Source organism: Streptomyces sp. NPDC090106, from assembly GCF_044747265.1.
Taxonomy (GTDB): Bacteria; Actinomycetota; Actinomycetes; order Streptomycetales; family Streptomycetaceae; genus Streptomyces.
On sequence record NZ_JBIVDS010000002.1, the window covers coordinates 56129 to 168628 of the forward strand.

Below are 112500 nucleotides of genomic sequence, written 5' to 3' on the forward strand. Positions count from 1 at the left end.
CGGTCGTCGTCTCCCCTGTGGTGCCACCGGTCGTCGTCTCGCCGGTGGTGCCACCGGTCGTGGTGTCGCCGGTGGTCCCGCCCGTCGTCGTGTCGCCGGTCGTCCCGCCGGTGGTGGTGTCCCCGGTGGTCCCGCCGTCGGTCGTGGTGCCGGTGGTGCCGCCGTCGGTCGGGGCACCGGTGGTGGCGCCGTCCGTCGGTTCGCCCGTGGTGCCGCCGTCGTCCTGGCCCGCCGTGTCGCTCGGGGGCCGGGTGGAGGGCTCCACGGGCGGCGTGTAGACCTGGTCGGCGCCGTCCTGGAGCTCCAGGTCGAACTCGGTGGCGGGCTTGCCCTTCAGCGCGGTCTTGGTGAACTGGGCCCAGATGTCCGTGGGCGCGCCGCCGCCGTTGACGCGGGGCAGGCCCATCGCGCCGTACAGGGACTCGTGGGTGGCGGTCTCCGGGTCCTGGCCCATGACCGCGACGACGGTCGCGAGATCCGGGGTGTAGCCGGCGAACCAGGCGGCCTGGTCCTCCTCGGCGGTGCCGGTCTTGCCCGCGGCGGGGCGGCCCGCGGCCTGGGCGGCGGTGGCGGTGCCGTTGTCGACGACGCTCTGCAGGATCGAGGTCGTGGTGTCGGCGGCCTCGCGGGGGACGGCCTGGGACATCTTGCGTTCCGGCAGTTCCACGACGTCCGTGCCGTCCTTGGTGATGGACTTGATCATCGTGTACGTGCCGTGCTTGCCGTGGTTGGCGAGCGTGGCGTACGCCTCCGCCATGTCGAGGACGCTGGCCCGGGCGACACCGAGGGCGATGGACGGGGTGCCGGTCAACTCCGGGGTGTCGGAGGGCAGTCCGAGGTCGATCGCGGTCTGCTTGACCTTGTCGGAGCCGACGTCGACGGCCATCTGCGCGTACACGGAGTTGACGGACTTCTCGGTGGCGGTGCGCACGGTGATGTTCCCGTAGGACACGTCGTCCTCGTTGGCGGGCGCGTAGCTGCCGCTCCAGCCCTGCACGGGGCGCTTGTTGGTGCCGTCGTAGACCGTGTTCGGGGTGATGGTCTGCCCGCTCTGGGTGGTGGAGTCGTTGTCGAGGGCCGAGGTGAACACGAACGGCTTGAAGGTGGAGCCGACCTGGAAGTCCCGGCGGGTGGCGTTGTTCGTGTACTGCTTGACGTAGTCGATGCCGCCGTACATCGCCACGACCTCACCGGTCTTGGGGTCGACGGAGGCGCCGCCCGCGCGGACGTAGGTGTCGACCTTGCGGTTCTTCTTGTCGAGCTTGTCCATCAACTGGTCGTTGACGGCGTCGACGAACGCGTCCTGCCGCTTCTTCTGGAGGGTGGTGGTGATGCGGTAGCCGCCGGCGTCCAGCTCCTCCGCGGTGAGGATCTTGTTGTCGGTGAGGTAGTCCTTGATGGCGGTGACGATGTAGCCGCGCTGCCCGGACATGCCGGTGGAGACGGTGGCCTCCTTCGGCGTCGGGAACTTCAGCCCGGTGCGCTCGGCCTGGCTGAGCCAGCCCTCCTTGACCATGCCGTCCAGGACGTAGTTCCAACGGGCCTGGGCCGCCGCCTTGTTCTCGGGGTGCGCGATGACGTCGTACTCGCTCGGCGCGTTGAGCAGGGCGGCGAGGTAGGCGCCCTTGGCCGGGTCGAGGTCGGTGGCGTCGACGCCGTAGTAGGCCTGGGCGGCGGCCTGGATGCCGTAGGCGTTGCGGCCGAAGTAGCTGGTGTTGAGGTAGCCCTCCAGGATCTGGTCCTTGGACTCCGTGCGGTCCAGCTTGATCGAGATGAAGAACTCCTTCACCTTGCGGCTGACGGTCTGTTCCTGCGCGAGGTAGTAGTTCTTGACGTACTGCTGGGTGATCGTGGAGCCGGACTGCTTGCCCTTGCCGGTGGCGGTGTTCCAGCCCGCGCGCAGCATCGCCTTCGGGTCGATCGCCGACTCGGAGTAGAAGTCGCGGTCCTCGGCGGCCAGTACGGCGTGCTGGGCGTTCTTGGAGATCTGCGCGAGGGTGACGTTCTCCCGGTTGACGTCGCCGTCGCGGGCGAGCTGGCTGCCGTCCGCGTACAGGTAGACGTTGGACTGCTTGGTGGCGAGCGCGTTGGCCGGCGGGATCTTGACCAGGGAGTAGCCGAGGAAGAACAGGCCGATCAGCAGCAGTATCCCGACGACGAACGTGCCGAGGACCATGCGCCAGGTGGGGAGCAGGCGCCGCCAGCCGGTCCGCTTGGGCCGCCCCGGCTTCTTGCCGCCGCCTTCGGGTTCTCTGGGCTCCCAGCCCTCGGTCGGCTGCTGTGGCTGCGGCTCGTCGCTCATGTCGTGCACGGACTCCTGTTGCGTGTCTGCTCTGCGCCTGTTGTACGCCGTACGTTCGTGTACGTCCTCGTACGCCTTCTGCGCCCCCTGTTGAAGACTCTCGCACCATGCGTTCCGTTCCGGTTCACGGCGCGCTTCCCGGCCCGAAAATGCGTGGCGTACGTCACCACCTGCGGACTAGGCTCCTGCGCTTCGGTGTCCGGAGCGGGTCGGGTCGTGGTGGAGGGCTGTGGATGTGGGCTCGGGGCGGTTGTACGCGGCCGTCGCCTTGGGTGGCTTCAGGCGGTTCGCAACATATCGGGTGGCGACGGCGGCGGGGGTGTTCACCAACACCGCCTTCGGCGTGATCCTCGTCTACACCTATCTGGCGCTGTGGGACGAGCGGCCTCATCTCGGCGGCTACGACCAGGCGCAGGCGGTGACTTATGTATGGCTCGGCCAGTGTCTGTACGCGACGCTCGCCATCCAGGGCGGCGGAGCGGAGAAGGAGTTGATGGACCGGATCCGCACGGGTGAGGTCGCGGTCGATCTCTACCGTCCGGTGGATCTCCAACTGTGGTGGCTGGCGACCGACTTGGGCCGGTCCCTGTTCCAGTTGCTGGGGCGCGGTCTGGTGCCCTTCGCGTTCGGCGCGCTGTTCTTCCCGATGGCGCTGCCGACGGACGTGACGACGTGGGCGGCCTGCGCGGTGACGCTGCTGCTGGCGATGGTGGTGGGCTTCGCGATCCGCTATCTGGCGGCGCTGACCACGTTCTGGCTGATGGACGGCATGGGCGTGCAGCAGGCGATCATGATCACGGGGGTGTTCTTCTCCGGGATAGTGCTCCCGCTGAACGTCTTCCCGGGTGCTTTCGGCGAGATCGTGCGGGCGCTGCCGTGGGCGGCGCTGATCCAGATGCCGGCGGACGTGCTGATGGGGGAGACGGACCCGGTGGCGGCCTTCGCCTTCCAGGCCGGGTGGGCCGTCGTCCTGCTGGCGGCGGGGCGGACGCTCCAGTCGGCGGCGACGCGCCGGGTGGTGGTCCAGGGTGGGTGAGGCACTGCGGGCCTACCGGCTGATCGCCGGGATGTGGGTGCGGTCCGGCCTGACGTACCGGACCTCCTTCCTGATCACGACGTTCGGGAATCTGACGATGACCTTCATGGACTTCGTCGGCATCCTGCTGATGTTCTCCCAGGTCGACTCGCTCGGCGGCTGGTCGCTGCCCGAAGTGGCCTTCCTGTACGGGCTGTCGGTGACCTCGTTCGGGATCGCCGACCTGCTGATGGGCTCCATGGACGTGCTGGGCGCCCGGATCCGCGACGGCTCCTTCGACCTGCTGCTGGTGCGGCCCGCGCCGGTCCTCGCGCAGATCGGCGCCGACCGGTTCGCGCTGCGCCGCCTCGGCCGGATCGTCCAGGGCGGCGCGGTGCTGGGCTGGTCGCTGACGGCGGTCGACGTCGACTGGAGCGCGGCCAAGGTGCTGCTGCTGCCGGTGATGGTGCTCAGCGGCGCGGCGATCTTCACGGCGGTGTTCGTGGCGGGCGCGGCCTTCCAGATCCTCGCCCAGGACGCCGCCGAGGTGCAGAACGCCTTCACCTACGGCGGCACGACCCTGCTCCAGTACCCGCCGAGCGTGTTCGGCAAGGACCTGGTGCGCGGGGTGACGTTCGTGCTGCCGCTCGCCTTCGTCAACTGGGTGCCCGCCTGCTACGTGCTGGGGCGGCCGTACCCGCTGGGGCTGCCGGGTGCGGCGGCCTTCGCGTCCCCGCTGGTCGCGGCGGTGTGCTGCGCCCTCGCCGGACTGGCCTGGCGGACCGGTCTCAAGTCGTATCGCAGCACAGGGAGTTGACGTGGGTTCTCAGGACGTGTTCATCGAGCTGGACGGGGTCGAGAAGGTCTTCCGGGTGCGCAAGAAGGCCGGGTTCCTCAAACGGGAGGTGAAGGAGGTGCGGGCGGTCGACTCGCTCTCCTTCTCCGTGGCGCGCGGCGAGATGGTCGGGTACATCGGGCCCAACGGCGCCGGGAAGTCGACCACGATCAAGATGCTCACGGGCATCCTCACCCCGAGCGCGGGCCGACTGCGGGTGGCGGGCATCGACCCGTCCCGTGAACGCACCCGTCTCGCGCACCGCATCGGGGTCGTGTTCGGACAGCGCACCACCCTGTGGTGGGACCTGCCGCTGATCGACTCGTACAAGCTGATGCACCGCATGTACCGCATCCCGGACGCCCGTTACCGCGACAACCTCGACCGGCTCGTCCAACTCCTCGGTCTCGCAGACCTGTTGGACGTGCCGGTGCGGCAGCTCTCGCTGGGGCAGCGGATGCGCGGGGACATCGCCGCCGCGCTGCTGCACGACCCGGAGGTGCTCTACCTGGACGAGCCGACGATCGGCCTCGACGTCGTCTCCAAGGCCAAGGTGCGGGAGTTCCTGCGGGAGGTGAACGAGGACCGCGGCACGACCGTCCTGCTCACCACCCACGACCTCCAGGACATCGAGCAGCTCTGCTCCCGCGTCATGGTCATCGACCACGGCCGTCTGATGTACGACGGTCCCCTCGCCGGGCTGCACGAGGCGGGCGAGAGCGAGCGGACCCTGGTGGTGGACCTGGAGCGGGAGTTGCCGCCCATCGAGGCGGGTCCGGCGGCCCGCGTGGTGAAGGTGGAGGGTCCCCGGCAGTGGCTGGCGTTCCCGGCGGGCGAGTCGGCGGCGCCCCTGGTCGCGCGGATCGCGGCGGAGTACCCGCTGGTGGACCTCTCGGTGCGGGAACCGGACATCGAGGCGGTGATCGCGGAAATGTACGCGGGACGGGCCACCGCATAGTGCCGGGCCCCGGGACCTCGTAGGCTGGCCGTATGACGGGTGATGCTCCGGAGCTGCGCGCCTCCGACGCCGATCGGGAACGAGTCGCCGAGGTCCTGCGGGACGCCCTCGCCGAGGGGCGCCTGGACATGGAGGAGTTCGAGGAGCGGCTGGAGGCGACGTACAAGGCGCGCACGTACGGCGAGCTGACGCCGATCACCCGTGACCTGCCTGCCGGTCCCCTGGTGAACCTGGTCAAGGAGCCCGCGCCCGAGGGGAGTTGGGCGAGCCGTGTCACCGGGGGCGAGGGCTCGTCGAGCTGGGCGGTGGCCGTGCTGTCCGGGTTCCAGCGCCGGGGCCGCTGGACCGTGCCCAAGCGGTTCAACTGCGTCGCGTTCTGGGGCGGTGGCGAGATCGACCTGCGCGAGGCGAACTTCGCGGACGGCGAGGTCGAGATCAACTGTGTGGCGATCATGGGCGGGGTGAACATCATCGTGCCGCAGGGCGTCGACGTCGTCGTCCGCGGGATCGGCGTGATGGGCGGCTTCGACCACCGCGAGGAGGGCGTGCCGGGCGAGGCCGGGGCCCCGCGGGTGGTCGTCACCGGGTTCGCGTTCTGGGGCGGTGTCGGGGTCGAGCGCAAGCTGACCCGGACCCAGCGGCTGGAGCTGAAGGAGCAGCGCCGCCAGGACAAGCTGGAGCGCAAGCAGTCGATGCGGGAGCTTCAGCAGTCGTTCCACTCGGACGTCAGGGACGCCCACCGCAGACTCGTGGACGGCCACCGGGACCTGGAGCGGGAGCGGCGCGACCGCCGCCGCGACGACAGGGACCGGCGCGATCACCACGACGATCACTGAGGCGATCACGGGGGTGTGACCGCCGGTGACGGCTTCCGGGCCGGTCGCCCGGACAGCGGCCCGGACAGCGGCCCGGACAGGGGCCCGGATTGCGGCCTGGACGGCGGCGAGGTCCCGGTCGCTCAGAGTTCGGCGGGTGCCGAGCCCTTCAGCTCCTCCAGGTCGAAGACCTCCGCCATCCGCGCGTACCCCTTGTCGCTGGGGTGCAGATGGTCCCCGGAGTCGTAGTCGGAGCGGAACCGGCGCGGGTCGTAGGGGTCGCGCACGGCCTCGTCGAAGTCGACGACCCCGTCGAAGACCCGGCCGGCGCGGATCTCCGCGTTGATCGACCGCCGGACCTCCTCGCGCGGGCCGGTGTAGCCGCGGTGCCCCTTGAACGGCATGAGGGTGGCGCCGACGACCTTGATGCCGCGGGCGTGCGCCCGGTCCACCAGGGAGCGCAGCCCGTCGAGGATCCGGCCGGGGTCGGTGTCCGGGTCGGTGGGGTCCTGGTTGCGCAGGATGTCGTTGACGCCGAGGTCGACGACGACGACCTTGACGTTCGGCCGGCCGAGCACGTCCCGCTCGAAGCGGCCGAGCCCGCTCTGGCTCTCCGCGGGCCGCCCCAGCCCGTCGGTGAGCAGCCGGTTGCCGCTGATGCCCTCGTTGACGACGCTGTAGCGCGGCACGTCCCGCCCCGCCGCGACCGCCGTGCGCAGCCGCTCGGACAGCACGTCCGGCCAGCGCCGGTTGGCGCCCTCGGTGGAGGTGACCCCGTCGGTCAGGGAGTCCCCGATGACGACGACCGTCCCGTCCGACTCCTTGCTCAGCACGTCCACCGCGGTCAGATAGCGCCAGTACGAGGTCTGCTCGGTGTACGCCGTCCCCGTCACGTCCTCGGTGACGTCACCGACGGCGGCGTACGAGATCTGGCGGGCGTGCGGATGGTAGGTGACCGGCCCGGACCGGGTGGGCGAGTACGTGGTGACCAGCACGTCGCTGCCGTGCGCGACGGCGATCTGGACGGCGTCGCTCACGGCCTGCTCACCGGGCGGGATCACCACGCCGGTGCTGCCGCCGAAGGTCAGCCGGCGCATGGTCCCGCCGAGGGCGGCGGCGGTGCCGTCCGCGGCGGCGAGCGCGATCGACGCGTGGGTGACGGTCAGGGCCGACTGGCCGTACAGATTGGACAGCGTGATGCGGGCACTCGTACCGCCGACCGAGGTGTGCACGACGTTGCGGACCGAACGGCCGCCGAGCCCTTCCGTCTCGGTGCCGGGCTCGCCGCCGACCGGGGAGGCCGACCAGGAGCCGACCCAGGTGCCGGTGGAGGCGGGGGCGGCGTTGCGGGGCGCGGAGCCGCGGTTGACGTGGCGGTCCCCGCCGGTGGAGACGGCGGTTCCGTCGTCGGCGGCGACACCGGCGTATATGGCGGCGGAAAGGGCCACGATCAGGGCGATGATCGCGGAAAGCAGGGCATAACCACTTCTTCTGGTCATGCGGTGCTGTCTCCTCGGGAGGGATGGGAGCCCGAGGCTCCGGTGTGATCACCTCATGATGCGCCATGGGGTGACGGACGCGCGCAGGGGGTTGACGGTGCCCCCTGTTGGATGACGCCGGGAACTCTTGTTCCGTTCCAGGAGTCGGTCATGTGGGGACGATGTGCACGCGATCGTGATCGAGGGATCGAGGGATCGAGGGATCGAGTGATCGTGGGCGAGGAACGAACCGTGATCGGGCGATCGCGTGCGGAGGGGTCGCGCACGGAGGAAAGTCAACGGGTGGAGTGAATGGAACGCACGAATCCGGAGGAAGCGGAAGTGTCCGACGCGGAGCAGCATGCCCGGCCGCGCGGCCCCGTGAACCGCTCGATGAACACGTTCAGCGCCGCGGACGAGGAGAAACAGCGCGGCGTGCGCCGGATGAAGCTCACGGCGACCGGCCTGCTCCTGTTCGTGGCGCTGGTCTACGCCCTCGCGAAGTGGGCCGAGAGCGCGGGCGCCGGAGCGTGGGCGGACTACGTCGCCGCGGCGGCCGAGGCCGGCATGGTGGGCGCGCTGGCGGACTGGTTCGCGGTGACGGCCCTGTTCCGCCGCCCCCTGGGCCTGCCCATCCCGCACACCGCGATCATCCCGACCAAGAAGGACCAGCTCGGCGTCTCGCTCGGCGAGTTCGTCGGCGAGAACTTCCTCTCCGAGGACGTCGTCCGAGCCCGGCTGCGCGCCGTCGGCATCGGCAGCCGCCTGGGCGCCTGGCTGGCCGAGCCCGAGCACGCCGACCGGGTGACCGCCGAGCTCTCCGCCGCCCTGCGCGGCGCCCTGACCGTGCTGCGCGACTCCGACGTCCAGGCGGTGGTCGGCGAGGCGATCACCCGGCGGGCCGACGCGCAGGAGATCGGCCCGGGCATCGGCAAGATGCTGGAGAAGGTCGTCGCGGACGGCGGCCACCGCCGGGTCGTCGACCTGGTGGTGACCCGGGCCCACGACTGGCTGGTCCTCCACGACGAGCAGGTCATGGACGCCGTCCAGGGCGGCGCCCCCGGCTGGACCCCGCGCTTCGTCGACAAGAAGGTCGGCGAACGCGTCTACAAGGAGCTGCTGCGCTTCGTCACCGAGATGCGTGACATGCCCTCGCACCCCGCGCGAGGCGCCCTGGACCGGTTCCTGACCGACTTCGCCTCCGACCTCCAGTCCGACACGGACACCAGGGCACGGATCGAGCGGCTCAAGGGCGAGGTGCTGGGCCGCGGCGAGGTCCAGGACCTCATCGCCTCCGCCTGGACGGCCGTCCGCTCGATGATCGTCTCGGCCGCCGAGGACGAACGCAGCGAGCTGCGCCTGCGCGTGCGGGCCTCCCTGCTCTCCCTCGGCGCCCGCATGGCCGTCGAACCCCGCCTCCAGGCGAAGGTCGACGGCTGGGTCGAGGGCGCGGCGGTCTACGTCGTCACCACCTACCGCAAGGAGATCACCTCCCTGATCACGGACACGGTCGCCGGCTGGGACGCCGAGCACACCACCCGCAAGATCGAGGCGAACATCGGCCGCGACCTCCAGTTCATCCGCATCAACGGCACGGTGGTGGGATCACTGGCGGGGCTGCTGATCTTCGCGGTGTCACGGGCGGTGGGGGCGTAGCGCCTGGACGCGCGTAGGGGGCGGGGACGGGCGGTCCGGGCGGTGGCGGCCCCGGTGGCGGGTGGAGCGGCGGTGGCCCGGGGCGGCGGGAGTGGCGGGACGGCCCGGAGCGGCGGGAGTGGCGGGCGTGGCGGCCCGGGACGGTGGGCGTGGCGGTGGCGGCCCGGGGTACCCGGTGCCGGGTCCCGCTCGACGAGGAGGGGCCCATGGCCGCCAACACCACCACCGACCAGGCCGCGACCGGCCGCACGATCACCACGAACATCCCCGCCCGCCTGGACCGGCTCCCCTGGTCGCGCTGGCACTGGACCGTCGTCATCGGACTCGGCACCGTGTGGATCCTCGACGGCCTGGAGGTCACCGTCGTCGGCAACATCGCCGGCCGGCTCTCCGAGCCCGGCAGCGGACTGCCGATCACCTCGGGCCAGATCACCGGCATGGCGGCGGCCCTGTACGTGGCCGGAGCGTGCGTCGGGGCCCTGTTCTGGGGCCGGCTGACCGACCGCTGGGGCCGCAAACGCCTCTTCATGATCACGCTGGTGGTGTACCTGGCGGCGACGGCCCTGACCGCCGTGTCCTTCTCCACCTGGTGGTTCTTCGCCTTCCGGTTCCTGACGGGGTTCGGGATCGGCGGCGAGTACGCGGCGATCAACTCCGCCGTCGACGAGCTCATCCCCGCCCGGTACCGGGGCCGGGTCGACCTGATGATCAACGGCAGCTTCTGGCTGGGCGCGGTCTTCGGCTCGCTGCTGGCGATCGTCGCCCTCGACACCGCCGTCCTCCCCAAGGACGTGGGCTGGCGCCTGACGTTCGCGCTCGGCGCGGTCCTGGCCCTGGTGATCCTCCTCGTACGGCGGCACGTCCCGGAGAGCCCCAGGTGGCTGCTGATCCACGGACGTGAGGACGAGGCCGAGCGGATCGTCGGATCCATCGAGGAGAAGGTGGAGGCGGAGAGCGGGCAGCCACTCGCGGAGCCGCACGGCGACCTCACCATCCACCAGCGGCGCGGCGTCGCCTTCACGGAGATCGCCCGGACGGTGTTCTCCGACTACCGCAGGCGGGCCGTCCTAGGCTTCTCCCTCTTCATCGGCCAGGCGTTCCTCTACAACGCCGTCACCTTCGGCTTCGGCGCGATCCTGACCACGTTCTACGACGTCCCGACCGGCAGCACGGGCTACTACTTCGCGGTGATCGCGATAGGCAACTTCCTGGGACCGCTGCTGCTCGGGCGGCTCTTCGACACGGTCGGACGCCGGGTGATGATCTCGTCGACGTACCTGCTGTCGGGCCTGCTGCTCTTCGCCACGGCGTGGCTGTTCGGCCAAGGGACGCTGAGCGCGGGCACGTTGACCGCCTGCTGGTGCGCCGTCCTCTTCTTCGCCTCCGCGGGCGCCTCCAGCGCCTATCTGACGGTGTCGGAGATCTTCCCCATGGAGACCCGCGCGATGTCGATCGCCTTCTTCTACGCCCTGGGCACGGCCGCGGGCGGCATCAGCGGGCCCCTGCTGTTCGCGGACCTCACGGGCACGGGCGAGGTCGCCGACACGGTCCTCGCGTTCCGGATCGGCGCGACCCTGATGTGCCTGGCGGGCCTGACCGCGGCGGCCCTCGCGGTACGCGCGGAGCGGCGGTCCCTGGAGGACGTGGCACGGCCGCTGACGGCGGTGGACACGAAGACGGCGTGACGGGCCCGTCCCCGGGCGCCTGGCGCAGGCGGCTGATGGCGGGGTCGGTCCCGGCCGGGGCGGTACGGGACGTGCGCCTTCGGCACCGTACGCTCCGCCAGGCCGGACGCCGGGTGGAGTTCGGCGCGCAGGTGGCCGTCGCCGGGCCGGACGCGGTGCTCGGCCACCGTCGGTCCCCTCGCCGGTCAGGGCCCGTCGCGCCGAGCCGCGCGCGGACTCAGCGGTCCCGGTCCGCCACCGCCCAGGAGGCGAGCGCCACGGCTCCGGCCACCCCGAACACGGCGGGCCAGGCGCCGACCTTCTTGGCCAGCGGGTGCGACCCCGCGAACGCGGCGACGTACGCGGCCGACAGCGCCCCGGCCGCCGCGCCTCCGGCCCGCTCCCGCCACTGCGCCGCCGCGGTGACCCCGGCGACGGCGAGGACGACCCCGCCGAGCTGCCGCTTCCTGGTCCAGCGGGCGACGCCGTACCCGCCGACGAGACCGCCGGCTGCGACCACCGCGCTGGGGATCTTCCTGGCCACGCTTGCCTCCCTGGGGACCGGGTCCGCTACGTCCCCGAGGCTAACCCCGGGACCCGGCCCGCCCGTCACCGGCCCGTGCCCGCCGCTCCTCCACGAACCCCGCGCCGATCACACCGCCCACGCCGGTGAGGCCGAGAGCGAGAGTGCCGGGATTGACGTACCCGGGGACGTCGCCGTTGTCGTAGCTGCCGCCGTCGCTGGTCTCGCAGACGAACCCGAGCGGGACGAAGGTCACCGTGTAGTCGACGATCACGATCCCGCTCTCGTAGCGCTCCCACCATCCCGCCGTACGGCAGGACTGGGGCGGCGCCGAGTCCGTACCGCCGTCCTCGGCGGTCAGCACCGCCCCGACGACGTGCAGCAGCCCCCACGCGTACAGCCCGACGGCGGCGGCTCCGGCGAGCGCGCCGAGGCCGCGCAGGGTGTCGGGGAGGGGCCCCGTCCGGGCGAGCCGCCCGAAGCCGTAGCCGGTCAGCCCGAAGGCGAGGACGGCGGCGACGACGAGGAACAACAGACTGAGCCAAGCCACAGTGCTGCCTCCGGGCCTCAGTGATCACATGAGGCCCGAGTCCAGCACGCCCGTAGCGGTACGACCATGACGGAGCCCACAGTTCCGGCTTCCCGTCGAAGAGGGTGGCCGCGCGGGCGCGGGACACGCGAACGGCCGGGACGCGCGGACGCGTACCGGCCGTTCACGCGGAAAGCGTGGAGAGCGGGGAGGGTCAGAGCTGACCGGACTCGGAGATCGTGATCTTCGCCCGCGTCGAGCCGCTGCCCGAGCCGAGGGACTCGATCTTCTTCACCAGGGCCATGCTGGTCTCGTCGGCGACCTCGCCGAACACGACGTGCTTGCCGTTCAGCCAGCTCGTCACGACCGTGGTGATGAAGAACTGCGAGCCGTTGGTGTTCGGACCGGCGTTCGCCATGGACAGCAGACCCGGACGGTCGTGCTTCAGCTTGAAGTTCTCGTCGGCGAACTTCTCGCCGTAGATGCTCTTGCCACCGGTGCCGTTGCCGGCGGTGAAGTCGCCGCCCTGCAGCATGAACTCCGGGATGACCCGGTGGAACGAGGACCCGGCGTAGCCGTAGCCCTTCTCGCCCGTGGCCAGGGCACGGAAGTTCTCCGCGGTCTTCGGGACGACGTCCTCGAAGAGGTTGAAGTTGATCCGCCCGGCGGGCTCGTCGTCGATGGTGATGTCGAAGTAGACCTTGGTTGTCATGGAACCCATCCTGCACCCCGACCTCTCGTGAGACGCAATCGGCCGGTTTCTCGTGGTGGGGCGAGGAGGGCGGGCGACAGCGTGACGGCTGCGGCAGCGGCCCTGGGGGGATCCCTCTGCACCCGCCTGTCACCCGCTTCCCGTGTTGGCCTTCGGAGGGATTAGGGATCATTGCGTGAGGTATGACCTTGTTTTCATTCAGTACGCGCTTTAGGGGGGATCGTGGAAGTTCTCGCCTTGATCGCTACGGCGCTGGCCGCCGGGGCGGCCGCCGGAGTGCACGACAGCGCCTCCGCGGCGGTGCGCGACATGTACGAACGCCTGCGTCGGCTCGGCGCACAGCCGGGCGAGTTGGACAGCGCGGTCGCGGCCCAACGGAAGAGGGACGACTCCGCGTCGGATCCAGTGGCTCCCGAACTGCGCCGCCTGTTGGAAGCCGTCCAGGCCGGAGAGGACGAGGAACTGCGGTCACTGGCCGCCGAGGTGCGACGGCACTCGCAGAAGCCGACCGTGACGGGAGCGCAGGGCGGCACGGTCTGGAACATCAGCATCAGCGAAAGTCAGGTCGCGGCTATCGGTGACGGTACGAACGTGCGGAACATCTACAACGCCGCGCCCTCCTCTTCCTCGGTGATCCCTGAGGAGGCATGACTGTGCGGTTCTTGGGATGGATTCTCGTCGGGCTCGTCGTCTACCGAGTGGGGGCTTGGGTCCTTGCGGGGGCGGGGCATGCGTTCGGGGCCGTAGGGGGTGTTCTGGTGGATGTGGGGATGGACGTGGTCGTGTTCGCGGCCTGGACCGCGGCCGTTGTGGCCGCCCTGACGCTGTTCGGCGCACTTGTGCGGGGGATCGCCGAGCTCCGGGACCGGCGCAGCCGAAAGCGGTGGGCGACGCGACAGACACGTCCGGTCGCCGTGTCTCCCTGTCCCGCCCCCGAGGAGGTGGCTCCGGCTCCGGCTTCGACACCGGCGCCGCCCTACGGTGATCCTGGGGCCGAGCCTGCGGACGACCTGCCTGTGCTGGGGCGGCCGGCGTACCTGCACGAGGTCAGTGAGCTGCTCGACGACCTCGCTGCCCGCAGGCCTGATGGCGATGACGAGCCGGTGTTCGAGTCGGGTCTGATGGAGTTGCCGGACGAGGCTCCGGGGTTCGGTGAGTCCGATCGTGATGCCCCGCCTGTGATCGAGTGGTCTCCGAGGGCATGGCGGTACGACGGATTCGGTCATGACGGCTCCGGTGAGGACGGCGTAGGTCTTGGGGCGCCGATCGCGCATCGCGCGAGTCCGCCGCTGAACACCGTCAGCGAGGATTCGCCGATCTTCGACTGGCTTTCCGGCCCAGTGGTAGTCCCCGAGCGGTCGAGCCTTGACGGGGGCTCGGTGCCGACGAGCCCCGCATTGCTCGTCCTCGCCTGCCGCGGTGTCCAGATCGGCGACGACAACGCGCAGTTCAACACGTACACCTACGAACTGCAGGACCCCACTGTGGACTTCGCCGAGGTCCTGCGCCGTCCAGCTGTGAGCGACGCCTTGACTCGTCTGATCATGGACCCGGAGAACACCGACCTTCGAGCCCAGGCGATCAAGGCACTGTGCGCGGGCGAATGGCGTTTCGTGAAAAGGGAGTTGCTCGATCTCGGCCCGACCGGCAGAGAGTCTCCCACTGTCGATGTCGCCCGTGAACTCGACGCGGTGCCGGGATTCATCACCGTGCACGGCTGTCAAGGAGTGCAGTTGGGAAACCGTTCCCGCCAGCGCAACGACTTCGTCTACGTCTGCCGCCGGGCCACCGTCGACACCTTCTCCCTGCTCGAATCACATCCGGAGGTGGCGAACTGTCTGATCGACGCTGTGGTCAGTCGGTCAAGGAACGAGTGGAAGGAAGCGGGTCGGACTCTGAACACCGCGCTGAGGGCCGCACTCAACTCGCCCAACTCTCTCGATGCGATCCCGGATCGGTCCTTCACCGTCAGAAGCCGGAGCGCCGGTGTCGTCCGAGACCGTGACGGAGTCAGCATCGGAGAAAGGTGCTCCACCGTCGACGTCAAGGCCGTCGTGGTCGGTCACAGTAGGCGCGACAGGTTGACCAAGAGTGTGTTGAGCGGATCCGAACGTCTGAGGGACCGAGCTACTGCCTGGATTCGGCGTGGCTCGGAACCGCCTGCCCCACCTGCTCCGCCTTCCGCACCCTCGCCGTCTCGGCCTCCGTCGCCCACCACACCCTTCTCGCCGTCCGCGTACGAGCCGCCTCCGGCATCCCCGCCCCGAGTACCGCGAAGCGTCACCAGCACTCGAGACGGGGACGGTCACTGGCCGCTTCCTCCTTTGCCAAGCCCGAACCGCAGGCCGGAGCCTCCGTCGGGTCCGGAAAGTCCTTCGTCGGGCCGTGGATTGAGCATCTAGCTGAACGACGTTCTGGTCGCGCGCCGGACCTACGGGCCCACCAGGTCCGCGAAGAACCCCACCCCCGGGTCCTCCGGCGTGCCGACCAGCAACGCGCGGTCCAGCAGGATGTTGTTGTGCTCGCAGCTCGTCTCCGGGAGCATCACGCAGGCGTGGCAGGCGGCCAGGTTGGTGCCGCTGGTGCCGGAGGCCTCGGTCTCCACGCAGAGCGGGTCCGAGGAGCACCACTCGGCGCGGTGGACGGCCGAGCGGATCGTCCGGTCGAGACGGTGGGGCTCACCCTGTGCGACGAGGCCCCCCAGACTGCCGGCGGAGTCGCTGGTCGCCGTGTAGACGAGTACGCCTGCCATGTCGTCGGCGGCGTACAGGCGCTCGCGGAGCGCCGAGGCCGGGTAACCGGCCTCCAGGCTCCACTCGTTGATCAGGACATGGGCCAGGGTGTGCAGCAGCACCATGCGGGGGGTGGCCGGGGACGGCACCGCCTGGTTCAGATCGCCGGCCCGCTGGTCCAGCACCGCCTGATGGGCGGAACGCATCCGCTCGATGCGGGCGGCGACGGTCGGGAGCTTCTCCCAGGTGCCCAGTCGGTCCTCGGACAGGCGCAGGAACAGGCCCTCGCCCCGTACCTCCATGGCCGGGAGCCAGCGCAGAGGGGAGGCGGACAGCGGTACTTCCTTGGTGTCGCTCGCCGAGTCGGGGTCGGAGAGCCGGGTGAAGGCCTTCAGTGCTCGAACCACACGGAGTTTCTTCACGAGCATCGGGCCCGTGACACCGAGCGGCGCGAGTGGGCCGATGTCGCCCGACGGGGCCTCGCAGATGAACTGCTCGTCGCGAGAGTCCTCGCTGGAGTCGTTGCCCGAGCGGAGACTCTCGTACTCCTTGACACGCAGGGCGCGGTAGCGGTGGTCGAACGAGGAAGGTGTCTCGCTGTCGGGATCCTCCTCGCGCTCGGCGGCGAGCAGGGTCATCACCTCGTCCAGCGGGATGGGACAATTCCCCTTGAACACGCCCTGGAGATAGATCCTCACGTGCTCGGGGTCGTCGTACTCGCGCAGCGCGTTCCAGTGTTCCGCCAGAGGATCCGTACGCCTGTCGCTCCACGGCGGGATCGAGAGCGCCGACTTCTGCACCGGCTGCCACACCGCCGAGGAACCGCGCTGGAGAGTGCGCAGGGCCAACCCGCACTCCTGCGCCGGGGCATTGGAGCCGAGCCAAGGTCGCGTGCCCCAGCACTTGAGGCCCAGGTCCTTGAGCGCGTTCCGACGGAAGGAACCTTCCATCGAGACCTCGGGAGCGGTCCCACAGGTGCACGAGACGAGGATCGACCGGAGGGACGAAGTACGTCCGGAGGTGCGGAGCTTGAGTCTGCCGCCGCACTGTCCCGGAGCGGAGGCGCCCCGTTCGGTGGAGCGGTGCACCCATTGCCAGTACGGGAACTCCCCGAGGTGCCCGTTCTCGCACGCCACCACGAAACGGGACGGTACGAGGTCGACCTCGCACGTGCCGCAGACGCTCCGACCCGGCGGCGGGTTGAAGTCACGGTGTCGCTGGAGTTCGTCGCACTCGGGGCAGGAGTGCATGAGCGGAAAGCGACGGACCCGCACTCCGTCCTTGCTGTGGTCGTCCGAGGCAGGGGGCAGCCGGAAGTGGTCGACCTCGAGCAGTCGCTCCAACCGGCGCTCGTGGATCCGCGGGGACTCCTCGAGCCCCCAGCTCGTCTCCGCGCTGTCCAGGCCCGAGACGACGAAGGACTCGTGGTCCACCGCGATGAGCGACCCGACGCCGTACGTGGTGATGGCCTGCGCGCGACGGACCGCGCCGCGCCTCGGAAGGTTGTGGGCGGGGGCGGCGCCGTTCGCGCCGGTGCGGCGACGGCGGGCGGGCGGCGGGGTCATCTGGTTCCCTCCAGGAACAGGGCGGACTCGGCGTCGACGTCACGCAGGCTCCACAGCGTGGGCCACGCCTCGGCGTCCTCCGCCCTGTCGTCGTAGGCCTTCAGGAGCGACGGGGTGCGACGGCCCCGGAGAGGCTCGAAGAGCAGCCCGCTGTGGATGTCGGCCTCGTCGCACCACCAGTCGACGAAATCGTCGAAGGCTCGGGACACCGCGGGTTCCTCGTCCCGGGCCACGCTGCGGGCGCGCTTCACGAGCATCGACTTGATGCGTCCCCGCAGGACGTCCTCGTAGGACTCGATCGCGCCCGCACCGTCGTTGGGGCGGGCCGCAGGGATCAGGATGCGGGCGAGCGCCACGATCACCGCGTGCAGTCCCCGGTCGCGGGCGCGCGCGGAGAACGGTGTGACGGACGTGGACTCGACCTCGCGGTAGAGCGCCGAGTGGTAGTGCTGGAAGCTCTCGTAGTGCGAACGATCGCGTGAGCGGGTCGAGTTCAGCATGACCGCGACCAGGCCGGGGTGGGCGCGGCCGACCCGGCTGGTGGCCTGGATGTACTCGGCGGTCGTCTGGGGCTGGCCCATCACCGCCATCAGGCCGAGACGGTCCACGTCCACACCCACCGCGATCATGTTGGTGGCGAGCAGCACGTCCACGGTGTCCTCGTCGGGAAGCGCCTTCTCGATGCCCTTCAACCGGGTGGGGATCTCGCTGGCGTCGATGCGGCTGGTCAGCTCCGAGTAGTTGGCGATCTGTCGGGCCGCCACGCCGTCGCGGTTCGCCAGGACTTCGAGGTAGGCCATCACGTCGTCGTGGACCTGGAGTTCGGCGGCGGAGAGCAGCCGGAGGCTGTTGAAATAGCCGACCAGACTCCAGTACGCGTCACGGACCTCGTCGGTGGTCCGCGCCTGCGCGGCGCGGTGCAACAACGTCGCGTAGGTGCGGATCAAGAGGGTGGACTGACTCGTGCCGGGGGCCAGCAGGCCGACGTAGCGCCTGCTCGCCTTCTCCTCGCGGGAGGTCTCCACGGCGAACCACGAGTCGCGGGCGTCCAGGCCGGCGGGCGGGAACTGCCGCACCTGACGGTCGAAGAGGTGCAGACCCTGGTCGGCCGCCCGACGGATGGTGGCGGTGGAAGCGATCACCTTGGGTCGGCCGGCGAGCTCGTCCACGGCTGTCTCGTACAGGCCGGTGAGTGTCCCCAACGGACCGGAGATCAGATGGAGTTCGTCCTGGACGATCAGCTCCGGGGGAGGTGTGGTGTCATGCGGGTCGTCCCGGTTGAAGAGCGCGGAGGTCTCCGGCCGCCACGGCATCGACGCGAACTTGTCGACGGTGGCGATCACCAGTGTCGGACGGGCCGCGTACACCGCCTCGTCGATCAGATGGACGGGCAGCCCGTCGCCGAAGGCGCAGTCCTTCCCCGGGCAGCGGACGTGCATGCGCCGGGCTTCCTCGTCGACCTCGTAGTCCCGCGCGTCGAGACGGGTGCCGCACCAGGGGCAGGCGTGCAGTTGGACCGGGTTCTCGGTGGCCAGCCGCTTGTCCAGGTTCGCCCGCAGCTCCGCGAGCCTGACGTCGGCCTCGTCGAGCTTGTTGGGAGTGGCCGAACGTCCCACCCACATGCCGACGGAGAACTCCTCGTCGCCCAACTCGGGTGTCTGGCGGCGCAGTTCCTCCATCGCGCACAGCAGGATCGCGGCGCGCTCGAACTGCTGGAGGGTGAGCAGCCGCAGTGTGTAGCGCATGAGGACGACGACACCGCCGCCCTGCGGACCGCGCCTGATGCGGCGCAGGAAGGAGGTGAGGGCGATCAGCCCCAGGTACGCCTCGGTCTTTCCACCACCGGTGGGGAACCACAGCAGGTCGGAGACCTGCCGGTCGTGGTGTTCCGGATCCTCGATCCCCGCCAGACACAGCAGCATGAACGCGATCTGGAAGGGACGCCAACGGCCGGCAGCCGGGTCGGGGACGCCTCGGCGCCCGCTCTTCACCCAGACGCTGCGGGCCCGTTGGTCCGCCATGGCCCTGTTGGCGAGCCGGAACGCGCGCATCAGATCGGGCTCGGCCCGCAACAGTCCGATGCCCTCACGGATCCGGCCGAGAGCTTCGCGGCAGGCCACGATCTGCTCCAGCGAGGGCTTCTCGTACGGGCCGCCGGTCAGGGCGTCCGCCTCGATCGCCTTCCGATCGATCCAGAGCTCGTAGCCCGCGGCGAGGTTCTCCAGCGCGGTCAGCACCTCGTGGTCCGGCCGCTCCGCCAGCCCCAGCATGGACAGCGCCGAACTGTCGATCTCCGGGTTCGAGTCGGTGAGCAGCACCTCCACGGAGGGGACGAAAGCGCTCCTGATCTCGGGGACGGCGGCACGCACGGTCTCGGTCACACCGATCTGCGCGGGCGCCCAGTCCCAGGACGCGGCACAGCCGTGACCGACCGCGAAGGTCGGCGCATGACGGTTCAGCAGTCTGCTCGTCGCCATCTCCGGGTCGTGCGCCGCGTCCCGGGCGGGACGTTCGACGAAGACACCGGCACCGTCGACGGCCCGGACCGTCAGCGCGCACTGGAACAGGGCGAAGGCGTCCTGGAGGTCCCGTTCGCCCACCTTCTGTGTGTTGACCAGCGTGACCGTGATCGTGGCCGTGTCGGTTCCTCCGTCGCGCGGACGGACGTTGACCCGGAGCTGGACCTTGTCGTCGAGATCCTCCCGCCTGTCGCGGTCGGGCGTCGTGACGTCGATCGTGCGGTCCGGGAGGTCGAGTTCCACGCGACGCCACTGCTCACGCTGGTCGGCGGTCGTACGAGCCTCCGCACGGCCGGCCGAGATCGGCTTCCCGTCGGCGTCGGTCGGCACGTAGACGGCCGCGCGCGACGACACCACGATCGCGTCGCACTCGGACAGGTCGACCGCGAAGGTCAGTCCCATGGAGGAGGGACGTCGATCCCCCGAAGCCGCGACCTCCCGTGCGGTGCCGGACTCCTCGGTGTCCTCGCGACGCAGTTCCGGAGCGGTGTCCGGACCGTCGACCTCGGCGGCGTTCTCGTCCCTGACCACCTTGGTGGCGCGTGGATAGAGGACGCCGGTCAGATAGCGGTCCATGGGCGCGTCCTGGGTGAGGACCTCCTCGCGCTCCTCCGGTGACGTGTCCGGAGAAGGGCCGAGCAGCTCACGGCGCAGTCCCGCGAGAAGCTCCTCGTCACGCACCCGGTAGTGCTCGGAGTACCGGCCTGCCCCGTACGTCATGCGTTCCGCTCCTCGTCCCGGTCGGCTCGGTGGTACCGGCCGACACCGGTGATCCGCGGGGCGATCCACACGCCCCGGTCACCGAGTCCCGCGTTGGCCCCGGCGGCGATGCTGCCCGTCACGGTCTCCAGAGTGTCGACCCGCAGGCCGTGGATCTCGTCCGGCCACCAAGGTTCCCAGGTACGGCTCACCTTCTGCACCTGGAACAACGCTTCACGGAACCGCCGTGAGGCCTCGCCGATCTCCCGCTCGTCGTGCACGAGGACGTACGGAGGACTCTGCCGCTCGCCCATGGGCAGGTCGTGGCGTCTGCGCAGCACCACCTCCTGGCCGGGGCGGACCCGTTCCAACAGATACGTCTGGACGGCCGCGGCGTCCGTGCCATGCCCCGGAGGGTCGTCCTGGCACACGTCGCCCGCCGCGCCGACGATCCCGAACCTGTCGTACGATCGCCATCCGCCCAGGTAGAGGCGGCCTCCATGTCCCTTGCCGGATCTCCTGAACAGCGGCAGCTCGGGCGGTGCCACGTGGTACAGGTCCTGGCGGGGGCGTGTCATCGCCACGTACAGGGCACGCGCCTCGGCGGGGAGGTCCAGTTCCTCCTTGTACCGCTTGCCGAGTTCGGCCACCGTCGGAGGGGTCAGGACCACCACCCGGTCGAACTCGAGTCCTTTGGCCCGGTGGACGGTCGAGACGACGATCCGTGCCGTCTCCGGGTCGGCCGCCTCGTCGGGGAACCTGCCCTCGGCGACCGCGCGACGCAGCCGGTCCACGTCGAGCACCCCCCGTCCCGCTCCGCGCGCCACCCGGCGAAGGACCGCCCACAGGGCGCCCGCGTCCGGCGAGAACGGCAGCGGGATCTTCGAGAGGAGGGAGACGAACCGATCCTCGGTGAGGCCGGTCGCCTCCGTACGACGCAACAGCTCGCCCACCCAGTACGGCACCGGGCGCTCCTCCAGCGGGCGACGCAAGCGGTGGTCGATCCCGTGGGCGTGCAGCGACTCCGAGACCACGAGGGCCTGCTGGTTGTCACGGGTGAGCACGGCGCAGGTGTCGGAGAGATCCCGCAGGCCGGCCAGGACGAACTCGTCGTCGAGCGAGCCCATCGCGTTCATCGGGTCCAGGAGCAGGTCCCGCAAGTCGTCGTAGAGCGCTCCCGCCTCGTCCGCGTCGGTGATCCGCTGCAGACGCGGGCCGATCCCGAGAGCCACCCGGGCCTCGGGCGTGGTGGCCCGGAAGTTGCGGGTGAGACCCAGTTCCACCAGGTCGTCCGGGTAGGAACAGCGCAGCCAGTCGAAGAACCGGCCCGTCTCGTCGGCCCGTTCGACGGGATCCTCGATCTGGAACCCGTACACGGACTGGGCCGCGTCGCCGACGACAGTGAAGCCGCAGCTCTCCTGGTACCGGTCGAGGAGCGTCTCCACCAGCTCGCGACGCGGCCCCAACAGGTCCTGGACCTCGTCGATGACGACGTGCGCGGGCGGGACCGCGTCACCGACCTCCAACGCGCCCTTCTCGATCGCCGATGCCGCGGCGGTGATCCGTTCGTCGAAGCCGGCCGCCCCCCACTCGCCGTCCGGCCGCGACTGGAGCAGCACCTCGTGGGCCCAGGCGTCGAACGTCCGGGCACGCACCCGCTGGGCGCGTGCCCCGTGCCGGGAGATCCGCTCGCGCAACTCCCGCGCCGCCGCCCGGGAGAAGGTGAGGACGAGGATCTCGGCGGCCTCCAGGGCCGACTCCGGGTCCTCGTTCCCGCACAGCGCGTCGAGCCGCCGCACCAGGGTGTGCGTCTTTCCCGCGCCGGCCCCGGCGGTGACCAGGACCCTTGCGTCCCAGGGCTGTTCGACGACCGCCCGCTGCTCGTCGGTCAGCGGGGGGCTGTCGAGGTAGGCGTCTGTCACGCGCGGCTCCAGAGGTGCTCGAACTGGGTGAAGGCGAGCTGGGTGTCGAAGTTGGCGATGTTGTCGCTGACGTTCAGGATCAGACAGCTGTCCTTGCCGCCGTTCTTCGGTCCGCGCAGACCGCGACCGATCATCTGCTGGTAGCGGTTGGTGCTGTAGACCGGGCGGGCGACCACCACGACACGCGTGGCGGGAGCGTCGAACCCCTGGGTCAGGACACCGTAGTTGGTGAGGACCCGGATGCGTCCGGTCCGGAAGTCGTCCACCCGCCGTCGCCGGTCCTGGATGTTGGTGGTCGAGTCCACGGCGGCGGACGCGATCCCCCGGTCGTTCAACATGGCGGCCAGATACTTGGCGTGGTCCACGGAGGTCGCGAAGAGCAGGGTCGGCCAGTCCTCCGGAAGCCCCGCCACCTCGTCGACGATCCGGCGGCTGCGCGCGTGGTCGTCCGCGAGCCGCTGCTCGGCGGCGCGCGAGAGCACGGACATCCGGTCGGCCTGTGCCTTCTCGTCGCGGGTCAGCTCGATCCGGCCGCCCTCCAGCGTGCGATGTTCGACCTGCGCGAGCATGCCCCATTCCTGCAGGTCCTGATAGGGATCACCGGACGGGAAGACGCCCTCGTCGAGCCGCCGGTTTCCGAAGCGGCTCACCAGTCTGCGGGTCTCCTCCTCGTTCGTGTTCCGGAACGGCGTCGCGGTCAGGCCGAGCAGGTGTCGCCCGGTCTCGTACTGGGTCAGGCCGAGGTGGGTCAGGACCTCGGTGTAACGCTTCGAGACGGCGGTGTGGGCCTCGTCCACGATCACGAGCGAGGCCTCGCGCAGCCACGCGTACTGGTCGGTGCCCAGGCAGCGTTCCAGCTTGGCGTCCGTGGCGACCACCAGATGAGGGTGGTCGACGACGTCACCGGCCTCGTTGCCTCCCCAGAGCCTGCTGATGCCCAGCGGGCAGTCGGCACCGACCTTGTTCCAGACGAACTTCCAACTCTGCACCGCCTGTTCGCACAACTCGTCGGTCTGCGCGATCCACAGCAGCGGACCCTTCAGGCCACCGACGCGCTTGACCCAGCGGATCACGGCCTCGCAGGTGACCCGGGTCTTCCCCGCCCCGGTGGGCAGGGACAGCATGCCGCGCTGCGGCGCCAACCGGTCCAGCATGGTGGTGATGTTGCGGACCAGATCCTCCTGGTAGTCGTGGAGGTGCGGGAAGTTCTGCGGGCCGTCGACCGTCTCGAAGGACGGCGGGGAGGGGATCCGCGAACCCGCGAAGGAGACCGGGAGCCGCAGCTCGGACACGAAGGCGACGGCGGTCGCCGAACCGGTGTAGGAGACCGGCGCGTCGGGGAACCGTGCCTGGATGTCCCTGGCGTGCTGATGGAGCACCCCGTCACCGTGGGCGTTGAAGGCCATCTGTGCGATCCGGCGGTCCGACGGCTCCGCCCCTTCGCCCGCCTGCCGCTCGGCGTCCAACAGGCCTTCGGGCAGGCCCGTCCGCAGCGCCTCGGCCCCGATCAGCAGCTCGATCTTCGTGACCACGTCAGTGTTGTCGCGCACCGCTCTGCGAGCGGCCTGCAAAGCGCTGTCCCGCGCCATCTGCTCCTGGTGCTCCAGCACGGCTCGGCAACCGTTCGTGCCGAGCCCCAGACCGAGTTCACGATCGATCAGCCGCAGCATCGGCTCGGGGGCGAGGGGTACCCGCACCTTGACCACACCGTCCTGACGCACCGCGTCCAGAGGCGAGGCACGGGTGCCGTTGGGCGTACGGGTGATCTCCTCCAGTTCGACGCACCGCTGCACGACGCTGTTGCGGTTCGAACTGCCGAGGCGGGGACGCAGACCGGGGTACAGCTCGACCAGCGGCACGGGGGCGCCGTCGAGGACCTCCCTCGTCTCCTTGCTGATCACGTCGGCGTGGCGGAGCATTCCCCACTTCTCGACCATCAGTTCGGCATCCGCGGCGCTCGGCATCAGCAGCGCGGGAAGCCGCTCGGCGCGCAGAGCCCGGTACTCGACCGTCCCGACGGCGAGGGTGATCTCGTCGTCCGGTCGGGTGCCCCAGGTGTCACCGATCCGGCAGCGGGTGAGCGAGTCCTCGGGGAAGTCCGCGCCGACCCTGGTCAGCATCACGTAGGTGGCGCCGACGAACGCGTCGTCCTCGCTGTGGGACAGCTGGCCGAGGAGCGTCTCCCACCGGTCGCCCGGAACCTCGTCGATCGTCACCGGAAGCCGCAGCTTGCGAGCCTTCTCGGCGGAGAGCTCGGCCACCGGCAGGACATCGCCGTAGGAAGCGAGTTGCGGTCCGACGGCTTCGCGCAGCGGCTTGAGCCCCTGGGAGGTGACGACGGTGCCGTACTTCCGCAGCATCCAGCGGATCGGGGAGACGACCGCCTGTCGGGTCGCGCTCTGCGCGCCGATCTGGCGGGTCCAGCTGTCGACCACGGCATCGTCGGGGAGCGCCTTGAGGAACGAGGCCCGCGACTCCTCGGACAGTGCGCGGAACAGGTGGAGGGGGCCACCGATCGGGGCGCCCTCCACCTTCATCCGGTTCAGCGTGGGACGAGGGGAACGGCTGTCGAGGCCGCGCAGATAGGTGGCGTGGACGGCTTCGCGGTACTCGTCGAACCAGGCTTCCCCCTCCTTCGGCTGGACCCCCGTCACGGGACGGTCGCCGAGGCCGATCTGGGAGAAGAAGGACACGTCGTCGGAGTGGAACGACATGTCCACGGCCACGGACTTGTCGCGACCGGCGTCGACCACCCGACCGGGCACCATGCAGTCCTCGACGGGACGGAACCGCCCGTCGACGGTCCGCACATGCAGGGTCGATCGAGGAGAGGCCACCCGTTCCAGCACCTTGTGCCCCAACCGACGGACCCCGCCCAGGCGGAACAGTTGCCAGAACCGCTCCCACTCGGCTCCCCGATAGCCGTCGAAGCCCTGGTCCAGGACACTGACGAAGCGCCCCTCGACATCGGCCTCGCGGATCCCGAGGACGTTGAGCGCGTGGGCGAGCGACGGGTCCTGCCCAAGCTCCTCGACCACGTACACGGTGGACTCGGGCAGCCCGTCCTGGTCGGCACGCCGGAACACCCGACCGGGCACGGGCGGTACGAGCCCGTGCTCCTCGGTCAGCACGATGTGCGCCTTGCGGGCCTCCGCCGCGTGCGCAGACCCCGTCTCGACCATGTCCGAGACGATCCGGATCGCCACCTTGGAGGCCTCGACGCCGCCGGACTCGGCCAAGGCCTCCAGCCAGGTGCGGACGTCCGCCCGTTCGTGCCTGGCCGCCTCCAGGATGTGTTCGACCTTGCCGGCGCGCGTGGTGTCGGTCTCGGCGTTGGGATGCAACCAGCCGGAGGGGCGCCCCGGGCATTCGTGCCACTTGCGGAGCAGGCCGATGACCTTCCTCGGGTCCCTGTCCAGCCGAGGGTGCACACGCAGTTCGGTGGGAACGCGCAGCACGCCGTCCTGGTCGGGCAGGGACGGACGGACGGCGGCACAGGCCCAGATCTTCCGGGTCAGGAAGTCGTCGGCCCAGCTGATCGTCTCCTTGGTGCGACCCGGCAGCAGGGGCAGATAGGCGCCGGGGTCATCGGTGGGTGCGAGCGCCGGGAGCGAGTCGACGACCAGGGCCGCCGCCACTCCGATCATCTCCTGGTTGAAGGGGGACGAATCCAGGAGGTTCTGTCTGTCCTCGTTCGTCTTCCACGCGCCGTTGACGATGCCGCTCAACGACATCTCGTACTTGGTGGGGAAGAACGACCAGAAGGTGCCGCGGCCGCGGGTCCGCGAGTTCACGTACAGGCCGGTGTCCGGGTCCTTGCGCAGGGCGGGGACGGCCCAGGACAGGTCCAGGGAGAGCCGGTCGTGAAGTTCGCCGGCGTCCGCGCGGGCGGCCGGACCGGGTTCGTGGGAGGTGGTGAACACCCGCCACTCCTCGGAGGCGGTGGCCTTCCCGGTCCTCTCCTCGACCACGGTGTGAAGATCGCCGGACTGCCGCGCCGTCAGGACCCGTCGAGCCACCGGACGCGGGCGACGGTCCTCCAGAACGACCGTCGCGACGTGCGGGGAGAAGAGCTGGAACCCGGTCGGGAACTCGTCGCGGGGCAGGCCGTGGTCCTTGGCGCGCCCCCCGTGCATGTCCTTGCCCAACCGGTCGTCCGCTCGGGTGAGCAGCGGCAGGCGTACGACGGTGGTCGCCCAGCCCAGAAGTTCGTGCAGAACGGGGTCCCCGGCCCGTTCCGCTGCCACGTCCAGTGGGCGGGCCATGCGCAGCACGGGTGCGTCGAATTCCTGTCCGTATCGCGCTGTCACATCGGGGACGGAACGGATCTGCTCGTACGACCAGGCGCGGTCGAATCCGAAACTTCCGGTGCTGCTGAAGAATTCCGGTGCGTCGCTCACCACGAGCACGGACTTGACGCCGACACCGAATCGCCCGATCTGGCCGCCACGCTTTTTGGACATGCTCATCCGGAGAATGGTCTCCGCGCCCTCCGACGTGACCGGATCTCCCTCGTTCGCGCAGTACAGGTGGGTTTCCGTGAGAACCACGTGCACTCTTCCACCGGGTTCGCCGGCGATCTCGTCGGCCGCGTTCTGCACCAGTTCGAAAAGCTGACGGTCGCCGTATCCTCCTTGCGTGATACGACGTTCTCCATTGGCGTGCTCGGCCACGAGACCGGGGTCGACGGCGTAGGTCTGCAGAACACGGATGGACTGTTCAAGAACGGTTTCAACAACAGAAAGGGACGGCGAGGTCGACATTTTTTCCTACGCTCCAGTCGAGGAAAAGGTCCGGAAGGAAGAGGGGGAGCGCGCGGGGCCGGCGGGTAAGACTTGCCGGCCCGTGCGCTTCCGTGATGCGGCGACGTGGGACTGACCCTCGGCTCCTGTCACAGGTCAGGGAGGGTACGCCAAAGACCCCGAACGGCGCGTTCAGTGCGAAGACTTCACTCGGAGGGGTGGTCGGGGTCGATGGGCAGGTCGATCACCTCCTCGGCGAGTTCAGGAAAGTTGTCAAGGACATACTTCTTAGTCGTTCCGAACCACTCAATGACGCTCGCGACCTCTCCCTTGGCCGCTGCCACCTTCACCTCCAGCATGAAAGCGCTGCGGTCGCGGCTGCAGAAGAGGTGGTCGTCGTCGTTCTGCTCATCCATTTACGCAAACCCCCGAAGTTGAGTTAAATGGTACAAGTTCGACACGGGGTTGCATTTGGGCATGCAGAAGTCCCGTGGTTGAGTCGCTTTCTCGGTGGAGATGCCTACTAGTAAACCACGGTATGGGGTCTCTGGTGTTCCGCCGGTGCCTTGGTTGACAGTTGTCCAGCGGCAATTATCGATGCTGTTCCGATGTGAGAATTCCGAGGATGGGCAGAGCTCTCCCTACGGTCCGACCGGCCTCTTCGTGGGAGGCTGAACGGGACGGAAAATCCGCCGAGTCCAAACTTATCGGTCTGGGTGGCCGACTGTCAAGGGTCTTCCGAAAGGGTGGAATCGGAGGCAATTCGGGCAATATTCGAACAATTGAATCCGGTGGGTAAGGCGTAGATGGCGCCCCGCACGGATCAACCATCAGTTGACACGCTCCTCCGTGTCAAATTAGCCTCCTCTTCACCCCAGGCGACCGCCTGCGGCTTCGAGGAGGGAGCAGATGGCACGTGGAGACAGGTGAGGAGTTCGGGCCCTGGTTGGCCCGGCAGCTCAAACTCGCGGGCAGGACGCAGGCCGAACTGGCCGAGGAGCTGCAACTGACACGCGCCGCCGTCTCGGCGTGGATCACCGGCAGGTCGACGCCCCGCCCCACCGTCATGGCCGACATCGCCAAGGCGCTCGGCACGGACCTCGGCACGGTGCACACCCGCACCACCGACACCCAGGCCGGACTTCCGATCACCTGGTACCACCGCCCGGGCTACCCCGACGGCGGCCGGGACCTCGGCAACGCCGCGGCGTTCGCCTTCGACGCCGACGTCCAGGTGCTCGCCCGGGAGACCTGCCAGAACAGCCTCGACGAACGTCTCACCGAGAACGGCAGGCCGGTCAGGGTCCGCTACACCCTGCACGAGCTGACCGGGAAGACGCTCGACGCCTTCCGCGAGGCGATCCTCTGGAACGACCTGTTCCCGCACTACTCCGCCGTCTCCGAGGGCGCGGGAAACCAGAAGGTCGGCCGGGTCGTGGACGCCGGAGTGCGTGACATGTATGAGAAGGGGCGGCTGCTCCTTCTCAGGATCGACGACTACAACGCCTCCGGTCTCACCGGCGACGACTACGGGGACGGAAGGTTCGCCGCGGTGGTCAGACGCCAACTGGAGAGCCTCAAGTCGAGCCATGGCGCAGGCGGTTCCTACGGTCTGGGCAAGGCGACGCTCTGGGCCACGAGCGCTCTGGGGCTCGTGCTCATCAACTCCACGCTGTCGGTGCCGCACGAGGGACGCACCGAGCGGCGGGTCGTCGGCCGCCTCGAACTGCCCTGGCGACAGGTCGACGGTCGAGCGTACGCGGGCCCGGCATGGTTCGGCCGACCGGATCCGGATTCGCCCGGGGCCGAGGTCGTCCGTTCCTGGTGGGCGGACGAGGAGATCGTGGACCGCCTGCACCTCGCGCGCGACAACGACGAGCCCGGTACCTCGTTCCTGGTCGTAGGGGCGCACGACATCGCCAGCCTCGTGTCCGACAGCGAGTCCGAAGACGACGGGCAGGACGACGATCATGAGGACACGCGCGATCTCGAAAAGATGCACGGCCGTCTGGTCGCCGCGTTGGGACGGGACTTCTGGGCGGCGATGACGGGCGGCGGCAACCGGCTTCCCTTGCTGGAGGTCTCGGTCCGCTCCCTTCGCAACGGCGATGTCGTCGTCGCCGAGGAACAGGTCGATCCCACTCGTGAACAGCCCTCCCGCACCCGGGCCCTGAGGGCGTACTACGAGGGCGCCACCGTCGACCGGCTCACCGAGGCCGGCCAGGTCGCGGCACGCACCGTGCCCCTGAAGCTGCCCCTGTCCGGAGGCGCCTTCGGGACGCTGGGCACGCACCAGGCGGTTCTGCTGGTCACGGAGGCCATGGGTGACAAGGACGGGGACAAGGACCAGGTCCACTCCCTGCGCGGTAACCGCATGACGGTCAAGAGGGCCGGTGTGTCGCGCCTGCCGGTCGGCACCAACCCCTTCCAGGCCGTTCTCCTGGTGGGTGAGGCCGCCGGCGAGTCGGTTCCCTTCGCGAAGGAGGCCGAGGAGTTCCTGCGCGCGGCGGAACCGCCCGAGCACGACCGCTGGGGCCAGACCGAGGAGCTGTCCCTGCGCTGGTCGCCGTCCGCGTACCGCCGGATCAACACGTTGACGCACGAGGTCAACAGTGCGGTCAGGGAGATCGTGGCCCGCCCTCGGCGTACGAAGGCCGAAGGTGGCGAAGCCCTTCGCAAGGCGCTGACCGTGCGCGCCAAACCCAAGGCCAAGGTGCCGACCGGGCCGGTCGTCCCGGTGCTGGACGCCTTGGACGCGACGGTCGGTGAGGCCGGTGAGTGGCAGATCACCGCCGAGGTGACCGTCCCCAGGGGCGACGAGATCGTCCCGATGGTGCCGGTCGCCCAACTGGACGTGCGGTCGGGCGGGCGCCCTCGCCTCGACTGGGCCGAACTCGTCGCCGTCGAAGGCTGCGAGGTTCAGGACGGGGTCCTGCACTTCCCACCGGGAACCCGTCGCGCGACATTCCGGGGGGCCACCGACGTCACCAGCCACCCGGTGAAAACCGCGCTCACCCGACTCGTCGTCGAACTCCGGGCCGGCAAGGGGGAATGACACCGTGAAGATCTACCCCTACAAGCGGCTCAACCGGCCGATCTCGCTCAGGGTCACCTCGGTCGCGATCAAGCTGCCCGACGGCAGCCGCGACCAGCTGGAGACCACCGCGTACTCCACCCAGCAGCAGACCGTCGCGCTCGGCGTCGCGGGCCACGACGACTGGGTGAGCGCCGCCGTCGGACTCTCGGCGACCCTGCCCCCCGGAGCGGACGCGCCGGACGCGGCATGGTCCGACCTCCAGGTGCTCGCCGTACTGACCGACGGCGAGACCAACGTCCGGACCTCCGTGCGCCTCGGCCGGGACACGCAGGACGGTCGGGACTGGTCCGGCGTGCTGGAGGTAGTCAGGGACGATCACGCGGGACGGGCCTCACTGGCCGTCCACGCAGTGGGAACCGTGGACGGTGTGATCGGGCGGGCCATCGCGGAGACCGACCGGAGCTGGATCGTCGACACACTCTCCGACGAACCCGTCCGCGGGCTCCGACTGGAGGTCCAGAAGGCTTCGTTCCAGAAGAGCGCCCGGGACTGGCTCCGCGCGTACGCCGACTCCCCGTGGGTCGTCGATCCCGCTGCCCGTGTCCCCACCGTGTGGGTCAACACCGACGTCGAAGGCGTCATGGATCTCCTGGACAGCGGTGGTTCGGGAGTGGAGAGCAAGGTACGCGACCTCCTGGTCGCGCAGATGGCCACCGACGTGTGGACCGCGGTGTTCCACGCCGCCGTCGGCGACCTCGAAGTGGAACCCGGTGGTGGTCCGGTCTTCCCGACCGACTGGCAGGGTGAGGTGCTTCGGGAGATGCTCCCGGACGTCGTACCGGGCATCCATGTGGAGGAGGCCCTGCGACAGGTGCACCGCCGGCGCACCGGGGAGTCCGGCTGGCCGGAACTCCAGACCCGGATCCACTACGCGGCGGTCCGCCGTGCCGATGCCCGCAAGGCTCTCGGGTTCGTGATCCGAGGCCTCGAACAGATGAACCGAGCAGGTGAGGCATGATCACTCGACCGAACCACGTACCGGAACGGCTCGGGCTGCTTCCCGCCTCGGCCATGGACCCCTTCCTCACCGACCAGCTGATCGCCGGCGAGCAGGTGCACGGCGGTGTCGACCTGGCGAAGGCCGTCGAGCCGCTGTCCGAGGACGACGCCAGGTGGGTGGCCGAGCCACTCCGCGAACTCGTCGAGGACGCCATGTTCGAGTTCCGGGAGGATCGCACGAGGGCCGACGCGTGGCTCGCCCCCAGGCTCCACGCCACGTTGCGACTGACCAGGCGGGAAGCCGCGGACAAGCGCCTGTGGAACCATCTGGCTCTCGCGATCGCCCCTGACTACGTGGTCTGGCGGCACCTCTCGGCTGCGACGCCCGGCAAGCCGGAGAGGCGTGTCGCCCCCGAGCGTTTCAGGGGCCCGGCGGACCGGCAGTGCTTCTCCCGCCTGTGGTGGGCTGCGGAACTCTTCCGGAACGGCCCGGACTACGAGCCGGTCGAGACCGCCTGCGGCAACCAGGATCTCGTCCACACCGTCCTCCGACTGGACCTGATCGACCACCGCCCCACGGCCCAGGCTGTCATTCGGCTGCTGAAGGGCGGGCGGATCACAACGGGTCGCGAGATCAACGGGCTCTGCGTCGCGATCAGTACGGCGGGTGCGACCCTGACCTACGACGCCATCGGACCGGACGAACCCAAGGACCCGGCCCGCATACGGGATTGGGTCGCGGGAGCCGAGTCCGCCGATCCGGTGAGCCGGTACGGCCTCCCCCAGGGACCCGACGAGGACCCCGCGCCGGAGGGGTCCGTGGCCGCTCTCACCGCCTACTTCGCGGAACTGTTCGAGACCGCGCCGGTCAGAGGGAGGAAGAACGCGGACTGACGAGCGTGTCCGGACGTCGTGGCCCGCCGACGGCCCTGCTCGCGGTCGAGGCCGGCGGCTTGGACCCGGCAGGGTCCTGGTCCTCCGGCCGAGGGCACCGGTCGGTGCAGGCGTCGGAGGCCCCGCAGCCGTGGCCGCGCAACTTGGACCGCTGGCTCTCGGTGGCCGCCTGCCAGGGCTTGCGCAGTACATCGGCGTCCGGTGCCGCAAGGCCGAGCGCGGCACTCAGCAGATGCGTACCGAACAGGGGAGGCACCGCGTTGCCCACCTGCTGGGCCTGCGCGGTGCCGGACCACGGATAGTCCGGTGGGAAGCTCTGCAGCATCCCCGCCTCGTTCATGCTGAACCGAGCACCCTCGCGCAGGACGATCTCGTTCAGGTGCTCGAAGACCACGAAGCGCGAGATCCGGCCGGTGACGGTGGTGGCGGGCTGTCGATCCCCGCGCACCCCGCGTCGGCCGGGATTGCCGGAACTGCCGTAGTTGGAACGGACCAGGAAGGGGACGGCCCGCCCCGGGTGCGTCCCCACGGGCTCCTCCAGCACATCGCCCATCGACCGCCAGGGCAGCAGGGTCGAGTCGTCCGTCTCCTGGGGCTCCTCGATCTCCTCGCCGAGCATCGGTTGCCGGACCTGGGCCGCCAACTCGCGTCGGTTCCAGGCCTTGGCCTCGTAGGCGCGATGGGTGGCGGCCGGGAGGGAAGGCGGTTCACCGAGTCCTTCCCGCCGGGCGATCAGCACCGCCCGCGTCCGTGTCTGGGGCACCCCGTAGGTCTCGGTGGACAGGACGCCGACGGCGACGTCGTACTTCGTGCCGTCGGGCAGCCCCGTTCTCTTCAGCACCGTGGCGTAGTGCTCCCAGAGCGCGACGACCGCCGGGACCTGCTCCAGGACGATCACGTCGTAGGGGCGCCCGTCCCTGTTGGGGCTCCTGGTCGCCTGGATCGCGTAGCGGAGGGGCTCCAGCACCATCGCGGTCCGCGGGTCGGGCAGGGCGCTCAGATCCCTGTCGACGGCCTCGTCGGAGTCACCCGCCGTCAGGCGTTCGATGAACGTCTTCACCTCGTCCAGGGCCTGGCGCCCGGACCCCTTGCCCGCCACGGAGTACGTCTGGCACGGCGGGCCACCGGCGAGCACGTTGATCTCCGGCGGCAGGGACTCGAACGCGTCCCGACGTACCGCGCTCACGTCGGCGTGCAAGGTGTCCAGCCCGGCCGCGTACCGCGTGAGGCACGCGCTCCTGTCCCACTCGATACCGATACTGGGGAGGTCCAGGGCGTGCCCTGCGACGTCCAGGCCCCCGGGTCCCGCGAAGAGGTCCAGGACGTAGGGCTTGTCGAGGATGGAGTGCTGGGACGCCGTGCTGGTCATGATGCGGAAGTGTAGCCGGCCGTGAAGATCATCCTCCCCCGTTCAGCGCCGCCGCGAGCGCATGCCCCAGCGCCCGCCCGACGGGAGGCGGTGTCGCCTGTCCGACCTGGCGGTAGCGGGCGGTCTTGCGGCCGGTGATCTCCCAGGTCTCGGGGAACCCCTGGAGGAGGGCCGCCTGCTCGACTGTGATCTTCACCATGCCGTCGCGGCCGATGTCGGGGTTCCAGTCGAAATCGGGACCGGGGATCGCGTCGCCGACGGTGTGCGCGTTCACGCCCATCGTCGCCCAGGTGTTCTTGGCCCCGGTCGGTCCGAGATCCGCGCCGCCGCGATTGCGCGAGCCTCCGACCAGCGTCGGGGCGGGGCGGTCGGCCTGCGCGCTCCACCGGGCGGCGTCCGTCCAGCCGTGGGAGGCCATGGAACCGCCCAGCGCCATGCCGACCGTCGTCGGCTCCTGGACGGTGGCCGTCGGTGGGGTGAACACCCCGGCCCCCTCCCGCTTCATGGCCACCAGCACGCCCTGCTTGCGGTTCTGCGGCACACCGAAGTCGACGGCGTTGACGACCAGCCAGGTGAACTCGTATCCCAGATGGGCCAGTTCGGCTCGGGCGAACTCGCGGAACTCCTGGTACTCGTCCGAGTGGGCGAGGCCCGGGACGTTCTCGATGAGGACGGCTCTCGGGCTGATCGCGTGGACGAGGTAGATCGTGGCCTTCAACAGCCGCTCCTCGGATCGCGAATCGGCTCGCCCCACGGTCGCGCTCGATCTGACGCGCGGGAGGCCGGCCGACAGGAGATCCACGTCCTGGCTCGTGGGGTGCTCCGCCGGATCGAAGTCCACGAGGTCCGACCGGAGCACGTTCCAGTGCGGCCTGTTCGCCCGCAGGGTGCCGACCGCCACCTCGTCGTCGTCCAGGAGCAGACGCGGCTCGAACCCCGCCTGTTCGAGCCCGAGAGCGAGTCCGCCCGCCCCGGAGCACACGTCCACCAAAGACAGACCGCTCATGTCTCTTTCCCCCTCGTTCGTTCGGTACGTCGCCGTTCCACGGTGGCGGCCACCCGCGTGGCCACGTCTTCCGCGGCTTCGTGCTCCCAGAACCGCAGCACCGTCCACCCCTGCGCGACCAAGTGGTCGGTCGTCTCCCGGTCGCGTGCCATGTTCCGGTCCAGCTTCTGGCGCCACCACTCGGCGTTGGACTTCGGCTGTGTCGCGTGCACAGGGCACCCGTGCCAGAAACACCCGTCGATCAGGACGGCCACCTTCACCCGGGTGAAGGCCAGGTCGAGGCGGCGCCGGGCCATGCCGGGCACCGGGTACTCCACCCGGTACCGCAGCCCCGCGGCGTGCAGCAGCCGTCGTACGGCCAGTTCGGCGGCGGTGTTCTTGCTGGCCTGTCGGGACATGCGTGCCGAAACAGCCGGCGAGGAGGGTGTCGGAGCGTTCAATGCTGTCGCGCCTCAGGGACCTACGTCGTCTCGGTCGATGACCACCGCATCCTGCCGGCCCGAGTCGATCGCGCGGAACCGGACGAGCGAATCACCGGGTGCCACGGACGATCGCGGGGCGACGAAGGAGAAGGCCATGACCAGGTCGCGCGGATCGATCGCCCCGTCGGCGGTGATTCGTGGGTCGGACTCCACCACCGGGTAGAGCACGAGGGCGCCGCGCCGCGGACGGATGTTCTCCTCGATCACCGGGCACGCGGGTGTCTTGACGGCGCCCGCGATCCGCTCGGCGGCGGCACGGTGCTTGGGATCGCTGATCACACCGAACAGCGAGCCACGCCGGCGGCCACGCCGGACAGGTGTGAACGGGCCGTGCCCCAGGACGCTGACCTCGCGGGCGCCGGTGGCCAGCAGGGGTGAGATCACGAACCAGTCGTCGATCGCCCCGGACCGGCCGCCCGCCCGCAACAGGAACTCCAGATGGGGTGAGAAGCGACTGGGGACGGACCAACGCAAGTCGCAGAGCGTCTGCGTCAACTCCTCGTGGGAGACGATCCCCACCCGTGCCCGGTACCCGGCCTCGTCGCCGACCGACAGCCGGACCTGGGTGCTCTCCAGCGCGGCCAGCACGGGCTCCCACATCTCGACGTTGTGGGCCAGATCGGCGGGAGCCTCAGGGTGGGCGGGCGGCTCCACCCACGTTCCCGGCGAACGGACCTCCACCAACTCGGCGTTGAACATCTTGTTGCGCGCCGAGGGTTTCAACCACGACAGATGCTGGGCCACCAACGGAGGGATCTGGGCGGGCGTCACCTGCGGCCGGCCGTCCACCGTCGGAGCGTAGCGGGCCAGTTCGTCGCGGAAGAGTTCCTCGTCCCGGCAGACGGCCTCGAAGGCGTCGTACAGATCGACCTTCTTGGCGTTGCGGCCCCGCCCGAGGCTTTCCTCCCGTCCGATGTACAGGCGTACGAGATCCCGGTAGCCGCGCCGGAAACCGAACCACCGACCCATCTGCATCAGGGTGTCGGCCTGCTGGGTCGTACGGCGGTAGTACGTGATCGTCAGCCCCTCGACCGTGAAGCCGCGCGAGAGCTTGGCGCCCCCGACGAGAATCTTCCAGACGTGAGGGGTGCGGTCGAAGTCCAGGTCGGGCTGCTCGTAGTCCCGTTCGCTGTCCCCGTTGACGACGATCACGGGGGAGCCGCCCTTGGAGATCAGCTGATGGGCACGGGAGACGTACGGCCGCAGATCCTCGTACGTCGTCGGGCAGGGCAGGGTCTCGTCGGTGTATGCGCGGAAGTCTTGCTCGAAGAGGGCCGCGAGACGGGCGTGGCCCTCCGCCGACTTGTACGCCGTGTTGTGCCACATGGAGCTGATCCGCAGCGCGAGCGCCGTGTGCTCGGCCATTCTGACCGACTCGTGCACCAGCATGGTGTGGTGCCGGAATGGCCCCTCGGGGACACCGTGATCGATGCGGTGGAGTTTGAGGGCTCCGGTGAGCACGAACGCGTCCATCGCCTCCTGCAACCGGTCGCCGGTGGAGTCGTGGATTCCGCGTACATGCTTCGCCTCGGCCTGCCCGGGACCTTCCTCGTCCAGGTCGTGGAAGTCCCGCACACCCATGTAGTCCACCGGCCGGGGGAGCGAGATCAGGAAGTCGCCGGGGAAGATGTCCTCCGCGTCCGCCGGGTCCACGAACACGTTCGCGAACGGTGTGGCGGTATAGCCCACGTACTGCGCACGGGGCAGGAGGGTGAGGAGTTGGGAGACCAGGCCGTTGATCGCGGTCCGCTCGGTCGTACCGGCCTCCCACTTCTTCGGGTCGAGCGTGTTCACGGAAGCCTGGTCGGACTCGTCGTCGATGATCAGGGCGGGGAGTTCGCCGAGCAGGCCGTGGATCTGCTTGAGGTCCTTGACGAGCTTGGTGAGGACGGCCTTGTTCTTTTTCACGACCAGGATCCGGGCCGCCGTGTGATGCAGGTTCGCGGGGTCGTACAGCGGGAGGGTCGTCTCGCGCTTGTCGAACTCCAGGGCCCGGATGCCTTGTGCGAGGCTCTTGTAGTCGTCGTCCCGGGTCGTCAGTCGCTCGATGTCGAAGGCGCCCAGGGCGGAGGGGCGCCCGCCGTGCCGGACGAAGTCGGGCCAGTCCGCGTCGTCGTCGCTGACGTAGTCGATGCCGACGAGGGAGTCCAGGTCGGTGAGGTCCGCGCCGCGCAGGATGTTCTCCTGGCCGATCAGTTCCATGTCCAGGCGGCGTTGGGTCTGTGCGCGCAGGAGGTTGAGGGTTCCGCCGAGCACGACGACGAGGCGGTAGCCGGCGTCGATCGCCTTGGCGACCACGCCCGTGAAGTTCGCCGTTTTGCCCGACTGGACGTAGCCCACGACCAGTCCCTTGGCCTGCCGGACCGCCGACTGCTCGGGGTCGGTGAGGCGTTCCACGACGGCCCGACTGGCCTCGTCCAGACTGGCGATCGCCGCTTCGGGCCAGCCCTTGGCGCGGAGCTTGCCCTCGTACGACGTCCAGTAGAAGGAGCGGGCGAGCACGCGCTCCGGGGTGTACCAGGGGGTGAACTCGCGGGTGATCACGGTGGGGCCGGGGATCTTCGCCACGGGGACGGAGTGGTCCAGAGCCTTGCGCAGGTCGCTGCCGAACCGGAGACGGTCGTACACGGCCGTCCGTCGTTCGTCGGTGCGCGCTCGGGTGCCCGTCGCCCAGTGGGGTTCCTCGGCGAAGTCCCAAGCGGTCAGGTGCCGGCTCCAGAGTGCGGTGAGCGCGTCGTCCCCGCCGGCCAGACTCGCGTGGAAGCGTGCTTCGCTCAGATCGGCGTCCGGATGGTCCTCGTCGGCGGCCAGCGCGGCCCAGCGCTCGAAATGCTTGGGGCTGCCGGCCATCCCGGCGAGGGCGGAGGCGTGGATCTCCAGGAGAACGTCGGCCGGGGTGTCACTCATGCGGGCCTCAATCAGCGGACTGACGGAACAGGAGTCGGGGAAGGTGCCGAGCGGCGGTCAGGAGAACGTCTGCTTTCGTCGCGTGCGATGAGCTTCGGCGGCGGCCACGAGGATGGTGTTCCAGTAGTCCACGCGGTCCTGACGGCTCCGCTCCCAGCGTCCGAGCCCGAAGCAGTCCTCGAGGAGCAGGTACAGCAGGGTCTTCGAGACCGGGGCGTCGTTCGCACCGCCGTGTCTGCCGTCGTTGAAGTCCTCGCGGAAGTCCTTGTTGAGGATGACGGTGTTGTTCTCGCGGTCCAGGTCGAAGAACCGGTCGCCGGGAAGGGTTCCCCAGGTGAACGCGATCGGCTCCTCTCCCGCCTTCTCCGGCAACTCCTCCTTGACGACCCGCTTGACCTTCGGGTCGATCCCCTTGCCCGGAGGGGTGACGGGCTTGCGGACGATCTCCGTACGGCGTGAACCGTCCCGGTAGGCGGCCTCGGCGTCGCTGAGGTACTGCTGGAAGGTGCTTCCGGCCGGATCCACCGCCTTGTCCACGCCGAGCGTGAAGGCCGGAGTCACCGTGACTTTCTCCTTCTTCACGTCGAGACTCAGGACGCTGTTCGCATGAGCGGGGAGATCCACGGCCACCCGGGCCAGGACGAGATGCCCTTCGGGGTTGCGCAGGCCGTTCCAGCCTCCTGCCTGGACCAGGCGGTCGTTGCGGTAGAAGTAGAAGCCTTGGCGTTCCGCGAGCGCGCCGATCTGCCGGAAGCCCGCCTGCTTCGACTTGGCCGGCCAGACGTGGGCGGTCAGCCGCATGTCCCCGATGCCCTGCACAGGCGCGCTGAACTGCCTTGGGTACCCCTGCTTTCCGGGCACCTTGTAGCCGAAGGGATCCAGCGCCTCCACGGCGATGTGGTCGACCTCCTCGCCGAGTTCGTCGGCGCTGCTGCTCACGTCCCAGACGGCGATGTCCAGATGGAGACCGCGCTGCAGGAAGCGATGGAGGTAGAGGCCGAGGTGGTTCTCCAGGCGGGCGATCGCCTTGGAGAGGAACTGGTCGCTCTGCCCGGGTGCCACGGTCTCGAACGCACGCACCTGGTCCCATCGGACGACCGTGCCGTGCCACTCGATGATGCCGTCGTACCGGTCGACGAGATCCTGCGCGTAGCGGGCGTCGACGGTGTCGCAGCGGAAGCCGTCCTCGATGCCCTCCGCGGTGAGGCGTCGACCGGCGGCGCGGCTGCGCTTCGTGCGGCTCACCACGGTCAGGGACGACGCGTTCGAGAGCGACGCGGACTTCAGACCGGTGCCGTACATGCCGAGGGCGTCGTCGCCGTAGTCCCGGCGCCTTCCCACCGTCATCGCGTCGTCCAGGCCGGACTCGTCCATGCCCCTGCCGTTGTCGATGATCAGCAGGGTCAGCACCTGCTCGGCGTCCCGCAGGAAGTGCACGACGATCTTGTCCGCGCCCGCGTCGATCGAGTTGTCGATCAGGTCCGCCACGGCGACCTCGAAGCCGTAGCCCTGATTGGTCAGGGCCCTGCCGTAGCCGGCGTCCGGTGGCAGGTGCGTGCTGCCGGTGGTGGGGACGTCGTACTGCCAGACGGTGCCGGACTCGTAGGGCATCGGTTCCTCGAAATGCACAGGTCAGGGCTTTTCGGGAAACGTCAGCCCTTGCTTCGGACGGTGAATGTGACCGTACTGCAAAGGTTGGACACAGAGGGAGGCAGATCTCCGAAGTAGACTGATAAGTCCTTTATTTGGAGAGGTCAGGACCTCGCCCCATGGCACTCCCCATACCCCCGCCCCGACCCGCACCAGCACCCCGCCGCCCGCTGCGGCGGCCAGGCCACCGCTCGGCCTCGGGCCGCCAGGGTCGTCGCGTACTGGGGGAGGAGGGACGGGTCCGCGGGGGACGTGCCCTCTGAGGCGGCGAAGGCTTCGTAGGAGGGGACCGTGCCCGTGACGATGCCGAGGTTCGGGGTGCCGGAGGCGGCGAGTTCGCGGAGGGAGGACTCTATGGTCGCGAGGTGGGCCTCGTGGGTGGGGTACTCGTCCGTGAGGGTCGGGTACGCGGCCAGGAGTTCGGTCAGTTCCGACGACGTCCAGTGCAGGACGGCGACCGGGAACGGGCGGGACAGGGCCTCGCGATAGGTGCCCAGTTCGGCGCGGAGGCGGGAGATCTCCGCGGCCAGCTCCGCCGGATTGTCCGAGCCGAGGGACCAGACCCGCTTGGGGTCGTGCAGCTCGTCCAGGGAGACGGGCGAGGTGTGGAGGGTGTCCGCGAGCACGTCCCAGTCGTCGTGGGGCGCGCCCAGCATCCGGCGGACCCGGTGGCGGCCGAACAGCAGCGGATGCGTGTCGTACGGGGGCTCCGCCACGTCCGTCAGGAGGAGGCGCGTGCCTTCCGTGAACGTCTCCTGGGCCTGCTCCAGTTCGTCGTGGGACTCCAGGGACTCCGCGACGATGACCCAGGGCGCCGGGTCGCGGGGCGCGGCGGCCCGGACGCCCTCGATGATGGCCCTCGCCTCCGCCTCGTGACCGTACTCCCACAGGTTCGACGCCTTCAGGGCGCGGACCAGGTGGGGGTTCTCCAGCGCCTCGGGGGAGGACAGCAGGCGGTCGTAGAGCGTGGACGCGGCGGGGCGGGCGCCGGCCAGTTCCAGATGGGCCGCGGCCTGCAGGAGCAGGGCCTCGGCGTCCTCCGGATACAGGCCGGCGGTCCGCTCCAGGCGTGCCGCTTCGGCGGTGTGGTCGACGTTCTCGGCAGGCGTGTCGGGGCGCATGAGGGACACCGTACTGCCGAGCGGTGACAAGGGAGAGATACGTGCAGGCCAGAGCCCGGTGGAACCGGGCCCGGGCTCGGGCCCGGGCCCGGGGGGCGTCAGATCGTCACTCCGTCGATCTGGATCGTCTGCACCGCCTTCGCCGCGAACGGGACCGCCACCGTCTTCCCGCTCAGGTAGGTGTTCGTGTACGACGTGTACGCGTCGCCGCCCGTCGTCACCGTGTTCCAGCGGGGGACGAGACCGTTCGTGCCGCCGGTCACCGTCGTGAAGTTCGACAGGTTGAAGGTGAGGGTCTGGGCCGAGGTGGAGGTGTTGAGGGCGACGATCACCAGGCGCTTCGCGCTCGCGTCGTACGCCGCCACCGCGTAGCTCACGCCCGTGTCCAGGATCGTCATCCCGGGACGGATGTGGCGGCTGAACTGGGCCAGCACGTAGTACTTCGTCTCGATCGCGCCCGCCGTCAGCGTGCTCGCGTCGTACTTGATCACGCCCCAGCCGGCCGTCGGGTCCATGACCTGCCAGTAGACCCAGGCGGTGGGGTGCAGCCAGCGGAAGTCGTAGAGGAGGTTGAAGGCCATGGTGTAGCCGGTGCCGTCGCTGTCGCCCGTCTCCGAGTTCCACAGCTTCTTGCCGGACGTCGTCACCACGTCCGTGTAGAGGAGGTCCCGGCGACCGCCCGAGCCCTGGTAGCCGTGGACGTTGACCTGGTTGACGTACCCCTTCGTCGTGGAGCCGAAGGAGTTCCAGGTGGTGCGGGCGAGGTCGTAGCTCGTCTCGTCGGAGGCCGAGATCTTGACGCCCGTCAGTCCCCGGCCGTCCAACTCGCTGCGCATGTACGGCAGTACGGCGGCCTGGACCGTCGCGTCCATGTGGCAGCCCTCCTGTGTGCCGGTGGCGGTCCACCAGGAGGACGACGGCTCGTTGAAGGGGTCCACGGTCGCGAAGTTCACGCCCCAGTTGTTCTTGGCGTAGAGGGCGACCGCGGCGAGGTGGGAGGCGTGCTGGCGGTAGTTCCAGGTCTGGAGGTTGTTGCCGCCGCCGGAGGCGCCGGACGGGTTGTGGTTGGAACACATCCACCACATCGGGGAGTTGGCGAAGAGTTCCGTGGTCGCCCCGCGCGACACCGCCTTCGTCAGCATCGCGCGCTGGGTCGCGTCCGCCGTCCAGTCCCAGGCCGACGACGTGGGGGACTCGTCGTTCCAGTCCTGCCAGTAGCCCTCGATCTGCTTGAACGCGGGGATGTTGGCGGAGGCGACCATGCTCTCGCCGTTCACGCTGTTCCAGCTGCACGCGCCCAGGTTGTAGCGGGCGATGTTGAGGCCGAGACCGGGCAGCGACGTGCTGTTGTACGTCGTCGACTTGGTGGTGAAGAAGAGGTCGGCGAAGTCGTCCCGTGCGCCGAAGACGTTGGCCCACCAGGCCAGGGACGTGCCCCAGCCCTCCCAACTGCCGTACGAGGTACCGGGGCTGACGGTGATGGTGGCGTCGGCGCGTGCGGTGCCGGTGGCCAGGGCGCTGCCGAGGAGGGTTCCTCCCGCGGCTGTCAGCAGCGTTCTGCGTCGGATCATGGCTGTCCTGTCCGCCTCTCCGTGGAGTCGTCGACGAACCGTCGACGTCATCGGCCCCCGCGTCCCGGCGGGCACCGATCCAAAGACACAAGCCGTGCGTGGTGGCTCGCCCCTCGCGTCCCCCGCGTGCCATCACGAAGCATCGGGTGCGGTCCGTGGGGTTGTCGAGAGGTGGGACAGCGCTTTCTTTCTATCGGGCTTTCTATTTCTCCAACGGTTATGAGAAGGGGTAGCGGTTATGGGGGAGGGGTGAGGCGTGCACAGGAGGAGGAGCGACCCGCGTACGGGCCTGGTCACTTGAGGGGGCAGGCCCTATCGTGCGGGCTCGGTCCGACTCGCTGGGGCAGGTGGGCGCATGGGCGTTCCGGTCGTGCGGCACGGCACCCGGCGTCGGCGTGCCCGGTGGCGGCGGGGCCTGTGGACGGGCGGCGAACTGCTCGTCACCGTGGGGCTCGTGCTGCTGCTCCTCGTCGTGCACCAGATGTGGTGGACCAACCGGGAGGCCCGGCGCGGGGCCGAGCGCAAGGTCGAGGCGCTGGAACGGGAGTGGGGGACCGGCGCCCAGCCGTCACCCGCGCCGACCGGGACCGCCGGCGCCGAGGAGGAGGCTCCCGCGGCCTCCGGTGCCGGGACCGGGCGGGACCGGTCGGGCAACGGCGGCCGTACCACGCCCAGTTGGTCCCGGGCCTATGCCATCCTCACCGTCCCGCGGCTCGGCCTGCGGGTGCCCGTGGCCCAGGGCGTCGGCAAGCAGGACGTGCTGAACAAGGGGTACGTCGGCCACTACCCGGGAACCCAACAGCCCGGCCAGGCGGGGAACTTCGCGCTCGCCGGGCACCGCAACACCCACGGCGAGCCCTTCCGGTACATCAACCGGCTGCGCGACGGCGACACCGTCCGCGTCGAGACCCGCACCGCCGTCTTCACGTACACCGTCGACCAGAGCCTCGCCCGGACCTCCGCCCGTGACTCCGGCGTCCTGCGCCGCGTCCCCCGCTCGACGGTCCACCCGTCCTACGGCTACACCGTCCCCGGGTACTACCTCACCCTCACCACCTGCACCCCGGAGTACACCTCCCGGTACCGGCTGGTGGTGTGGGGGAAGCTGGCCGCCGTACGGCCCAAGTGAGCCGAGGAGGCGCCGGTGTCCCGCCCGGGCGCCGTCGTCGTCACGCCCGCTCGCGCAGCACCCCCAGCACCACGGCCGCCAGCGCGGCCAGGACGGCCGACACGACCATGGCGATGTCGGCGCCCCGCGCCAGTCCGCCGCCCGCGGACGTCGAGACCGCGATCGTCAGGGCCACGCCTGCGCAGGAGCCGACGTACCGCAGCGTCTGCTGGGCGCCGGAGCCCATGGCGGCGCGGTCCGCCGGGACGGACTCGACCGACAGGAGGGGGAGCGCGGCGTTGAGGAGGCCGCTGCCGATGCCGCCGATCAGGAGGCCGGGCAGCAGGCGGGGCCAGGAGCCGGAGTCGAGGGCGCCGAGCATGGTGAGGACGCCGACGGCGTGCAGGGCGAAGCCGAGGGCGAGCTGGCGGCGCGGCGGGACGCGGCCCGCGAGCCGCCTGGCCTGGAGGGCGACCGCGAAGGACAGGCCGGACCAGAGCAGGAACAGCCAGGCGGTGTCCATGGCGGAGAGGCCGAGCGTCTGCTGGAGCAGGGCCGGCAGGAAGCTGAACAGGCCGATCACGGCGAGGCCGGTGAACAGGCCGCCCGTGGAGGAGGCCAGGAAGGCGCGGCGGCGCAGCAGGCCGAGGTCGATCATCGGGGTCGCCGTCCGCCGCTCGATCAGCGCGAAGAGGGCGAGCAGGGCCACCGAGGCCATCAGCAGCAGGGCGACCGGTGCCCGCAGCCAGCCGTCGCGGCCGAGGGTGAGGGCCGCCACCAGGGCGACGAGGGCGAGCCCGAAGGTGAGGGCGCCGGGTATGTCGGGGCGGCCGGGGCGCGGCGCCCGGGACTCGGTCAGGACGCGGGAGCCGAGCACCGCCAGCAGGACCGCGAGGGCGCCGAGCACGCCGTACGCCACCCGCCAGTCGGGCATCGATCCGGCGACCAGCGGGCCGACCGCGATGCCGCCGCTGACGAAGGCGCCCCAGACGCCGGTCGCGTGCAGTCGGCCGCGCGCGGTGGGGTACGCGTGGACGATCAGGCCGAGGCTGCTGGCGAGCAGGCCCGCACTGGCCGCGCCCTGGGCGATCCGGGCGAGCGTGAACTGAAGCGTCGTCGTCGCGAACGCGCCGAGGATCGCGGTCAGGCCCATCGCGAGGGTGCCGGCGGTGAAGATCCGGCGGCGGCCGTAGTCGTCGGCGAGGCTGCCGGCCACCAGCAGGAGCGCGGCGAGGCCGAGCGGGGTGCCGTTCAGGAGCCAGGCCTGGGCCGAGAGCGGGGTGTGCAGCGCGGTGGCGGTCTCGGGGAGCGTGACCATCGGCGCGGTGTACGTCATCAGGGCCACGGCGGTGGCGGCGCTGGTCAGGGCGAGGGTCGCACCTGCGCGCGGGGACGGGGCCGGTGCGGGCGGCGAGGGGGCAGCCGCCCGTTCCGTCAGAGTTCGTTCATTGAACCTAGCCATGCCGGGTACTCTATCAGGGTTGGTTCGTTCATTGAACCTACCGGTCGTGGAATGGCTAAGGTGGACGGCATGGCACTGGGCAAGGACTACGTGACGCAGGAGTGCTCGATCGCCCGCGCGCTGGAGGTCGTCGGCGAGCGCTGGACGCTCCTGGTGGTCAGGGACGCGCTCTACGGCGTACGGCGCTACAACGACTTCCTCGGCCACCTCGGCATCCCGCGCGCCGTCCTCGCCGCCCGCCTCCAGTCGCTCATCGACGAGGGAATCCTGGACAAGCGCCGGTACCAGGAGTCCCCGCCCCGGTACGAGTACGTCATCACCGACCGCGGCATCGCCCTGTGGCCCACCCTGCGCGCGCTCGGCCGCTGGGGCCGCGAGCAGCTCGGCGAGCCCCAGATGCGCTACTTCCGGCATGCCCCCTGCGGCACCGAACTCGGCCCGTACGGCGAATGTCCCGGGTGCGGAACCTTCGTGCCCGCCGAGGACGTTGTGATGGAGCCGGGACCGGGACTCGATCCTGATCCGGCGGATCCGGTCAGCCGGGCGCTGCTGCGCCCGAAGCGGCTGTTGGACCCGTTGCAGATCGAACCCGCGCAGACCGGAGCGGGGAAGGAGGGGGCGTGAAGGTGAACCGCGGGCCGTGGCCCGTCGTCGCGCTGCTGCTCCTGCTCCTCCAGGTCGCCTCGCTCGACACCGGCAGCCTCTCCGCCGCCGTTGCCCTCGCCGCGACCGCCGCCGTCGGCTCCGCCTTCGCCGTCTGCTCGCTCCTCGTCGCCCGCAGCGCCCCCGCCGTGCCGCCCACCCGGGTGCGCACCGCGATACGCGACCGGGCCCGCCGTACGGCCTTCCTGCCGCAACGCGACCCCGACGCCCGGGGCCGCACCCGCCCGCGCGCGCCCGGAACCGCCCTCCCGGCGACCCGCGCGTAAGGCACCCCGACACCCCGGCACCTGCCTCCGGACCCCGCGCGGGTCGTCGTCCTGCCCTGTCATCCGGCACGACGAGACCCTCGGAGGGCTCCTCACCCATGTCCGTCTTCGCCAGCCTGGTCGGCCGGCTCGCCGACCTGCTCCAGCCGCTGCTCGGCGCCTCCGCCGCCGCCGGCGCCATCGTCCTGTTCACCGCGGTCGTACGGCTCCTCGTGCACCCCCTGTCCCGCGCGGCGGCGCGCGGGCAGAAGGCGCGCACCGCGCTCCAGCCGAAGATCGCCGAACTGCGCCGCAAGCACGCCAAGAACCCCGACAGACTCCAGAAGGCCGTCCTCGAACTGCACGCAGAGGAAAAGGTCTCCCCGCTCTCCGGCTTCCTGCCCGGACTCCTCCAGCTCCCCGCGTTCTTCCTCCTCTACCACCTCTTCTCCGACACCGGCGGCGACCTCCTCACCCACCGGCTCCTCGCCGCGCCCCTCGGCGGCCGGTGGAGCGACGCCCTCGCCGACGGCGGCCCGTTCGGCCCCGCCGGACTCGTCTACGCCGCGCTCTTCGCGCTCGTCGCCGCGGTCGCCTACGCGAACTTCCGCCGTACGAGGGCGGCGACGGCCGTGGCCGGTCCGGCGACCGGTCCGGCGACCGGTGAACCGGCGCCGCCCGGACTGGGGGCGGTGGCCAGGGTCATGCCGTTCATGTCCTTCCTCACCCTCGTCACCGTGGCGGTTGTCCCGCTGGCCGCCGCGCTGTACGTGGTCACCAGCACGACCTGGAGCGCCGTCGAACGGGCGGTGCTGTACCGGTGAGCCACCGCCCCGCGGTCCAGTCCGTGAACCGGGTATTGCGGAGTGGACGCCCACCTTGGAGGATCGACCAGTCATCCGATGGCTGCACCTGTCGGCCGACGCCCCCGCGATCGAGGGAGATTGGGACCATGAAGCTGCTGCGAGTCGGTACGGCGGGAGCGGAGACGCCCGCGCTGCTGGACGCCGAGGGAGTGCTGCGGGACCTCTCCGGTCTCGTCCCGGACATCGACGGAGCGCTGCTCGCCGACGAGGACGCGCTCGCCCGGATACGGGCCGCCGCCGGGACCGGAGAACTGCCCGGGCTGGACGCGACCGGGCTGCGCGTCGGACCGCCGCTCGCCCGGATCGGCAAGGTCGTGTGCATCGGGCTGAACTACCACGACCACGCCCGCGAGACCGGGGCCGAGCCGCCCGCCGAGCCGGTCGTCTTCTTCAAGGCCGCCGACACCGTCGTGGGCCCCGACGACACCGTGCTGGTGCCCCGCGGATCGGTGAAGACCGACTGGGAGGTCGAACTGGCCGTCGTCATCGGTCGGACGGCCCGCTACGTGGAGTCCGCCGAGGCCGCGCTCGGCCATGTCGCCGGGTACGCCGTCGCGCACGACGTGTCCGAGCGGGAGTTCCAGATCGAGCGGGGCGGCACCTGGGACAAGGGCAAGAACTGCGAGACGTTCAACCCGCTCGGCCCCTGGCTGGTCACCGCCGACGAGGTGCCCGACCCGCAGGCGCTGTCCCTGCGGCTGTGGGTCAACGGCGAGCTCAAGCAGGACGGCACGACGGCCGAGCAGATCTTCCCCGTCGCCGAAGTCGTGCGCTATGTCAGCCAGTTCATGACCCTCTACCCCGGTGACGTCATCAACACCGGTACGCCGGCGGGCGTCGCGCTCGGGCAGCCGGAGCCGAAGCCGTTCCTGCGGGCCGGGGACGTGGTGGAGCTGGAGATCGACGGACTCGGGCGCCAGCGCCAGGAGTTCAAGGACGCGTGACGCCTCGCTGAGAGGCGGGGACGAGGAATAGGGGCGGGGGAACTGCGTGTGCCCGTCGGCCGCGGGTCGTCCGTGGCCGATCGCGCAGTTCCCCGCGCCCCTCGAAGCGCGCGCCGCCGTCCTACCGGTGCTTCTCCAGGAAGAGTTCCAGCGCCTCCACCACGAACCGGTGGTCCTGGAGCTGGGGCAGGCCGCTCACCGTCACCGAGCCGACGACGCCCACGTCCTCGACCGTGATCGGGAACGAACCGCCGTGCGCCGCGTACGTGTCGGGGTCGAGGCGGGACGACTCCTCGAACGTCGTGCCCTTGGCGCGGAAACGGGCACCGACGAGATAGCTCGCGGAGCCGTAGCGCTCGACCACCCGGCGCTTGCGGCCGATCCAGGCGTCGTTGTCCGGGGTGGAGCCGGGCAGGGCGGCGTGGAAGAGCTGCTGGCCGGCGCGGTGGATGTCGACGGCGACGGGTGCCTGGCGCTCGCGGGCCATGTCGACCAGCAGCGAACCGAGGGCCCAGGCGTCGTCGTGGGTGAACCGGCGGAAGACCAGGCGGCGTTCCTGCGCCTCCAGCTCCTCGATCGGCGGGGTCAGTTCCGGGTGGAACTTCGGGGTCAACTCGCCGCTGTGCGTCACAGCTTCACCACCACTCCGTCGTGGGCCGAACGGCGGGCCGCCTCGAGCACGTCGAGCGCGGTGGCCGCCTCCAGTGCGGTCACCGGGTTGGGACCGCCGTCGAGCAGGGCCTTCGCCACGGCCGCATAGTAAGCCGGGTAGTCGCCGGGGAGCGTCGGTTCGGGCCGGCCGCCGCCGGTCGGCGGGGACTCGCCGGAACCGACCCGGCCCCACAGGGACTCCGGCTCGACGCCCCAGCCCGCGCCGGGCCGCTCGCCCTCGCGCAGCGCCGCCTCCTGCGGGTCGAGGCCGTACTTCACGAAACCGGCCTTCGAGCCCAGCACCCGGAAGCGCGGCCCGAGCTGGGCGGTGGTCGCGGAGGCGTAGAGGTGGGAGCGGACGCCGTTCGCGTGGGTCAGCGCGATGAACGTGTCGTCGTCGACGGCCGCGCCCTCGCGGCGGACGACCGCCTCGGCGTACACCGAGGTCACCGGGCCGAAGAGGACGAGCGCCTGGTCCACGACATGGCTGCCGAGGTCGTAGAGCAGACCTCCGATCTCTACCGGGTCGCCGGACTCGCGCCAGCCGCCCTTCGGCTGCGGACGCCACCGCTCGAAGCGGGACTCGAAACGCCAGACGTCGCCCAGCTCGCCGTCGGCGACGACCTTTTGCAGGGTCAGGAAGTCGTTGTCCCAGCGGCGGTTCTGGAAGACGGAGAGGAACAGGCCGCGTTCCTCGGCGAGGGCGGCGAGCTCGCGGGCCTCCGCCGCCGTCCCGGCGACCGGCTTGTCCACGACGACCGGCAGGCCCGCCTCCAGGGCGGCCGTGGCCAGCGGGACGTGCGTCTTGTTGGGGGAGGCGATGACGACCAGGTCCAGGTCGGCGGCGCGGCCGAGCAGCTCCTCGGGCGTGGCGACGACGCGCACGTCCGGGAACTCGGCGCGGGCCTGCTCCTGACGCTCCGCGTTGGAGGTGACCACCGTGTCCAGGACGAGGCCCTCGGTGGCGGCGATCAGGGGGGCGTGGAAGACGGAGCCCGCGAGCCCGTAGCCGATGAGGCCCACGCGGAGCGGGCCGGCCGGGGCGCCGGAGGAGCGGGGGGTGCCGGTGGAACCAGTCGTACGTGTCATGACTTCTACTTTCGCAACGCTGTTGCCAAAGTGCAAGCACGGGAGAGAATGGACGGGTGAACAGGACGAACGGAGGCGTGAACCTTCCGGCTCTGCGCAGCCACAACACGGCCCTGGTGCTGGACCTGCTGCGGACGGCCCCCGCGGAGGGCGTCAGCCGCCTCGAACTCGCCGAGCGCACGGGGCTCACCCCGCAGGCCGTCAGCAAGATCACCGCGCGGCTGCGGGACGAAGGGCTCGCCGCGGACGCCGGACGGCGCGCGTCCACCGGCGGCAAGCCGGCGACCGTGCTGCGGCTGGTGCCCGAGGCGGGGCACGCGGTCGGGGTGCAGCTGGACCGGGACGAGCTGCGGGCCGTGCTGGTCGATCTGGGCGGGACCGTGGTGGGGGAGCGGTGCGTGCCGACGGACCTGGGCGGCGAGGCGTCCGCCGTCGTCGAGACGGTGGCCCGGGCGGCCGGGGAACTGGCCTCCTCGGTGCGGCCGGAGTCCCTGCTCGGGGTGGGGGTGGCGCTGCCCGGGCCGCTGGACCATGTGCGCGGGGTGCTGCACCGGGTCACCGGGTTCCCGCGCTGGGACGGGTTTCCGCTGCGGGACGCGGTGGCGGAGCGGGTGGGGATGCCGGTCGTCGTGGACAAGGACACGAACGCGGCGGTGCTGGGGCTGGCGGTGGGGGGCGTCGACGGCGGCGCGCGGGCGGGGTCCTTCGCGTATCTGCACCTGGGGACCGGGCTCGGGGCGGGGCTGGTGATCGGCGGGGCCGTGCACCGGGGGGCGCGGACCGGGGCCGGGGAGTTCGGGCATCAGGTCGTCCAGCTCGACGGGCCGGTGTGCGGGTGCGGGAACCGGGGGTGCGTCGAGGTGATGTGCCTGCGGGCCGTCGCCCGGGGGGAGGTGGGGGAGGCGGCCCGGGTGCTGGGGGTCGGGGCCGCGAATCTGGTGGAGCTGCTGGACATCGACCTGGTGCTGCTGGGCGGGCGGACCGTCGCCGCGGCGCCCGAGGTGTTCGTGGGCGGAGTGCGGGACGTTCTGGAGCGGCGGGCCGTGGCGCGGGGGGAGGGGGCGGTGCCCGTGCGGGTGGCCCCGGGTGGGGTGAACGGGATTGCCGCGGGGGCGGCTCAGTTGCTGCTGGCGCCGTTGTTCGGGCGGGCGGAGGGGTGAGCGGGGTGGGGTGACGGGGTCTGGCGGGGGCCGCGGCTCTGTGGGGGCCGGGCGGGTGGGTTTGCTCGCCGCCGCTGGGCGGGTGCCGCTGCGCCCACCCGTGCCGCCCCAAGCGGCACGACTGCCCGCAGCTGGGGAGGAGGGGGTGTGGGCGCGGTGCGACGGGCTGCGGCTGCTGGGGGAGTGGGTGGGTGCGGTGCCACTGCCCGCAGTCGGGTGGGGGGAGTGGGTGGGTGTGGTGCGACTGCCCGCAGGTGGGGGGGGGAGCGGGTGGGGCGGGGTGGGGGAGGCCGATCGGGCGGGAAAACGGGGTTGATCCGGGGGTGGTCGGAGTGCCGTTCCCGTCATGGGCGGGGCCGGCGGCATGGTCATGTGTTCATGCGACTGTTCCCGCCCGCCCTTGTCCCCCTCGCCGTGGCAGCCGCCGTTCTCGCGCCGGCCGGGAGTGCCCGCGCCGTGCCGGTGTGTGCCGCCTCCGAGCCCGGCGACTTCCCGCTGACCACCCGGATCCACGGAGGCCCCGACGCCTACGAGGCCGGTGGCGGTCACGGCACCTGGTACCTGGACCTGACGAACAGGACCGCCCGCACCTGCACGGCCATCCACCCGGTCGTCGTGCTCACCGACCGGGAACGCGCCCTCACGGTCACGCAGCCCCGGCTGGAGTTCTACGAGGAGGACGGACGGGCACGGCCGGTCCGGTTCGAGGCGACGGACGAGGACGAACTCGTCGGGGCCTTCGGCGGAGCCGGGTTCACCGTGGGGCCCGGGAAGACCGTCACCGTGAAGGTACGGCTCGCGCTCGCCTCCGACGCCGTGCCGAACGAGGTCACCGCCAACGCGGCGGTCGTCCAGCGGCACGAGGACGACGGCGACTGGGTCGGACAGTCCGGCGACTACCGGTTCGACGTCGAGGCGGGACCGGGGTCGGGGCCGGACACCCCGGCAGAGACAGGGACGGCCCCCGGCACCGACGCCGACGCCGGGACCGGGGCCGGTACGGAGACCGGGACCGCCACCGGGAGCGCGGGTGACATCCCGCCCGGCGACGCGGCGGCCCGTCCGCCCGGCGCCCCGGAACTCGCCGCGACCGGCCTCGCCGATCCCGTCCGCACCCTGGGCGCCGCCGTCGCCGTACTCCTCTTCGCCGGCACGGCGTTCCGGCTGGTGCGGAGGCGGCGCTAGGCCGCGTCCCCCGTGCCGGCTCCGGTGACGGACGGCAGGTGATCGACGGGGTCACGATCAGCACTTCCTGATTAGGGTGGGGTGCGTCGGTACGCCGTGGTTCCGGCGCCTCCCGCTCGTCCCGCACCCGCCTGGAGTCCAAGCACATGCCCGACCGCAAGCCCATCGAATCGTGGCTCACCGACATGGACGGCGTACTCATCCACGAAGGCGTGCCGATCCCGGGTGCCGACGCCTTCCTGAAGAAGCTCCGGGATTCCGGCAAGCCGTTCCTGGTGCTCACCAACAACTCGATCTACACCCCGCGCGACCTCCAGGCCCGCCTGAGCCGCATGGGCCTGGACGTGCCGGTCGAGAACATCTGGACGTCGGCGCTCGCCACCGCCAAGTTCCTCGACGACCAGCGGCCCGGCGGCTCCGCGTACGTCATCGGCGAGGCCGGACTGACCACGGCACTGCACGACATCGGGTACATCCTCACCGACCACGACCCCGACTACGTCGTCCTCGGGGAGACCCGCACCTACTCCTTCGAGGCGATGACCAAGGCCGTCCGGCTGATCAACGCGGGCGCCCGGTTCATCTGCACCAACCCCGACGAGACCGGCCCCTCCACCGAGGGCCCGCTGCCCGCGACCGGCGCGGTGGCCGCGCTGATCACCAAGGCGACCGGCAAGCAGCCCTACTTCGCGGGCAAGCCGAACCCGCTGATGATGCGCACCGGGCTCAACGCGATCGGCGCCCACTCCCACTCCAGCGCGATGATCGGCGACCGCATGGACACCGACGTGCTGGCCGGCATCGAGGCCGGGATGCAGACGTTCCTCGTCCTGACCGGGCTCACCACCCCGGCCCAGGTGGAGAACTTCCCGTACCGCCCCTCGCAGGTCGTCGACTCGATCGCCGACCTGGTCGACCGCGTCTGACCCCGCCCGAAACCCTTTGGCACCCGTACGGAGCAGTGGCGGCCCCCTGAGGATGCGGGGCCGCCCCGGCGGGGGGAGTCTCCAGATATCTGGAGGTTCACGATGGGTTCTCTTCGCCTCACTCTCTGTACGGGATTCCTCGCCGCCACCGCCCTGATCACCCCGGCGGCCCACGCGGCGGACGGGGGAGGGGTGGCGGTCACCCCCTCATCCCCCGTCCCCGGCTCCGACGTCGCCCTCAAGGTCGGCGGCTGCACCGCGGGCAGCGGCAGAGCGGTCTCCACCGCCTTCACCGCCGACGTCCGGCTCACCGGCACCGCCGGCACCCTCATGGGCGCCGCCCGCCTGAGCACCTCGGTCGAGGCCGGCACCTACGACATCAAGGTCAGCTGCGGCGACGTCTCCCGCACCGGCACCCTGACCGTCGTACGGCAGCCCACGCCCGCGCCCTACGCGTCACCGGTCGCCCCCGTCCACGCGGGCGGCGGCGGCACCGCCCACCTCGCCGACAGCCAGGCCGCCGCCAAGGGCCCCGGCACCGCGCACGCCGTCACCGGCCTGGTCCTGGCCGGGGTCGCGGCGGTCGCCGTGGCGGTGCGCAGCTCCCGGCGCAGGCGGGGGAGTGACTGACCCGCCATGCCCGACCACATACGCTCCTCACGCTTCATCACCGGCGTCGCCTGGGCGGTCCTGCTGCTCGGCCTGTGGCTGTGGGGCCAGCGCTCCGGCGGCCTGCGCCTCGGCATCGCCTCGCCGACCACCGGCGACATCGCCGCCGTCGGCCGCCCGCCCGAGGTCCGCCTGCCCCCCGCGCTGCACCCGATGGGCGGCGCCCTGCCCCAGCGCGTCGACCTCCCCGAACTCGGCATCCAGGCCCCCGTGGTGGCCCGCGGCCTCGACGACCACGGCGCCGTCGACCCACCGCCCTACGACCGGCCCGGCGACGTCGGCTGGTACGCGGGCGGGGTCCGCCCCGGGGCGGCCGGCACCGCGGTGCTGGTCGGCCATGTCGACACCGAGACCCGGCCCGCCGTCTTCTACAAGCTCAGCGCGGTCAAACCGGGCGGAACGGTCCGGGTGATCCGCGACGACGGCAAGGTCGCCGAGTTCACCGTGGACGACGTCCAGGTCCTCGGCCGCGACGACTTCGACGCCCGGCAGGCCTACGGGCCACGCCAACAGGGCCGCGCAGAACTGCGGTTGATCACCTGCGGCGGCGACTTCGACCGGGCGAGCGGGAGTTACACCGCCAACGTCGTCGTCTCCGCCTACCTCACCGGCACCGGGCTGTAGAGCGCCTCGCGGATCGATCCTCCGAGGGGTACCTGGCCCGGTCGGCGGCCCGCTCCCCCCGAAGCCGCCGACCGGGCCGGTCCTCGACCGCGCGCGCACGGGTTGCGGGAGTAACCCGGCGTCCTGCGCGGGAGGTTGTGAGGTCCACGGTGTGTCGGGCCAGGGGCTGGGGCCTTGTGCACACGACTCTAGAACGTATGACCGCCCTGGCCTAGAGGGCGATTGACGCCAAGTGGAAAGCCCGTGGCTCAGCGTCATCCAGCCAGGTGGTACGGGGTCCCGCACGGACCCGCCCACGACGGCCGCCTAGAACGGCTCCCCGGCGGCCCCGTCACCGCCCGGACGTAACTCGCCGTCGCCCAGCCGCCGTTCGATCACCGACCGGGCCACCTGGTCCAGCGGCAGCCGGTGCCGGCGCGCGTACCGCCGCAGCGCCGTGAACGCGTCGTCCGCGCGCACCCCCCAGCGCTCGGCGAGCATCCCCTTGGCCTGCTCGATCCGCACCCGGCTGGACAGCGCCTCCTGCAACTGCGCGGACAGCGTCCGCGACCGGGTGTGGGCGCGGTGGTTGTCCAGGCCGACGGCCGCCGCGTCGGCGAGCGCCTGCGCCACCAGGACCTCCGCCGTGCACAGGGGAGGGTCGGCGGAGAGGGCCGGCACGAACACGTTGAGCGCGCCGAACAGCGTCTCGCGGCGGCGCAGCGGCACCGCGAACGTCGCCGCGATGTCATGGCGCAGCGCCCGCTCGGTGAACGCCGGCCAGCGCGCGTTCGCGTGCGCCACCCGGATCGACACCGGCTGCACGGGCCGGCCGGAGCTGTAGCTGTCCAGGCACGGGCCGCCGCCGTGCTGGGCCTCCAGCAGTTCCAGCGCGACCTCGCGCCGCAGGGTGCTGGTGCTGAACGACACGGTCTCACCGCCGTCGACGAGCATGATCCCGGCGGCCCGCGCCGCCAGCAGGTCCACGCAGTGGTCGGACACCCGCCGCAGATACGGCCCGGGCTCGAAGCCTTCGGCGAGCGTGTCGGCCGCCTCCACCAGCGCCGCCGCCAGTCGGAGCTCCCGGGTGGTGTGCCGCATGGCGCGCACTCCCTTCACCGGCCGCGCCCGCCTCGTACAAGCGCCCGCCTACCCTTGACCATGGCCGCTGTAACAGCTCTCCGACAAGGCGCGGGCGATCTCGTGTGCCACACGCCACCTATGTCAGGATTGACACCCGGATCGATGCAGCGTGCTGCACCCGAGGGGGAGTTGGATGTACGGCATGAGGGGGGCCGGAATGAGGACGTCCGCGGCGGTGCTGGGGGCGGCACTACTGGTCGCGGGATGTTCCTCGTCCGGGGACGGGGACGACCCGGACAAGGGTTCCGGGGCGAGGATCGGTCAGCAGCCCAAGGCGACCGACCCGTTCTGGGTGAACCCGGACGGCAGCGCGGCCCGGCAGGTCGCCGCCTACGAGAAGAACGGCGAGAGCGAGGACGCCGAGCAGATCCGCAAGATAGCGGAACAGCCCACCGGCCAGTGGATCGGCCCGGAGAACCCCGAGGCGGAGGCCCGCGGCTTCACCGAGGCCGCCGACAAGGCGGGCCGCACCGCCCTGCTCGTCCTCTACAACATCCCGCACCGTGACTGCGGCCAGTACTCCCAGGGCGGCGCCGCCGACGGCAACGCCTACCGGAGCTGGATCGACGGCGTGGCCGCGGGCATCGGGGACCGCTCGACCTCGGTGATCCTGGAACCGGACGCGGTCCTGCACCTGGTCGACGGCTGCACCCCGGAGGAGTTCCACGAGGAGCGGTACGCGCTCCTGACGGAGGCCATCGGCAAGCTGAAGGCGCTGAAGAACACCAAGGTGTACCTGGACGCGGGCAACGCCGGCTGGGGGCACCCGGACCAGATCTTCGAGCCGCTGAAGTGGGCGGGCGCCGAACAGGCCGACGGTTTCTCCGTCAACGTCTCGAACTTCTACTCGACCGAGGACTCCATCGCCTACGGCAAGCAGCTCTCGGCCAAGGTCGGCGGCAAGCCCTTCGTCATCGACACCAGCCGCAACGGCAACGGCCCCTACACCGGGGGCGACGCCGCCGAACGCTGGTGCAACCCGCCCGGCCGCGCCCTCGGCGAGACCCCGACGACGAAGACGGCCGACGGGCTCGTCGACGCCTATGTGTGGGTCAAGCGCCCCGGCGAGTCGGACGGCGAGTGCAAGGGCGGCCCCAAGGCGGGCCAGTGGTGGGCGGCTTACGCGCTGAAGCTGGCGCAGGCCAGCAAGTAGCCCCGCGGTGCACACGGTCGAGGGCGCCCTCCCCACCCGGGGAGGGCGCCCTCGACCGTTGTTCCGCTACCGGCCGTCGGGGCCGCTCACGGCACCTTGACCCACTGGGCCTTGCTGGGGGTGCCCTGGTCGTCGTCGACGAAGAGCATGTACCAGCCCGACTGGACGAGGTTCTTGCCCTTCGGCACCGTCACCGTGATCTTGTCGCCGGACACCTTGAAGTCCAGCGCGACGGACCGCTGGTCGACGTCCGTGACATGGGTGGCGGCGCTCGGCCGGATCAGCCGCACCTTCTTGATCGACGAGGCGTGCTGCGAGGTGAACGTTCCCGACTCGCCCCGCCCGATGGTCTGCGGGCCGCCCGACAGCGACGGCCGCGAGTCCCGGTAGAGATACGGCGGCGTGTAGATCTCGATGCGCTGCTCGAACTCGCCCGGCTTGGTGTTGGCCTTGTCGCTGTAGAGCGAGTCGGAGCCGAAGAACATCACCCGGCCGTCGGGCAGCAGGATCGACCCGGAGTGGTAGTTGCGGCCCACCAGCGGGTCGGCGACCTGCTCGAAGGTGTTGGAGTCCGGGTGGTAGAGCCGGGCCTGGAGGATGTTGGAGTCGCCGCGTCCGCGGTAGTCCTCCGAACCGCCCGACACCAGCACGCTGTCGTCGGGGAGGATCGAGGAACTCGGGTAGCGGGTGCCCTTCTCCAGCGTCGGCCCGTCCACGAACTCCGGGTCGTCCGCCTTCAGGTCGATGATCCGTGTCTTGTTGCTCGACCGGGCGGACTCGCCGACCCCGCCGCCGCCGATCACCATGTACTTCTCGTCCTGCGCGGGCGGCAGCAGCACCGTCCCGGAGGTCTCCATCAGCTTGGGGTCGCTGAGCCCCTGGAGCTTGGTGAACTTGTTGGTGCCCACGTCCCAGATGCCCGGGTCACGGCCGACGTTGTCCGGTCCGTAGCCCGCGTTCGACCCCGAGTAGAAGACCTTGCCGTTCTGCATGAGGAACAGCGCGGGATAGGTCGGGAACTGCCGCGTCTTCGCCGTGTAGGCCCAGGTCCGGGTCTTCGGGTCGAACACCTCGTTCTTGCCGGGGACGAGCTGCCCGATGTCGTCGAGACCGGAGACGCTGAGCACCTTGCCGTCGCTCAGGGTGGTGAGCGTCGGGTACCAGCGGGCCTCGTTCATCGGGTCGACCTTGATGTACCTCTCGGCCACCGGGTCGAACTCGTAGGCGTCCCGGATGCCCTGGAAGTCCTTCTTGTCGAGGGCGAGCTTCTGCGCGATGCCGTAGGTGTTGCGGGCGTCGGTGCCGGTCAGCCCCTGGATGCGGTAGTTGTCCTGGGTGCCGGTCTCGTACTTGCGGCCCTTCTTCTGGGCCTCGACGTACACCCGGTAGATCCCCGGGGTGTTGCCCAGGAACTCGCCCGTCGCCTTGTCGAAGTTCTTCTCCGCGCGCGGCACGATGATCGAGTCCTTCGACACGAACGTCCGGCCGTTCTCCTTGCCGGTGAACTTCGTGCCCGCGGGCAGCGTGATCGGCTTGTCCGGGTTCTCGTTGTGGACGATCATCAGGCCGCCGGCCTTGGTGACGTCCCCCTCCAGCTTCTCGTACCGCTTGGTGCCGCCGGCGATCAGCAGGTTGCCGTTGGACAGCTGCGTGTGGCCCGTGCAGAACAGGTCGCTGGGCGTGGGCACCTTCTTGATGGTGCCCTTGACCGGGTCCCAGATGCGGGTGTCGAACTTCTTGGCGTCGAAGTTGTCCTGGTTGTTGCCGGAGCCCGCGACGAGCAGCACCTTGCCGGTGTGCAGCAGCGCCGCGTGAATGGTGTTCTGCCGGAACTCCTCGGGGAACTCGACGACTTCCCACTTGCCGTTCTCGGCTTTGTACTCCGGTCTGTTGATCTGGTACTGGTGGTATTTCTCGGTGCCGACGCGATACAGCCACGGCCCGTTCATCCCGGCCAGTGCGAGTACCACCACCGCGCCTATCGCGAGGCGACGGGCGCGGCGGCGTCCAGCCTGGTCGTTCATTCCTTACGTCCCCCAAGTCCACCAAGGGCGATCTGCATGGTCTGGTCGTTGCCCGCGGCGTCCTGCTGCGACGTCTGCTGCGAGGCCGCCCAGGCCGGCTTCTGCGCCGGGGTGTGCTGGGCGGGCAGCGGCTGCGACGCGTACTGCTGCTGCGTGGCGTACTGCTGGTGCTGCTGCGGGGCCGGGGCGGCGGGCTCGGCCGGGGCCGCGGGCCGCTTGCGCTCCTGGCGCAGCATGTGGCGCCACACGAAGATCGGGGTCGCGGTGATCAGCATGGCGAAGGTCGCCCAGATGATCATCGCGGGGTGCGAGTGCCCGTAGACGACGCCCGCCCCGATCGAGGCGCCGAAGATCGCGATGAAGTACCAGTGGTAGCGGAAGGTGGCGAACCAGCGGTCCGGGCTCGCGGAGTCGCCCTTGGGTGTCACCACGAACTTGCTCTTGCGGCGCAGCGCCGAGTCGACCAGCGCCTTCGCGTACAGCGGCGCGGACAGTGCGGACATCACCATGCCGGCCACACCGCCGGAGCCCTCCGGCTCGTGCGGCGACACGTTGTGGCGGCGGTTCCAGATGTACAGGCCGATCTGGAGTGCGGAGGCGTTGCCGTAGAGCATCAGCCACACGGTGGGGTCGATGTTCACACCGGACGCGCCCAGACCCAGGAAGAGCGCGCAACTGATCGCGGCGAGGATCCAGTTGAGGGCGGACATCGGGTAGAAGATGATCATCATCGTGTAGTTGAAGAGCTTGCCCGGAGGCAGGGAGTACCAGCCCTTCCAGTACTGCTTGAGGATCGTCTCGTACGTGCCGCGCGACCAGCGCATCTGCTGGGTGAAGAAGTCCGTCCAGGCGCTGGGTCCCTCACCGACGGCGAGCACGTCCGGTGTGTACACCGAGCGCCACTTCCGGCCCGTCGCCGGGTTCTTGTGCCGGTGGATCTCGAAGCCGGTCGCCATGTCCTCGGTGATCGAGTCGTACAGACCGCCGATCTGCTTGAGCGCCCGGATCCGTACGGCGTTCGACGTACCCACGAACATCGGGGCGCCGTAGTAGTTGCCCGCGCGCTGGATGAGGGCGTGGAAGAGGAACTGCTGCGACTCGGCGGCCTTGGTGACGAAGTTGTCGTAGTTGCCGTAGACCTGCGGGCCGATCACGAAGCCGACGTCCGGGTCGCGGAAGAAGCCGAGCATCCGCTCCAGGTAGTTGGGCAGCGGCACGTGGTCGGTGTCGACGGAGGCGAAGAAGTCGTAGTCGTCGCCGTGCGCGTCGAGCCAGGCGTTGTAGTTGCCGTGCTTGGTCTTGGCGCGGTGCGGGCCCTTGGCCTGGTTCCACTTCTCGACCCCCTTGCGGGAGAAGTGGCGGACGCCGAGCCGGGCGCACACCTCCTTGACCTCGGGGTCGTCGCCCTCGTCGAGGAGCCAGACGTGCATCAGGCCCCGGTGGCGCAGCTTGACGGCCGCCTCCAGGGTCCGGGTCACCATCTCCAGCGGTTCCTTGCCGGGGACGAACGAGGTGAGGAAGGCCACTCTCGTGCCGGTCTCGGGCACGACCGGGATCGGGTCGCGGGCGACCAGGGTCGCGTGCGCGTTCGACAAGACGTTCATGCAGCGGAAGAACTCGATCAGGCCGATCGAGACGAGCATCACGATGTCGAGGGCGGGCAGCCACGCGAAGTCCACGTAGTCCCGCTCGGTCCAGTGCTCGGGCTGGAGCAGCCAGAACAGCAGCACCAGGGAGAGCACGGGGGCCGCGGCCAGCATCAGCGCGACTCTTATCCGGTGCGGTTCCTGCGAGATCAGTGAGCGGTACTGGACCTTGTACGGCTTGTTCGGGTCGGGCTGGGTGAGGGGACCTGCAAGCCGGCTGTAGTGCTCGTAGTCGTATTTCGGCAGCGTCGTCTTTATCCGGCGGAAGGCGCCGGTCCGGGTCTGCGCAGGCACCCTGAGCTGGGTGGTCTGAGACGGGTCGTAGTTCTGCCGGGCGCCCGTCGGCGTCGACGTCATGAGTCATCCCCCCACACGCGCACGAGCGCGTGTCAGTCGGTTCCTTACGTCTGCTCAGGTCCCCCTCGACCTTCACCAGACGTATCAGTGGTGGGCCGCGGTCACCACATCCTGCACTCCAATAGACATGGAAACGCGACCTTCCGGTTGCATGATGCCCCCCTCGGCATCTCCCTGTGGACGGGGCCCCCTATCCCCGCCAGTACCGGCAACCGGTTCCTTGCCCCCCAAGTGCCGCGAATCCGCAGCATCTTGAAAAACAGGTTTCTACGGTGTCCAGCATGATCGCAAGATGCGAAACGCGGTGTTTACCGGTCATACGCGTTCATTGTGGCCCCTGTGGGGGACATGCGGAGCTGTTGTGGACAACCGGGCAGGGATGTTGCCGAAGTGCTCCCGACGGACGACGCCCCGGAACGCCCTCGGCGCCTCGCTCGGCTGCGCGTCGGCCGGCCTCGGTGCGGGATGGCGCGAAACGCTCGCTCGGTGCTGCCATCGGTTGAGGCTATCCGGCTGAACGGACGAATGCCCCCACTTCCCCGCCACTGCCCCCAAACACCGAAGGCCCTCCGTTCTCACGGAGGGCCTTCGACTGTCGGTGCGCCGCCAGGGACTCGAACCCCGGACCCGCTGATTAAGAGTCAGCTGCTCTAACCAACTGAGCTAGCGGCGCCTGCTGACGTGGAGAACTCTACCGGACCCGGTGGGGTGGTCCGGACCGGGTGACCTGGGGCGGGGCGGGGTGCCGTACATCATTCGGACCGTCAACATGCGCGTCCGGAAGACAGTTGAGAAACTGACGAATGTGTACAGCCGCGGACATTTCCACCTGGAGTGTGAGGGGAATCGCATGGAGACTCCGGTATTCGAGGAATTCGATCCCGCGAGCGATTGCGACTGCCCCGGATGCGTCCACTGGCGGCGCGTCCTCCCGCACTCCCGCACCGACCGCCACCCCGCCGCCCACCGCGCGATGATCCTCGCCGCAGCCGCCTCCACCGCACTCGGCGTCGGCCACACCGCCCCCGCCGTCGCCGCCCCCCACGCCCCCGACCGCCCGGGCCTCCCCGCGGCCGACGAGCCCGACACCCCCCAGGGCGGCACCGCCCCGCTGCACGGCCCCGGCGGGAAGCCGGCCGTGGTGAAGGCGCCCGCCACGACCCGCGCCGAGATCATCAAGCGGGCCAAGACGTGGGTCGCCGCGCAGGTGCCGTACAGCATGACCCAGTACTGGTCCGACGGTTACCGCCAGGACTGCTCGGGGTTCGTGTCGATGGCCTGGAACCTGCCGGGCAACGAATGGACCGGGAGCCTCGACCAGTACGGCGTGCGGATCGCCAAGGACGACCTCCAGCCCGGCGACATCCTTCTCTTCCACAATCCGGCCGACCCCGAGAAGGGCTCGCACGTCGTCATCTTCGGCGGCTGGACCGACTACACGCACACCTACTACGTGGCCTACGAGGAGACCCGCCCGCGCGCCCGCAAGCAGTCCACCCCGTACGCCTACTGGAGCCACTCGGACCGCTATGCCGCCTACCGCTACAAAGGGCTGGCGGCGGGCGCGTCCGGCAGCGACAAGCCGAGCGAACCGACGACGGCCACCCCCTTCCCGGGCCTCGCCTACTTCGGTCCCGGCGCCAACAACAAGCACGTCACCGCGCTCGGCCGGATGCTCGTCGAGCGGGGTGCCGCCCGCTTCTACACCTCGGGTCCCGGTCCCCGCTGGACCGACGCCGACCGGCGGGCCACCCAGGCGTTCCAGCAGGCCCAGGGGTGGCGGGGCCGGGACGCGGACGGGCTGCCGGGTCCGGAGACCTGGATGCTGCTGGCCACGGGGAAGGGCAAGGACATCAGGACCGGGGCGGCCGGCCCCCCGGCACCGTCCTCGCCCTCGGCGCCCTCGTCCCCCTCCTCCAACGGCGTTCCCGGCTACCCGGGCCGGTCGATGTTCCGGCCCGGCGCCGACAACACGTACGTCACCCAGCTCGGCAGGCAGCTGGTGAAGAAGGGGTTCGGCCGGTACTACTCCTCCGGCCCCGGACCCCGCTGGGGCGAGGCGGACCGCAGGGCCGTCGAGGCGTTCCAGCGCACCCAGGGCTGGCGCGGCGGCGCGGCCGACGGCTACCCGGGCCCGGAGACCTGGCGACGCCTGTTCGCCTAGCCCTTGTCCATCGACACCCACTGGCATCACGTTTCTGGCGCGGAGGCTGGAGGCACCCATGAGCACCACGACCACACCACCCACCCCACCCACCCCGGAGTCCGAGGGACCGGCGCCCCGGTCCGTCCGCCTCATCCAGAACGAGGCGACCACCGAGATCCCGGTCCACCTGCTGTTCCGCGACGACCCGGAGACCGGCGCCGTGCCGCTGAGCCCCGCGGTCGTGGGGCGCCGGCAGGGCACCGGCGAGCAGCCGAGGCTGCGCAGACCGGCGGCGGCGTCCCGGCCGCGCCCCGCCCCGCAGGTCGACCCGGAGCTGGCCGAGCGCCCCGCCAGGGTGCTGCCGGGCGCGGCGGGCGTGCTCGCCGGTGCCTGTGGCGTCGCCGGGTGCGCGGTCACGTCCTGGTGGGCGGGCACCCTTCCGCCGCTCGCCGTGGAGGCGCTCGCGCTGCCGGCCCAGGCGGGCGCCGGGCTCGGCGTCGCGCAGTGGGCGGCGTACGCCGGGGCGGGCGCCCTCGGCCTGTTCGGCTTCGGCGGTCTCGCCCGCGGGCGGACCGGACGCGCCTGGGTGCTGGGCCTGTTCGGCCGCTACCGGGGCACGGTCCGCCGTACCGGCCTGATGTGGGTCAACCCGCTGCTGCTGCGGCGCCGCGTGGACGTACGGCTGCGGCACTGGCGCAGCGAGCCGATGGCCGCCGCCGACGGCAGCGGGGTCGCGCTGCGGGTGGTCGCGCTGGTGGTGTGGCGGGTGCGGGACACCGCGCGGGCCACGCTCGGGGTCGAGGACCACGAGACGTATCTGCGCGAGTGCGTGGAGGCGGCGCTGGTCCGGGTGCCGGTCGAACAGCCCGGCTCCCCGAAAGCGTCCGTGGACGCGGCGACCGACGCGCTGACCCGGGTGGTCGCGGCGGACGCGGCGCCGGTGGGCCTGGAGGTGTTCTCGGTGCAGCCGGTGCGGGTGGAGTACGCGCCCGAGGTCGCCGCCGCGATGCACCGCCGCCGGATCGCCGCGCTGGACGCCCAGCACCGGGCGAGCGTGCTGACGTCGGTGGTGGACTCCGTGGAGGACACGGTGACCCGGCTGACCATGCGGGGCCTGGTGGAGCTGGACGACTACGAGCGCAAGGCCCTGGTCAAGGATCTGACGGTCGCGTTCTGCTCGAGCCGCGGCGAACAGGCTCCCTGACGGGTACGGACCCCGTTTTTGATATGGACACAGCCAAGCGGCGGCAATACCTTGGGACTTGGTCTAGACCTGCACTCCTCATGCACTTCCCCCACGTTCGACAGGGAGCGGCAGCATGCGCAAAAAGACCAAGTGGTACGCCGCGGCGCTCGGCCTCGGTACGGCGGGAGCGCTCGTGCTCTCGTCCGGCGGGGCCAGCGGCCACGGCTACACCGACCTTCCGATCAGTCGTCAGAAGCTCTGCCAGAACGGCACCGTGACCAACTGCGGCGACATCCAGTGGGAACCGCAGAGCGTCGAGGGCCTCAAGGGCTTCCCCTCCGCCGGGCCGGCCGACGGGTCGATATGCAACGGCGGTGTCAGCAGGTTCAGCCAGCTCAGCGCGCCCACGACCCCGTCCGGCGCCGCCTGGCCGACGACGAAGGTGACCGGCGGTCAGAGCTACACCTTCCGCTGGCAGTTCACCGCCATGCACGCGACGACCGACTTCAAGTACTACGTGACCAAGGCGGGCTGGAACCAGAACCACAACCTGGCCCGCTCCGACCTCAACCTCACCCCGTTCCTCACCGTCCCGTACAACAACCAGCGACCGCCGTCCACGCTCTCCCACAGCGGCACCCTGCCGTCCGGACTCAGCGGCCACCACGTGATCGTCGCCGTGTGGACGGTCGCGGACACCACCAACGCGTTCTACGCCTGCTCGGACGTCACGTTCTGAGCATCGCTTGAGACAAGGCCGCTTCCCCCGGGGGTAGGTTCCCCACACCGGTCGAGCGACCGGTGCCTGACCTCGGGGGAAGCTTCATGGACGTCTTCTTCTATCTGGTGCCCGGCCTGATGCTGGCCGTGATCCTCTTCGGCGCCTACCGCGTGCTGCGCCGGTCGCTCCGGCTCCGCCGCGCCTGGAACAGCGGGCTGACCGCCGAAGGGCGCTGTCTGCGGGTCTACACGACCGTGCACGGCGGCTCCGGCGACACCCGGGTGCGTACCGCCCTGCACCACGTCTACGAGTTCACCGCCCGCGACGGCCGCAGCGTCCGCTTCGAGGAGGAGGACGGTCCCGGCACCGTCGTCGAGGGCGACTTCGTCACCGTCCACTACGCCGAGGGCGCCGACGTCGTCGCCACCGCGAAGGCGCCGGCGCGGGCGGGGCTCGCCGCCTCCACGATCGGCCTCCTGGTCTTCCTCGGGGTGGCCGCGGCGTTCTGCGTCGCCTTCATGGTCCAGTACACGATCGTCTTCGAGACGTCGGACATCGGCGGCTACTAGGGGCCCCGTCCGCCGCGGGGCTCCACATCTGACGGTCCATCAACTACCGTGCCCCGCCATGGAGTCCAAGGGCACGGTCCCGGACAGGCGCACGGTGGCCGAACTCGTCGCCGACCGGTGGGGCGACCACCGGCCGGGCCTGTGGTGCGAGGATCGGACCCTCACCCACCACGAGACGGCGGCGGGCGCGGCGGCCCGTGCGGCGCTGCTCGCCGAACTGGCCCCGCCGCGCGCCCATGTCGGCGTACTCCTCGACAACACACCCGAGTTCCCGCTGTGGTTGAGCGCCGCCGCCCTGGCCCGGTCCGCGGTCGCCGGGATCAACCCCACCCGCCGGGGCGCCGAACTGGCCCGCGACATCCTGCACACCGAATGCCGGGTCCTCGTCACCGAGCGGGCCCACCTCCCGCTCCTGAGGGGCCTGGACCTGCCCGGCGTACGCCTGCTCGTCACGGACACCGAGGAGTACGACGCGCTCCTCGCCCCCTGCGCGGACGCGCGGCCCGAGCCCGCCGGGGCCGGTCCGGACGACCGGCTGCTCCTCTACTTCACCTCGGGTTCCACGGGCGCGCCCAAGGCGGCGATCTGCACCCAGGGGCGGCTGGCCGCGGCCGGGTACGCGCTGGCCCGGCAGTTCGACGTGGGGCCGGACGACGTCCACTACGTGTGCATGCCGATGTTCCACGGCAACGCCGTGATCGCCGACTGGGCGCCCGCGCTCGCCGCCGGGGCGGGGGTGGCGCTGCGGCGCCGCTTCTCGGCCTCCGGGTTCCTCGCCGACGTGCGGCGCTACCGGGCGACGTACTTCACGTACGTGGGGCGGGCCGTGCAGTACCTGCTGGCGACGGAGGCGCGGCCCGACGACCGGGACCATCCGCTGCGCGTCGGGTTCGGCACCGAGGCGGGGGCGGTGGACGCGGCGGCGTTCCGGCGGCGGTTCGGGGTGCGGCTGGTGGAGGGGTACGGGTCCTCGGAGGGCGGGGCGGCGGTGCAGTGGTCGCCGGGGACGCCCGAGGGGGCGGTGGGACGGGCGGGGCCCGGGCTCGTCGTCCTCGACCCCTCGACGGGCGAGCGGTGCCCGTCCGCCGTGTTCGACGGGGCGGGGCGGCTGCTGAACGGGGACGAGGCGATCGGGGAACTGGTCAACCAGGGGGCGAACCCCTTCGAGGGGTACTGGCGCAACGAGGAGGCGGAGGCGGAGCGGCGGCGATGGGGAGGCTGGTACTGGACGGGTGACCTGTTCTGCCAGGACGCGGAGGGCTACCTCTATTTCGCGGGCCGCACGGACGACCGCATCCGCGTCGACAGCGAGAACCTGGCCGCCGCGATGATCGAGAACATCCTCGCCCGGTACGACGGGGCCGACGCCGTCGCCGTCTATGCGGTGCCCGATCCCGTGACCGGCGACCAGGTCATGGCCGCCCTCGCGGGCAGCTTCGACCCCCTCGGCTTCGCCGAGTTCCTCCTCGCCCAGCCCGACCTGGGCACGAAGATGGCCCCCCGGTTCGTCCGGGTCCTCGACCGCATGCCGGTCACGGCCACCAACAAGATCCACCGGGCCCGCCTGCGCCAGGAGGGCCTCACCACCCAGGACCCCACCTGGTGGCGCCCTCCGGGCGAAACGACGTACCGCAGACTGACGGCCGAGGACCGCGAGGAGTTCGAGAGGCCGATGGCTCGCGTCAGGAAAAGGGGATAGCCCTCGATGGCGCCCGGAAGACAGGGAAAAAGTTCGAGGGGCCTCTCGCTCCCACGAGTGGCCCCTCTGAAGTGCGCCGCCAGGGACTCGAACCCCGGACCCGCTGATTAAGAGTCAGCTGCTCTAACCAACTGAGCTAGCGGCGCAGACTCTCGCCGTTCTCGCTTGCGCGGTCGGCGACAGAGAAAATACTACCCGGTCCGCGAGGGTGGTTTTGACCAAGATCAGATGGTGAGGCCGAGGAGGACCGGGGCCGCGTTCCTGTTCAGCGCGTCGGCGGCCTCGCGGAGCCGGTGGGCGTGCTCGACCGGCAGGGAGAGGGCGAGGCAGCCCACGGAGGAGCCGGCGGTGATGGGGACGGCCGCGCAGACCGTGCCGACCGCGTACTCCTGGAGGTCGAGGTGGGGGACCGTGGGCGGCTGGGACTCCAGGCGGGACAGCAGCAGCTTGTCGCTGGTGATGGTGCGCGAGGTGAGCCGGGCCAGCTTGTGCCGGGAGAGGTGGTCGCGCCGGCTGTTGTGGTCGAGCTGCCCCAGCAGGCTCTTGCCGATCGCCGTCGCGTGGGCGGAGTAGCGGAAGTCGACCCACTCGTTGACCACCGGGGTCGCGGGCCCGTCGGCGTACTGGGCGATGCTGATCTCGCCGTCGACGTACCGGCTGAGATAGACGGCCGCGCCGACCGAGTCCCGCAGCCGGTCCAGGGTGCGCTGGAGCGTCTCGCGCAGGGCGCGGTCGCGGTCGTGGGCGGAACCGAGGCGGCTGAGCGCCTCGCCCGTGACGTACGCGCCGTCGGCGATCTGCTCGACGTAGCCCTCGCGGCGCAGCATCCGCAGGAGGGTGGTCAGCCGCTCCGGGTCGATGCCGGCCTGCCGGGCGAGCTGTGCGGCGGTGACTCCGGTGCTGTGCCGCGCCACGATCTCCAGGACGCGCAGCGCGTCCTGGGCCGAGTGGTGCGGCGCGGTCGGCTCGGTCGGCTCGTGCTTCAGCGCCACGGTGTGTCCCCCTGGCTCGCTCTGTTGCTCTGCAGTTGGGCCGTGATCCGGACAGCGATCCCTACCACGATAACGGGCAAGAAGGCTCAAGTGAGGGGCTGTTGACGAGATTCCATCCCCCTCAGCAGGGGTGCTGACCCGCTGGCATATGCCAGAGGAATGAGCCAGCACCCCGGTCCGCCGGTCAGAGCACCGCGCTGAGGAACTCCCGGGTGCGGTCCTGCGCCGGATCGCTGAAGATCTGCTCCGGCGGACCCGCCTCGATGATCCGCCCGGAGTCGAACATCAGTACCTGGTCCGAGATGTCCCGGGCGAAGTTCATCTCGTGGGTCACGCAGAGCATCGTGATGTCGGTGGTGCGCGCGATGTCCCGCAGCAGGTCCAGCACGCCCGCCACCAGCTCCGGGTCGAGCGCCGAGGTCACCTCGTCCAGGAGCAGCACCCGAGGCCGCATCGCCAGCGCCCGCGCGATCGCCACCCGCTGCTGCTGACCGCCGGAGAGCTGCGCCGGATAGGCGTCGCACTTGTCGGCCAGCCCCACCAGGTCCAGCAGCTCGCGCGCCCGCTCCTCCGCCTCGTCCTTGCCGAGACCCAGCACGGTGACGGGCGCCTCGGTGATGTTCCTGAGGACCGGCATGTTCGGGAACAGGTTGAACTGCTGGAAGACCATCCCGATCTTCTTGCGGATCTCCCTGACCTGCTTGTCCGGCGCCGGGAAGAGCCGCTCCCCGTCGACGGTGATCGTGCCCTCGTCGGGCTTGGTCAGGGTCATCAGCAGCCGCAGGATCGTCGTCTTGCCGGAGCCGGACGGGCCGATGAGGGTGACGTGCTTGCCCGCCTCGACGGAGAAGTCGAGATGGTCGAGCACGGTGTTGTCGCCGAACCGCTTGGAGATCTGTTCGAGCCGGATCAGCTCGCCCCCGGAGCGCTTGTCGGCGGGGTTCATGTCGGGGGACTGCTGGATGTCAGTGGACAAGACGTCGCTCCAGGGCTCGCATGAGGAGGGAGGCCAGATAGGAGATGAGGATGAAGGCCACGCCGATCACGGTCAGCGGCTCGGTGAACTGGAAGTGCTCCTGGGAGAAGAGCCGCGCCTGCCCGAGCATGTCGAGGACGGTGATCGCCATCAGCAGCGGCGTGTCCTTGAGCATCGCGATCACGTAGTTGCCCAGCGCGGGCACCACACGGCGGATCGCCTGCGGCAGGATCACCACCCGCCAGGTCCGCGCCACCGGCAGGTTCAGCGCCGTCGCGGCCTCCCACTGGCCGACGGGCACCGCCTCGATACCGGCCCGGTAGACCTGCATCGTGTACGTCGAGTAGTGCAGGCCGATCGCGAAGACGCCGGTGGTCAGCGCCGAGAACGTCAGCCCCCACTCGGGCAGCACGTAGAAGAGGAAGAACAGCTGCACCAGCAGCGGGGTGTTGCGTACGAACTCGGTGACCGCGCCCACCGGCCAGGTCACCCACCGGGTCGGCGCCCGCATCAGCAGTGCCCACACCAGGCCCAGTACGAAGGAGATCACCGAGCCGAGCGCCAGGGCCTGGAGGGTGACCACCAGACCGTCCCAGAACTGCGGCATGAAGTCGCCGACCGCTCCCCAGTCCCACGTCATGCGACAGCACCTCCACCGACACCCGTCGTCTCGGCGCGCTTGAGCTCACGCGCCGCGGCCCCGCGCACGGGCCGCTTCCCGACGCCCGCCTTGAGCCTCTTCTCCAGCCCGCGCATCACCCGGGTCAGCAGGAACGCGATCACGAAGTAGATGAGCAGCAGATACGTGTAGATCTCGGCGCTCTCCTGGAGCGCGAGCCGCACGAGGTTGCCGCTGAACGCCAGATCGCCCATGCCCATGACCGACACCAGCGCGGTGCCCTTGAGCAGCTCGATCAGCAGGTTCGAGAACGGCGGGATCATCTCCGGCACGGCCTGCGGCAGCAGGATCAGCCGCATCCGCTGCCAGGGCGTGAAGCTGAGCGCGATCCCGCCCTCCTTCTGCGCCGGATCGACCGCGGTCAGCGCCCCGCGCACGATCTCCGACCCGTACGCGCCGTACGTCAGCCCGAGCGCGAGGGTGCCCGCCCACAGCGGGACGAGCTGCCAGCCGAACGCGGGCGGCAGCACGAAGAACACCCAGAAGATCATGACGAGGGCCGAGGTCCCGCGGAACACCTCGGTGTAGAAGCCCGCGACGAACCGCACGATCCACAGCCGGTGCGTCCGCGCGATCCCGACGACGAATGAGACCGCCCCCGCCAGCAGCGCGCTGAGGACGAGGAGCTGGACGGTGGTCCATATGCCCTTGAGGACGAGTTCCCAGAGTCCTGAGGTCATCAGCCGGTCCCTCCCGCGCACAGGTCCTCGGCCGTGAGATCGGTCATCTCGGCCCGCGTGAACCCGAACGGCCTGAGGATGCGGAACAGTTCGCCGCTCTTCTTCAGCTTCCGCAGCTCCACGTTGAAGGCGTCCCGCAGCCTGGTCTCGGTGGGCCGGAACGCGAACGCGCCGCCGTCCACATGGGGTTTGCCGTCCACGAGCGGCGTGAAGGGCTCGGTCGCCTCGGCCTTGGAGGACTTCTTCACGACCTCCCGGGTGGTCAGCGCCGTCCCGGCGAACACGTCGGCCCGGCCGGCCTCGACCGCGTTCAGCCCCGCGACCTGGTCCGGGACGATGAGGATGTCGCTCTCCTTGTACCCGGCGTCGACGGCGTACTGGATCTCCGCGTACCCGGTGCCCGTCGCGAACTTCGCCTTCTTCCCGACGACGTCCTGGTAGTCGTGCAGCCCCTTCGGGTTGCCCTTCCTGACGATGAACGAGTCGAGCATCTGGTAGTCGGGGTCGGCGAAGACGACCTGCTCGCACCGCTCGGGGTTGACGTACATCCCGGCGGCGACGACGTCGAACTGCTGCGAGTTCAGTCCCGGGATCAGCGACCCGAACTCGGTCGGGACGGGCTGCACCTTCGCGACCCCGAGCCGCTGGAAGATCGCCTTGGCCAGCTCCGGCGCCTCCCCGGTCAGCTCACCGTCCTTGTCGATGTAGCCGAACGGGATCTCGCCGGCGATGCCCAGCCGTACGACACCCGTCGCCCGCAGGCGTTCGAGCAGGTCACCGCCGTCCGTGGTGGAGGCCGTGGCCACCCGTGAGCAGCCCGCGGCACCGAGCGCACCGAGCGCCGCCACCCCCGCGAGCAGCGTTCGACGCGTGGGTTCGGCTTGTTCTGTGCCTCTGTCGTTCCGAAGTGGTGGAGCCATGGCGGCGCGGCTACCCGAGGGGATGCGATGTATGCACCATGGAAGGCATGGCCGACCGATACATAGAAGTCTCGCTGGTCAAGCGGGGTATCAGCTGTACGGCGAAGCTGCTGGCGGACCGTGCGCCGCTGACCTGCGCGATCGTCTGGGACGCGCTCCCGCTGACCGGTGACGTCTACCACGCGAAGTACGCCCGCAACGAGATCTACGCTCTTTTCCCGCCGTTCTCCGCCACCGAACCGCCCCTGGAGAACCCGACCGTCACCCCCATCCCCGGCGACCTCTGCTACTTCTCCTTCTCCGGGACCCAGCTCGCCGCCGGCTCCTACGGCTACGACCGCGAGGTCCGCCCCGGCACCACGGTCGTCGACCTCGCCCTGTTCTACGAACGCAACAACCTCCTCCTCAACGGCGACGTCGGCTGGGTGCCCGGCATCGTCTGGGGGCAGGTCGTCGAAGGCCTTCAGGAGATGGCCGAGGGCTGCACCGATCTGTGGCGGTCCGGGGCGGCGGGGGAGACGCTCAGCTTCCGGCGGACATGAGCGCGTGCGCCGCCCGCAGCACCAGATCGTCACGGTGCCGGGCGGCCACGAGCTGGAGACCGACCGGCAGCCCGTCCCCGTCCGTGCCCACCGGCACGGTCGCGGCGGGCTGCTGCGTCAGGTTGAACGGGTACGTGAAGGGCGTCCAGCCCGTCCACCGCCGCAGCCCCGACCCCTTCGGCACCTCCGCGCCCGCCTCGAAGGCGGTCACCGGCAGCGTCGGCGTGACCAGCAGGTCGTAGGTCTCGTGGAAGCGGCCCATCCGGCGCCCCAGATCCATCCGGACGTCGACGGCGGCGAGATACTGCAGGGCGCTCAGCCGCGCGCCGAGCCCGCAGATCTCCCGCAGCCCCGGGTCGAGCACCTCCCGCTGGTGGGGCCCCAGCCGCTGCGCCACCCGGGCGGCCCCGCTGAACCACAGCGCGTGGAACGCGTCCACCGGGTCCGCGAAGTCGGGGTCGGTCTCCTCGACGTACGCGCCGAGCCCCGCCAGCCGCTCCACTCCGCGCCGCACCGCCCCGGCGACCGCGGGCCGGACCGCCACCTGCCCGCCGAGCGACGGCGAGTACGCCACCCGCAGCCCCCGCACCCCCCGTCCCAGCGCCTCCGAGTACGACAGACCCGCCGGCCCCAGCGCCGACCAGTCCCGTGCGTCCGGGCGCCCGATGACGTCCAGCAGCAGTGCCGCGTCCGCCGCGTCCCGGGTCATCGGCCCGACGTGCGACAGCGTGCCGAACGCGCTCGCCGGGTACAGCGGGACCCGGCCGTACGTCGGCTTCAGCGCGAAGATCCCGCAGAACGCGGCCGGGATACGGACACTGCCGCCCCCGTCCGTGCCCAGCGCCAGCGGCCCCGCGCCGAGCGCCACGGCCGCCGCCGCGCCGCCGCTGGACCCCCCGGCCGTCCGGGAGAGGTCGTACGGGTTGCGGGTGACACCGGACAGCGGTGAGTCGGTGACGCCCTTCCAGCCGAACTCCGGGGTCGTCGTCTTGCCGAGGAACACGGCGCCCTGCTCGCGCAGCCGGGCCACGGACGGCGCGTCCTCGTCCCAACGGCCGTCCTCCGCGACGGTCTTCGAGCCCCGCAGGGTCGGCGAGCCGCGCATCAGCAGGATGTCCTTCACGGTGACCGGGACCCCGTCCACCGCCCCCGCCGGCTCACCGCGCCGCCACCGGTCCTCCGACGCGCGCGCCCGCGCCAGCGCCTCCTCGCCGGTCAGCCGGACGAACGCGTTCACCTCGGGCTGGATCCGCTCGGCCCGTTCCAGGGCGGCCTCGGTCACCTCGACGGGGCTGAACTCGCCCGTCCTGTACCCCTCGACGAGCTGGACGGCGGTGCGTTCGGTGAGAGCGTTCGGTGCGGTGAGTCCGCTGAGGTCCGGCATGCACACCCCTTCGACATCGCCGGTCAGTGTCCCGGCACGTATCCACGCTTCTTGTCGACCACGTTCGGCAGCGGCTTGCCCGTCTCCCACCGCTCGTACAACTCGACGAACTGCGCGCCGAGTTCGTCCCGCCAGCCCACCGTGTCCCCGCTCATGTGCGGCGACACGATCAGATCCGGCACATCCCACAACGGGCTCTGCGGGCCGAGAGGTTCGTGCTCGAAGACGTCGAGCGCCGCCCCCGCGATCCACCTCCTGCGCAACGCCTCGGCGAGCGCGTCCTCGTCGACCAGCCCGCCCCGCCCGATGTTGATGAACCGCGCCGACGGCTGCATCACCCCGAACCGCCGGGCGCCGAACATGCCGTACGTCTGCTCGGTGAGCGGGGCCGCGGCGATCACCCAGTCGGCGCGGGCGATCAGCCGGTCGAGGTCCTCGGGCCCGTGCACACCGGTGCGCGGGGTGCGCCCGACGACGGCCGCGGTCACCTCAAGTGCCTTCAGGGAGCGGGCGATCGCCCGCCCGATGGGCCCCGAGCCGACGACCACGGCCCGCGTCCCCGCGACCCGGCGGGACTCACGGTGCCGCCAGGTCCGCTGCCGTTGCAGGTCGAGCGTGCGGGGCAGGTCCTTGGCCATGGCGAGCACGAGCGCCCCGACGTACTCGGCGACGGGCCGGTCGAAGATCCCGCGCGCGTTGGTCACCACCGTGTCGGAGGCGGCGAGTTCGGGAGAGAGCAGATGATCGACACCCGCGCTCGCGGTGTGCACCCAGCGGGGCCGCGGCCCCTCGCCCGGCCACGCGGCCCGCACCGCCCGCGACGTGAAGTCCCAGACCAGCAACACATCGGCGTGCGGCAGCCGTTGGGCGAGCGTCGAGGCGTCCGCGTGCTCGACGCGGACGCGGCCGGTGAGACGGCCGAGCCGGGGCGGCGGATCGGCGTCCAGGACGAGAAGCGTGGGGGCGGTCATCGGTGTGCCGGTCTCCCGAAGGGGTGTCGGGGCGTCTGACATGGGCGGATTGACCACGCTCGCACCCGAACCTACCTTCGTCAACACGGTCGTCGCGCACGGCCTGTCGTCCCGCTGTCCCTCACGGTGAGGCCGGTGCCTGCCATGGACGTAGCCTTTCTCGGCGGACCACGCCCCCAGCGCGGCGTGGGAGTGGTGGCCCCCTTCGACTTCGCGCTCGACCGCGAGCTGTGGCGCTGGGTCCCGGACGAGGTCTCCCTCCACCTGACCCGCACCCCGTACGTGCCCGTCGAGGTCAGCCTCGACCTGGCCCGGCTCGTCAGCGAGCACGAGACGCTCGGCGACGCGGTGCGCACCCTCAACGCCATCAGCCCCGAGGTCGTCGCCTACGCCTGCACCTCCGGCAGTTTCGTCGGCGGCATCGCCGGGGAGCGGGCCATGTGCGAGGCGATGACCCGGGCCGGCGCGGTCCCCTCCGTGACCACCTCCGGCGCCCTGCTGGAGGCGCTCGCCGACCTCGGCGCCCGCCGCGTCGCGCTCGTCACGCCGTACACGGTGTCCGTCACCCGCGCCCTGGAGGAGTACGTCGCCGAGGCGGGCGTCACGGTCACCGGCTGCGCCTACATGGGCCTGACCAGGCACATCTGGAAGGTCCCGTACCGCGAGGTCGCGGTCATGGCCCGCAGGGCCGTACGGGACGCCGCCGACGCGCTCTTCATCAGCTGCACCAACCTGCCGACCTACGACGTGATCCCCCAACTGGAGGCGGAGCTGAGACTGCCGGTGCTGTCGGCCAACCAGGTGACGATGTGGGCGGCGCTGCGCGGGATGGGTACCCGGGCGGTGGGGCCGTACCAGGCCCTCGTCGATCCGGCGGCACGCCCCGGCCCCCAGCGGCCGGTGCTGCCGCCCGTACTGCCGGACGAAGGACAGCAGCAGGAAGGCTGGACATGACCGCACTCGGATTCCTCTACCCGGGCCACTCCGCCGAGGACGACTATCCACGTATCGAGCAGCTCCTGGGCGGTGACATCCGGGTCGACGTCGTCCACACCGACATCGGCGTGGACGCGCACCGCGTGGACGCCCTGCTCCGCATGGGCTCCGCGGAGCGCCTCGCGGCGGGTGTCGAGGAGCTGCGCATGGCCGGTGCCGACTCCGTCGTCTGGGCCTGCACCAGCGGCAGCTTCGTCTACGGCTGGGACGGCGCCCACGAGCAGATCCGCGCCCTCGCCCGCGCGGCGGGGCTGCCCGCCTCCTCCACCTCCTTCGCGTTCGTGCACGCGGCGCGGGAGATCGGGGTGCGGCGGGTGGCGGTCGGGGCGACGTACCCCGAGGACGTGGCGCAGCTGTTCAGGGAGTTCCTCGTGGCGGGCGGGCTGGAGGTGGCCTCGGTGACGCCGTCGGGGGTGGTGACGGCGGCGGAGGTGGGGATGTGGACGCGGGCCGAGGTCCTCGCCCTCGCCTCGGCGGCCGACCGCGCCGACGCGGAGGCGGTGCTGCTGCCCGACACGGCGTTGCACACCGTCGCGTGGATTCCCGCCCTGGAGGACGCGCTGGGCAAGCCCGTCCTCACCGCGAACCAGGTCAGTGCGTGGGAGGCCCTGCGCCTCGCCGACCGCCGGGTCAACGCCCCCACTCTGGGCGCCCTGTTCACCAAGGAACCCGTCATCCAGGCCTGACCCGCCTTTTCCTCGCCCCCGCCGCCCCTTCCCGACCCGACCCTGGGGGCTGCGCCCCCAGACCCCCCGCTGTCGGCCCTGCGGGCCTCGTCCTCAAACGCCGGACAGGCTGAAAAAATCCGACCTGGCGTGAAACTCAGCCCGTCCGGCGTTTGAGGACAAAAAGGGGGTCTGGGGGCGCAGCCCCCAGGGGACGGGAACGGGAAGGGGCGGCGGGGGCGGGAGAAGAAAGCGGTCCCCCTGGCCGACCGACCTCGACCAGGGGGAAGCTCGGGGGAAAGGGGACCGCTCAGGCGGTGGCCGGCAGGTGCTGGACGCGGGCCGCGCGGGTGCCGAGGAGCGTGATCGTCACGACACCGAGGACGGCGAGGAGCCCGACCCCGACCGTCCCGCCCCACCCACCGGCGTGGAACGCGACCGCCCCGACCGTGCTGCCGGCGCTGGAGCCGATGTAGTAGGACGACTGGTAGAGAGCCGCCGCCTGCGCACGCCCCTCCGTCGCCGTCTTCCCCACCGCGGACGACGCCACCGCGTGCCCCGCGAAGAACCCGCCGGTGATCAGCACCAGCCCGAGGAGGACCAGCGGGAGCGAGTCGGCCAGCGAGACGAGCAGGCCGGTCGCGGTGGTCGCGCCCGCCGCGTAGAGGGCGCCGCGCCGGCCCAGGCGGCCGACCAGACGGCCCGCCGTCGAGGCGGAGACCGTGCCCACCAGGTAGACCAGGAAGACCGAGCCGATGATGCCCTGGCCCAGGGAGAAGGGCGCCTCGGTGAGCCGGTAGCCGATCACCGTGTACACGCCGCCGAAGACCGTCATGAACAGCGCGCCGATCGCGTACAGCCGCCGCAGCAGCGGGTTCGCGAGGTGGCCGCGGACGGTCCCGAGGAGGATCCCCGGCCGCAGCGAGCCCGCCACGAAGTGCTTCGGCGCGGGCAGCAGCAGCCGGAAGGCCACCGCGCAGGCGACCGCGAGGACGCCGATCACCCCGAGGGCGACCCGCCAGCCCCACTCCTGCGCCACCCAGCCGGTGACGATCCGGCCGCTCATCCCGCCGACGCTGTTGCCCGCGACGAACAGGCCGATCGCGGTGACCAGCGCCTTGGGGCGGACCTCCTCGGCGAGGTAGGCGGTCGCCGAGGCCGGGAGCCCGGCGAGGGCGGCGCCCTGGACGGCGCGCAGGGCGACGAGCGCCGGGAGGGAGGGGGCGAAGGGGACCAGCAGCCCCACCGTGACGGCGACGGCGAGGGAGGCCGTCATGACCGTACGCCGTCCGAACCGTTCCGACAGGGCGCTCATCGGGAGGACGAAGAGCGCGAGCCCGCCCGTCGCCGCCGCCACCGTCCAGCTCGCGTCGCTCGCCGCCACCCCGAAGCCGCCGGAGATCAGCGGCAGCAGCGCCTGGGTGGAGTACAGGAGGGCGAAGGTCGCCACACCCGCGAGGAAGAGGGCGAAGCTCATCCGGCGGTAACCGGGGCCGCCGGGGGTCAGCCGGGAGTCGGAGACGGGGACAACGGGGTCGGCGCCCACCGCGGTGGACGCCTCGGTACTGGCAGGCATGACCCGACCGTACGGACACCTGCGTTGATGCGTCCAATGCATGAACTGTCCATAATCGTTCCCATGGTGCATCAACCCAGCTCACAGCCCCGACTGTCACCGTCCGGTGACACAGAAGACATGGTGACGGCGCTGGCGCCGCGGCTCGCGTACTTCGCCGGCGTCGCCCGTACCGAGCACGTGACCCGCGCCGCCCTGGAGATGAACGTCCCCCAGTCGACGCTCTCCCGCGCCCTGGTCCGGCTCGAACGGGACCTGGGCGTCGACCTGTTCGCCCGGATCGGCCGGACCGTCTCGCTCACCCCGGCCGGCCGGACCTTCCTGCATCACGTGGAACGCGCCCTGGCCGAGATCGAGCGCGCCGCCGAGGAGGTCCGCGCCGACGCCGACGCCACCACCGGCAAGGTCGCCTTCGGCTTTCTGCACACCATGGGCTCGGAGACCGTCCCCGGGCTCATCCGCGCCTTCCGCGCCGACCATCCGCGGGTCCGCTTCAGCCTGGTGCAGAACTACGGCGAGGCGATGATCGAACGGCTCCGGGCGGGGGAGCTGGACCTGTGCCTGACCTCCCCGGTGCCCGACGCGCCCGACCTGGTGGCCCGCCGCCTCGACGAGCAGAAGCTCCGGCTCGTCGTCCCCGCCGACCACGCCCTCGCCACCCGCCGGCGCATCCGTCTCGCCGAGGCCGCCGACGAGACCTTCGTGACCCTGGAACCCGGCTACGGCCTGCGCCGGATCACCGACGACCTGTGCAAGGAGGCCGGATTCCGGCCCAGGATCGCCTTCGAGGGCGAGGAGGCGGAGACGCTGCGCGGGCTGGTGGCGGCCGGCCTCGGCGTGGCCCTGCTGCCGCCACCGGCCGTACCCCGCCCGGGAGTCGCCGAACTGACCGTCACCGCCCCGCGCGCGGTGCGCGAGATCGGCGTCGCCTGGCTGGACGGCCACCCGGACACCCCGCCGGTGGCCGCGTTCAAGAAGTTCCTGCTGTCCCGGAGGGGGAACCTGCTCCCCGCGTGAGGCGGGGCGCCGCCCTCAGTGGCGCAGCGACCGTCCGAAGCCGGCCGCCAGCGGCATCCGCAGCCCCAGCGGGGGCGGCGCGGCGAGCGCGTCCTGCACCGGCCGGGACAGCGCCCGCCCGAACACCGCGCCCATCACGAAGTCCTCGGTCAGCGCGATGACTTCGTCCCGGTACTGGCGCAGGCCGTGCCCGTCGGTGTGGACCTCGAAGCGGCACACGTCCCGGTTGGCCTTCTTCGCGCGGGCGGCGAGCCGGAAGGACAGTTCGGGGTCGGAGCGCTCGTCGTTGGTGCCGTGCACGAGGAGCACCCGCCGCCCGGCGAGCTGTTTCACCGGTTCAGGGGAGGCGGCGACGTCCTCCTCGGGCAGCCAAGGGGCCAGGGCGACCACCGAGTTGACGGCCTCGTGCCCGGCCGTGCGCAGCGCCGCCCGGCCGCCCATGCCGACGCCGACGAGACACACCGTCACATCGCCGTAGCGGCGGACGACCTCCTCCACGGCCCAGTCCGCGTCCGCCGCGAGATGTGCCTCGGGTCCGTTCCAGCCGCGGTAGCGGTAGTGGACGACATGGGCGACCAGCCCGTCCTCCCGGCCCGTGCGGGACAGCCTGCGTCCCAGGGCGCGGACGGAGGCGGTCGCCAACAGGGGGGAGGGCCGCCGCGCGGAGATCTCCTCGCCGGCGGGGAGCAGCAGCACCGCCCCGCTCACCGCCGTCGGTTCCGGACCGAGCGCCCGCCCCAGCCGGGCCGTACGGACCGGCGTCGCTTGCTGTGCCATGACAGAACAGTGTCAGAAGCGCGGGTGTACGCCATCCGTCAGGGGGGTCACCGTTGCGTATCGGCGGAGGTGTGCCGCGCGCGTTCTACGCGCGTAGGAGTTAGAGTGCGGAAATGACGAGCCAGACTGAACGGACGGGGGCCACCCCGAGCTCGGACCAGATCCGACGGGCGCCCAAGGTTCTGCTGCACGATCACCTCGACGGCGGGCTCAGGCCCGGCACCATCGTCGAGCTGGCCCGGGAGACCGGGTACGCCCAGCTCCCCGAGACCGACGCCGACAAGCTGGGCGTCTGGTTCCGGGAGGCCGCCGATTCCGGCTCGCTGGAACGGTACTTGGAGACCTTCTCGCACACCGTCGGCGTCATGCAGACCCGGGACGCGCTCGTCCGGGTCGCCCGCGAGTGCGCCGAGGACCTCGCCGAGGACGGGGTCGTCTACGCCGAGGTGCGGTACGCGCCCGAGCAGCATCTGGACGGCGGACTCACCCTCGAAGAGGTCGTCGAGGCCGTCAACGAGGGCTTCAGGGAAGGCGAACGCCTCGCCCGTGCGGCCGGGCACCGCATCCGGGTCGGCGCCCTGCTCACCGCGATGCGGCACGCCGCCCGGGCCCTGGAGATCGCCGAACTCGCCAACCGGTACCGGGATCTGGGGGTCGTCGGCTTCGACATCGCGGGCGCCGAGGCCGGGTTCCCGCCCACCCGGCACCTCGACGCGTTCGAGTACCTCAAGCGGGAGAACAACCACTTCACCATCCACGCCGGTGAGGCCTTCGGGCTGCCGTCGATCTGGCAGGCCCTCCAGTGGTGCGGCGCCGACCGGCTCGGCCACGGGGTCCGGATCATCGACGACATCCAGGTCCACGGGGACGGCACCGTCAAGCTCGGGCGGCTCGCGTCCTATGTGCGCGACAAGCGCGTTCCGCTGGAGCTGTGCCCCAGTTCCAACCTCCAGACCGGTGCCGCCTCCTCGTACGCCGAGCACCCCATCGGGCTGCTGCGGCGGCTGCACTTCCGGGCCACGGTCAACACGGACAACCGGCTCATGTCCGGGACGAGCATGAGCCGTGAATTCGAGCATCTGGTCGGAGCATTCGGCTACACGCTCGACGACATGCAGTGGTTCTCCGTCAATGCGATGAAATCAGCGTTCATTCCTTTCGATGAACGACTCGCGATGATCAATGACGTCATCAAGCCCGGATATGCCGAGCTGAAGTCCGAATGGCTGTTCCAGCAGACCGCTTCGACCAGCGGTTCTGTCGCCGAAGAGGGCTGAACGGGGGACGGACGCGGAATCGGAATGCGGACGGGTATTCACAATCCGTCCGCATTTCGATGTTTGCGGCGGGCGGCTGGGCGTGTTTACGGTTCTGGACCGCTCCCCATCCCTGTCGTCTCCATTTCGAGGACTCATTTCATGAAGCAGTCTGCTGTCAAGACCCTCGGTGTCGCCGCTCTCGGTGCCGCCTTCGCCGCCGTCGGTGCGGGCGCCGCGAACGCCGCCCCGGCCGTTCCGGACGCCACCCAGGCGCTGGACACCGTCACCAAGACGCTGCCGGCGGAGAACGTCGCCAAGGCCCTTCCCGGCGCCGGTGAGGCCCTTGCGCAGGCCCAGCCCGCGGTCACCACCAGCCTGGCCGCCGCCCAGCCCGCCGTGCAGCAGGTCCTCGCCGACGGCCCGACCAAGCCGGTCGCCGGCCTCCTCGGCGGTCTGCCCGTCGGCGAAGCCCTCCCCGGCGCCAGCACCCTGCCCGTGAACGGCATCCCGCTGGGCTGAGCACCGCCCACCCCGGACACGCCGACGGGGCGCACCCCTTCAGAGGGGCGCGCCCCGTCGGCGTACGCGCGTCAGGCTCACCAGGCCGTGCGGGCCCCGCTCGCCTTGCCCTCGGAGGGGAACAGGATCCACAGCGCTATGTAGAGCAGGAACTGCGGGCCGGGCAGCAGGCACGACAGCAGGAAGATCACCCGCATCGTCGTGGCGGACGTACCGAAACGGTGGGCCAGCGCGGCACAGACTCCGCCGATCATGCGGCCGTGGGTGGGGCGGGCGAGGCGGGACATCTGCGGCTCCTTCGAGGTCAGTGGGATGTCGTCCCTGTCTGACATCGACACTACGGAGACGAAGTCCCGCGAACGTCGCTCTACGGTGCGATCCCGACCCTGGGAAACGTCGGGGTGCGACCCTGAGACGGCTCCTCCTGGCGGAGGGTCAGGTGCTCGTGGCGGCGGTACCTGCGGCGCAGCCAGGCACGGCAGGCGGGGACCACCAGGGCATGGGCGAGGGCGACGCCCGTCGTGTTCAGGAGCACGGAGTCGATGTCGGGGACGCGGCCCGGCACGCCCGTCTGGAGGAACAGCACACCGAGCGAGATCAGCGCCCCGGCGGTGACCGTACGGACCAGGGAGCCCAGCGGCGAGGCGGACAGCCGGCCGTGCGTCATCGGGAGCAGGAAGCCCAGCGGAGCCAGCAGGGCCAGACCCTCGGCGACCTGCCGGGCGGCCACCTCCCAGCCGAGCGCGGCGTCCGCCCTGATCCCGGCGAACGGGCGCAGGTTGGGCGGCTGCACCCAAGGCACGTCCAGGGGACGCAGCGTGAGCCAGGCGACGAACGCGAGGTGTGCGACGAGGAGGACACCCCCTGTCGCACGGATGCGGGTCGCGGCACCGCCGCCGATGAAGCCTTCACGCTGCACGCCCCCCTAGACGCGCCTGTCGGCGCGATCGGTTCCGGAACACCCCCGGACGCCTGGATGAGGCGTGCGACACACGCGTACCGCGGCGGCGGCTCAGCCGCCCGCGACCTGCGCCGACGGGATCTTCGTGGTGCTCGGGGCGGAGCGGACCTGGTCGGTGCACTCGTAGGAGCGCAGCGGGGCGTCGTCCGGGCCGCCGAGGACGACGGAGCCGTCGCCCTCCGCCGCGGCCGAGTCGGAGAACGTGCAGACGATCTGCGCGAGGGCGGTCGCGCCGAGCGCGTCCGGCGGATAGCTGAGCCGCAGGGTGTCGTCGGGGTCCTCGCGGCGCGGCCCGCTCACCGTCATGCCGTCGCGGACCGTCGTGGCGTACCCGGACTCCTTCTCCGCGGCCGACGGCGCCGACGCCAGCTGGTTGAGCAGCTCCTGGGCGACCATGACCCGGCGGCGCGGGTCCTCCGTACCGTCGTCCTCGACGCTGACCGTGCGGTCGACGGCGACCAGGGACGAACCGCACAGCAGGAACACCTGGACCGGCAGGCCCCGGGACGACTGGGTGGAGACCTCCGGTTCGGAGGCCGAGCAGTTGACGTGGGAGGGCGCGGGGCCGAAGTCGGTGGGGACCTCGGTGGCCCGGATGCCGCACCCGGTGAGCAGCACGGCCAGCAACGGGACCGCCAGCAGGCGCCTCATGAGCCCTTCTTCCCCTCGCCGCCGCTCTCCCCCGCCAGCTCCGAGGCGTCCTTGGGCAGATGCAGCGTGAACACCGCACCGCCCTTGGGGGAGTTGGCGGCGGTGATCTCGCCGCCGTGGATGTGCGCGTTCTCCAGGGCGATGGACAGACCGAGCCCGCTGCCCTCCGACCGCGGCCGGGACGCGCTCGCCTTGTAGAAGCGGTCGAAGACGTGCGGCAGGACGTCCTCCGGGATGCCGGGACCGTGGTCCTGCACCTCGATGGCGATCCGGTCGCCGCCGTCCCGCACCGAGACCCGCACCGGCGACCCGCCGTGCTTGAGGGCGTTGCCGATGAGGTTGGCGAGGATGACGTCGAGCCGGCGCGGGTCGAGCCGGGCGTGGATGCCGCGCTCGGCGTCCAGGTCGACCGCGTCCAGCCAGGCGCGCGCGTCGATGCAGGCGGTGATCTGGTCGGCGAGATCGACGTCGTCCAGGACGAGCCGGGCGGTGCCCGCGTCGAAGCGGGTGACCTCCATCAGGTTCTCGACGAGGTCGTTGAGGCGCCGGGTCTCGCTCACCACGAGCCGCACGGCCGGTTCGATCATCGGGTCCATCGAACCCGACTCCGCCTCCAGCTCCTCCTCCAGGATCTCCGTCACGGCGGTGATCGCGGTGAGCGGGGTGCGCAGCTCGTGGCTCATGTCGGCGACGAACCGGCGGGACGCCTCGTCCCGGGCCGCCATGTCGTCGACGCGTTTCTCCAGCGCCTCCGCCGCGTCGTTGAACGTCCGTGACAGATCGGCGAGTTCGTCCGTGCCCGAGACCCGCAGCCGGGTGTCCAGCTTGCCCTCGCCGAGCCGCCGCGCCGCGACCCCGAGCCGGTGCACCGGCTTCAGCACGGTCGTGGCCGCCGCCTGCGCGAGCAGCGCCGAGCCGATCAGCGCGAGACCGGTGGCGATACCGAGCGACCAGGCCAGCGAGTTGAGGTCCTTCGCCTCCGGCTCGAGGGACTTGAGCATGTAGCCGGTCGTACCGCCGTTGATCACCTTCGTGCCGGCCACCAGGTACGGGGTGCCGTTCTCCACCACCCGCTGCCAGTACAGGTGGTACGCGTACTGGTTGGCCGAGTCGACCTTCTGCTGCTCGTTGACCGCCGTGCGCAGCGACTTGGGCACGTCCTGGAGGGAGAAGCCGTTCAGCGCGCCGGAGTTGGCGGAGACCGTCTTGCCCTCGGAGTCCTCGGCGATCAGCAGCACACTGAACCGCTGACTGCTCATCGCCATCACCCGCGCGGTGCGCTGGAGTTCGTACTGCTCGGGACGGACGCGCAGCTGGCCCGCCCGGTTCTGCATCTCCTGCTGGAAGTCCCGCAGCACCGCGTCCTGGGTACGGGTGAGCACCGCCTCGCGGTTGAGCCAGTACGCGATCCCCGACGCGGAGACCGCGGCGGTCAGCGCGACCAGCCCGAACACCACGACGAGCCGCAGCCGCAGGCTCGTGAAACGGAGCCGCGACAGATGTCCCTTGCGCTCCGCGGCCCAGCCGCGGAGTCCCCCCTGGGCTTCCGTCACTGAGGCGCGTCCAGGCGGTAGCCGACACCACGGACGGTACGGATCAGCGTCGGCGAGGACGGCACGTCCTCGACCTTCGCGCGCAGCCGCTGCACACACGCGTCGACCAGCCGGGAGTCACCGAGATAGTCGTGCTCCCAGACCAGGCGCAGCAGTTGCTGCCGCGACAGGGCCTGTCCGGGGCGCCGGCTCAGCTCCAGGAGCAGCCGCAGCTCGGTCGGCGTGAGCTGCAGGTCCTCGCCGTTCTTCGTGACGGTCATGGCGGCCCGGTCGATGACGAGCGAGCCGAAGCTCGCGGCGTCGTTCGCCTCGCGCTCGCCGCGCCGCAGCACGGCCCGGATCCGGGCGTCGAGCACCCTGCCCTGCACGGGTTTGACGACATAGTCGTCGGCGCCGGACTCCAGTCCGACCACGACGTCGATGTCGTCACTGCGTGCGGTGAGCAGGATGATCGGCAACTGGTCGGTGCGCCGGATGCGCCGGCACACCTCGAACCCGTCGATGCCGGGCAGCATCACGTCCAGCACGATCAGGTCCGGCCGCTGCTCGCGCAGCAGCTTCAGGCCGTCCTCACCGGTGGCAGCGGTGGCAACCCGGTGACCCTGGCGCGTCAGAGACAGCTCCAGGGCCGTACGGATGGCGTCGTCGTCCTCGATCAGCAACAGGGAAGGCACGGGGCTCATTCTGGCCCATGGTCCGGTCGGGTTTCGACTCCTGTACGTGTCCGTCCCTGTACTGCGGCTTTCTGTGTCCCTTCTGTGCGGACTCGGGGACCTGCCCCTGTGACAGGTCTGTGACAGTCGGCGGACACGGCGATGAAGGTGCCAGGGCAAGCTTTTCGGCACAGGCAAGGAAGCAACACCGCACCGAGCCGAACACCGGAAGTCCACGACGGGGGGCGCGAGATGAACACGCTGCACAGCATCAGCACCAGCGCAGTGATCACGCGCCTGCACGACGTGAACGGGGGCCGGGGTTCCGAGAAGTCCGGTGCCGTGAGCGGGCGGGGGTGCGCTCGCGGCACCGGGCGTCAGCACACCGCGTACATGACGGTGGTTGACGGTTTCACGGGGGAAGCACACGGGGGAAGCGCGTACAGGGAGGACACGGGGGAGCGTCGTTCGCTGTCGGAGGCGGAGTTCACCGCCTACGTCCAGGAGCGCCGCGCCTCCCTGTACGCAACCGCCTATCACCTCACCGGTGACCGTTTCGAGGCCGAGGACCTGCTCCAGAGCGCGCTGTTCTCGACGTACAAGGCCTGGGACCGGATCAGTGACAAGGCGGCCGTCGGGGGTTACCTGCGGCGGACGATGACCAATCTGCACATCAGCGCGTGGCGCCGCCGCAAGCTGAACGAGTACCCGACCGAGGAACTGCCGGAGACGGCCGGTGACACGGACGCGATGCGCGGCACCGAGCTGCGCGCGGTCCTGTGGCAGGCGCTGGCCCGGCTGCCCGAACTCCAGCGGACGATGCTGGTCCTTCGGTACTACGAGGGCCGCACCGACCCGGAGATCGCGGAGATCCTCGACATCAGTGTCGGCACGGTCAAGTCGAGCATCTGGCGGTCGCTGCGCCGGCTGCGCGACGACGAGGTCCTCGGCCAGGGCCGTGACGAGGAGAGCGCCTTCGGGGAGCTTGTCGCCTGAGGGCTGGGGGGAACACGGGGGAAGCACGGGGGAACACGGGGGAGCGGTACCGGGGGGATCCACGGAGGATGTCGGGGGACATCCGGGGGAGCGGTACCGGCACCACGGGGGATGCACCACGGGGGAAGCACGGGGGAGCACCACAAGGAGCGGGACTGGAGGGCCGGGGGGTCCGTCCAGTCCCGCTTTTTCTTGTGCGGCGCGATCTCCCGCGTCCGTTCCGGTCAGTGGTGTTCCCGCATGAGGACCGCCTCGGACGGAGTGTCCCCCACGGCGATCACCCGAGCCGGATCGGCGCCCTCGACCGCGTACGCGCCCGTCCTGCTCTTCGGTAGGGCGTCCCCTGGATCGCCGGGGGTGTCGTCGCACGCCTCGACGGTGGCGCTGCCCAGCTTCTCGCCGACCGTGAGGCCGATCTCCTCGCCGGAGGGCAGATAGTCCCGGCCGTCGTAGGTCACCAGCCCCGCGCAGGAGGCGGAGCCGGTGTTCTCCGTGCATCCGGTGGCCGCTGTCAGCAGCAGGGCCGTCGCGAGCAGGGCTCCACGCGTGATCGTCATGGTCCTACGACGCCGGCGGGCTCCGGTTCGTTCAGGCCGTCGGGGTCGTCGCCGCCGGGCGGCGGCCCGCGGCGGCTGCGGCGAGGCGGCCGAGGGCCTCGTCCTTGTCGCAGGCGTGGGCGCCCAGCGCGGTCTGCCGGGCGACGATCGTGCGCTCCTGGCGCATCAGCCGCCAGCCGCGGCGCACCAGGAAGGGCACCGACTTGCGGCCCTCGCGCAGATCCCGCAGGAAGCGGCGGCGGAAGGTGCGCACCGGGCCCCGGCTCAGGCACAGGGCGTCGGCGAGCAGGCCCAGCTCCCGGCAGCGGGTGACGATCTCGGCGGCGAAGATGCCCTCGGCGATGAACAGCGGCGTCCGGCCGATGTCGACGCTCTCCTTGCCGGTACGGGCGCTCAGCGAGATGTCGTACTCGGGGATGTCGGTACGGCCCGTGCGGCACAGTTCGGCGATGGCGGCGACGGCGACCTCGGCGTCCCAGGACTCGGGATGGTCCCAGTCGATGTCGGTGCTGCCCACGACGAGCGGCAGCGTCGGGTCGTCGCCCTCCTTGTAGAAGTCGTCCAGGCGCAGGACCGGGAGGCCGGAGCGGGCGGCGAGAAGGGACTTGCCGGAACCGGAGGGGCCGCACAGAAGCACGACCCGGGTCGGTATGGGGGGCTGGGATCCCACTGCGTAGTCCTTCTCACCGGCGGTTTCACGGGCATCTGGGAGGTTCGGGGCGGGAACCTCCCCAGGCATTATCCCCCGCCCGGTGCACCCTTCGAACGCGGTCGCGCTCCGTGAGGGGGCGGGGTCGCCACGCCCCGGTCGACTACTCTTCGCGGTGACGTAATCACCCCCGGTAGTAGAGGCGGCAGCAGGCGATGGCACGACACGACTCCTCATTCCCCCAGGCCGGCGGCCGGGCCCTGATCGCCCTGACGGCCGCCGGTGCCGCGCTCGGCGCGGGCGCGGCGAGCGCCTCCGCGGCCGGTGCCGAGCCCGTCGTGGACGTCGTGCGCACGAGCCCGACCTCGCTTGGCACGGTCGACCCGCAGGCCGGGCTCCAGAGCCTCACGAGCACGGTCGGCTATGTCACCGGGCCCCTCGCGGACCTCAAGCCCAACCCGCTCGCGGGCACCGGCGTCGACCCCCTCGACAACGGCATCGGCACCAAGCTCGCCGACTTCCCCCCGATGACCACCCAGATGCTCACCGGGCCCGTCGCCCAGGCGCAGTCCCTCGGCGGGGTCCCGGTGGTCGGCCAGGCGGTGGGGCTGCTCGCCCAGCACTGAGCGCGCGGGCGGCGCCGGGCGCATGAGAAGGGCCGCGGTCCCTCCGGACGGAGAGGGACCGCGGCCCTGGTCTCACCGGTTCACCGGCTCACGGATCCACCGGTTCAGTACGACGAGCCCGACGCGCCGAGGGAACCCGTCGGGTGCCAGACCGTCTTGGTCTCCAGGAACGCCGTCAGCCGGTCGGTGCCCGGAACCGCCGCGTAATCCACAGCCTGTGGACGCAGCACGCGCTTCAGGTTGTCCGCCGCCGCGATCTCCAGCTCCTTGGCCAGGACCTCGTCCGCGCCCGCCAGGTCGATCGCGTTGACGTCCTGGTGCGCGGCCAGCGGCGCCGCGATCTCCGCCGTACGGCCCGACAGGACGTTCACGACACCGCCGGGGACGTCGGAGGTGGCGAGGACCTCACCCAGCGACAGGGCCGGGAGCGGGGCGTTCTCGCTGGCGACCACGACCGCCGTGTTGCCCGTCGCGATCACCGGGGCCAGCACCGACACCAGGCCCAGGAACGACGACTCCTGGGGGGCCAGGACGGCGACCACACCCGTCGGTTCGGGGCACGACAGGTTGAAGTAGGGGCCCGCCACCGGGTTCGCGCCGCCGACCACCTGGGCGATCTTGTCGGTCCAGCCCGCGTACCAGACCCAGCGGTCGACCGCCGCGTCCACCTGGGCGGCGGCCTTCGACTTGGACAGGCCCTCGGCCTCGGCCACCTCGCGCACGAACTTGTCCCGGCGGCCCTCCAGCATCTCGGCGACCCGGTACAGGACCTGGCCCCGGTTGTAGGCCGTCGCGCCCGCCCAGCCGCCGAACGCCTTGCGCGCGGCCACCACCGCGTCACGGGCGTCCTTGCGGGACGAAAGGGGCGCGTTGGCCAGCCAGTTGCCCTTCGAGTCCGTCACCTCGTACACCCGGCCGCTCTCGGAACGCGGGAACTTCCCGCCGACGTACAGCTTGTAGGTCTTGAAGACGGACAGTCGGTCCGTGGTGCGGTCAGACATCGAGGTACGCCTCCAGGCCGTGGCGACCGCCCTCGCGGCCGAAGCCCGACTCCTTGTACCCGCCGAACGGCGAGGTCGGGTCGAACTTGTTGAACGTGTTGGACCAGACGACACCCGCGCGCAGCTTGTTCGCGACGGCGAGGATGCGCGAGCCCTTCTCGGTCCAGATGCCCGCCGAGAGGCCGTACTGGCTGTTGTTGGCCTTGGCTACCGCCTCGTCCGGCGTGCGGAAGGTGAGGACGGACAGGACCGGGCCGAAGATCTCGTCCCGGGCGATCCGGTGCGCCTGGGTGACGTTGAGGAACAGCGTCGGGGCGAACCAGTAGCCGGAGGAGGGCAGTTCGCAGGCCGGCGACCAGCGCTCGGCGCCCTCCGCCTCGCCCTGCTCCACGAGCGAGGTGATCCGGGCCAGCTGCTCGGCGGAGTTGATCGCGCCGATGTCCGTGTTCTTGTCCAGCGGGTCGCCCAGACGCAGCGTGGACAGCCGCCGCTTCAGGGAGTCGAGGAGCTCGTCCTGGACCGACTCCTGGACCAGCAGACGGCTGCCCGCGCAGCACACCTGGCCCTGGTTGAAGAAGATCCCGTTGACGATGCCCTCGACGGCCTGGTCGATCGGGGCGTCGTCGAAGACGATGTTCGCGCCCTTGCCGCCCAGTTCGAGGGTGACCTTCTTCGACGTGCCGGCGACCGTCCGCGCGATCTCCTTGCCGACCGCGGTCGAGCCGGTGAAGGCGACCTTGTTCACGTCCGGGTGCGCGACGAGCGCGGCGCCCGCGTCGCCGTACCCGGGAAGGATGTTGACGACGCCCTTGGGCAGACCGGCCTGGCGGCAGATGTCCGCGAAGAAGAGCGCGGAGAGGGGGGTGGTCTCCGCCGGCTTGAGCACGACCGTGTTGCCGGTCGCGAGCGCCGGGGCGATCTTCCATGCCAGCATCAGCAGCGGGAAGTTCCAGGGGATGACCTGGCCGGCCACGCCCAGCGGACGCGGATCGGCGCCGAATCCGGCGTGGCCGAGCTTGTCGGCCCAGCCCGCGTAGTAGAAGAAGTGCGCGGCGACCAGCGGGAGGTCGGCGTCGCGCGTCTCCTTGATGGGCTTGCCGTTGTCCAGGGTCTCCAGGACGGCCAGCTCACGGCTGCGCTCCTGGATGATCCGGGCGATGCGGAACAGGTACTTGGCGCGCTCCGAGCCGGGCAGCGCCGACCACTTCTCGAACGCCTTGCGGGCGGCCTTCACGGCCCGGTCGACGTCGGCCTCCCCGGCCTGGGCGATCTCGGAGAGGACCTCCTCGCTGCTGGGGGAGACCGTCTTGAAGACCTTGCCCTCGGCCGCGTCGACGAACTCGCCGTCGATGAACAGGCCGTAGGAGGGGGCGATGTCGACGACCGAGCGGGACTCGGGCGCCGGTGCGTACTCGAATGCGGTGGTCATCTTTTCCTTGGCCATGGTGATCAGTCCACCGTCACGTAGTCGGGGCCGGAGTAGCGGCCGGTGGCCAGCTTCTGACGCTGCATCAGCAGGTCGTTCAGGAGCGAGGAGGCACCGAAGCGGAACCAGTGGTTGTCCAGCCAGTCCTCGCCCGCGGTCTCGTTGACCAGGACGAGGAACTTGATCGCGTCCTTGGTCGTACGGATGCCGCCCGCGGGCTTCACGCCGACCTGGACGCCGGTCTGCGCGCGGAAGTCGCGCACCGCCTCCAGCATCAGCAGGGTGTTGGCGGGGGTGGCGTTGACCGCGACCTTGCCCGTCGAGGTCTTGATGAAGTCGGCGCCCGCCAGCATGCCGAGCCAGCTCGCGCGCCGGATGTTGTCGTACGTCGACAGCTCGCCGGTCTCGAAGATGACCTTGAGCCGGGCGGCCGTCCCGCACGCCTCGCGCACGGCGACGATCTCGTCGTACACCTTCATGAAGCGGCCCGCGAGGAACGCCCCGCGGTCGATGACCATGTCGATCTCGTCGGCGCCCGCGGCGACGGCGTCGCGCACGTCGGCCAGCTTGACGTCGAGGGCGGCACGGCCCGCGGGGAAGGCGGTGGCGACGGAGGCGACCTTGACGGACGAACCGGCGACGGCCTCCTTGGCGGTGGCCACCATGTCGGGATAGACGCAGACGGCGGCGGTCGCCGGGGTCGTCCGGTCGGTCGGGTCGGGGTGGACCGCCTTGGCGCCGAGCGCCCGGACCTTGCCCGGGGTGTCCGCGCCTTCCAGCGTCGTCAGGTCGACCATCGAGATGGCGAGGTCGATGGCGTACGCCTTCGCGGTGGTCTTGATGGAACGGGTCCCGAGCGAGGCGGCGCGCGCCTCCAGGCCGACCGCGTCGACGCCGGGCAGCCCGTGCAGGAAACGGCGCAGGGTGCTGTCGGACGCGGTGACGTCCGACAGGGAGTGCGCTGCGGCGGGGGCATTGGTGGGCATGGTCACCAGACGAGCATATCTACGCGCGTAGCGGCTTGTACACCCCGAGGACCGGGACGAAGACGGGCCGCGACGCACCCGGGGCCGGCGAACCCGGCCGCCCGCGGGGCCGGGACACACCTGAGGCACAATCGGCGGCATGACGACCAAGGACCGCATCTACCGCTCACCCGCGGCCATCGCCGGAGGCGTGTTGCTGCTGGCCATCATCGCCTGGCTGGGCATCGACGCCCTGTTCCGGGGCACCGACCGCACCCCCTGGCTGGCCCTCGCCTCGATGATCCTCGTCGTCCCGCTCGTCGTCGCCTTCACCCTGCGCCCCGCCGTCTTCGCGGGCGAGGACCGGCTGCGCGTCCGCAACCCGTTCCGGGTGATCACCCTGCCCTGGTCCCAGGTCGGCACGTTCCGCTCCGGCTACTCCAACGAGGTGCTCGACACCTCCGGCGCCAAGTTCCAGCTCTGGGCCGTCCCGGTGTCCCTGCGGGCCCGCAAGAAGGCCGCCCGCAAGGAGGGCCGCGCCGAGACGGACAAGGTGATGGACGAGCTGCGCCAACTGCGCGAGACCCACGAGAAGGCGGAGGGCGCGCAGGGCGAGACGAGCGTGCGCTGGGCGTACGAGATCCTCGGCCCGGCCGCCGCGGGCGCCGTCCTGCTGGCGATCCTGATCGCTCTCGGCTGACCCGCGTGAGCACCGACACGCCGCGGCCCCTGCCGCTGCCCGCCACCGCCATACCCGACGGCTGTCATGCCTGGGACAGCGAACAGGCCCGGCGCTGGGTGGGGGCGCGGCCTCCGCGCTGGGTGCCCGTGCGGACCCGGACCCTGGCCGTCCTGACCGCCGCGACGGTCGCGCTGTCCCTCGCGGTCCTCCTCGGCCCGCTCACCGGCGTGACGCCGTTCGCCGCCGCGTTCCTCGCCCTCCACGCCGTCTGGCTGCCGACCCGGCCCGAGATCGTCCGGTTCACCGCGCCCGCGCTCGTCGTCCTGACGGCCGTGCCCCGGTTCTCCTGGCCGCTCACCGCCGTCGCGGTCGTCTGCGCGGGACTCTGCCTCGGCCTCGCCGAACTGCGGCTCGCCGCCCGCGGACGCCAGCGCGAGGCCGCGCTCGCCGCCACCGGCGAGGTGACCGCACCGGTGCCCCAGGAGGGACGGCCGCCGCGCCGGGGCCTCGCCCTGACCTGGTCCGGGGCCGCCGTGGCCGTGCTCGGCGTGGCGCTCGCCGCGACCTCGGGGCTCTGGGAGGGCACCGACCGCGACGGCGCCGCGACCGTCGGGCTCTTCACGGCCGGCCTGGGCGCCACCCTCGTGTTCTCCGGGTACCTGGGCCGCCGCCGGTCCGCCGCCCTGCGCGGCACGCCCGTGCCGGTGCTGCGGGTCCTGGTGCGGGAGCTGCCCGACGCCCGCACCGAGGTGTTCGCGGCGGACGACGAACAGGCCCTGCGCCCCCTGTTCACGGTCTTCACGATGGAGGCCGACGCGATCACCCCCCTCGACGACGAGGAGGACGGCGCACCGGACGAGGACGACGAGGCGATCGAGGAACTCCTCGCCGCCCTCGACACCGAGGCGATCGGCCCGCTGCGGGAGGCCGTCCTGTACGGGCTGCCGTACGACGGCGCCGAGACGGCCGTCGTGGCCGCCGACGAGGAGCCGGACGAGCCGCCCGTCGTCGAGTGGTCGACCGGCCCCGTACGACCGCTCTCGGAGCACGCCGCGGGACGGCGCACCCGCGACGAGAAGCGGGCCGCCGCCCAGGACTCCGAGCACGCCGAGCGGGCCCGCGCCGCCGCCGAGGGCCTCGCCGCGCTGCCGGTGCGCGGTTGGCGGCCCGGCCCGCTGGACCTGCTGGCGAGCGCGCTGATGGTGCAGTGGGGCATCAGCACCTTCTGGGCCATGTTCCTGGACGACGGGACCCCCCTGTGGCAACAGGCCTGCGGTCTGCTGCTCGGCCTGGCCGGCGCCTACCGGCTCTCCGTGAAGCTGTTCTGGCGTGTCACCGCCGACCGCGACGGACTGTGGATCAACGGCCAGCGCCGCCCCGTCCACATCCCCTGGGACGACCTGCGGTCGGTCCGGCACGAGGCCCTCGAGCTGAAGATCCGCTGGAAGGGCGGCGGCTCCTGGGCCGTCGCCGCGCCCCGCTGGAACTGGCTCCAGCGCAAGCGGAACCTGACCCACCCCTACACCCGCCTGGCCGCCGAACTCACCGCCCTCCGCGACACCCCCGACCTGCGCCCCACGGGCGAGAGCGCCGGGGCCGGACGGGGCCTCGTGCTGTGGCCGCTCACCCTGCTGTTCGCGGCGGTGTGGGTGGGGAGCATCGCTTACGCGCGGTACGGGTCGTAGGCCGCGGGACGGACGGAGCGGGCCGGCGGGCGACCGGGCCTGGGGCGGACGGGCGCCGGAGCCGTCCGCTGTTCGGTGCGCCGCAGACGCCGGGACCTGGATGACGGCCGCTCGGGGTTCACGGCTCGGCACGGCGGGCGACCGGGGCGGGGGTCGGCTGCCCGCCGGTCGGCGGGATTCGGATGCCGGGCGGCGGACGAAAGGGTTCGTCGACCGTCGGCGGCGGTGGCTTGGTCGTGGCGGCGCGGGCGGCCGGGAGTTTCCTGTGTGCCGGGAGCTGGATGGTGGCTGCTGGGGGTTCCTGGAGCGGGACGGCGGGCCCCGGGGCGGTCGTCCGCCGGGTGCCGGGTTCGTCTGATCGCCGTGCAGGAAGGTGGTTCCCGGCGGCGCGGGTGGCCGGGGTGACGGCCGGTCGGGGGGCGTGGACCGGGACAGCGGGCGGCCGGGGGCCGGGCGCCCGCTGTCCCGGGGGGTTTCAGATTCCGGCCGCTGCCGACAGGTCCTGCTTGATGGCTGTCAGGAGCTCGGTCGCCCTGGTGCGGGCGGACGGGAGGTCGGCGTGGGACGGGACCGGGACCACGACCTCCAGGTAGCACTTCAGCTTCGGCTCGGTGCCGCTCGGGCGGACGACGACCCGGGCGCCGTCCAGCGTGTACCGCAGCCCGTCGGTGGGCGGCAGGGTGTCGGTGCCCCGGGTGAGGTCCTCGGCCCTGGTGATCGCGAGGCCCGCCAGCTCCGTCGGCGGACGCTCGCGCAGCGCGCGCATCGCGGCGGCGATGACGGACAGGTCCTCGACGCGGACGGAGAGCTGGTCGGTGGCGTGCAGGCCGTGCTCCACGGCGAGGTCGTCCAGCAGGTCGAGCAGCGTGCGGCCGTCCTCCTTCAGGACGGAGGCCAGCTCCGTGACGAGCAGCGCCGCCGTGATGCCGTCCTTGTCCCGTACGCCCTCCGGGTCCACGCAGTAGCCGAGGGCCTCCTCGTAGCCGTACCGCAGTCCCTCGACGCGGGCGATCCACTTGAAGCCGGTCAGGGTCTCCTCGTACGGCAGGCCCGCCTTCTCCGCGATCCGGCCGAGCAGCGAGGAGGAGACGATCGACTCGGCGAACGTGCCGCTCACGCCCCGGCCGACCAGGTGCGCGGCGAGCAGCGCGCCCACCTCGTCGCCGCGCAGCATCCGCCAGGCGCCGCCGTCCTTCACGGCCACCGCGCAGCGGTCCGCGTCGGGGTCGTTGGCGATGACCAGGTCCGGGTCCACCTCATGGGCCTTCGCGAACGCCAGGTCCATCGCGCCCGGCTCCTCCGGGTTGGGGAAGGACACCGTCGGGAAGTCCGGGTGGGGCTCGGCCTGCTCGGCGACCAGCGCCGGGGCGGGGAAGCCGGCCCGGGCGAACGCGGCGAGCAGGACGTCCTTGCCGACGCCGTGCATCGCCGTGTAGACCGTGCGGGCGGTGCGCGGGGAGCCGGGGGAGAGCACCGCGTCCGTGCGGGCGAGGTACGCGTCGAGCACCGCGTCGTCGAGGACGTCCCAGCCCTCGGTGGGCCGCGGCACGTCGTGCAGACTGGCGATCGCGTCGATCTCCGCGGCGATCTCCGCGTCCGCGGGCGGCACGATCTGCGAGCCGTCGCCCAGGTACACCTTGTAGCCGTTGTCCCGGGGCGGGTTGTGGCTGGCGGTGACCTCGACCCCGGCGACCGCGCCCAGATGCCTTATCGCGAAGGCGAGAACAGGGGTGGGCAGGGGCCGGGGCAGGACGGCCGCGCGCAGACCCGCGCCCGTCATCACCGCGGCCGTGTCACGGGCGAAGTCCTCGGACTTGTGGCGGGCGTCGTAGCCGATGACGACCAGGCCGTCCGTCTCGCCCTTCGCCCTGAGGTACGCGGCGAGGCCCGCCGCGGCGCGGACGACCACCGTGCGGTTCATGCGCATCGGGCCCGCGCCGAGTTCGCCCCGCAGGCCCGCGGTGCCGAACTGGAGGGTGCCGGCGAAGCGTGCGGTGAGCTCCTGCGTGTCGCCGGACTCGATGAGCTTGGCGAGCTCGTCGCGGGTGTCCGGGTCCGGGTCCTCGGCCAGCCAGGTCTCGGCCCGGGCGATGAGATCGTCGTGCACGTCGGGTCAACCTCTCGTGTTCGTGTGTGTCGGCGGGGCCGGTTCCGCGCCCCCGCCGCCCCTTTCCTTCCCGTTCCCGTTCCCGTCCAGGGGGACCCCCGCTCCTCGGACGCCGGAGGGGCTGAGAACCACGGGGGAGGCCGGGTTACAGGCGGCCCAGCACCTGGGCCAGGAGCGCGCCCATCTGGGTGGCGCTGTCGCGGCCCGCCTGGAGGACCTCCTCGTGGTTGAGGGGCTCGCCCGTCATGCCGGCGGCCAGGTTCGTGACCAGGGAGATGCCGAGGACCTCCGCACCCGCCTCGCGCGCGGCGATGGCCTCCAGCACGGTCGACATGCCCACCAGGTCGGCGCCGATGACCCGGGCCATCCGGATCTCGGCCGGGGTCTCGTAGTGCGGGCCGGGGAACTGGGCGTAGACGCCCTCCTCCAGCGTGGGGTCGATCTCCTTGCACAGGGCGCGCAGCCGGGGCGAGTACAGGTCCGTCAGGTCGACGAAGTTCGCGCCGATGATCGGGGAGGCCGCCGTGAGGTTGATGTGGTCGCTGATCAGGACCGGCTGCCCGGGGCGCATGCCCTCGCGCAGACCACCGCATCCGTTGGTCAGGACGATCGTCTTGCAGCTGGCCGCCACCGCGGTCCGCACCCCGTGCGCGACGGCGGCCACGCCGCGGCCCTCGTAGTAGTGCGTACGGCCCAGGAAGACCAGCGCGCGCTTCTCGCCGATCTGGTAGGAGCGGATCTTGCCGCCGTGGCCCTCGACCGCGGGCGGCGGGAAGCCGGGCAGCTCGGTGACCTGGAACTCCGCGTCGGGAGCACCGAGGGCGTCCACGGCCGGCGCCCAGCCGGAGCCCATCACGAGGGCGACGTCATGGGTCTCGGCGCCGGTCAGTTCGCGCAGGCGCGAGGCGGCGGCGTCGGCGGCCGCATGGGGGTCGCCCTGGATGTCGTCCGGAAGAAGAGATGCGTTCACGCGGATGAGCGTAGCTGGTCTGGGCCTACGCGCGTAGATGACAGAGCCAACGGGATGGCGATCGTTGTCTTGTCGTTTCCAACGAGAGGTGTGACCGCCGTTACTCGTACGGACCGTCCGGATCAGCAGGGGCGCTTGCGCAGCTCCATCACGTAGTCGTGCGGCGCGCCCGCCGACTCCGCCGCGTCGGCCACCTCGCCCAGGTACCGCGCCGAGGGCAGCCCGCCCTCGTAGGCGTTCAGGACGTACAGCCACGCCGATTCCTCGGAGTCCAGGGTGTGGACCCGCACACGCGCGCGGCGGTAGATGTCCAGGCCGACGCCCTCCCAGCGGTCCAGGGACTCCTCGTCCATCGGCGCGATGTCGTAGAGCGCCACGAAGACCTGGGACAGCGGGTCCTCGACGATCGTCGCGAGCGCGCCCTCCCAGCCGAGCTGCTCGCCCCCGAAGGTCAGCCGCCACCCGTTCAGCCAGCCCGTGGCACGCAGCGGGGAGTGGGGTGCGCGGCGGGACATCAGCCGCGCGTCGAGGTTGCCGGCGTACGCGGCGTAGAGCGACATGGGGAGAGGGTACGGCAGGCGTATCGGGCGTCACTCCCGTAACGGTGACGTCTCCGCCCGGGGCCCCGGGACGTAGCACCTTGAAGCGTGCGGGACAATGGAGTACGTGACTCGGATCGTGATCATCGGTGGCGGACCCGGCGGCTACGAAGCGGCGCTGGTGGCAGCGCAGCTCGGCGCGGAGGTGACCGTCGTCGACTGCGACGGTCTGGGCGGAGCGTCGGTGCTGACCGACTGCGTGCCGTCGAAGACCCTTATCGCTACGGCCGAGGTGATGACCACCTTCGACTCGTCGTACGAAGAGCTCGGCATCATCGTCGCCGACGACACCCCCCACATCGACACCCCCGCGCGGGTCGTCGGCGTGGACCTCGGCAAGGTCAACCGCCGGGTGAAGCGGCTCGCCCTCGCCCAGTCGCACGACATCACCGCCTCCGTCACCCGGGCGGGCGCACGCGTGCTGCGCGGCCGGGGACGGCTCGACGGCATGCAGGCCCTGGACGGCTCCCGCAAGGTCCTCGTCACCGCCGCCGACGGCACCGAGGAGACCCTCGTCGCCGACGCGGTGCTCATCGCGACCGGCGGGCACCCGCGCGAGCTGGCCGACGCCCAGCCCGACGGCGAGCGCATCCTCAACTGGACCCAGGTCTACGACCTCACCGAGCTGCCCGAGGAGCTCATCGTGGTCGGCTCCGGTGTGACCGGCGCCGAGTTCGCGGGCGCCTACCAGGCCCTCGGCTCGAAGGTGACGCTCGTGTCGTCCCGGGACCGCGTGCTGCCGGGCGAGGACCCGGACGCCGCCGCCGTCCTGGAGGACGTCTTCCGGCGCCGCGGCATGAACGTCATGGCCCGCTCCCGCGCCGAGTCCGCCAAGCGGGTCGGCGACCGCGTCGAGGTCACCCTCGCCGACGGGCGGGTCATCACCGGCACGCACTGCCTGATGGCCGTCGGCGCCATCCCCAACTCCGCCGGGCTGGGCCTGGAGGAGGCCGGGGTCAGGCTGCGCGACTCCGGGCACATCTGGACCGACAAGGTCTCCCGGACCACCGCGCCCGGCGTGTACGCCGCCGGTGACGTCACCGGGGTCTTCGCCCTCGCCTCCGTCGCCGCCATGCAGGGCCGCATCGCCATGTACCACTTCCTCGGCGACGCGGTGGCCCCGCTGAACCTGAAGACCGTCTCCTCCAACGTCTTCACCGACCCCGAGATCGCCACCGTCGGCTACAGCCAGGCCGACGTCGACGCGGGCAAGATCGACGCCCGGGTCGTCAAGCTGCCGCTCCTGCGCAACCCGCGCGCCAAGATGCAGGGCATCCGCGACGGCTTCGTCAAGATCTTCTGCCGGCCGGGCACGGGGATCGTCGTCGGCGGTGTCGTCGTCGCGCCGCGCGCCTCGGAGCTCATCCACCCGATCTCGATCGCCGTCGACAACAACCTGACCGTCGAACAGATCGCGAACGCGTTCACCGTGTACCCGTCCCTTTCGGGGTCGATCGCGGAGGTCGCCCGTCAGCTCCACACCCGTAAGGAGACCGGCGCGAGCTGAGTCCGAAACCGACTCCCCGCTGGTCACGGGGAGTTGTCGACCATTCGCGCGGCATAGTCGACGAGACTAGGCCCTATACCACTTACGACTCTGCCGTGCGAACAACTTCGTTTATTCAGCGCATACCGCTGAAAGCAGACGGTCACCCGCGTTACTGTCAGTTTCGTGTTCGCTGCAGAACGTCGCCAATTGATCCTCGAAATGGTGCGAGCGAACGGGGCCGTGTCGCTCCGTGAGCTCGCCCGCGTCGTCCAGACCTCCGAAGTGACCGTACGGCGGGACGTGCGCGCACTGGAGGCAGAAGGACTCCTCGACCGCCGGCATGGCGGTGCGGTATTGCCGGGCGGGTTCACGCGGGAGTCCGGCTTTCCGCAGAAGTCTCATCTCGCGACCGCCGAGAAGACGGCCATCGCCGACCTCGCCGCGAACTTCGTCGAAGAAGGCGAAGCGATCGTGGTCGGGGCGGGTACGACGACGCAGGAGCTGGCTCGCCGGCTCGCTCGCGTACCCGGGCTGACCGTCGTCACCAACTCCCTGTTGGTGGCCCAGGCGTTGGCCCACGCGAACCGGGTGGAGGTCGTGATGACCGGCGGCACTCTGCGCGGTTCCAACTACGCGTTGGTGGGCAGCGGTGCCGAACAGTCCCTCCAGGGGCTGCGGGTGTCGCGTGCCTTCCTCTCCGGCAGCGGTCTGACCGCCGAACGCGGGCTCTCCACGTCCAACATGCTGTCGGCGTCCGTCGACCGGGCGTTGGTGCAGGCCGCGGCGGAGGTCGTGATCCTCGCCGATCACACCAAGCTCGGTACGGACACCATGTTCCAGACCGTGCCCACGGATGTGATCACCCGGCTGGTGACGGACGAGCCGCCCGCGCACGACGATCGTGCGGGAGCGGAGTTGCAGGCGCTGGCGGATCAGGGCGTGCAGATCGCTGTCGCCGGAGGGGCCGGCGGTGGTGATGCCGTCCCCCCGCGCCAGGCTCGCCGTGACGTCGCTCTGCCGGGGCCCCGGCGGGGGCAGGCGCCGGGGGGTGCGTTGCGCGCGGCTGTCGTTGGTGAGGGGGCGGCGGCCGAACGGGGGCGCGTCGCTGATATGCGGCGGCGGTAGGTCGTCCGGGACGGGCGTTGTGGGGGTTGCGATGGTTCGCCGGGTGCGGGCCGGTCGTGGCTCTTCGCGCAGTTCCCCGCGCCCCTGAGAGGGTGGCTGTGGGTTCGTTGGCTGCGGGGCTGTTGTGGCTGGTCGCGCAGTTCCCCGCGCCCCTGAGAGGGTGGCTGTGGGTTCGTTGGCTGCGGGGCTGTTGTGGCTGGTCGCGCAGTTCCCCGCGCCCCTTGGGGCCGCGTCCCTTGAGGTCGCGTCCCGTGAGGGCACGCCCTTTGAGGTCGCGTCCCTCCGGTCGTGTCCGCGAGGTCCGGGGGCTGTGGGGCTAGGTGGTGGTGGGGGTCAGGCCCTGCCAGGTCAGGTGGAGGAGTCTGGCGGCCAGTCGGTCGTCCTCCGGGTTCTCCTCCGCCGCCAGCGCGATCGCGTGGGTCAGCTGGAGGAGGTCCGTGATGGCCACGGACTCGCGTACCGCGCCCGCCTGTTGGGCTCGGGTGAGCAGGGTCTGCCCGGCCTCCCGGATGGGGTCGCTGCATCGGGCCAGGGCCGAGGAGCCGTCACGGGAGACGGACATCAACGCCCGTGCCAGACCGCGGTACTCGCCGGCGTGCGTGATCATCTCGCCCAGCCAGGTCACCAGGGCCGAGCAGGGGTCGGGGGCCCGTGACAACTCGCGGGCCCGCGCCAGCAGTTGCGTCACCGCGTCCTCGAAGACCGCGCCCAGCAGGGCGTCACGGTTGGGGAAGTGACGGTAGAGCGTGCCGATGCCGACACCGGCGCGGCGCGCCACGTCCTCCAGCGACGCCTCGGCCCCGTGCGCGGCGAAGGCCGCGCGGGCCTCGGCCAGGAGCCGCTCGTGGTTGCGGCGGGCATCGGCGCGCATGGCACGGGCCGGTACGGCCGTCCCGTCGTCCCGCGTCACCTGCCCCAAGGCTCCCACCTGCTCTCCCTCGCATCTCACCGTGGCTCAAGGATGCCATCACCCCGTCCGGCGGTTCCCGGAGGAGCAGCGGAACGCCCGGCGCGCTGGGGTTCCAGGGCGCCGGGCGTTCCGGGTGTCGTGCGGGGTGCGTCAGTCCTTGATCTCGCAGATCGCCGCGCCCGAGGTGATCGACGCGCCGACCTCGGCCGACAGGCCCTTGACCGTGCCGGAGCGGTGCGCGTTCAGCGGCTGCTCCATCTTCATGGCCTCCAGGACGACGATCAGATCGCCCTCCTTGACCTCCTGGCCCTCCTCGACGGCGATCTTGACGATCGTGCCCTGCATCGGGGAGGCGAGGGTGTCGCCGGAGGCCACGGGGCCGGACTTCTTGGCCGCGCGCCGCTTCGGCTTGGCCCCGGCGGCGAGACCCGTGCGGGCCAGCGACATGCCGAGGGAGGACGGGAGGGAGACCTCGAGACGCTTGCCGCCGACCTCGACGACCACCGTCTCGCGGCCGGACTCGTCGTCCGTGTCCGCGTCGGCCGGGGCCGCGAAGGGCTTGATCTCGTTGACGAACTCGGTCTCGATCCAGCGGGTGTGGACCGTGAACGGGTCGTCGGAGCCGGTGAGCTCGGGCGCGAAGGCCGGGTCCTTGACGACCGCGCGGTGGAACGGGATCGCCGTGGCCATGCCCTCGACCTGGAACTCCTCCAGCGCGCGGGAGGCCCGCTGGAGCGCCTGCTCACGGGTGGCACCGGTGACGATCAGCTTGGCCAGCAGGGAGTCCCAGGCCGGGCCGATGACCGAGCCGGACTCGACGCCCGCGTCCAGGCGGACGCCCGGGCCGGACGGCGGGTCGAAGACGGTGACCGTGCCGGGCGCGGGGAGGAAGTTGCGGCCCGGGTCCTCGCCGTTGATGCGGAACTCGAAGGAATGGCCGCGCAGCTCCGGGTCGCCGTAGCCGAGCTCCTCGCCGTCGGCGATGCGGAACATCTCGCGCACCAGGTCGATGCCGGCGACCTCCTCGGTGACCGGGTGCTCCACCTGGAGACGGGTGTTGACCTCCAGGAAGGAGATCGTGCCGTCGAGGCCGACCAGGAACTCCACCGTGCCGGCGCCGACGTAGCCGGCCTCCTTCAGGATGGCCTTCGAGGACGCGTACAGCTCGGCGACCTGGGCCTCGGAGAGGAACGGCGCCGGGGCCTCCTCGACCAGCTTCTGGTGGCGGCGCTGGAGCGAGCAGTCACGCGTGGAGACGACGACCACGTTGCCGTGGGAGTCGGCCAGGCACTGCGTCTCCACATGCCGCGGCTTGTCCAGGTAGCGCTCCACGAAGCACTCGCCGCGGCCGAAGGCGGCGACCGCCTCGCGCACCGCGGAGTCGTACAGCTCCGGGACCTCCTCCAGCGTCCGGGCGACCTTCAGACCGCGGCCACCGCCACCGAAGGCGGCCTTGATCGCGATCGGCAGACCGTGCTCCTCGGCGAACGCCACGACCTCCTCGGCGCCGCTCACCGGGTCCGGCGTGCCGGCGACCAGCGGGGCACCGGCGCGCTGCGCGATGTGCCGGGCGGCGACCTTGTCACCGAGGTCACGGATGGCCTGCGGGGGCGGGCCGATCCAGATCAGGTCCGCGTCCAGGACCGCCTGGGCGAACTCGGCGTTCTCGGAGAGGAAGCCGTAGCCCGGGTGGATGGCGTCCGCACCGGACTCCCGGGCGGCGTTCAGGACCTTCCCGATGTCCAGATAACTGGTGGCCGGAGTGTCACCGCCCAGGGCGAACGCCTCATCCGCGGCGCGGACATGCAGAGCGTCCCGGTCCGGGTCGGCGTACACGGCCACGCTCGCGATGCCGGCATCCCGGCAGGCCCGGGCAACGCGGACAGCGATTTCGCCACGGTTGGCGATGAGCACCTTGCGCACGATTGAGGCTCCCTCCTTGAAACAAGCCGAGTTTAGGGACAGCCGACACGGCACTTCGACCCGTCCCCAATGGTGAGCTTGCCCACACGGAGCGTGATTCGAGGCTTGCTCGACCCGTGAAATCCCTTGTCGCACCTAGGTGCGCAGGACTCCTGCGGGAAACCCTAGCCGCCTCCTGTGGTCAAGGTCTCTGTCATCACGTGCTGCGGGCCACTCCGTTTCTTTGTGGAGTCCCTACGAATGGCCCAATGATTCTTTGCCGTTGACGGAACCCTTGTCTCAAGGTTTACCCGTTAGTAGCGTTCGCGTCGTATCGAACGTACTTCGAGTAACAAGAGCTCGGCTTGAAGGTGGGTGGGGGCCGGTGGTGCGCAGGCCGGTGGCGTGGATCGTGGCGGTGCTGCTCTTCGTCGAGGCACTCGGCATAGCGGCTGTCCAGTGGTTCCTCGGAGTGGTCGTCGACCGCCAGGACATGTCCCTGGCCGGCCTCGACCCCGGCATGATGTCCGTGTCCTCGAAGATCGGCGGGATCGTCTTCGGGCTCTACTTCGGCTTCTGCGGGCTGGTCGCCCTGCTCGTCGCGCTGCGCGACCGGGCGCCCGCCGGACTCGGGCGTGTCCTGCTCATCAGCGCGGCCGTCGTGCACGCGCTGCTGGGGGCCTTCGCCTGGGGCCTGCTCGGCCCCGCGGAGTTCGGCTACATGGTCGTCGTGTTCGCCCTGATCGTGCTGCTCCTGATGACCTACGACGGCCGGCCGGAGCCCCGCGACACGGTGCCGGACAAGCCGGCGCCCGTGCCCGACAGCGGGATCACGCCTGGCGCGGCGCCCACAACTCCGTGATGCCCACGCCCAGTCGGCCCAGCAGCCTGCGCACCAGCGGCAGGCTGATGCCGATCACGTTGCCGTGGTCGCCGTCGATGCCGTCGACGAACGGCGCGCTGCGGCCGTCCAGGGTGAACGCGCCGGCGACGTGGAGGGGCTCGCCCGAGGCGACGTAGGCGGCGATCTCCCCGTCCGTCGGCTCGCCGAAGCGGACGACGGTCGAGGCGACGGCGGAGACGTACCGTCCGGTGACCGTGTCGTAGACGCAGTGGCCGGTCTGGAGGGTCCCGGCGCGTCCGCGCATGGACTTCCAGCGGGCGGTGGCCTCCTCGGCGTCGGCGGGCTTGCCGAGCGCCTCGCCGTCCAGGTCGAGGACCGAGTCGCAGCCGATCACCAGCGCGCCGCTCACCTCCGGGCGGGCGGCCACCACGGACGCCTTCGCCTCGGCGAGCGCCAGCGCCAGATCGGCGGGGGTGGGGGCGGTCACGGCGTCCTCGTCCACGCCGCTCACGATGACCTCGGGGGCGAGGCCGGCCTGGCGCAGCAGGTTCAGCCGGGCGGGGCTCTGCGAGGCGAGGACGAGGCGGCGGTGCGGCTGATCGGTCATGCGGTCAGCGTAGTCCGGCCACGACCATCGCGAGGACCATGGCCAACGCCATCAGAACGCCCAGTCTGCGCAGCATCGCCTGCATGTCCCGCAGTTCCTCGGGCGGTTCGTCTTCGGGGTCGGACCAGAGCATGCCTCCAGGGTGCGCGGACGGCCTGCGCCGGCGCCTGAGTACGGGTACTCAACTTGGCGCCGGCGATTCCGGTGACTGTCCGCGATCCCGGTCGCGCTACTGCGGCCCGTAGCTGCGCGCCCAGGCCCCCGGGCCCGCCTGCGGCAGCCGGTGCGCGGCGATGCGCGCCGGGTCCGACCACGCGTCCCTGGCACGTTCCGCGCCGGGTGGCGGGGCCGTGGCCGCCGCGGCGCGGGCCCTGACCACCGCCAGGGCGGCGGCCAGCTCCTCCGGGGTCGGGTTGCCCCGTACGACCTTGATGACCACAGCGGCTCCTTAGAGGGGGATGTTGCCGTGCTTCTTCGGGGGCAGGGACTCCCGCTTCGTGCGCAGCTGACGCAGCCCGCGGACGATGTGACGGCGGGTGTCGGACGGTGTGATCACGGCGTCGACATAGCCGCGCTCGGCCGCCACGTAGGGGTTGAGGAGCGCGTCCTCGTACTCCTGGATCAGCCGGGCCCGCACCGCCTCCAGGTCCTCCCCGGCGGCCTCGGCCTCGGCGAGGGTGCGGCGGTGCAGGATGTTCACCGCGCCCTGGGCGCCCATCACGGCGATCTGGGCGGTCGGCCAGGCGAGGTTGAGGTCGGCGCCCAGGTGCTTGGAGCCCATGACGTCGTAGGCGCCGCCGAAGGCCTTGCGGGTGATGACCGTGATCAGCGGGACCGTGGCCTCCGCGTAGGCGTAGATCAGCTTGGCGCCGCGGCGGATGATGCCGTCGTGCTCCTGGTCGACGCCGGGCAGGAAGCCGGGGACGTCCACGAAGGTGATGACCGGGACGTTGAACGCGTCGCAGGTGCGGACGAACCGGGCCGCCTTCTCGCTCGCCTTGATGTCCAGGCAGCCGGCGAACTGCATCGGCTGGTTGGCGACGATCCCGACCGGGCGCCCCTCCACCCGCCCGAAGCCGGTCACGATGTTCGGCGCGAACAGGGCCTGCGTCTCGAAGAACTCGGCGTCGTCCAGGACGTGTTCGATGACCGTGACCACGTTGTACGGCTGGTTCGCGCTGTCCGGCACGATCGTGTCCAGCTCGCGGTCCTCGTCGGTGAGCGCGAGGTCCGCCTCCTCCGGGAACACCGGCGGCTCGGAGAGGTTGTTGGACGGCAGGTACGACAGCAGCTGCTTGACGTACTCGATGGCGTCCTTCTCGTCGCCCGCCATGTGATGGGCCACGCCGGACACCGAGTTGTGGGTCCGGGCGCCGCCCAGCTCCTCGAAGCCGACGTCCTCGCCGGTGACGGTCTTGATGACGTCCGGGCCGGTGATGAACATGTGCGAGGTCTGGTCGACCATCACCGTGAAGTCGGTGATCGCGGGGGAGTAGACCGCGCCGCCCGCGCACGGGCCGACGACCAGCGAGATCTGCGGGATCACCCCGGAGGCGTGGGTGTTGCGGCGGAAGATCTCGCCGTACGCGCCCAGCGAGGCGACCCCCTCCTGGATGCGGGCGCCGCCGGAGTCGTTGATGCCGATGACCGGACAGCCGGTCTTCAGCGCGAAGTCCATGACCTTCACGATCTTCTGCCCGTAGACCTCGCCCAGCGCGCCGCCGAAGACGGTGAAGTCCTGGGAGAAGACGGCCACGGGACGCCCGTCGACGGTGCCGTACCCGGTGACGACGCCGTCGCCGTAGGGCCGGTTGTTCTCCAGGCCGAAGTTGGTGGAGCGGTGCCGGGCGAACTCGTCCAACTCCATGAAGGAGCCCTCGTCGAGGAGCAGCTCGATCCGCTCACGAGCCGTCAGCTTGCCTTTGGAGTGCTGCTTCTCCACGGCGCGTTCGGAGCCGGCGTGCGTCGCCTCGTCGATACGGCGCTGGAGGTCCGCGAGCTTGCCCGCGGTGGTGTGGATGTCGATCTCTTCCGGCTCGGACATCGGCCTGCGGCTCCCTGCCTGCTCAAAGGGGGGACGGTTACTCATCCGTAGAGTAGTGGCGGGGTCACCGATCGGCTGTGCGGCATTCAACACACCTAGGGTGGCTTGCATGACACCGCGAGATGCCTCAGACGACAGCCGCTGGTCCGACCTCGACCGTCCGCCGCTCAACGCGACCGCGCTGCGGCGCGGGCTGGTGCGGGACGGGGGCCTGTGGCGCGCGGTGGACGTGGTGGCCCGCACCGGCTCCACCAACAGCGATCTGGCGGCCCTCGCGGCCAAGGGTGAGGCCGCCGAGGGCGCGGTGCTCGTCGCCGAGGAGCAGACCGCGGGCCGGGGCCGGCTGGACCGGCGGTGGACGGCGCCCGCCCGCTCGGGGCTGTTCTTCTCGGTGCTGCTCACGCCCGCCGAGGTGCCGGTGAGCCGCTGGGGCTGGCTTCCCCTTCTCACGGGCGTGGCCGTGGCCACCGGGCTGTCCCGCGCGGCCGGCGTCGACACGGCACTCAAGTGGCCCAACGACCTGCTGGTGACCGTCGGCGGCGAGGAACGCAAGGCGGGCGGCATCCTCGCGGAGCGGGCGGGCGAGGACGGCGTCGTCGTCGGCGTCGGCGTCAACGTGAGCCTGCGCGCCGACGAGCTGCCCGTGCCGCAGGCGGCCTCCCTGGCGCTCGCGGGCGCCGTCGGCACCGACCGTGACCCGCTGCTGCGGGCCGTGCTGCGCTCCCTGGAGGAGTGGTACGGCCGTTGGCGCGAGGCCGCGGGCGACCCCGGCGCCAGCGGCCTCCAGGAGGCCTACGCGGCGGGCTGCGCGACCCTCGGCCGCACGGTCCGCGCCGAGCTCCCCGGAGACCGTTCCCTGGTCGGTGAGGCCGTGGCGATCGACGGCGACGGCCGGCTGGTCCTCGCCACGGCGGACGGCGTGCAGGAACCGGTGGGGGCGGGGGACATCGTGCATCTGCGCCCGGCGTGAGCGGGTGGGCGTCCGCGACCGGTGCGAAGGTGTGCTTCCACCGGTTCTCCCCTGACGGAGTGAGCTACGGCACACCTGCCGTAAAGTGAAGGCCGGTCGATACCTGACCGCGGCAGATCGGAAGGGCAGCAGGCGTGACCGTGGACGACACCGATGCCGCCGACCCCGGCGGGCATCCGCTGGCCGTGCGGCTCGAAGCGCTCATCCTCGGGGCCGAACGTCGTTACACGCCCTTCCAGGCGGCCCGGACCGCCGGTGTCTCCATGGAGCTGGCGACCCGCTTCTGGCGGGCCATGGGCTTCGCCGACGTCGGCCAGGCCAAGGCCTTCACCGAGGCGGACGTCCTCGCGCTGCGGCGGCTGGCCGGTCTCGTCGAGGCCGGGCTGCTGAGCGAGGCCATGGCCGTGCAGGTCGCCCGCTCGACCGGGCAGACCACCGCCCGGCTCGCCGAGTGGCAGATCGACTCCTTCCTGGAGGGACTGACCGAGCCCCCCGAGCCCGGGATGACCCGCACCGAGGTGACGTACCCGATCATCGAGCTGCTCCTGCCCGAGCTGGAGGAGTTCCTCGTCTACGTCTGGCGCCGCCAGCTCGCCGCCTCCGCGGGGCGGGTCGTGCAGGCCGCCGACGACGAGGAGATGGTCGACCGGCGTCTCGCCGTCGGCTTCGCCGACCTCGTGGGCTTCACCCGGCTGACCCGCCGCATGGAGGAGGAGGAGCTCGGCGAGCTCGTCGAGGCCTTCGAGACCACCGCCGCGGACCTCGTCGCGGCCCACGGCGGCCGGCTCATCAAGACCCTCGGCGACGAGGTGCTGTACTCCGCCGACGACTCGGGCATCGCCGCCGAGATCGCGCTGCGGCTCATCGAGACCATGGCGAACGACGAGACCATGCCCGAACTGCGCGTCGGCATCGCCTTCGGCACGGTCACCACCCGCATGGGCGATGTCTTCGGCACCACCGTGAACCTGGCCTCCCGGCTGACGTCGATAGCTCCCCGTGACGCCGTCCTCGTCGACAGCGCGTTCGCCGAGGAGCTGATCCGTGTCGGCGACGCGCCGGCCTCGGAGGCCGCCGCCGCGGAGGAGGCGGCGACCGCCGAGAAGGAGGGCGAGGACCCGCCGGCCTACCGCTTCGGCCTCCAGCCCATGTGGCAGCGCCCCGTCCGCGGCCTCGGCGTGGTCGAGCCCTGGCTCCTGACCCGCCGCAACGGACCGTCCGCCTCCTAGGCCCCGGTCAGCCGCGGCTGTTGACCGCCGGGCGACGGTCTTTCCTTCTGGATCGTGTCCGCCCGGCTCTCCTGGCCGTCCTGGTCGTCCTAGTCGTCCTAGTCGTCCTGGTCGTGCCGGTCCCTCAGCGGGTCCACGCACAGGCCGATCACCGGGACGCAGACGCCGCCGCCGGGCTGGGCGGGGGTGCTCTGGGTGGGCGCCGGTGCGCTGCTCCGGGTGGGCGTCGGCGTCGGCGTCGCCGCCGGGCGGGGTGCGGTGGTGGTCGGGGCCGGTGCGGGCGGGGTCTTCGGGAGGGGCGTGGCGACCGGGGCCGGGGCCGAGGAGGCGGGCCGCGGCGCGGCGGCCGTGGGGCGCGGCACGACGGTGACGCCCCGCGTCGGTGTCGCGCTCGCCCCGCCCATCGCGGCCGTCGCCGACGGGCCCGCCGGCCGGGGCGGGTCCGGGACGGTCGCCGCCGCGTTGGTCGCCCGGTCCGTGACGCCCTCGTCGATACGGGGTTCCGCCTCGGCGGTGGCGGCACCCGGGCCGCCCGGGTCCGGGGTCAGCCGGACCAGGCTCAGCGCGCCCGCGGCCAGCGCCAGCCCGCCGGCGGCCAGGAGCACCTTGCGGGGACGGGGGCGGCGGTGACGGCCGCGCGGCCCGAACGGACGCGGTACGGACGGCCCGGAGTCCCCGGCCGCGCTGTCCATCGTCGTCATCCCGATCCCTCCCCGAAGCAACGCGCACGCACGCTATGCGCTGCCGCGCGCGCCCGGACCCGGGTCGGGCGGATGTCACTCGAACGGGGAGCCGGACCGCACGGGGCCGGGGCGGGCCTCCCCTTTCGTCCGCCGGGCCGGGCTGCGATGATCGGGCCGGACAGGAACTGTTAACCCGCGTTAACCGGAGGACGTCATGAGCGAGGAGCGGTACGGGGAGTTCGTGCTGGTGAGGCGGCACGGGCACGTCGCGGAACTCGCCCTGGACCGGCCGGCGGCCATGAACGCGGTGTCCACCGCGACGGCCCGCTCGATCGCCGAGGCGTGCGCGGCGCTCGGCGACGACAAGGCCGTACGGGCGGTGGTGGTGACCTCGACGCACGAGCGGGCCTTCTGTGTCGGCGCCGACCTCAAGGAGCGCAACTCCTTCAGCGACGCGGACCTGGTGCGCCAGCGGCCCGTCGCCCGGAGCGCCTACACCGGCGTGCTGGAGCTGCCCGTGCCGACCGTGGCGGCCGTCCACGGGTTCGCGCTCGGCGGGGGCTTCGAGCTGGCCCTGGCCTGCGATCTGATCGTGGCCGACACGACGGCCGTGGTGGGGCTGCCCGAGGTGTCGGTCGGGGTGATCCCGGGCGGCGGCGGCACCCAGCTGCTGCCCCGGCGGGTGGGCGCGGCCCGGGCGGCCGAGCTGATCTTCACCGCCCGGCGGGTGGCCGCCGAGGAGGCGCGGGAGCTGGGCCTGGTGGACGAACTGGTGGAGGCCGGGCAGGACCGGGCGCGGGCGCTGGAGCTGGGCGCCGGGATCGCGGCGAACTCGCCCGTGGGGCTGCGCGCGGCGAAGCGGGCGCTGCGGCTCGGGCACGGTCTCGATCTGCGGGCGGGTCTGGAGGTCGAGGACGCCGCGTGGCGCTCGGTGGCGTTCTCCGGGGACCGGGCGGAGGGTGTGGCGGCGTTCAACGAGAAGCGGAGCCCGGACTGGCCGGGGGAGTAGCCGGGGCGCTCGCCAGGGGTCCCTTCACTCCACGTGACCGTCCAACGTCCCTTTTCTGGCGAAACCTCCCTAGCCTGGAGGGATGGGAGAGGACACGCGGCTCACGGCCGTAGTCACGCTTGCGCAGGGCATGGCCGCCGCGCACACGCCCCGCGAGTCCTGGCGCGCGGCGGCGACCGGCGCGTGCCGCGCGCTCGGCGGGAGCTTCGCGGCGCTGTCCGTGTGGGAGCGGGAGCTGGGGCGGCTCAGGGTCCTCGTCAACGTCGGGGAGCGTGCGCCGGACGAGGAGGAGTTCCCCGACGCCGAGGCCTACCCGGTGCACCGGTTCCCGGAGATCACCGAGTTCCTGCACGAGCGCTGGGCGGGCGGCGGCGAGCCCGACGCGTGGGTGGAGACCGCGTCCGGGCCCTCGGCCGGCCGGCCCGGATACGTCCATCAGCGGGTCGCGGCGCTGCGCCGGCGCGGGCGCGGCTGCTGTGTCGTCGCGCCGGTCGTGCTGAACGGACGGGCCTGGGGCGAGCTGTACGTGGCCCGCCCGGCCGGGGCCACCGTCTTCGACCGGGCCGACGCCGACTTCGCGACGGTGCTCGCCGCGGTCGTCGCCGCGGGGCTCGCGCAGACCGAGCGGCTGGAGGAGGCCCGGCGGCTGGCGTTCACCGACGCGCTGACCGGGCTCGCCAACCGCCGCGCCGTGGACGTGCGCCTGGAGGAGGCCGTGGAGCGGCACCGGCGGGAGGGGGTCGTCGTCAGTCTCGTGGTCTGCGACCTCAACGGGCTCAAGCGGGTCAACGACACCCGGGGGCACGCGGTGGGCGACCGGCTGCTGGAGCGGTTCGGGTCGGTGCTGTCGCTGTGCGGGGCGATGGTGCCGGGGGCGCTGGCCGCGCGGCTCGGCGGCGACGAGTTCTGTCTGCTGGCCGTGGGGGCGCCCGCCGACGACGTGGTGCGGGCGGCCGACGAACTGTGCCGGCGGGCCGCGGAGCTGGAGCTGGGGGAGGGGGTGGCCTGCGGGGTCGCGTCCACGGAGGACCCGATCGGGCCCGTGCGCTCCGCCCGGCGGCTGTTCCGGCTCGCGGACGCGGCGCAGTACAAGGCGAAGGCCGAGCGGGCGGCCAAGCCGGTCGTCGCGGGCCGGTCGGGGCCGGACGACCCCGTAGTGCGGCTCGCGGACGCGCCCTCGCGGGAGGCGCGCGGGGAGCGGCGGCGGTTCCGGGGGCGGCGGCCGTGACGGCGCGTGGGCCGTGGGCCGTGACGGGCGCGTGAGCCGTGGGTAAGGGGCGAACCCCGCCCCCACTCGTGACATCTTGCTCTTCACTGCGTACGCTCCTGAATATGGATATGCACACTGTGGTGGTGGGGACGTCGGGGGTCACCGCGTCCGACGTGATCGCCGTGGCCCGCGAGGGCGCCCGGATCGAACTCTCCGCGGAGGCCGTCACGGCGCTGGCCGCGGCCCGCGAGATCGTGGACGCGCTGGCCGCCAAGCCCGAGCCGGTCTACGGCGTCAGCACCGGCTTCGGCGCCCTGGCCTCCCGGCACATCAGCAGCGAGCTGCGCGCGCAGCTCCAGCGCAACATCGTCCGCTCGCACGCCGCCGGCATGGGCCCGCGCGTGGAGCGCGAGGTCGTGCGGGCGCTGATGTTCCTGCGGCTGAAGACCGTGTGCTCGGGTCACACCGGTGTGCGCCCCGAGGTCGCGCAGACCATGGCCGACGTGCTCAACGCCGGGATCACGCCCGTCGTCCACGAGTACGGCTCCCTCGGCTGTTCCGGCGACCTCGCCCCGCTCTCCCACTGCGCGCTGACGCTGATGGGCGAGGGCGACGCCGAGGGCCCGGACGGGACCGTACGGCCCGCGGGCGAGCTGCTCGCCGAGCACGGGATCGCGGCCGTCGAACTGCGCGAGAAGGAAGGGCTCGCCCTCCTCAACGGCACCGACGGCATGCTCGGCATGCTGGTCATGGCCCTCGCCGACCTGGACCGGCTGTACAAGTCCGCCGACGTCACCGCCGCCCTCAGCCTCGAAGCGCTGCTCGGCACCGACAAGGTCCTCGCCCCCGAGCTGCACGCCATCCGCCCCCACCCGGGGCAGGGCGACAGCGCCGCCAACATGCTCGCGGTGCTGAAGGACTCCCAGCTCACCGGCCACCACCAGGACGACGCGCCGCGCGTCCAGGACGCCTACTCGGTGCGCTGCGCGCCGCAGGTCGCCGGCGCCGGACGCGACACCATGGCCCATGCGCGGCTCGTCGCCGAGCGCGAGCTGGCCTCCGCGGTCGACAACCCGGTGGTGCTGCCCGACGGACGCGTGGAGTCCAACGGCAACTTCCACGGCGCTCCCGTGGCCTATGTCCTGGACTTCCTCGCCATCGCCGTCGCCGACCTCGCCTCGATCGCCGAGCGGCGCACCGACCGGCTCCTCGACAAGAACCGCAGCCACGGCCTGCCGCCGTTCCTCGCCGACGACGCCGGTGTCGACTCCGGGCTGATGATCGCCCAGTACACGCAGGCCGCGCTGGTGAGCGAGCTGAAGCGGCTGGCCGTACCGGCCTCCGCGGACTCCATCCCGTCCTCCGCGATGCAGGAGGACCACGTCTCCATGGGCTGGTCCGCCGCCCGCAAGCTGCGCACGGCCGTCGACAACCTCACCCGGGTCCTCGCCGTCGAGCTGTACGCCGCGACGCGCGCCGTCGAGCTGCGCGAGGGCCTCGCCCCGGCGCCGGCCACGCGCGCGGTCATCGAGGCCGTCCGCAAGGCGGGCGTCGAGGGCCCCGGCCCGGACCGCTTCCTCGCCCCCGACCTGGCGGCGGCCGACGCGTTCGTCCGCACCGGCGGCCTCCTCGCGGCGGCGGAGTCGGTGACCGGCCCGCTGCGCTAGAGCCCGTCCGGCGGATCGTGCCGTCGGCGCGGGGGTCCGGCTCGCTCCCCACGCCGTGAAGGCGTGGGGCCTCCGGCCGCGCTGTCGCCGGCTGCCGACGTCCCCGAGCCTTCGGCCGGGAGGTGCCCCACCGTGTCGCCCGCCGCGGCAGCGACGGATCGGCCACGCCTCCTCCGCCTCGCGCCCGCACGCGCCGGCCCCCGGCTCCCCGGCTCCCCGGCGACACGGAAGCGCCACCGGCCCGAGCGGCCCGATCCGCCGGACAGGCCCTGGCCGCCGGTACGCGAGCGGGGCCCCGTCGTCCGACGGGGCCCCGCTCCGGTACCGGCCCGGTGGGCTACTTCAGCTTGGCGATCTGGGCCTGGACGACCTCGGCCGGGATCGCGGTCTTGCCGCCGGAGGTCAGCGCGGCGAGGTTGATCGTGTAGAACGTGGCGACGTTGTTGCCCTTGCGGACGACGTCGACGTGCACGGTCGTGGTGCCCTCGCCGTCCATGTCGACGTCCGTGGCGTAGCCCACGGACGCGTCACCGGCGCCGGAACCCTTCTCCGTGGCGACCTTGGTGATCTTCGTCGTCTCGCCCTCGGCGGTCACGCCGTAGCCGCCGGAGCAGGCCGCCACGGCGTCGGACACGCTCTTCAGGGCCTTCTCGGCGCCGTCACCGTCGTAGGACGACAGGCCCACGAGCGTCGCGTCGACGTCGAGGGCGGCGGTGAAGTCGTCCTCGGTGAGCTTGGAGGGGTCCTTGGAGGCGGCGGAGGGGACCGAGGTGACCGCGTTGCTGGCGCTCGCGTCCGTGTCGCCCGGGGGAAGGGCGGTCGTGGCCCACACCAGCGGGTCGCAGGCGGACTTGTCGGCC

At 71.3% G+C, this 112500-nt stretch carries 98 protein-coding genes and 2 tRNA genes (2 of these 100 only partly in view); 45 read left to right on the top strand and 55 right to left on the bottom strand.

Features of this window, described 5'->3' with window-relative positions:
- Nucleotides 1-2302, bottom strand: partial view of a transglycosylase domain-containing protein gene (locus ACIPSE_RS05720; RefSeq protein ID WP_401657803.1) — the 5' portion only. The gene continues 41 nt to the left of window position 1, outside the view; the window shows 2302 of its 2343 coding nt (coding positions 1-2302); the start codon lies at nt 2300-2302; its stop codon lies beyond the left edge, outside the window.
- Nucleotides 2303-2537: 235 nt separating this feature from the next.
- Here ACIPSE_RS05720 and ACIPSE_RS05725 point away from each other — a divergent pair, with 235 nt between their 5' ends.
- Genes ACIPSE_RS05725 through ACIPSE_RS05740 form a run of 4 tightly spaced genes read left to right on the top strand, consistent with a single transcriptional unit; the run spans nt 2538 to nt 5946 of the window.
- On the top strand, nt 2538-3338 hold the full coding sequence (locus ACIPSE_RS05725; protein WP_401659698.1) for an ABC transporter permease: 801 nt from the start codon (nt 2538-2540) through the stop codon (nt 3336-3338).
- Between the two features lie 31 nt (nt 3339-3369).
- The gene (locus ACIPSE_RS05730) at nt 3370-4134 is read left to right on the top strand and encodes an ABC transporter permease (RefSeq protein ID WP_401659701.1); all 765 of its coding nucleotides are present in this window, start codon (nt 3370-3372) and stop codon (nt 4132-4134) included.
- Nucleotide 4135: 1 nt separating this feature from the next.
- On the top strand, nt 4136-5110 hold the full coding sequence (locus ACIPSE_RS05735; RefSeq protein WP_401657805.1) for an ATP-binding cassette domain-containing protein: 975 nt from the start codon (nt 4136-4138) through the stop codon (nt 5108-5110).
- A gap of 32 nt (nt 5111-5142) precedes the next feature.
- Nucleotides 5143-5946, top strand: coding sequence for a DUF1707 domain-containing protein (locus ACIPSE_RS05740; RefSeq protein ID WP_401657807.1), 804 nt, complete (start codon nt 5143-5145; stop codon nt 5944-5946).
- Nucleotides 5947-6068: 122 nt separating this feature from the next.
- On the opposite strand, the gene ACIPSE_RS05745 is transcribed toward ACIPSE_RS05740, so the two are convergent.
- Nucleotides 6069-7424 (bottom strand): SGNH/GDSL hydrolase family protein, encoded by a 1356-nt coding sequence (locus ACIPSE_RS05745; protein ID WP_401657809.1) that lies wholly within the window; start codon nt 7422-7424, stop codon nt 6069-6071.
- Nucleotides 7425-7715: 291 nt separating this feature from the next.
- Here ACIPSE_RS05745 and ACIPSE_RS05750 point away from each other — a divergent pair, with 291 nt between their 5' ends.
- Both ACIPSE_RS05750 and ACIPSE_RS05755 read left to right on the top strand, forming a co-directional pair.
- Nucleotides 7716-9059, top strand: coding sequence for a DUF445 domain-containing protein (locus ACIPSE_RS05750; protein ID WP_401657811.1), 1344 nt, complete (start codon nt 7716-7718; stop codon nt 9057-9059).
- A gap of 206 nt (nt 9060-9265) precedes the next feature.
- Nucleotides 9266-10744, top strand: a complete 1479-nt coding sequence (locus ACIPSE_RS05755) for an MFS transporter (protein WP_401657813.1) — start codon at nt 9266-9268, stop codon at nt 10742-10744.
- A 217-nt stretch (nt 10745-10961) separates the two neighbouring features.
- Here ACIPSE_RS05755 and ACIPSE_RS05760 read toward each other — a convergent pair whose 3' ends face one another.
- From ACIPSE_RS05760 to ACIPSE_RS05770, 3 genes are all read right to left on the bottom strand, one after another.
- Entirely contained in the window at nt 10962-11267 is a 306-nt protein-coding gene (locus ACIPSE_RS05760; protein WP_401657815.1) for a hypothetical protein, read from the bottom strand.
- Between the two features lie 40 nt (nt 11268-11307).
- Nucleotides 11308-11796, bottom strand: coding sequence for a hypothetical protein (locus tag ACIPSE_RS05765; RefSeq protein ID WP_401657817.1), 489 nt, complete (start codon nt 11794-11796; stop codon nt 11308-11310).
- Nucleotides 11797-11989: 193 nt separating this feature from the next.
- On the bottom strand, nt 11990-12487 hold the full coding sequence (locus tag ACIPSE_RS05770; protein ID WP_401657819.1) for a peptidylprolyl isomerase: 498 nt from the start codon (nt 12485-12487) through the stop codon (nt 11990-11992).
- A gap of 222 nt (nt 12488-12709) precedes the next feature.
- Between ACIPSE_RS05770 and ACIPSE_RS05775 the strand changes: the two genes are divergently transcribed.
- Together ACIPSE_RS05775 and ACIPSE_RS05780 are read left to right on the top strand one after the other, a co-directional pair.
- Nucleotides 12710-13138: a hypothetical protein gene (locus ACIPSE_RS05775; protein WP_401657821.1), complete on the top strand. Its 429-nt coding sequence runs from the start codon at nt 12710-12712 to the stop codon at nt 13136-13138.
- Nucleotides 13135-14889 carry an RIP homotypic interaction motif-containing protein gene (locus tag ACIPSE_RS05780; protein WP_401657823.1) on the top strand — a complete coding sequence of 585 codons (1755 nt, stop codon included), beginning with the start codon at nt 13135-13137 and terminating at the stop codon, nt 14887-14889. The genes ACIPSE_RS05775 and ACIPSE_RS05780 overlap by 4 nt, the downstream gene beginning before the upstream one ends.
- A gap of 29 nt (nt 14890-14918) precedes the next feature.
- Here ACIPSE_RS05780 and drmB read toward each other — a convergent pair whose 3' ends face one another.
- The 5 genes from drmB to ACIPSE_RS05805 form a co-directional block, all read right to left on the bottom strand.
- Nucleotides 14919-16784 carry a DrmB family protein gene (gene drmB / locus ACIPSE_RS05785; protein ID WP_401657825.1) on the bottom strand — a complete coding sequence of 622 codons (1866 nt, stop codon included), beginning with the start codon at nt 16782-16784 and terminating at the stop codon, nt 14919-14921.
- On the bottom strand, nt 16781-20023 hold the full coding sequence (locus ACIPSE_RS05790) for a helicase-related protein (RefSeq protein WP_401657827.1): 3243 nt from the start codon (nt 20021-20023) through the stop codon (nt 16781-16783). The genes drmB and ACIPSE_RS05790 overlap by 4 nt, the downstream gene beginning before the upstream one ends.
- On the bottom strand, nt 20020-21924 hold the full coding sequence (locus tag ACIPSE_RS05795; protein WP_401657829.1) for a UvrD-helicase domain-containing protein: 1905 nt from the start codon (nt 21922-21924) through the stop codon (nt 20020-20022). The genes ACIPSE_RS05790 and ACIPSE_RS05795 overlap by 4 nt, the downstream gene beginning before the upstream one ends.
- The gene (locus tag ACIPSE_RS05800; protein ID WP_401657831.1) at nt 21921-26687 is read right to left on the bottom strand and encodes a DEAD/DEAH box helicase; all 4767 of its coding nucleotides are present in this window, start codon (nt 26685-26687) and stop codon (nt 21921-21923) included. Before ACIPSE_RS05800 ends, ACIPSE_RS05795 begins: the two co-directional genes overlap by 4 nt.
- Before the next feature lie 185 nt (nt 26688-26872).
- On the bottom strand, nt 26873-27082 hold the full coding sequence (locus ACIPSE_RS05805) for a hypothetical protein (protein ID WP_401657833.1): 210 nt from the start codon (nt 27080-27082) through the stop codon (nt 26873-26875).
- A gap of 500 nt (nt 27083-27582) precedes the next feature.
- Here ACIPSE_RS05805 and ACIPSE_RS05810 point away from each other — a divergent pair, with 500 nt between their 5' ends.
- From ACIPSE_RS05810 to ACIPSE_RS05820, 3 genes are read left to right on the top strand one after another with little or no spacing between them, the layout of a single operon-like run.
- A complete protein-coding gene (locus ACIPSE_RS05810) occupies nt 27583-29721 on the top strand; it encodes a helix-turn-helix domain-containing protein (RefSeq protein WP_401657835.1) in 2139 nt (712 codons plus the stop codon).
- A 4-nt stretch (nt 29722-29725) separates the two neighbouring features.
- Nucleotides 29726-30721: a hypothetical protein gene (locus ACIPSE_RS05815; protein WP_401657837.1), complete on the top strand. Its 996-nt coding sequence runs from the start codon at nt 29726-29728 to the stop codon at nt 30719-30721.
- Complete coding sequence (locus tag ACIPSE_RS05820; RefSeq protein WP_401657839.1) at nt 30718-31596, top strand: DUF6339 family protein; 879 nt, start codon at nt 30718-30720, stop codon at nt 31594-31596. Before ACIPSE_RS05815 ends, ACIPSE_RS05820 begins: the two co-directional genes overlap by 4 nt.
- Here ACIPSE_RS05820 and ACIPSE_RS05825 read toward each other — a convergent pair.
- The 7 genes from ACIPSE_RS05825 to ACIPSE_RS05855 form a co-directional block, all read right to left on the bottom strand.
- Nucleotides 31571-32965, bottom strand: coding sequence for a DNA cytosine methyltransferase (locus tag ACIPSE_RS05825; protein WP_401657841.1), 1395 nt, complete (start codon nt 32963-32965; stop codon nt 31571-31573). The two genes, ACIPSE_RS05820 and ACIPSE_RS05825, sit on opposite strands and share 26 nt — an antisense overlap.
- 28 nt (nt 32966-32993) lie before the next feature.
- The gene (locus tag ACIPSE_RS05830; RefSeq protein WP_401657843.1) at nt 32994-33971 is read right to left on the bottom strand and encodes a DNA cytosine methyltransferase; all 978 of its coding nucleotides are present in this window, start codon (nt 33969-33971) and stop codon (nt 32994-32996) included.
- A complete protein-coding gene (locus ACIPSE_RS05835) occupies nt 33968-34369 on the bottom strand; it encodes a very short patch repair endonuclease (protein WP_401657845.1) in 402 nt (133 codons plus the stop codon). The genes ACIPSE_RS05830 and ACIPSE_RS05835 overlap by 4 nt, the downstream gene beginning before the upstream one ends.
- A 54-nt stretch (nt 34370-34423) precedes the next feature.
- Nucleotides 34424-37360, bottom strand: a complete 2937-nt coding sequence (locus ACIPSE_RS05840) for a Z1 domain-containing protein (RefSeq protein WP_401657847.1) — start codon at nt 37358-37360, stop codon at nt 34424-34426.
- A gap of 57 nt (nt 37361-37417) precedes the next feature.
- The gene (locus tag ACIPSE_RS05845; protein WP_401657849.1) at nt 37418-38971 is read right to left on the bottom strand and encodes an ATP-binding protein; all 1554 of its coding nucleotides are present in this window, start codon (nt 38969-38971) and stop codon (nt 37418-37420) included.
- A 143-nt stretch (nt 38972-39114) separates the two neighbouring features.
- Nucleotides 39115-40131, bottom strand: coding sequence for an SEC-C domain-containing protein (locus tag ACIPSE_RS05850; RefSeq protein WP_401657851.1), 1017 nt, complete (start codon nt 40129-40131; stop codon nt 39115-39117).
- A gap of 98 nt (nt 40132-40229) precedes the next feature.
- Nucleotides 40230-41702, bottom strand: coding sequence for a beta-1,6-galactanase (locus ACIPSE_RS05855; RefSeq protein ID WP_401657853.1), 1473 nt, complete (start codon nt 41700-41702; stop codon nt 40230-40232).
- A gap of 355 nt (nt 41703-42057) precedes the next feature.
- On the opposite strand from ACIPSE_RS05855, the gene ACIPSE_RS05860 reads away from it, so the two are divergent.
- A complete protein-coding gene (locus ACIPSE_RS05860; protein WP_401657855.1) occupies nt 42058-42831 on the top strand; it encodes a class E sortase in 774 nt (257 codons plus the stop codon).
- Between the two features lie 40 nt (nt 42832-42871).
- On the opposite strand, the gene ACIPSE_RS05865 is transcribed toward ACIPSE_RS05860, so the two are convergent.
- On the bottom strand, nt 42872-44272 hold the full coding sequence (locus tag ACIPSE_RS05865) for an MFS transporter (protein ID WP_401657857.1): 1401 nt from the start codon (nt 44270-44272) through the stop codon (nt 42872-42874).
- Nucleotides 44273-44341: 69 nt separating this feature from the next.
- On the opposite strand from ACIPSE_RS05865, the gene ACIPSE_RS05870 reads away from it, so the two are divergent.
- The 4 genes from ACIPSE_RS05870 to ACIPSE_RS05885 all read left to right on the top strand — a co-directional run bounded on the left by ACIPSE_RS05870 (nt 44342) and on the right by ACIPSE_RS05885 (nt 46990).
- Nucleotides 44342-44896: a winged helix-turn-helix transcriptional regulator gene (locus ACIPSE_RS05870; protein ID WP_401657859.1), complete on the top strand. Its 555-nt coding sequence runs from the start codon at nt 44342-44344 to the stop codon at nt 44894-44896.
- Nucleotides 44893-45201 (top strand): DUF6412 domain-containing protein, encoded by a 309-nt coding sequence (locus ACIPSE_RS05875; protein ID WP_401657861.1) that lies wholly within the window; start codon nt 44893-44895, stop codon nt 45199-45201. The genes ACIPSE_RS05870 and ACIPSE_RS05875 overlap by 4 nt, the downstream gene beginning before the upstream one ends.
- Nucleotides 45202-45299: 98 nt before the next feature.
- Nucleotides 45300-46004 (top strand): YidC/Oxa1 family membrane protein insertase, encoded by a 705-nt coding sequence (locus ACIPSE_RS05880; protein WP_401657863.1) that lies wholly within the window; start codon nt 45300-45302, stop codon nt 46002-46004.
- A 128-nt stretch (nt 46005-46132) separates the two neighbouring features.
- Complete coding sequence (locus ACIPSE_RS05885; protein WP_401657865.1) at nt 46133-46990, top strand: fumarylacetoacetate hydrolase family protein; 858 nt, start codon at nt 46133-46135, stop codon at nt 46988-46990.
- A gap of 121 nt (nt 46991-47111) precedes the next feature.
- On the opposite strand, the gene ACIPSE_RS05890 is transcribed toward ACIPSE_RS05885, so the two are convergent.
- Together ACIPSE_RS05890 and ACIPSE_RS05895 are read right to left on the bottom strand one after the other, a co-directional pair.
- Nucleotides 47112-47621 carry a heme-degrading domain-containing protein gene (locus tag ACIPSE_RS05890; protein WP_401657867.1) on the bottom strand — a complete coding sequence of 170 codons (510 nt, stop codon included), beginning with the start codon at nt 47619-47621 and terminating at the stop codon, nt 47112-47114.
- Nucleotides 47618-48730: a Gfo/Idh/MocA family oxidoreductase gene (locus tag ACIPSE_RS05895; protein ID WP_401657869.1), complete on the bottom strand. Its 1113-nt coding sequence runs from the start codon at nt 48728-48730 to the stop codon at nt 47618-47620. Before ACIPSE_RS05895 ends, ACIPSE_RS05890 begins: the two co-directional genes overlap by 4 nt.
- Nucleotides 48731-48786: 56 nt before the next feature.
- Here ACIPSE_RS05895 and ACIPSE_RS05900 point away from each other — a divergent pair, with 56 nt between their 5' ends.
- The 5 genes from ACIPSE_RS05900 (at nt 48787) to ACIPSE_RS05920 (ending at nt 53294) form a co-directional block, all read left to right on the top strand.
- A complete protein-coding gene (locus tag ACIPSE_RS05900; protein ID WP_401657871.1) occupies nt 48787-49890 on the top strand; it encodes an ROK family protein in 1104 nt (367 codons plus the stop codon).
- A 378-nt stretch (nt 49891-50268) separates the two neighbouring features.
- Nucleotides 50269-51075: a hypothetical protein gene (locus ACIPSE_RS05905; protein ID WP_401657873.1), complete on the top strand. Its 807-nt coding sequence runs from the start codon at nt 50269-50271 to the stop codon at nt 51073-51075.
- Nucleotides 51076-51221: 146 nt separating this feature from the next.
- Nucleotides 51222-52001: an HAD-IIA family hydrolase gene (locus ACIPSE_RS05910; protein ID WP_401657875.1), complete on the top strand. Its 780-nt coding sequence runs from the start codon at nt 51222-51224 to the stop codon at nt 51999-52001.
- 102 nt (nt 52002-52103) lie between these two features.
- Nucleotides 52104-52631, top strand: coding sequence for a hypothetical protein (locus ACIPSE_RS05915; protein WP_401657877.1), 528 nt, complete (start codon nt 52104-52106; stop codon nt 52629-52631).
- Nucleotides 52632-52637: 6 nt separating this feature from the next.
- A complete protein-coding gene (locus tag ACIPSE_RS05920) occupies nt 52638-53294 on the top strand; it encodes a class F sortase (protein WP_401657879.1) in 657 nt (218 codons plus the stop codon).
- Nucleotides 53295-53600: 306 nt separating this feature from the next.
- Here the strand turns inward: ACIPSE_RS05920 and ACIPSE_RS05925 are convergent, their stop codons facing one another.
- Nucleotides 53601-54374: a GAF and ANTAR domain-containing protein gene (locus tag ACIPSE_RS05925; protein WP_401657881.1), complete on the bottom strand. Its 774-nt coding sequence runs from the start codon at nt 54372-54374 to the stop codon at nt 53601-53603.
- A gap of 175 nt (nt 54375-54549) precedes the next feature.
- On the opposite strand from ACIPSE_RS05925, the gene ACIPSE_RS05930 reads away from it, so the two are divergent.
- Nucleotides 54550-55569 carry a glycoside hydrolase family 6 protein gene (locus tag ACIPSE_RS05930; protein WP_401657883.1) on the top strand — a complete coding sequence of 340 codons (1020 nt, stop codon included), beginning with the start codon at nt 54550-54552 and terminating at the stop codon, nt 55567-55569.
- Nucleotides 55570-55655: 86 nt separating this feature from the next.
- On the opposite strand, the gene ACIPSE_RS05935 is transcribed toward ACIPSE_RS05930, so the two are convergent.
- The 3 genes from ACIPSE_RS05935 to ACIPSE_RS05945 all read right to left on the bottom strand — a co-directional run bounded on the left by ACIPSE_RS05935 (nt 55656) and on the right by ACIPSE_RS05945 (nt 60269).
- Entirely contained in the window at nt 55656-57593 is a 1938-nt protein-coding gene (locus ACIPSE_RS05935) for a galactose oxidase-like domain-containing protein (RefSeq protein ID WP_401657885.1), read from the bottom strand.
- The gene (locus ACIPSE_RS05940) at nt 57590-59596 is read right to left on the bottom strand and encodes a glycosyltransferase family 2 protein (RefSeq protein ID WP_401657887.1); all 2007 of its coding nucleotides are present in this window, start codon (nt 59594-59596) and stop codon (nt 57590-57592) included. The genes ACIPSE_RS05935 and ACIPSE_RS05940 overlap by 4 nt, the downstream gene beginning before the upstream one ends.
- A gap of 599 nt (nt 59597-60195) precedes the next feature.
- Nucleotides 60196-60269 (bottom strand) — tRNA-Lys (locus ACIPSE_RS05945).
- 177 nt (nt 60270-60446) lie between these two features.
- Between ACIPSE_RS05945 and ACIPSE_RS05950 the strand changes: the two genes are divergently transcribed.
- The 5 genes from ACIPSE_RS05950 (at nt 60447) to ACIPSE_RS05970 (ending at nt 65917) form a co-directional block, all read left to right on the top strand.
- Nucleotides 60447-61760 carry a peptidoglycan-binding protein gene (locus ACIPSE_RS05950; RefSeq protein WP_401657889.1) on the top strand — a complete coding sequence of 438 codons (1314 nt, stop codon included), beginning with the start codon at nt 60447-60449 and terminating at the stop codon, nt 61758-61760.
- 58 nt (nt 61761-61818) lie between these two features.
- On the top strand, nt 61819-62946 hold the full coding sequence (locus tag ACIPSE_RS05955) for an SPFH domain-containing protein (RefSeq protein WP_401657891.1): 1128 nt from the start codon (nt 61819-61821) through the stop codon (nt 62944-62946).
- Nucleotides 62947-63061: 115 nt separating this feature from the next.
- Nucleotides 63062-63667, top strand: a complete 606-nt coding sequence (locus tag ACIPSE_RS05960) for a lytic polysaccharide monooxygenase (protein ID WP_401657893.1) — start codon at nt 63062-63064, stop codon at nt 63665-63667.
- A gap of 86 nt (nt 63668-63753) precedes the next feature.
- Complete coding sequence (locus ACIPSE_RS05965; RefSeq protein WP_401657895.1) at nt 63754-64218, top strand: hypothetical protein; 465 nt, start codon at nt 63754-63756, stop codon at nt 64216-64218.
- A gap of 58 nt (nt 64219-64276) precedes the next feature.
- On the top strand, nt 64277-65917 hold the full coding sequence (locus ACIPSE_RS05970) for an AMP-binding protein (protein ID WP_401657897.1): 1641 nt from the start codon (nt 64277-64279) through the stop codon (nt 65915-65917).
- 72 nt (nt 65918-65989) lie between these two features.
- On the opposite strand, the gene ACIPSE_RS05975 is transcribed toward ACIPSE_RS05970, so the two are convergent.
- The 6 genes from ACIPSE_RS05975 to ehuB form a co-directional block, all read right to left on the bottom strand.
- Nucleotides 65990-66063: transfer RNA gene (locus ACIPSE_RS05975), tRNA-Lys, on the bottom strand.
- A 78-nt stretch (nt 66064-66141) separates the two neighbouring features.
- Nucleotides 66142-66909, bottom strand: a complete 768-nt coding sequence (locus tag ACIPSE_RS05980; protein WP_401657899.1) for an IclR family transcriptional regulator — start codon at nt 66907-66909, stop codon at nt 66142-66144.
- A 184-nt stretch (nt 66910-67093) separates the two neighbouring features.
- A complete protein-coding gene (gene ehuA, locus ACIPSE_RS05985; protein WP_401659704.1) occupies nt 67094-67855 on the bottom strand; it encodes an ectoine/hydroxyectoine ABC transporter ATP-binding protein EhuA in 762 nt (253 codons plus the stop codon).
- A gap of 19 nt (nt 67856-67874) precedes the next feature.
- On the bottom strand, nt 67875-68525 hold the full coding sequence (gene ehuD / locus ACIPSE_RS05990) for an ectoine/hydroxyectoine ABC transporter permease subunit EhuD (RefSeq protein WP_401657901.1): 651 nt from the start codon (nt 68523-68525) through the stop codon (nt 67875-67877).
- On the bottom strand, nt 68522-69244 hold the full coding sequence (gene ehuC, locus ACIPSE_RS05995) for an ectoine/hydroxyectoine ABC transporter permease subunit EhuC (protein ID WP_401657903.1): 723 nt from the start codon (nt 69242-69244) through the stop codon (nt 68522-68524). The genes ehuD and ehuC overlap by 4 nt, the downstream gene beginning before the upstream one ends.
- Nucleotides 69244-70164 carry an ectoine/hydroxyectoine ABC transporter substrate-binding protein EhuB gene (ehuB, locus tag ACIPSE_RS06000; RefSeq protein WP_401657905.1) on the bottom strand — a complete coding sequence of 307 codons (921 nt, stop codon included), beginning with the start codon at nt 70162-70164 and terminating at the stop codon, nt 69244-69246. The genes ehuC and ehuB overlap by 1 nt, the downstream gene beginning before the upstream one ends.
- 47 nt (nt 70165-70211) lie before the next feature.
- Here ehuB and ACIPSE_RS06005 point away from each other — a divergent pair, with 47 nt between their 5' ends.
- Nucleotides 70212-70706, top strand: a complete 495-nt coding sequence (locus tag ACIPSE_RS06005; RefSeq protein WP_401657907.1) for a DUF3830 family protein — start codon at nt 70212-70214, stop codon at nt 70704-70706.
- On the opposite strand, the gene ACIPSE_RS06010 is transcribed toward ACIPSE_RS06005, so the two are convergent.
- Together ACIPSE_RS06010 and ACIPSE_RS06015 are read right to left on the bottom strand one after the other, a co-directional pair.
- Nucleotides 70687-72090, bottom strand: a complete 1404-nt coding sequence (locus tag ACIPSE_RS06010) for an amidase (protein ID WP_401657909.1) — start codon at nt 72088-72090, stop codon at nt 70687-70689. The two genes, ACIPSE_RS06005 and ACIPSE_RS06010, sit on opposite strands and share 20 nt — an antisense overlap.
- 23 nt (nt 72091-72113) lie before the next feature.
- Nucleotides 72114-73061 carry a D-2-hydroxyacid dehydrogenase gene (locus ACIPSE_RS06015; RefSeq protein WP_401657911.1) on the bottom strand — a complete coding sequence of 316 codons (948 nt, stop codon included), beginning with the start codon at nt 73059-73061 and terminating at the stop codon, nt 72114-72116.
- Nucleotides 73062-73205: 144 nt separating this feature from the next.
- Here ACIPSE_RS06015 and ACIPSE_RS06020 point away from each other — a divergent pair, with 144 nt between their 5' ends.
- Nucleotides 73206-74015 carry an aspartate/glutamate racemase family protein gene (locus ACIPSE_RS06020; RefSeq protein WP_401657913.1) on the top strand — a complete coding sequence of 270 codons (810 nt, stop codon included), beginning with the start codon at nt 73206-73208 and terminating at the stop codon, nt 74013-74015.
- On the top strand, nt 74012-74743 hold the full coding sequence (locus ACIPSE_RS06025) for a decarboxylase (RefSeq protein ID WP_401657915.1): 732 nt from the start codon (nt 74012-74014) through the stop codon (nt 74741-74743). Before ACIPSE_RS06020 ends, ACIPSE_RS06025 begins: the two co-directional genes overlap by 4 nt.
- 289 nt (nt 74744-75032) lie before the next feature.
- Here ACIPSE_RS06025 and ACIPSE_RS06030 read toward each other — a convergent pair whose 3' ends face one another.
- Complete coding sequence (locus ACIPSE_RS06030; RefSeq protein WP_401657917.1) at nt 75033-76298, bottom strand: MFS transporter; 1266 nt, start codon at nt 76296-76298, stop codon at nt 75033-75035.
- Nucleotides 76299-76361: 63 nt separating this feature from the next.
- Here ACIPSE_RS06030 and ACIPSE_RS06035 point away from each other — a divergent pair, with 63 nt between their 5' ends.
- Nucleotides 76362-77315, top strand: coding sequence for a LysR substrate-binding domain-containing protein (locus ACIPSE_RS06035; RefSeq protein ID WP_401657919.1), 954 nt, complete (start codon nt 76362-76364; stop codon nt 77313-77315).
- A 15-nt stretch (nt 77316-77330) separates the two neighbouring features.
- Here the strand turns inward: ACIPSE_RS06035 and ACIPSE_RS06040 are convergent, their stop codons facing one another.
- Nucleotides 77331-78092, bottom strand: coding sequence for an alpha/beta hydrolase (locus ACIPSE_RS06040; protein WP_401657921.1), 762 nt, complete (start codon nt 78090-78092; stop codon nt 77331-77333).
- Between the two features lie 113 nt (nt 78093-78205).
- Between ACIPSE_RS06040 and ACIPSE_RS06045 the strand changes: the two genes are divergently transcribed.
- Complete coding sequence (locus ACIPSE_RS06045) at nt 78206-79369, top strand: adenosine deaminase (protein ID WP_401657923.1); 1164 nt, start codon at nt 78206-78208, stop codon at nt 79367-79369.
- Nucleotides 79370-79510: 141 nt separating this feature from the next.
- Complete coding sequence (locus ACIPSE_RS06050) at nt 79511-79870, top strand: ATP-binding protein (RefSeq protein WP_401657925.1); 360 nt, start codon at nt 79511-79513, stop codon at nt 79868-79870.
- Between the two features lie 77 nt (nt 79871-79947).
- Here the strand turns inward: ACIPSE_RS06050 and ACIPSE_RS06055 are convergent, their stop codons facing one another.
- From ACIPSE_RS06055 to afsQ1, 5 genes are all read right to left on the bottom strand, one after another.
- Nucleotides 79948-80157 (bottom strand): PspC domain-containing protein, encoded by a 210-nt coding sequence (locus tag ACIPSE_RS06055; RefSeq protein WP_401657927.1) that lies wholly within the window; start codon nt 80155-80157, stop codon nt 79948-79950.
- An 80-nt stretch (nt 80158-80237) separates the two neighbouring features.
- On the bottom strand, nt 80238-80789 hold the full coding sequence (locus ACIPSE_RS06060) for a VanZ family protein (RefSeq protein WP_401657929.1): 552 nt from the start codon (nt 80787-80789) through the stop codon (nt 80238-80240).
- A 93-nt stretch (nt 80790-80882) separates the two neighbouring features.
- Entirely contained in the window at nt 80883-81482 is a 600-nt protein-coding gene (locus tag ACIPSE_RS06065; protein ID WP_401657931.1) for a hypothetical protein, read from the bottom strand.
- Nucleotides 81479-83035 carry an ATP-binding protein gene (locus tag ACIPSE_RS06070; RefSeq protein WP_401657933.1) on the bottom strand — a complete coding sequence of 519 codons (1557 nt, stop codon included), beginning with the start codon at nt 83033-83035 and terminating at the stop codon, nt 81479-81481. The genes ACIPSE_RS06065 and ACIPSE_RS06070 overlap by 4 nt, the downstream gene beginning before the upstream one ends.
- On the bottom strand, nt 83032-83709 hold the full coding sequence (gene afsQ1, locus ACIPSE_RS06075) for a two-component system response regulator AfsQ1 (RefSeq protein ID WP_398282109.1): 678 nt from the start codon (nt 83707-83709) through the stop codon (nt 83032-83034). Before afsQ1 ends, ACIPSE_RS06070 begins: the two co-directional genes overlap by 4 nt.
- Nucleotides 83710-83940: 231 nt before the next feature.
- Here afsQ1 and ACIPSE_RS06080 point away from each other — a divergent pair, with 231 nt between their 5' ends.
- Entirely contained in the window at nt 83941-84684 is a 744-nt protein-coding gene (locus ACIPSE_RS06080; RefSeq protein ID WP_401657935.1) for a SigE family RNA polymerase sigma factor, read from the top strand.
- Nucleotides 84685-84908: 224 nt separating this feature from the next.
- Here ACIPSE_RS06080 and ACIPSE_RS06085 read toward each other — a convergent pair whose 3' ends face one another.
- Both ACIPSE_RS06085 and ACIPSE_RS06090 read right to left on the bottom strand, forming a co-directional pair.
- Nucleotides 84909-85241 (bottom strand): DUF6281 family protein, encoded by a 333-nt coding sequence (locus ACIPSE_RS06085; protein WP_401657937.1) that lies wholly within the window; start codon nt 85239-85241, stop codon nt 84909-84911.
- 31 nt (nt 85242-85272) lie between these two features.
- Nucleotides 85273-85911, bottom strand: coding sequence for a uridine kinase (locus tag ACIPSE_RS06090; RefSeq protein ID WP_401657939.1), 639 nt, complete (start codon nt 85909-85911; stop codon nt 85273-85275).
- Nucleotides 85912-86105: 194 nt separating this feature from the next.
- On the opposite strand from ACIPSE_RS06090, the gene ACIPSE_RS06095 reads away from it, so the two are divergent.
- The gene (locus ACIPSE_RS06095) at nt 86106-86516 is read left to right on the top strand and encodes a hypothetical protein (RefSeq protein WP_401657941.1); all 411 of its coding nucleotides are present in this window, start codon (nt 86106-86108) and stop codon (nt 86514-86516) included.
- A 104-nt stretch (nt 86517-86620) separates the two neighbouring features.
- Here the strand turns inward: ACIPSE_RS06095 and ACIPSE_RS06100 are convergent, their stop codons facing one another.
- Genes ACIPSE_RS06100 through deoC form a run of 3 tightly spaced genes read right to left on the bottom strand, consistent with a single transcriptional unit; the run spans nt 86621 to nt 89929 of the window.
- On the bottom strand, nt 86621-87517 hold the full coding sequence (locus ACIPSE_RS06100) for an aldehyde dehydrogenase family protein (RefSeq protein ID WP_401657943.1): 897 nt from the start codon (nt 87515-87517) through the stop codon (nt 86621-86623).
- Nucleotides 87510-88946, bottom strand: coding sequence for an aldehyde dehydrogenase family protein (locus tag ACIPSE_RS06105; RefSeq protein ID WP_401657945.1), 1437 nt, complete (start codon nt 88944-88946; stop codon nt 87510-87512). The genes ACIPSE_RS06100 and ACIPSE_RS06105 overlap by 8 nt, the downstream gene beginning before the upstream one ends.
- Before the next feature lie 20 nt (nt 88947-88966).
- Nucleotides 88967-89929 (bottom strand): deoxyribose-phosphate aldolase, encoded by a 963-nt coding sequence (deoC, locus tag ACIPSE_RS06110; RefSeq protein WP_401659707.1) that lies wholly within the window; start codon nt 89927-89929, stop codon nt 88967-88969.
- A 139-nt stretch (nt 89930-90068) separates the two neighbouring features.
- On the opposite strand from deoC, the gene ACIPSE_RS06115 reads away from it, so the two are divergent.
- Together ACIPSE_RS06115 and ACIPSE_RS06120 are read left to right on the top strand one after the other, a co-directional pair.
- Nucleotides 90069-90608 carry a PH domain-containing protein gene (locus ACIPSE_RS06115; RefSeq protein ID WP_401657947.1) on the top strand — a complete coding sequence of 180 codons (540 nt, stop codon included), beginning with the start codon at nt 90069-90071 and terminating at the stop codon, nt 90606-90608.
- A gap of 5 nt (nt 90609-90613) precedes the next feature.
- Nucleotides 90614-92275, top strand: coding sequence for a hypothetical protein (locus ACIPSE_RS06120; protein ID WP_401657949.1), 1662 nt, complete (start codon nt 90614-90616; stop codon nt 92273-92275).
- Nucleotides 92276-92750: 475 nt separating this feature from the next.
- Here ACIPSE_RS06120 and ACIPSE_RS06125 read toward each other — a convergent pair whose 3' ends face one another.
- From ACIPSE_RS06125 to ACIPSE_RS06135, 3 genes are all read right to left on the bottom strand, one after another.
- Entirely contained in the window at nt 92751-94382 is a 1632-nt protein-coding gene (locus tag ACIPSE_RS06125; protein ID WP_401657951.1) for a phospho-sugar mutase, read from the bottom strand.
- 145 nt (nt 94383-94527) lie between these two features.
- Entirely contained in the window at nt 94528-95352 is an 825-nt protein-coding gene (locus ACIPSE_RS06130) for a purine-nucleoside phosphorylase (RefSeq protein ID WP_401657953.1), read from the bottom strand.
- Between the two features lie 122 nt (nt 95353-95474).
- Nucleotides 95475-95912, bottom strand: coding sequence for a gamma-glutamylcyclotransferase (locus ACIPSE_RS06135; RefSeq protein WP_401657955.1), 438 nt, complete (start codon nt 95910-95912; stop codon nt 95475-95477).
- Between the two features lie 97 nt (nt 95913-96009).
- Between ACIPSE_RS06135 and ACIPSE_RS06140 the strand changes: the two genes are divergently transcribed.
- Together ACIPSE_RS06140 and ACIPSE_RS06145 are read left to right on the top strand one after the other, a co-directional pair.
- Nucleotides 96010-97458 (top strand): NAD(P)H-quinone dehydrogenase, encoded by a 1449-nt coding sequence (locus ACIPSE_RS06140; protein WP_401657957.1) that lies wholly within the window; start codon nt 96010-96012, stop codon nt 97456-97458.
- Nucleotides 97459-97623: 165 nt separating this feature from the next.
- Nucleotides 97624-98565 carry a DeoR/GlpR family DNA-binding transcription regulator gene (locus ACIPSE_RS06145; protein ID WP_401657959.1) on the top strand — a complete coding sequence of 314 codons (942 nt, stop codon included), beginning with the start codon at nt 97624-97626 and terminating at the stop codon, nt 98563-98565.
- A gap of 316 nt (nt 98566-98881) precedes the next feature.
- On the opposite strand, the gene ACIPSE_RS06150 is transcribed toward ACIPSE_RS06145, so the two are convergent.
- Nucleotides 98882-99436, bottom strand: a complete 555-nt coding sequence (locus ACIPSE_RS06150; protein WP_401659710.1) for a TetR/AcrR family transcriptional regulator — start codon at nt 99434-99436, stop codon at nt 98882-98884.
- 189 nt (nt 99437-99625) lie between these two features.
- Nucleotides 99626-101398 (bottom strand): acetyl/propionyl/methylcrotonyl-CoA carboxylase subunit alpha, encoded by a 1773-nt coding sequence (locus ACIPSE_RS06155; protein ID WP_401657961.1) that lies wholly within the window; start codon nt 101396-101398, stop codon nt 99626-99628.
- 364 nt (nt 101399-101762) lie between these two features.
- Here ACIPSE_RS06155 and ACIPSE_RS06160 point away from each other — a divergent pair, with 364 nt between their 5' ends.
- On the top strand, nt 101763-102239 hold the full coding sequence (locus ACIPSE_RS06160) for a hypothetical protein (RefSeq protein WP_401657963.1): 477 nt from the start codon (nt 101763-101765) through the stop codon (nt 102237-102239).
- Here the strand turns inward: ACIPSE_RS06160 and ACIPSE_RS06165 are convergent.
- The 4 genes from ACIPSE_RS06165 to ACIPSE_RS06180 form a co-directional block, all read right to left on the bottom strand.
- Nucleotides 102208-102828 carry a Maf family protein gene (locus ACIPSE_RS06165; protein WP_401657964.1) on the bottom strand — a complete coding sequence of 207 codons (621 nt, stop codon included), beginning with the start codon at nt 102826-102828 and terminating at the stop codon, nt 102208-102210. The two genes, ACIPSE_RS06160 and ACIPSE_RS06165, sit on opposite strands and share 32 nt — an antisense overlap.
- 4 nt (nt 102829-102832) lie before the next feature.
- Nucleotides 102833-102961, bottom strand: a complete 129-nt coding sequence (gene mmpB / locus ACIPSE_RS06170; RefSeq protein ID WP_401657965.1) for a morphogenic membrane protein MmpB — start codon at nt 102959-102961, stop codon at nt 102833-102835.
- A gap of 96 nt (nt 102962-103057) precedes the next feature.
- A complete protein-coding gene (locus ACIPSE_RS06175) occupies nt 103058-103267 on the bottom strand; it encodes an acyl-CoA carboxylase epsilon subunit (RefSeq protein ID WP_401657967.1) in 210 nt (69 codons plus the stop codon).
- A gap of 9 nt (nt 103268-103276) precedes the next feature.
- Nucleotides 103277-104872 (bottom strand): acyl-CoA carboxylase subunit beta, encoded by a 1596-nt coding sequence (locus ACIPSE_RS06180; RefSeq protein WP_401657969.1) that lies wholly within the window; start codon nt 104870-104872, stop codon nt 103277-103279.
- Nucleotides 104873-104981: 109 nt separating this feature from the next.
- Here ACIPSE_RS06180 and ACIPSE_RS06185 point away from each other — a divergent pair, with 109 nt between their 5' ends.
- Nucleotides 104982-105842 (top strand): biotin--[acetyl-CoA-carboxylase] ligase, encoded by an 861-nt coding sequence (locus ACIPSE_RS06185; protein WP_401657971.1) that lies wholly within the window; start codon nt 104982-104984, stop codon nt 105840-105842.
- A gap of 134 nt (nt 105843-105976) precedes the next feature.
- On the top strand, nt 105977-107071 hold the full coding sequence (locus tag ACIPSE_RS06190; RefSeq protein ID WP_401657973.1) for an adenylate/guanylate cyclase domain-containing protein: 1095 nt from the start codon (nt 105977-105979) through the stop codon (nt 107069-107071).
- A gap of 98 nt (nt 107072-107169) precedes the next feature.
- Here ACIPSE_RS06190 and ACIPSE_RS06195 read toward each other — a convergent pair whose 3' ends face one another.
- Entirely contained in the window at nt 107170-107772 is a 603-nt protein-coding gene (locus ACIPSE_RS06195) for a hypothetical protein (RefSeq protein ID WP_401657975.1), read from the bottom strand.
- A gap of 196 nt (nt 107773-107968) precedes the next feature.
- Here ACIPSE_RS06195 and ACIPSE_RS06200 point away from each other — a divergent pair, with 196 nt between their 5' ends.
- The 3 genes from ACIPSE_RS06200 to hutH all read left to right on the top strand — a co-directional run bounded on the left by ACIPSE_RS06200 (nt 107969) and on the right by hutH (nt 111640).
- Complete coding sequence (locus ACIPSE_RS06200; protein ID WP_401657977.1) at nt 107969-108763, top strand: enoyl-CoA hydratase/isomerase family protein; 795 nt, start codon at nt 107969-107971, stop codon at nt 108761-108763.
- Between the two features lie 82 nt (nt 108764-108845).
- Complete coding sequence (locus tag ACIPSE_RS06205; RefSeq protein ID WP_401657979.1) at nt 108846-109991, top strand: diguanylate cyclase domain-containing protein; 1146 nt, start codon at nt 108846-108848, stop codon at nt 109989-109991.
- Between the two features lie 110 nt (nt 109992-110101).
- Nucleotides 110102-111640 carry a histidine ammonia-lyase gene (hutH, locus tag ACIPSE_RS06210; protein ID WP_401659712.1) on the top strand — a complete coding sequence of 513 codons (1539 nt, stop codon included), beginning with the start codon at nt 110102-110104 and terminating at the stop codon, nt 111638-111640.
- 337 nt (nt 111641-111977) lie between these two features.
- Here the strand turns inward: hutH and ACIPSE_RS06215 are convergent, their stop codons facing one another.
- A protein-coding gene (locus ACIPSE_RS06215) for a hypothetical protein (RefSeq protein WP_401657981.1) crosses the window boundary here: on the bottom strand, nt 111978-112500 show its 3' portion. The gene runs 260 nt beyond the window's last position; the window shows 523 of its 783 coding nt (coding positions 261-783); its start codon lies off the right edge, out of view; it ends in the stop codon at nt 111978-111980.

Excerpts from the sequence above, each read along its gene's own strand:
- ACIPSE_RS05730 (WP_401659701.1), top strand. The coding sequence starts at position 3,370 with ATGTGGGTGCGGTCCGGCCTGACGTACCGGACCTCCTTCCTGATCACG.
- ACIPSE_RS05740 (WP_401657807.1), top strand. The coding sequence starts at position 5,143 with ATGACGGGTGATGCTCCGGAGCTGCGCGCCTCCGACGCCGATCGGGAA.
- ACIPSE_RS05745 (WP_401657809.1), bottom strand. The coding sequence starts at position 7,424 with ATGACCAGAAGAAGTGGTTATGCCCTGCTTTCCGCGATCATCGCCCTG.
- ACIPSE_RS05750 (WP_401657811.1), top strand. The coding sequence starts at position 7,716 with ATGGAACGCACGAATCCGGAGGAAGCGGAAGTGTCCGACGCGGAGCAG.
- ACIPSE_RS05755 (WP_401657813.1), top strand. The coding sequence starts at position 9,266 with ATGGCCGCCAACACCACCACCGACCAGGCCGCGACCGGCCGCACGATC.
- ACIPSE_RS05770 (WP_401657819.1), bottom strand. The coding sequence starts at position 12,487 with ATGACAACCAAGGTCTACTTCGACATCACCATCGACGACGAGCCCGCC.
- ACIPSE_RS05780 (WP_401657823.1), top strand. The coding sequence starts at position 13,135 with ATGACTGTGCGGTTCTTGGGATGGATTCTCGTCGGGCTCGTCGTCTAC.
- drmB (WP_401657825.1), bottom strand. The coding sequence starts at position 16,784 with ATGACCCCGCCGCCCGCCCGCCGTCGCCGCACCGGCGCGAACGGCGCC.
- ACIPSE_RS05790 (WP_401657827.1), bottom strand. The coding sequence starts at position 20,023 with ATGACGTACGGGGCAGGCCGGTACTCCGAGCACTACCGGGTGCGTGAC.
- ACIPSE_RS05800 (WP_401657831.1), bottom strand. The coding sequence starts at position 26,687 with ATGTCGACCTCGCCGTCCCTTTCTGTTGTTGAAACCGTTCTTGAACAG.
- ACIPSE_RS05805 (WP_401657833.1), bottom strand. The coding sequence starts at position 27,082 with ATGGATGAGCAGAACGACGACGACCACCTCTTCTGCAGCCGCGACCGC.
- ACIPSE_RS05820 (WP_401657839.1), top strand. The coding sequence starts at position 30,718 with ATGATCACTCGACCGAACCACGTACCGGAACGGCTCGGGCTGCTTCCC.
- ACIPSE_RS05825 (WP_401657841.1), bottom strand. The coding sequence starts at position 32,965 with ATGACCAGCACGGCGTCCCAGCACTCCATCCTCGACAAGCCCTACGTC.
- ACIPSE_RS05830 (WP_401657843.1), bottom strand. The coding sequence starts at position 33,971 with ATGAGCGGTCTGTCTTTGGTGGACGTGTGCTCCGGGGCGGGCGGACTC.
- ACIPSE_RS05835 (WP_401657845.1), bottom strand. The coding sequence starts at position 34,369 with ATGTCCCGACAGGCCAGCAAGAACACCGCCGCCGAACTGGCCGTACGA.
- ACIPSE_RS05840 (WP_401657847.1), bottom strand. The coding sequence starts at position 37,360 with ATGAGTGACACCCCGGCCGACGTTCTCCTGGAGATCCACGCCTCCGCC.
- ACIPSE_RS05845 (WP_401657849.1), bottom strand. The coding sequence starts at position 38,971 with ATGCCCTACGAGTCCGGCACCGTCTGGCAGTACGACGTCCCCACCACC.
- ACIPSE_RS05850 (WP_401657851.1), bottom strand. The coding sequence starts at position 40,131 with ATGCGCCCCGACACGCCTGCCGAGAACGTCGACCACACCGCCGAAGCG.
- ACIPSE_RS05855 (WP_401657853.1), bottom strand. The coding sequence starts at position 41,702 with ATGATCCGACGCAGAACGCTGCTGACAGCCGCGGGAGGAACCCTCCTC.
- ACIPSE_RS05860 (WP_401657855.1), top strand. The coding sequence starts at position 42,058 with ATGGGCGTTCCGGTCGTGCGGCACGGCACCCGGCGTCGGCGTGCCCGG.
- ACIPSE_RS05865 (WP_401657857.1), bottom strand. The coding sequence starts at position 44,272 with ATGGCTAGGTTCAATGAACGAACTCTGACGGAACGGGCGGCTGCCCCC.
- ACIPSE_RS05870 (WP_401657859.1), top strand. The coding sequence starts at position 44,342 with ATGGCACTGGGCAAGGACTACGTGACGCAGGAGTGCTCGATCGCCCGC.
- ACIPSE_RS05880 (WP_401657863.1), top strand. The coding sequence starts at position 45,300 with ATGTCCGTCTTCGCCAGCCTGGTCGGCCGGCTCGCCGACCTGCTCCAG.
- ACIPSE_RS05885 (WP_401657865.1), top strand. The coding sequence starts at position 46,133 with ATGAAGCTGCTGCGAGTCGGTACGGCGGGAGCGGAGACGCCCGCGCTG.
- ACIPSE_RS05895 (WP_401657869.1), bottom strand. The coding sequence starts at position 48,730 with ATGACACGTACGACTGGTTCCACCGGCACCCCCCGCTCCTCCGGCGCC.
- ACIPSE_RS05905 (WP_401657873.1), top strand. The coding sequence starts at position 50,269 with ATGCGACTGTTCCCGCCCGCCCTTGTCCCCCTCGCCGTGGCAGCCGCC.
- ACIPSE_RS05910 (WP_401657875.1), top strand. The coding sequence starts at position 51,222 with ATGCCCGACCGCAAGCCCATCGAATCGTGGCTCACCGACATGGACGGC.
- ACIPSE_RS05915 (WP_401657877.1), top strand. The coding sequence starts at position 52,104 with ATGGGTTCTCTTCGCCTCACTCTCTGTACGGGATTCCTCGCCGCCACC.
- ACIPSE_RS05920 (WP_401657879.1), top strand. The coding sequence starts at position 52,638 with ATGCCCGACCACATACGCTCCTCACGCTTCATCACCGGCGTCGCCTGG.
- ACIPSE_RS05925 (WP_401657881.1), bottom strand. The coding sequence starts at position 54,374 with ATGCGGCACACCACCCGGGAGCTCCGACTGGCGGCGGCGCTGGTGGAG.
- ACIPSE_RS05930 (WP_401657883.1), top strand. The coding sequence starts at position 54,550 with ATGTACGGCATGAGGGGGGCCGGAATGAGGACGTCCGCGGCGGTGCTG.
- ACIPSE_RS05935 (WP_401657885.1), bottom strand. The coding sequence starts at position 57,593 with ATGAACGACCAGGCTGGACGCCGCCGCGCCCGTCGCCTCGCGATAGGC.
- ACIPSE_RS05940 (WP_401657887.1), bottom strand. The coding sequence starts at position 59,596 with ATGACGTCGACGCCGACGGGCGCCCGGCAGAACTACGACCCGTCTCAG.
- ACIPSE_RS05950 (WP_401657889.1), top strand. The coding sequence starts at position 60,447 with ATGGAGACTCCGGTATTCGAGGAATTCGATCCCGCGAGCGATTGCGAC.
- ACIPSE_RS05955 (WP_401657891.1), top strand. The coding sequence starts at position 61,819 with ATGAGCACCACGACCACACCACCCACCCCACCCACCCCGGAGTCCGAG.
- ACIPSE_RS05960 (WP_401657893.1), top strand. The coding sequence starts at position 63,062 with ATGCGCAAAAAGACCAAGTGGTACGCCGCGGCGCTCGGCCTCGGTACG.
- ACIPSE_RS05965 (WP_401657895.1), top strand. The coding sequence starts at position 63,754 with ATGGACGTCTTCTTCTATCTGGTGCCCGGCCTGATGCTGGCCGTGATC.
- ACIPSE_RS05970 (WP_401657897.1), top strand. The coding sequence starts at position 64,277 with ATGGAGTCCAAGGGCACGGTCCCGGACAGGCGCACGGTGGCCGAACTC.
- ehuA (WP_401659704.1), bottom strand. The coding sequence starts at position 67,855 with ATGAACCCCGCCGACAAGCGCTCCGGGGGCGAGCTGATCCGGCTCGAA.
- ehuD (WP_401657901.1), bottom strand. The coding sequence starts at position 68,525 with ATGACGTGGGACTGGGGAGCGGTCGGCGACTTCATGCCGCAGTTCTGG.
- ehuC (WP_401657903.1), bottom strand. The coding sequence starts at position 69,244 with ATGACCTCAGGACTCTGGGAACTCGTCCTCAAGGGCATATGGACCACC.
- ehuB (WP_401657905.1), bottom strand. The coding sequence starts at position 70,164 with ATGGCTCCACCACTTCGGAACGACAGAGGCACAGAACAAGCCGAACCC.
- ACIPSE_RS06005 (WP_401657907.1), top strand. The coding sequence starts at position 70,212 with ATGGCCGACCGATACATAGAAGTCTCGCTGGTCAAGCGGGGTATCAGC.
- ACIPSE_RS06010 (WP_401657909.1), bottom strand. The coding sequence starts at position 72,090 with ATGCCGGACCTCAGCGGACTCACCGCACCGAACGCTCTCACCGAACGC.
- ACIPSE_RS06015 (WP_401657911.1), bottom strand. The coding sequence starts at position 73,061 with ATGACCGCCCCCACGCTTCTCGTCCTGGACGCCGATCCGCCGCCCCGG.
- ACIPSE_RS06020 (WP_401657913.1), top strand. The coding sequence starts at position 73,206 with ATGGACGTAGCCTTTCTCGGCGGACCACGCCCCCAGCGCGGCGTGGGA.
- ACIPSE_RS06025 (WP_401657915.1), top strand. The coding sequence starts at position 74,012 with ATGACCGCACTCGGATTCCTCTACCCGGGCCACTCCGCCGAGGACGAC.
- ACIPSE_RS06030 (WP_401657917.1), bottom strand. The coding sequence starts at position 76,298 with ATGCCTGCCAGTACCGAGGCGTCCACCGCGGTGGGCGCCGACCCCGTT.
- ACIPSE_RS06035 (WP_401657919.1), top strand. The coding sequence starts at position 76,362 with ATGGTGCATCAACCCAGCTCACAGCCCCGACTGTCACCGTCCGGTGAC.
- ACIPSE_RS06040 (WP_401657921.1), bottom strand. The coding sequence starts at position 78,092 with ATGGCACAGCAAGCGACGCCGGTCCGTACGGCCCGGCTGGGGCGGGCG.
- ACIPSE_RS06045 (WP_401657923.1), top strand. The coding sequence starts at position 78,206 with ATGACGAGCCAGACTGAACGGACGGGGGCCACCCCGAGCTCGGACCAG.
- ACIPSE_RS06050 (WP_401657925.1), top strand. The coding sequence starts at position 79,511 with ATGAAGCAGTCTGCTGTCAAGACCCTCGGTGTCGCCGCTCTCGGTGCC.
- ACIPSE_RS06055 (WP_401657927.1), bottom strand. The coding sequence starts at position 80,157 with ATGTCCCGCCTCGCCCGCCCCACCCACGGCCGCATGATCGGCGGAGTC.
- ACIPSE_RS06065 (WP_401657931.1), bottom strand. The coding sequence starts at position 81,482 with ATGAGGCGCCTGCTGGCGGTCCCGTTGCTGGCCGTGCTGCTCACCGGG.
- ACIPSE_RS06080 (WP_401657935.1), top strand. The coding sequence starts at position 83,941 with ATGAACACGCTGCACAGCATCAGCACCAGCGCAGTGATCACGCGCCTG.
- ACIPSE_RS06085 (WP_401657937.1), bottom strand. The coding sequence starts at position 85,241 with ATGACGATCACGCGTGGAGCCCTGCTCGCGACGGCCCTGCTGCTGACA.
- ACIPSE_RS06095 (WP_401657941.1), top strand. The coding sequence starts at position 86,106 with ATGGCACGACACGACTCCTCATTCCCCCAGGCCGGCGGCCGGGCCCTG.
- ACIPSE_RS06100 (WP_401657943.1), bottom strand. The coding sequence starts at position 87,517 with ATGTCTGACCGCACCACGGACCGACTGTCCGTCTTCAAGACCTACAAG.
- ACIPSE_RS06105 (WP_401657945.1), bottom strand. The coding sequence starts at position 88,946 with ATGACCACCGCATTCGAGTACGCACCGGCGCCCGAGTCCCGCTCGGTC.
- deoC (WP_401659707.1), bottom strand. The coding sequence starts at position 89,929 with ATGCCCACCAATGCCCCCGCCGCAGCGCACTCCCTGTCGGACGTCACC.
- ACIPSE_RS06115 (WP_401657947.1), top strand. The coding sequence starts at position 90,069 with ATGACGACCAAGGACCGCATCTACCGCTCACCCGCGGCCATCGCCGGA.
- ACIPSE_RS06135 (WP_401657955.1), bottom strand. The coding sequence starts at position 95,912 with ATGTCGCTCTACGCCGCGTACGCCGGCAACCTCGACGCGCGGCTGATG.
- ACIPSE_RS06140 (WP_401657957.1), top strand. The coding sequence starts at position 96,010 with ATGGAGTACGTGACTCGGATCGTGATCATCGGTGGCGGACCCGGCGGC.
- ACIPSE_RS06150 (WP_401659710.1), bottom strand. The coding sequence starts at position 99,436 with ATGCGCGCCGATGCCCGCCGCAACCACGAGCGGCTCCTGGCCGAGGCC.
- ACIPSE_RS06165 (WP_401657964.1), bottom strand. The coding sequence starts at position 102,828 with ATGACCGATCAGCCGCACCGCCGCCTCGTCCTCGCCTCGCAGAGCCCC.
- mmpB (WP_401657965.1), bottom strand. The coding sequence starts at position 102,961 with ATGCTCTGGTCCGACCCCGAAGACGAACCGCCCGAGGAACTGCGGGAC.
- ACIPSE_RS06180 (WP_401657969.1), bottom strand. The coding sequence starts at position 104,872 with ATGTCCGAGCCGGAAGAGATCGACATCCACACCACCGCGGGCAAGCTC.
- ACIPSE_RS06185 (WP_401657971.1), top strand. The coding sequence starts at position 104,982 with ATGACACCGCGAGATGCCTCAGACGACAGCCGCTGGTCCGACCTCGAC.
- ACIPSE_RS06195 (WP_401657975.1), bottom strand. The coding sequence starts at position 107,772 with ATGACGACGATGGACAGCGCGGCCGGGGACTCCGGGCCGTCCGTACCG.
- ACIPSE_RS06200 (WP_401657977.1), top strand. The coding sequence starts at position 107,969 with ATGAGCGAGGAGCGGTACGGGGAGTTCGTGCTGGTGAGGCGGCACGGG.
- ACIPSE_RS06205 (WP_401657979.1), top strand. The coding sequence starts at position 108,846 with ATGGGAGAGGACACGCGGCTCACGGCCGTAGTCACGCTTGCGCAGGGC.
- hutH (WP_401659712.1), top strand. The coding sequence starts at position 110,102 with ATGCACACTGTGGTGGTGGGGACGTCGGGGGTCACCGCGTCCGACGTG.